The sequence below is a fragment of the Streptomyces massasporeus genome, from assembly GCF_014648995.1.
In the GTDB taxonomy this organism is placed as follows: Bacteria; Actinomycetota; Actinomycetes; order Streptomycetales; family Streptomycetaceae; genus Streptomyces; species Streptomyces massasporeus.
This window is the reverse complement of the sequence record NZ_BMSE01000021.1, coordinates 57,672-153,225: the sequence shown is the minus strand read 5'-3', so window position 1 is coordinate 153,225 and position 95,554 is coordinate 57,672. Positions and strand designations below refer to the sequence as shown.

The following is a 95,554-nucleotide window of genomic DNA, read 5'->3' as shown; positions in this document are numbered from 1 at the left end:
TTTCGGGCCTGATCCCCGGTCAGCGGGGTTTGTCTTTGCGGCTGTTGGGCCGTTCCGACGAGTGAGACTTTAGCGGATTCCCCGGCTCCCGAGCGAATCGGGGGCCTCGTCCTTTCGAACGCGGATTCCTCATTCCGTAAATACACACGCCAATGAAGCGACGACAGACGTACTGCGCGTCGAATAGTGGTTTGGTACCTGCGGATTGGCTGCCCGGGGACCGACCGGAGTCGGCGCTCACGTCGGGCAACTCGGAGAACACTACGGATGGGGGTAGGGCGTGTCAACTCGGGGGCGGGCGGCACTTCCGGGGCGTAGCCTGGGCCGCATGACAACGCGTACGTGCACCCAGCTGTGGTGGGCCGCCTGACGGCGGCCGTGCACACGTATGCACTCGACGGCCGCCGCTTCGGCGGCCGTTTTCGTTTCTCCCTCCCGGATCCACGGAGGGGCGGCCGCCCGGGGCGGCGGTCCCGACCAGGAGGTGGAGAGATGACACGGGTCTTCAGCGGGGTCAAGCCGACAGGGCATCTGACGCTGGGGAACTATCTGGGGGCCATGCGGCGGTGGGCCGCGGTCGACCAGCACGAGGCCGAGGCCCTGTTCTGCGTAGTCGATCTGCACGCCCTGACCGTGGACCACGATCCCGCGCGGGTGCGCAGGCTGAGCCGGCAGTCGGCGACACTGCTGCTGGCGGCCGGGCTGGATCCGGAGCTCTGCACGGTGTTCGTGCAGAGCCATGTGGACGAGCACGCCCGGCTCTCCTATGTACTGGAGTGCGTGGCCACCGACGGTGAGATGCGGCGGATGATCCAGTACAAGGAGAAGGCCGCGCGGGAGCGGCAGCGGGGCGGAAGTGTGCGGCTGTCGCTGCTGACCTATCCCGTGCTGATGGCGGCGGACATCCTGGCGTACGGGGCCGGTGAGGTGCCGGTCGGGGACGATCAGCGACAGCACGTGGAGCTCGCCCGGGATCTCGCCGTGCGGTTCAACCAGCGGTACGGGCATACGTTCGTGGTGCCGCGGGCCACCCGACCGGGAGTGGCGGCGCGGGTGATGAACCTGCAGGATCCGGCGTCGAAGATGGGCAAGAGCGATGACGTCGGGCCGGGGATCGTCTATCTGCTGGACGAGCCGGACGTGGTGCGCAAGAAGGTCATGCGGGCGGTGACCGACAGCGGGCGGGAGGTCGTGTACGACCGGGAGACCCGGCCGGGGCTCGCGAACCTGCTGGAGATCCTCGCGGCGTGCACGGGTGGCGAGCCCGAGGCGCTCAGTGGTGCGTACCCGTCGTACGGGGCCTTGAAGAAGGACACCGCCGAGGCTGTGGTCGAGGTGCTCCGGCCGTTGCAGGAGAGGCACAAGGAGTTGTGTGCCGATCCCGGTCATGTGGAGGGGGTTCTGCGGGCCGGGGCGGAGCGGGCTCGGGGGATGGCACGGCCGACGGTGGATGCCGCGTACCGGGCGATCGGGTTGTTGCCGGCTGCGGCGGAGGCGGAGACGGCCGGTGCCGGGGCCGTGGTGACGGTGTGAGGTGAGGCGGCTGCGGGGGCGGGTGTCGGGCCCGCCCCCGGTGGTCAGTTGTTGTTGCCGGAGGCCAGGGCGCGGCTGCGGTCGCGGGCGGCTTCGAGGGCGGCGATGAGGGCGGCCCGTACGCCGTGGTTCTCGAGTTCGCGGATGGCGTTGATCGTCGTGCCGGCGGGGGACGTGACGTTCTCGCGGAGCTTGACCGGGTGTTCGCCGCTGTCGCGGAGCATCGTCGCGGCGCCGATGGCGGACTGGACGATGAGGTCGTGGGCCTTGTCGCGGGGCAGGCCGAGGAGGATGCCGGCGTCGGTCATGGCTTCGACCAGGTAGAAGAAGTAGGCCGGGCCGGAGCCGGAGAGGGCGGTGCAGGCGTCCTGCTGGGACTCGGGGACGCGGAGCGTCTTGCCGACGGCGCCGAAGATCTCCTCGGTGTGGGCGAGGTGGCCGGCGGTGGCGTGCGTGCCGGCGGAGATGACGGACATCGCCTCGTCCACGAGGGCGGGGGTGTTCGTCATGACGCGGACGACCGGGGTGTCGGGGGCGAGGCGCTCCTCGAAGTAGGCCGTGGGGATGCCGGCGGCGCCGCTGATGACCAGGCGGTCGGCGGGAACGTGCGGGGCGAGCTCGTCGAGGAGGGTGCCCATGTCCTGCGGCTTGACCGTGAGGATCAGGGTGTCGGCGGTCTTGGCGGCCTCGGGGTTGGTGACCGGGGTGACGCCGTAGCGGCTGCGGAGTTCCTCGGCTCGTTCCTGGCGGCGGGCGGTGACCAGGAGGTCGGACGGGGTCCAGCCGGCGCGGATCATTCCGCTGAGCAGGGCTTCGCCGATCTTGCCGGTGCCGAGGACTGCGACTTTCTGGGTCATGGCGCGGGGTGCCTCCGAAGGGTGCGTCGTCCGGGGTCCATCCTCGCACCGGGGAGTGGGGGACGGCTCGGGTGTCCGCTGGGCGGGATGTCGCGCCGGGCCGGCTACGCCGTCCGGCGCCTGAGGGTCGCCGCGCCCAGCATCAGGACCAGGAGTGCGCAGCCCGCGACGATCAGGGCGTCCCGGACGAACGTGGCGGTCATGTCCGTGTGGCGGAGGACCTCGTTCATGCCGTCGACGGCGTAGGACATGGGGAGGACGTCGGAGACGGCCTCCAGGGCCGGGTGCATGGTGTCGCGCGGGGTGAACAGGCCGCACAGGAGCAGCTGGGGGAAGATCACCGCCGGCATGAACTGGACCGCCTGGAACTCCGAGGCCGCGAAGGCCGAGACGAAGAGGCCGAGGGCCGTGCCGAGGAGGGCGTCGAGGAGGGCCACCAGGAGGAGGAGCCAGGGGCTGCCGGTGACGTCCAGGTCGAGGAACCAGACCGCGAGGCCCGTGGCCAAGGCGGACTGGATGATCGCGAGGGTGCCGAAGGCGAGGGCGTAGCCGGCGATCAGGTCGCCCTTGCCCAGCGGCATGGCGAGGAGGCGTTCGAGGGTGCCCGAGGTGCGTTCGCGCAGGGTGGCGATGGACGTCACCAGGAACATCGTGATCAGGGGGAAGATCCCGAGGAGGGACGCGCCGATGCCGTCGAAGGTGCGGGAGCTGCCGTCGAAGACGTAGCGCAGCAGGAACAGCATCACGCAGGGGATGAGGATCAGCAGCGCGATGGTGCGGGGGTCGTGGGTGAGCTGGCGGAGGACCCGGGCTGCGGTGGCGGTGGTGCGGGAGGCGCTCAGGGCCCTCGGTGGGGTGGCCGGCCGGGTCGCGGTGGTGGTCATCGGGTCGTCTCCTTCGTGCGGGCGGCTGCTTTCGCCTCGTCCACCAGGCGCAGGAAGGCCTCCTCGACGGTGGTGGCGCCGGTGCGGGTGCGCAGGACGTCGGGGGTGTCGTCGGCGAGGAGTTCGCCGTCGCGCATGAGGAGGAGGCGGTGGCAGCGCTCGGCCTCGTCCATGACGTGGGAGGAGACGAGGAGGGTGGCGCCGCGGCCGGTCGCGATGTCGTGGAAGAGGTTCCACAGGTCGCGGCGCAGGACCGGGTCGAGGCCGACGGTCGGTTCGTCGAGAACCAGGAGTTCCGGGGAGCCGAGGAGGGCGACGGCGAGGGAGACGCGGTTGCGCTGGCCACCGGAGAGGTTGCCGGCCAGGGCGTCGGCGTGGGTGGTGAGGTCGACGTCGGCGATGGCGCGGGTGACGTCGGCGTCGCGCCGGTCGGCTGCCGGGCGGCCGGGGTCGAGGATCGCGGCGAAGTAGTCGAGGTTCTGGCGGACGGTCAGGTCGTCGTAGACGGACGGGGCCTGGGTGACGTAGCCGATGCGGGTGCGCAGGGTGGGGTGGCCGGCGGGGCGGCCGAGGACGTCGAGGGTGCCGGTGACCTTGGCCTGGGTGCCGACGAGGGCGCGCATCAGGGTGGACTTGCCACAGCCGGAGGGGCCGAGGAGGCCGGTGATCTGGCCCCGGGGGACGGTGAAGCCGAGGTTGCGCAGGACCGTGCGGGGGCCGCGGACGACGGTGAGGTTCTCGGCGTGGACGGCTGGGGTGTCCGGGTCCGGGGACTGGCCGGGGATGGGTGCCGGGCCCGGGCGTGGCGACCCGGGAGCATTATTCATCATGTGATGAATAATGCTCCCGGGGGTCGGACGCGTCAAGCCGCCGCGGTGGGCGGCCTTCGGGCGGGTGTGCGTCAGGCCGGGGGCCTGGCGAGGAGCAGGACGACCTCGTAGACCTCCTCGACGAAGCCGTCCGGGAAGGCCCGGAGGAGGTGCTCGCGTTCCTCGGCCAGGAACGACGCGGTGTGGTCGGCGCCGTGTACGAGGAAGACCGAGTGGCTGCCGATGTTGGCCAGGTGGGTGTCGACCGGGACGCGGCGGCTCCAGCGGACCGTGCGGCGGGTGAAGTCGAGGAGGCCGGTGGGGTCGGCGGCGCGGGCGTCGACGTTGCGCTTCTCTGCGGAGACGTCGATGTCGAAGTGACGGGCGATGCGGGCGGCGGCCTCGGCCATCCAGGGGACGTCGAGCGCGTCCGTGTTCCACCACAGGGCGAGGGCGCCGCCGGGGCGCAGGACGCGCAGGGCCTCCGGGACGGCGCGGGCGGGGTCGGTCCAGTGCCAGGCCTGGGCGTAGGTGACGAGATCGACGGAGGCGTCGGCTAGGGGGAGGTCGTCGCCCGTGCCGCGGATGACCGGGATGTCGGGCAGGGTGCGGCGGAACTGGGCCGCCATGCCGTCGCCGGGTTCCACGGCGACGACGTCCGCGCCCCGGGCGTGCAGGAGGGCGGTGGCGATGCCGGTGCCGGCGCCGATGTCCGCGACGCGGGTTCCGGTGAGGGGCCGGCCGGTCAGGTCTTCTATCGCGTCGAAGAGGGCCGGGGGGTAGGAGGGGCGGTTGGCGGCGTACTGGGCCGCCGCGGCGTTGAAGGAGTGGGCTCGGGCGCTTCGGGTGGGCTCGGGGGTGTCGGCTGGGGGTTCGGGGGTCGGGTCGGCTCCGGTGGGGTGGTGGGCGGAGGGCGATGTGGTCATACGGCCATGGTGGCCGGGGGCGGGGTGGAGTGCGGTGAGATTTCGGTGAGATCGGCGGGGGGCGGGCTGTTCCCGTTGGGTGAGGCTCCGTTGCCCGAGCGGATGCCGAAGTGGGGTGGGCGGTCGGGTCGTTCGGGAGCCGAAGCCCGAGGAATGCCCTAGCTGCGGGTGAGGCGGGTGAGGGTGACGCCGTTGGGGAAGGCGGTGCGCTCGGCGACATCGAAGACGGTGGGGTCGAAGGCGCCGTCGAACGCCGGCACTCCGGCGCCGGCGACCACCGGGTAGTTCTTGACGACCAGTTCGTCGATCTCGGGCAGGAGGGCGCCGGCGAGCTTGCCGCCGCCGCAGAGCCATACGTTCAGGCCGCCGTCCTCCTCCTTCTTGAGTGCGCGGACCAGGCCGAGCGGGTCGCCCGGGACGACGGTGACGGCCGGGTCGGCGTCCGGCCGGAGCGTGCTGGACACCACGTACTGGCGCAGGTGCGCGTAAGGGCTGGTGACCCCCTGTTCGAAGGGGGCGCGGTAGGTGCCGAGGCCCATGACGACGGTGTCGAAGTACCGGTTGGGGGTGTCGGCGAGGCCGGCGGCGGCGCGGTAGGCGGTCGGGACCGTCTCGGGGTACAGGGTGTTGGCCCAGGCGCTGTAGGCGGCGCTCTGCCGTTCGTCGCCGGCGGGGAAGAAGTCGTACTCGCCGTCGGGGCCGGCGATGCGGCCGTCGAGCGTGACGGCGATGTAGTACACGAGCTTTCGCATCTCTGATAACTCCATTCGTAGTACTCTCCTTGAAGTGGTTTGAAAGTAGTACTACAACTGGAGTGGTGTCAATGGTGCGACGGAACGACCAGCGGCGTGCCGCGCTCGTCGACGCGGCGATCGAGGTGCTGGCCAGGGAGGGGGCACGGGGTCTGACGTTCCGGGCGGTGGACGCCGAGGCCGCCGTACCGGCGGGGACCGCGTCCAACTACTTCGCCAACCGGGACGATCTCCTCACCCAGGCCGGTGCCCGGGTCTACGAGCGGCTCCAGCCCGACGACGCGACGATCGCCCGCCAGCGGGCGGCCGGCCGCGACCGGGAGACCTACGTGGTGCTGATGCGGGAGCTCGTCAGCCGCGTCGCGGGGTTCCGCACCGGGTACCTCGCCCTGCTCGAACTGCGTCTCGAGGCCACGCGTCGTCCCGAACTGCGCAAGGTCCTCACCGAGCGGGTCCGTGCCGATGTCGATGCCAACGTCGCGTACCACGAGGCCTCCGGCCTCCCCGGCGACGCCATGGCCGTCAAGCTGCTCATGCTGACCCTGAACTGGCTGATCGTCGAGCAGCTCACCCTGCCGGACGTCTTCACCGAGGCGGAGCGCGAAGAGCTGGTGACGGCGGCGGTCGAGCGCATCGTGGCGGAGCGGTAGGCGGCAGGGCCTCGCTGGTGGCCGCTACGCGCGGCGGCGGTTCTTCGGGTTGCCGGAGCGGCGGGTCGTGCGCTTCTCGTACTGCTTGCGGGCCTCTTCGTACTCCTCGCGGTGGAGCCTCTCGCCGGGGGCCTCGGTGAGGGAGCGGAAGAAGTAGGCGAGGAGGGATCCGACGAAGCCGACGGTCAGGAGGCCGCGCAGGGACGCCTGACGGTCCGGGTCGGGGCGGCGGGTGAAGCCGTCCCAGGTGTGACGGAAGGCCATCGCGCTGCAGATCGCGAACATCACGACCATGAGGAGCGTGACGAAGCCGCCGATCGCGGCGATCTGGAGGCCCTGGTAGGCGAGGCGGAGGACGAGGCAGGAGGCGGCGGCCGCCGCGAGGGAGCCGACGGCGACCGCGATGCGGCGTGCGGTGTAGCCGTTGTCGTGGTTCAGCCAGGTCGTGCCGAAGAAGCGCAGGGGCTCTGGTCGAGGGCCGAGCGCCTCGGCCGTGGAGCCCGCGGGGGTGGCACGGGTGCTGCCGTCTGCACTCACGGGTCGATTATGACCCTTGCCGGACCGCGGGCTCCGTGCGGGCTAGCCGCAGCGGGAGGCGACGTAGCCGTCGCTGCCCGTCTTGACGTAAGCGTCCGCGACGAACTCACCGCTGCTGATGTTGTCCCAGATGTTCGACGTGCCGTACGTGCCGGTGACGGTGGTCCCGGGGGTCTGGCAGTAGATCGGCACCTGGGCGCCCACGGGGAGATAGCGGACGATGCCGTAGGAGGTGCCGGGGCCGGTGCGCACGGCGAGGCTGACGCCGGGCGCGACCGGGTAGTAGCGCAGGCCTTCGGCTTCCGCTGTGGCGGCGCCGACCATGAGAAGGGCTCCCGTGAGGCCCGCGAGCATCACGGATCTGCGTTTCAGCGATGGCATGAGTGATCCCGGCGTAGCGGCGGTGGGTTCAGGAGCAGCGCGGGCGGATGTAGCCGTCGCTGCCGGTCTGCACATAGGCGTCCGAGATGTACTGACCGTTGTCGATGTTGTCCCAGATGCTCGTCGTGCCGTACGGGCCCGTCACCCTGGTGCCCGGCGACTGGCAGAAGATCGCCACCTTCGCCCCTTCGGGCAGGACCCGGACGACGGTGTAGTTGGTGCCGGGGCCGCTGCGGACGTTGACACGGACGCCCGGCGCGACCGAGTAGTAGCGCAGTGCCGTGGTGGTGGCCTCGGCGGTGTGCGCTTCCGCCCCCTGGCCGCTCACTGTCTCTTCGACGCGGTCGACAGACATGGAAAACCTCCCCCGTTGGACCCCATGGCCGTCATGGGTCCCGTTGATTCCCCTGAATCACGACATGAAACACATGTGCGCAACTCGCACGCGGAGACTAGCAAGCCGCCTCTGCCTCGTACGAGGCATCGACTAGGCTCCGTGCGTCGCGCGCGCGGACGAAGATCACGGGGGTGGTTCCATGGCGCCGCAGAGCAACACCGGGGCGGGCGCGGAAGCGGAACTTCCCGAGTACGCCGGTCACTACCGGCTCGAGTCGGCTCTGGGCGCCGGGGGCATGGGCGTCGTGCATCTCGCGCGCAGCACCTCGGGGATGAAGCTGGCGGTGAAGGTCGTCCATGCCGAGTTCGCCAAGGATCCCGAGTTCAGGGGGCGTTTCAGGCAGGAGGTGGCGGCCGCGCGACAGGTCAGCGGTGCTTTCACCGCGTCCGTCGTCGACGCCGACTCGGAGGCCGAAAGGCCCTGGATGGCCACTCTGTTCATTCCCGGCCCGACCTTGTCCGACCATGTGAAGCGGAACGGGGCGATGAGCCCTGCCGAGTTGCGCCGCCTGATGGCCGGACTGGCCGAGGCGCTGCGGGACATCCACCGGGTCGGCGTGGTCCACCGGGATCTCAAACCGAGCAACGTACTCCTCGCCGAGGACGGGCCCAAGGTCATCGACTTCGGCATCTCCCGGCCGAAGAACAGCGAACTGCGGACCGAGACGGGCAAGTTGATCGGGACCCCGCCCTTCATGGCACCGGAGCAGTTCCGGCGCCCCCGGGAGGTGGGGCCCGCCGCCGACGTGTTCGCGCTCGGGTCGGTGATGGTGCACGCGGCCACGGGGCGGGGGCCGTTCGACTCGGACAGCCCGTACGTCGTCGCCTACCAGGTCGTGCATGACGAGCCGGATCTGACGGGCGTTCCGGAGAGTCTCGCGCCGCTGGTGGTGCGGTGCCTCGCCAAGGAGCCCGAGGACCGGCCGACCCCGGACGAGTTGATGCGGGAGCTGCGGTCGGTGGCCGCCTCGTACGACACACAGGCCTTCATACCGGCGCAGCGGACGGCGGACACACCGCAGCCCGCACCGAAGCCGCGCGTCGAAGAGAGCGAACGGCGGCCCGCGAGGCACCGGGGCAAGTGGCGGCTCGTCGGGGCCGGGGTCCTCGGCGTGGCCGCCGCCGTCGCGTTGAGCTCGGTGTACCTGCTCGGCGGGGACAGCCCGTCCCCGGTGAGCGGCCAGGCGCCCCGCACCGCGCCGGCCGGGTTCAGCCCGTGGGAGACGACATCGGCACCCGAGAAGGGAACGCCGGAGTGCTCGTACGGGAAAGAGGCGCTGGTCTGCGCGCAGAAGGGGCGTGTCTTCGGGCTCGACCCGTCGGACGGGCGTCAGTTGTGGCGGCAGACCGTCGCCTCGGCACAGGGCGGACGGCCTGCCGTTTCCGGTGGCCTCGTACAACCCGCGCTGGATCGCGGCACCCACCTTCGGGCCCTCGATCCCGGCTCGGGCAGGGCTCGTTGGCGGCAGACCGTGCCGTCGTACAACGGGCTGACGTACACGGGCGCCATGGTCCTGGTCATCGGCGTGGACGGCACGGTCACCGGCGTGGACAGCGCTTCGGGGCGGACGAAATGGAGCCACCGGATCCAGGGCCACCAGAGCCCGTACTTCGCCTCCTTCGCCGGAGATCCTCTGGCCTACGCCATGAGCACCTCGGCAGACGGGGCGACCACGCGCGTCACCGCGGTCGCCCCCGAGACGGGCAAGGTGCGCTGGGACGTACGGCTGAAGGGATCACTGCAACCGGTCGGCACGGCCGGCGGTTCGGTCTTCCTCGTCTCCGTCGACGCGGTCTACGGAGACGCGAAGGCCGTGGTGCGCTACACGCCGGACGACGGGGCCTTCCGTCGGGTGGCGCTGCCCGTGCCGCTCGAGCAGCCCCAGGCGACGGTGAGCGGGAACCTCGTGTACCTCATGGGGAGCGGCGGATCGCTGGTGGCGGTCGACATGGAGGCGCGGAAGCAGACATGGAGCCTGGAGACCGCGGTGTCACGAGGTTCCGCGCCGGTGACCGACGGCCGGTACGTCTACTTCTCCGCACCTGACGGGCGACTGGTCGGCGTGGACGCGCTCAAGGGCCGCTTGCTCGGGCAGACCCGTCCGCGGCTCGGCACCAACGCGGACCGGATCGCCGACGCGGTGCCCGCCCCGGTGCTCGCCGACGCCCGCCTCTACGCCGGCGCGCCCGACGGCACCGTCTTCTCCGTCCCCGCGGGCGACCCCGCCGCCTGGTGACGCGGATGAGGGGCCGCCCCCTGGGAGACGGCCCCTCAGACCTGAGTTCGGACCGGCCGACCGAGGGTCAGCCCAGCTTCGACACGTCCCGCACCGCGCCCTTGTCCGCGCTCGTCGCCATCGCCGCGTAGGCCCGCAGCGCCGCCGAGACCTTGCGGTCGCGGTTCTTCGGGGCGTACACGCCGTTCAGCGCCTGGTCGCGGCGGGCCAGTTCGGCGTCGTCCACCAGCAGTTCGATGGAGCGGTTCGGGATGTCGATACGGATGCGGTCGCCGTCCTCGACCAAGGCGATGGTGCCGCCCGCGGCCGCCTCGGGCGAGGCGTGGCCGATGGACAGGCCGGAGGTGCCGCCGGAGAAGCGGCCGTCCGTGACCAGCGCGCAGGTCTTACCGAGGCCGCGGCCCTTCAGGTACGAGGTCGGGTAGAGCATCTCCTGCATGCCGGGGCCGCCCTTGGGGCCCTCGTAGCGGATGACGACCACGTCGCCGTCCTTGACCTGCTGGGTGAGGATCTTCTGGACGGCCTCCTCCTGCGACTCGCAGACGACCGCCGGGCCCTCGAAGGTCCAGATGGACTCGTCGACGCCGGCCGTCTTCACGACGCAGCCGTCCACGGCCAGGTTGCCCTTGAGGACCGCGAGGCCGCCGTCCTTGGAGTAGGCGTGCTCGGCGGAGCGGATGCAGCCGCCCTCGGCGTCCTCGTCCAGGGCCTCCCAGCGCTCGGACTGGGAGAAGGCCTCGGCGGAGCGGACGCAGCCGGGGGCCGCGTGCCACAGCTCGACCGCCTCGACGGACGGGGAGCCGCCGCGCACGTCCCAGGTCTTCAGCCAGTCGCCGAGGGACGGGCTGTGCACGGAAGTCACGTCCTCGTTGAGCAGGCCGGCCCGGTGCAGCTCGCCGAGCAGGGCGGGGATGCCGCCGGCGCGGTGCACGTCCTCCATGTAGTACGTGCGGTCCTTGGCGACGTTCGGGGCGACCTTGGCCAGGCACGGCACGCGGCGCGAGACCGCGTTGATCTCGTCCAGGCCGAAGGGGACGCCGGCCTCCTGGGCGGCGGCCAGCAGGTGCAGGATCGTGTTGGTGGAGCCGCCCATGGCGATGTCGAGGGCCATGGCGTTCTCGAACGCCGCGAAGGACGCCACGCTGCGGGGCAGGACCGTCTCGTCGTCCTGCTCGTAGTAGCGGCGGGTGATGTCCATGACCGTGTTGGCCGCGTTCACGTACAGCTGTTTGCGGGCGGTGTGCGTGGCGAGGACCGAGCCGTTGCCCGGGAGGGAGAGGCCGATGGCCTCGGTCAGGCAGTTCATCGAGTTGGCGGTGAACATGCCGGAACAGGAGCCGCAGGTCGGGCAGGCGTTCTCCTCGATGCGGAGGATGTCCTCGTCCGAGATCTTGTCGTTCACGGCGTCGGAGATCGCGTCGACCAGGTCGAGCGTACGGACCGTGCCGTCGACCAGGGTGGCCCGGCCGGACTCCATCGGGCCGCCGGAGACGAAGACCGTCGGGATGTTCAGCCGCAGGGCGGCGTTCAGCATGCCCGGGGTGATCTTGTCGCAGTTGGAGATGCAGATCAGGGCGTCGGCGCAGTGCGCCTCGACCATGTACTCCACGCTGTCCGCGATCAGGTCGCGGGAGGGCAGGGAGTACAGCATGCCGCCGTGGCCCATGGCGATGCCGTCGTCGACGGCGATCGTGTTGAACTCGCGCGGGATGCCGCCGGCGGCGACGACCGCCTCGCTGACGATCCGGCCGACCGGCGCCAGGTGCGTGTGGCCGGGGACGAACTCGGTGAAGCTGTTGGCGACCGCGATGATCGGCTTGCGGCCGATGTCCCCGCCCGGTACACCGGAGGCGCGCATCAGGGCGCGTGCGCCCGCCATGTTGCGGCCGTGGGTGACTGTGCGGGACCTCAGCTCGGGCATCGTCGCTCGCTCCTTCAGAGACTGCGTCAGAGGATTCGGAGATTTCTGACTGCTACCGAGCGTACGCCGGTCATCCAGTGGGCGGGACGGTGCGTCCGGAATGCGGGACGCTTGTCTCGGACGACGGCACCCGCAGGCCTTACGGATCGGTCACCCGCACGCCTTACGGATCGGTCAGATGTCCCTGTACGACCGGCGCGAGCCGCGCGATGACCTGTTCCGGGTCCGCCGAGGCCAGCGGCTCGATCTTGAGGACGTAGCGCAGGATCGCGGTGCCCACGAGCTGCGCCGCCGCGAGCTCGGCCCGCAGCTCGGCGTCCGGCAGCTCCAGCCGTACCGCGATGCGGCGCAGCACCTGGGTGGCGATGATCCGCCGGAAAACGGCGGCCGCTGTGTCGTTGGTGAGGGCGGAGCGGACGATGGCGAGCAGCGGTGCGCGGGTCGCCGGGTTCTCCCAGATGCCGAAGAAGAAGCGGGCCAGGCGCTCCCCCACCCCGTCCAGCGGGCCCTCCTCGATGGCCTTCGGGGCCTGCAGGGCGGGTCCGAAGGACAGGGTGATCGCCGCCTCGAAGACCTGCTCCTTCGTGCCGAAGTAGTGGTGCACGAGGGCCGAGTCGACGCCGGCGGACTTGGCGATGCCGCGCACGGACGTCTTCTCGTAGCCGCGCTCGGAGAATTCGTCGCGGGCGGCGGTCAGGATGCGGTCGCGGGTGTCCGCCGACTCCGTGCGCGGGGGGCGGCCGCGGCGGCGGGCGGCGGTGCCGGACCCGTTGCCCGCCGGGGGCCGGCCGGTCATGACCGCGGCACCTTCACCGCCGAGGCCAGGTGCAGGCGGGTGAAGGCCAGGGCCTCCGCCAGGTCGGCCTCGCGCTCCGCGCTCGACATCGCGCGGCGGGTGTTGACCTCGATGACGACGTGCCCGTCGAAGCCGGTCAGGGCGAGCCGCTCCAGCACCTCGGCGCAGGGCTGCGTGCCGCGCCCGGGCACCAGGTGCTCGTCCTTGGCGGAACCCCGGCCGTCGGCGAGGTGGACGTGGCCGAGCCGGTCCCCCATGCGGTCGACCATGTCCAGGGCGTCGGATCGGGCCGTCGCGGTGTGGCTGAGGTCGATCGTGAAGTGCCGGTAGTCGTCCTTCGTCACGTCCCAGTCGGGCGCGTACGCGAGCATCTCGCGGTCGCGGTAGCGCCAGGGGTACATGTTCTCGACGGCGAACCGTACGTCCGTCTCGTCGGCCATGCGCCAGATGCCGGTGACGAAGTCCCGGGCGTACTGGCGCTGCCAGCGGAACGGCGGGTGGACCACGACCGTGCTCGCGTCGAGCTTCTCCGCCGCCGCGCGGGCCCGCTGGAGCTTGGTCCACGGGTCGGTGGACCAGACGCGCTGCGTGATGAGCAGGCAGGGGGCGTGCACGGCCAGGATCGGGATCCGGTGGTAGTCGCTGAGTCTGCGCAGGGCCTCGATGTCCTGGCTGACCGGGTCGGTCCAGACCATGACCTCGACTCCGTCGTAGCCGAGGCGCGCGGCGATCTCGAAGGCCGTGGCCGTCGACTCCGGGTAGACCGAGGCCGTCGACAGGGCGACCTTCGCGTCCGGGATCTTCACGGCTGGCTCTGCCATGCAGGACAGATTACGGGGTGTGGTCGGGGTGGCGTGGGGGGCCTCTTGGCCGTTGTGGTGTTTGCCATAGACGAGCGGGCTCCTACGCGGACTCCATGTGATCCAGGCGACGCAGGATCACGCCTTCCCTCAGCGCCCAGGGGCATATCTCGACGCGCTCCACGCCGAAGAGGTCCATCGCGGCCTCGGCGACCAGGGCGCCCGCCACGAGCTGGCCGGCCCTGCCCTCGGAGACGCCCGGCAGCTCCGTGCGCTCCCGCTCGGTCATGGCGGCCAGGCGCGGGACCCAGCCTTCCACGGACTCCCGCTTGAGCTCGCGCTGGACGTAGGGGCCCTCGGCGGAGCGGGCGGCGCCGGCGATGCGGGCCAGCTGCTTGAAGGTCTTCGACGTGGCGACGACGTGGTCGGGGGTGCCGAGGCGGCTGAATTCGCCGACCGTGCGGGCGATCTCGGTCCGCACGTGCCGGCGCAGGGCGCGGACGTCGTCCGGGGCGGGCGGGTCGCCGGGGAGCCAGCCGGCGGTGAGGCGGCCGGCGCCCAGCGGCAGCGAGGCGGCCGCGTCGGGCTCCTCGTCGATGCCGTAGGCGACCTCCAGGGAGCCGCCGCCGATGTCCAGGACCAGCAGCTTCCCGGCCGACCAGCCGAACCAGCGGCGGGCGGCGAGGAAGGTGAGCCGGGCCTCCTCGGCGCCGGTGAGGACCTGGAGCTCGACGCCCGTCTCGGCGCGCACGCGGGCGAGGACGTCGTCGGCGTTGCGGGCCTCGCGCACGGCGGAGGTGGCGAACGGGAGGACCTCTTCGACGCCCTTGTCCTCGGCGGCCTGGAGCGCCTCCTGAATGACCGAGACCAGCCGGTCGACGCCGTGCGGGCCGATCGCGCCGTCGTCGTCGAGGAGCTGGGCGAGGCGCAGTTCCGCCTTGTGCGAGTGCGCGGGCAGCGGGCACGCGCCGGGGTGCGCGTCCACCACGAGCAGATGCACCGTGTTCGATCCCACGTCGAGGACACCGAGTCTCATGTACGGAACGCTACTGCCCGCCGGGCCCTCCGCCGTCCTCGGCGGGGGCACGAGGCCCGTACCCTGGAATCGTGCCAAAGACGAAAAAGGCGAAGCGCGACAAATCACCGAGCGTCGTGAAGGCCGACGAGAAGGGCCTCGACTTCGCTCGCGCATGGGTGGAGTTTCCTGATCCGGCGGACGACGAGCAGGTCTTCCGCTGCGATCTGACATGGCTGACCTCTCGCTGGAACTGCATCTTCGGCAGCGGCTGCCAGGGCATCCAGGCGGGCCGCGCGGACGACGGGTGCTGCACGTTGGGTGCCCACTTCTCCGACGAGGACGACGAGAAGCGCGTCGCCGAGCATGTGGCCAGGCTCACGCCGGACATCTGGCAGCACCATGCCGAGGGCACGCGGGGCGGCTGGGTCTCCGAGGACGAGGACGGCGAGCGGCAGACGCGGCCCTTCGAGGGCTCGTGCATCTTCCAGAACCGGCCGGGCTTCAAGGGGGGCATGGGCTGCTCGCTGCACATCCTGGCCCTGAAGGAGGGCCGCGAGCCGCTGGAGACCAAGCCGGACGTGTGCTGGCAGCTGCCGGTCCGGCGGACGTACGAGTGGATCGACCGGCCCGACGACACGCGCGTCCTCCAGGTGTCGATCGGTGAGTACGACCGCCGCGGCTGGGGTCCGGGCGGCCACGACCTGCACTGGTGGTGCACGTCGGCGACGTCGGCCCACGGCGCGGGCGATCCCGTGTACGTCTCCTACCGGCCCGAGCTGATCGAGCTGATGGGCAAGGCCGGCTACGACCGGCTGGTCGAGCTGTGCGAGGAGCGGCTGGCCTCGCAGCTGCCGCTGCTGGCACCGCACCCCGCGGATCCCGCGCGTCCGGCGAGCCCTGGGGCCTGAGAGCCCGGCTACGAGGTGACCGGGCTCGGGTCGCCGCTGTCCGACGACGGTGGTGTCGAGCCCTCGGGCTCGGTCGGGGCCGGGTCCGTCGGCGTGGGCGTGGGATCCGGGTCGGTCGACGGGGGCGGAGTGGTCGGCGTCGGGTCCGGGTCCGGGGCGGAGGTCGTGGGCGTCGGGTCGGGGTGGGTCGGCGACGGGTCGCCCGGGCCGCTGGGTCGGGGGTCCGGGCCGGGGTCGGAGGGGCTGGGCGCGGTGCCGTAGCCCTCGATACGGACGACGGCGCCCACGGGTGCGACCGCGACCTGCGCCTGCCAGGGCCCCGCGGGCTCCCGCAGGTGGTCGACGTACACCTTGATCGTTACCGACTCGCCGGGCCGGAGCGTTCCCGAGGACTGGCTGAGGTAGAGCCAGGGGGCTCCCGTCGACGCGGACCAGCGGACCGGGGCCGGGCCGCTCGCGGTCAGCGTGATCAGGGTGGTGTCGCCGCTGTTGTCGGCCGTGACGTCCAAGGCGCTCTCGCGTCCCGCGCCGGCGACGCCGATCACCTCGACGGAGACGTCGGCCTTGCCGTCCTTGCCGAAGCGCGGGCCGGGGCGGGTGCTCGCGTTACCGGTGTTCTCGTAGCCGCCGCCCGCCATCTCGCCGTCCAGGCCGAACGGGTCGTCCGCCTCGCGCGCGGAGGCCGAGCGGCCGTCCTGGCCCTCGCCGATCGGGGTGCCCCGGTAGGCCGCCCACAGGGCGAGGACGGGGGCGGCCACGACGGTGGCGACGACGGTCGTGGTGACGGCACGCGCGCGCAGGCGGTCTCTGCGGGCGGCGTGGTCCTTGGGGTCCATCGGGAAGCCGCGCCGGTCGAAACGGGGTGCGGCGTTCCCCCGCGCGCGCGGGTGGTGGGCCATCGCGACGTGCAGGGCCGCTCGGGGCGCCGGCAGGACGGGCAGTTCGGCGGGGGTGACGCTGGTGCCGGGCCAGCGGCCGGGGATGGCGCGCTCGGCGGTGCGGCGGCAGCGCGGGCAGTCGTCGACGTGCCGGACGAGTTCGCGGCGCAGGGCCGTGCCGAGCACGAGCCGGTCGTCGCCGGCGAGGTGCGACACGCTCGGACACGCCCCGGTCTCGACCACGGCGAGGGCCGCACGCGTGCGTTCCACCTCGCAGGCGGCGGAGGCGAGCAGATCGCGGGCGGCGGCCGGGTCCATGCCGAGGACGGCGGCGACCTCGCGGGCGGCGAGGTGGTGGCGCACGGCCAGTTCGAGCGCCTCGCGCTGCTCGGGCGTGGTGCCGGCGGCCTCCGGCCAGGCCAGCAGGGCCAGTTCGCGACGGCGCCGCTCCTGGACCTCCTCGGAGGCGGCCGGGGCGGCCGGACGGTCGGCGCGCTGCCGGTCGGTACGGCCCGCGGCATGGCTGCTCTGACGTTTCTGCTTGGCCTCGGCCAGCTTGCGCAGGCACGCCCAGCGGGCCAGCGCGTACAGCCAGGCCCTGCGGTCCGCGGGTGCCTCGGGGACGTGCCGGCCGCGGCGTTCGGCAAGTGCGAGGACGTCGCCCAGGGCGGCGGTCGCGGCCTCGTGGTCGCACAGCACGGACAGGCAGTAGGTGAACAGGCCGTCCAGGTAGGGCTCGTAGCGCACGGGTGGCCGCTGCGCCAGCGTGCGCGCCGCCCCGCGGTCGCGCGCCTCCCGGTGCGCCCGGTGGGCGCCGGCCGTGCGGGCCGAACGGGTCGAGATCTCCGGAGTACTGCTCGTCATTCGGCGACCGTAGGGGGCCGGGAGTGGCACCTTCATGCGGCTTGAGCACTTTTAATCCGTACGGGTGAAACGATCCCTCAAACGGGGACATGAACCGGTGGCTCCGCGGCTGGCGCGGGGTGGCGGGGCCCTGGCGCGCAGGTGGCCGCCGTCGGCCGGTCCCGCGATGTCAGTGCCGGCGGCTACGGTTTCGTCCATGGCTGCCCGTACGAAGACCACCAAGGACCGCCCGTCCTACCGCTGCACGGAATGCGGCTGGCAGACGGCGAAGTGGCTCGGCCGCTGCCCCGAGTGCCAGGCCTGGGGGACGGTCGAGGAGTACGGCGCGCCCGCGGTGCGTACGACGGCCCCCGGCCGGGTCACCACCTCCGCCCTGCCCATCGGCCAGGTGGACGGCCGCCAGGCCACCGCCCGCCCCACCGGCGTGCCCGAGCTGGACCGCGTGCTCGGCGGCGGGCTGGTGCCCGGCGCGGTGGTGCTGGTCGCGGGCGAACCGGGCGTCGGCAAGTCCACGCTTCTGCTGGACGTGGCGGCCAAGTCCGCGAGCGACGAGCACCGCACGCTGTACGTCACGGGTGAGGAGTCGGCGAGCCAGGTCCGGTTGCGCGCCGACCGCATCGGCGCCATCGACGACCACCTGTACCTGGCGGCCGAGACGGATCTGGCCGCGGTGCTGGGCCACTTGGACGCGGTGAAGCCGTCGCTGCTGATCATGGACTCGGTGCAGACGGTGGCCTCCCCCGAGATCGACGGCGCACCCGGCGGCATGGCCCAGGTGCGGGAGGTCGCCGGCGCGCTCATCCGGGCCTCCAAGGAACGCGGCATGTCCACGCTGCTGGTGGGCCACGTCACCAAGGACGGCGCGATCGCGGGCCCGCGCCTGCTGGAGCACCTGGTGGACGTCGTCCTGAGCTTCGAGGGCGACCGGCACGCCCGTCTGCGTCTGGTGCGCGGCGTCAAGAACCGCTACGGCACCACCGACGAGGTCGGCTGCTTCGAGCTGCACGACGAGGGCATCACGGGTCTCGCCGACCCGAGCGGGCTCTTCCTGACCCGCCGGGCCGAACCGGTCCCGGGCACCTGCCTGACCGTCACCCTGGAGGGCCGCCGCCCGCTGGTCGCCGAGGTCCAGGCGCTCACGGTCGACTCGCAGATCCCCTCCCCGCGCCGTACCACCTCGGGCCTGGAGACCTCCCGCGTCTCGATGATGCTCGCGGTGCTGGAACAGCGGGGGCGGATCAGCGCCTTGGGCAAAAGGGACATCTACTCCGCGACGGTCGGCGGGGTGAAGCTCACCGAGCCCGCCGCGGACCTGGCCGTCGCCCTCGCCCTGGCGAGCGCGGCGAGTGACACACCTCTCCCGAAGAATCTCGTCGCGATCGGCGAAGTGGGCCTCGCGGGCGAGGTGAGACGGGTCACCGGAGTGCAGCGCAGGCTGGCCGAAGCCCATCGTCTGGGCTTCACGCATGCGCTGGTCCCGGGCGATCCGGGCAAGGTCCCGGCGGGCATGAAGGTCCTGGAAGTCGCGGACATAGGGGACGCCCTGAGGGTCCTTCCCCGCTCCCGTCGCAGAGAGGCCCCACGGGACGAGGAGGGTCGCCGGTAGACTTTGCCCTGGTCTCGCCCGTCCGTGCGAACCGAGCGCGCGACACGGGGGCGCCCAGAACCTGCGACCGGAGGAGTGCAGTGGCAGCCAACGACCGGGCATCTGCTCCCGGAAAATCCGGCGGGAGCGCCGGTACCGATGGCCTGATGCGCGCCTCCCTGAGCGCCGTGGCACCCGGCACCGCCCTGCGTGACGGCCTGGAGCGCGTGCTCCGCGGCAACACCGGCGGACTCATCGTGCTCGGCTCCGACAAGACGGTCGAGGCGCTGTGCAGCGGCGGTTTCGTGCTGGACGTCGAGTTCACCGCGACCCGTCTGCGCGAGCTGTGCAAGCTGGACGGCGGCATCGTGCTGTCCTCCGACCTGTCGAAGATCCTGCGCGCGGGCGTGCAGCTGGTCCCGGACCCGACGATCCCGACGGAGGAGACGGGCACCCGGCACCGCACGGCGGACCGCGTCAGCAAGCAGGTCGGTTTCCCGGTGGTCTCCGTCTCCCAGTCGATGCGGCTGATCGCCCTGTACGTCGACGGTCAGCGCCGCGTCCTGGAGGACTCGGCGGCGATCCTGTCCCGCGCCAACCAGGCGCTCGCCACCCTGGAGCGCTACAAGCTCCGCCTCGACGAGGTCGCGGGCACGCTGTCGGCGCTGGAGATCGAGGACCTGGTGACCGTCCGGGACGTCTCGGCGGTCGCCCAGCGCCTGGAGATGGTGCGCCGCATCGCCACGGAGATCGCCGAGTACGTGGTGGAGCTCGGCACGGACGGCCGGCTCCTGGCCCTCCAGCTCGACGAGCTGATCGCGGGTGTGGAACCCGAGCGCGAGCTGGTGGTGCGGGACTACGTCCCCGAGCCCACGGCCAAGCGCTCCCGCACGGTCGACCAGGCCCTCGCCGAACTCGACGCCCTCACCCATGCCGAGCTGCTCGAACTGTCCACGGTGGCACGGGCGTTGGGCTACACCGGCGCGCCCGAGACGCTGGACTCGGCAGTTTCCCCGCGAGGGTACCGCCTCCTCGCCAAGGTGCCCCGGCTCCCCGGCGCGATCATCGACCGCCTCGTCGAGCACTTCGGCGGACTGCAGAAGCTGCTCGCCGCCAGCGTCGACGACCTCCAGACGGTGGACGGCGTGGGCGAGGCCCGGGCCCGCAGCGTCCGCGAGGGGCTGTCGCGGCTGGCGGAGTCCTCGATTCTGGAGCGGTACGTCTGACGCGTACGGCACCCTGCTGGAACGGCTGAGGGCGGTACCCGGGAAGGGGTACCGCCCTCGGGCCTTCCCGGCCCGGCCCGGTCAGGTCCGGTCCGGAGTACACCTCGGGCGCTGCGGCCCCACGGCGGACCAGAGGTGCCTCTCCGGCGCTGCGGGCACGGCGGACCAGAGGTGCCTCTCCGGCGCTGCGGCCCTAGTCGGCCGAGAGCACGAACGACGTCTGGACCTTCGCGAAGCCCGGGGCCTTGGCTTCCACCAGGTACGTGCCGGACCCGGCCGAGCCCGCGGGAGGCGTGGCGCACTCGGGGGCGCTCGGCTTGCGGTCCCACTTCAGGGTGTAGGTGATGCCGCTGCCGGCGGCGACCCGGTACAGCTGGTGCGCGGCGGCCTTGGGACAGTCCTCGGAGGACCAGTAGTCGTCGTCGCTGCTCGCCGGGGCGATCGTGAACACCGCGTTCTTCGGCCCGAGATCGATCTTGCAGTCGCTGCCGGAGACGTTCCGCGCGGTCAGCAGGAACGTGGGCGTCTGCTCGGGGTCATAGGTGTTGTGACGGCTGCGCAGGCTGAACTTCACCGCGCTCGCGGTGCAGTTGGGCAGAGTGGAGCCGGCCGACAGGGTGTCGCCCGCGCCCACGCCGCCCGCGGCGGTACCGCTCCCCGATCCGCCGGTGCCGCCCGCACCCTCGGAGCCGCCCGAGCCGCCGGACCCGGAACCGTCGCCGGATTCCGAGCCGGAACCGTCCCCGGAGCCGTCTCCCGACCCGTTCCCGGAGCCGTCGCCCGAACCGCCGGACCCGTCGTCCCCCGACTCGTCGCGCCCGCCCGGCGCTTGACTGATGGCAGGGCCCGAACTCGACGGGCCGGGCGTGATGGAGGGCGCGGGATTCTTGCCGTTGGCGCCGTTGTCGCCGTCCTTGCCGCCTCCGCCGCCCATGGTCACGATCCACAGGGTCAGCAGCGCCAACACGGCGACTACAGACACCAGTACGACCCTCCGACGCCAATAGATGGAGGAGGGAAGCGGCCCGACCGGATTGCGCAGAGATCCCACGGCGCAAACCTTACGAGAGATCGGCGCGTTCGCCGGTCCCACCCGCCGCTCGGAGCGACAACTTTTCCGGATCATCATCCCGGAAATCACGTTCCCACCCTGGTCTTTCGTCGGGTACGGGACGTGACGATCGCTGGGTGTGACGGGATCACCCCGACGCCTACCGTCCGTGACCATGACCCTTGACGACACCGCGCTCTACCGCGGCATCACCGACTTCGCTCAGGACACCCCGATCTGGGTACAACACGGGGCCGGGACATGGACGGAGGCCGGACTGCTCGTCTTCGTCGCGCTGTTCGCCGCCGGCTGGTGGCGCGCGCGTCGCGACAGCCCCCGCGCGTTCGCGATAGCGGCCCTTGCACCTCTGGCCACGGCTGCGGCATACGTGTGCAGTGAGGTGCTCAAGTCCGCAGTCACGGAGGAGCGTCCGTGTCGGGCGGTGGCAGCTGCGGCCGTGTCGTTGGCCGAGTGTCCGCCGCACGGTGACTGGTCCTTCCCCTCCAACCACGCCACGATCGCAGGCGCCTCGGCTGTCGCCCTGACTCTGGCCCGGCGCACGCTGGTGTGGCTGACGGCCCCGCTCGCCCTGCTCATGGCCTTCTCCCGGGTCTTCGTCGGCGTGCACTATCCGCACGACGTCATCGCGGGGCTCGGGCTGGGCGCCCTGGTCGTCCTCGTCGCCGTCCGGCTGGGCGCGGGGATGATGACGCGGCTGGCAGAGGCGATGCGCAGGTCAGGCGCACCGGCTGTGCGGTGGGTCCTGGGGCCGGGCCCGGCGGCCGTCCCTTCGCACCGAACGCCCGCGCGCCGGTGAGCCGGTTCGCGCGGCGCAGCGCCGCGCCAGGACGCACGCGCGCTGCCCGGCCGCTCCACACGCGCGCCGTCGAGCCAGAGGACGAGCGCACTGTCGAGCGGTACACGCCCCCCAAGGCGCCCAGTCGTCCGCCGCCCCTCACGGGCGCCGCGCCCTGCCCGGCAGTTACGACTCCACCAGCCCCGCCTCGTACGCCACGATCGCCGCCTGCACCCGATTGCGTACGCCCAGCCGGCCCAGGACCGCGCTGACATAGGCCTTCACGGTGCCCTCCACGAGGTGGAGCCGGGCGGCGATCTCCGAGTTGGACAGGCCCGCGCCGACCAGGCCGAGCACCTCGCGTTCACGGGGGCTCAGGGCCGCCGCACGCGCCCGTGTCCGTTCCTCGCGGATGAGACGGCCGCCGCCGAGGCCCTCGCCGATGACGTACCGGGCCACCTTGGGCGAGAGGAACGCGGCACCGGCGGCCACCGCCTGGACACCCGCGATGAGTTCGTACGGGTCTCCGGACTTCAGCAGGAAGCCGGTGGCACCTCCGCCGAGCGCTCGGGTCACGTAGGCGCCCTCGGAGAAGGTGGTGAGCATCGCGACGGCCGTGCCGGGCACCGTCCGTACGATCTCCTCCGCCGCCGTGAGGCCGTCCAGGCGGGGCATGCGAATGTCCAGCAGGGCCACGTCCGGGCGGTGCGCGCGGGTCAGCTCGACCGCCTCGCGCCCGTCGCCCGCTTCGGCTACGACCTCGGTCCCGCCGTCGCTGCCCAGGATGGCGCGGACTCCGGCCCGGACCATCGTCTCGTCGTCGGCCAGCAGCACGCGGATCACCGTGAGAACTCCTCGTCGTTTTCCCCGCCTTCGCGGGACAGCCCTGCTCGCGGGACCACGTCCTTGGCGACGAGCCGTCCCGCGTCGAAGCACAGTCTGAAGTGGTCCACGGAGACGAACAGTTCACCGCTCGCCCGGTAGTAACGGCAGTCGGCTCCCTCCGGTTCCGGTGTCGGCGCCCGCTCGGCGGGAGGATCGCGCACGTCCCGTTCGGGCAGCATCCGTTCGACGTCGGCCGCCGGGGCGCCCGGGCGCAGCGCCGCGTACACGGCGGGTTCGAGCACCGAGCGCTTCTCCGTCCAGGCGTACCAGCCGACGGCCGCGCCGACGAGTGCCACTCCCACGCCGGCGGCGGTGACGAGACCGACGGCGACGCGGCGGCGGGCGTGGGCGAACGGCGCCCGGCCGGGGCGTGCGGGCAGGCCGGCGGTCCGCCGGCGGGGGACGAACGCCCGGACCCGGAAGCCCTCCCCGTGCGGGCCCGCCTCGAACTCCCCGCCGACGGAGGTCACCGCTGCCCGCAGTCCGAGCAGGCCCGTACCGCCTCCGGAGGGCGGGGAGCCGTCCTGTGTCGCCCGGCCGCTGGTGATGGTGACGGAGGTGCCCGCCGCGTGTCCCGTGACCGCCACGGCCACGGGAGCGCCCGGTGCGTGCCGTGCCGCGTTGGTCAGGGCCTCCCGGGCCACGCGGTGCAACAGCCGCTCGGCGACCTCGTCGGAGTCCGCGGCGGGGTCGTGTCCGGCGGGGTCCCAGCGCACGGCAAGGCCCGACTCGGCGGCACGGGCGACGAGTTGCTCCAGGGTCTCGCCCGCCGGCGTCAGCCGCACCGGCTCGTCGTCGCCCTCGCGCAGCACGCCGATGATGCGGTGCAGCCGGTCCGTGGCGTCGGCGGCGGCCGTGCGCAGGTCGGCAGCAGCCGCCCGGTGTTCGCCTCCGAGGCCGGGGGCGACCTGGAGGGCGCCCGCCCGCAGGGCGATGAGGCTCAGCTCGTGGCCGAGGGAGTCGTGCATGTCCTGGGCGATCCGGGCGCGTTCGCGCAGCCGGGCGCGTTCCTCGGCGAAGCGGGCCTCGTCCTCCAGCCGGGCGGCGCGCAGCCACCCCGCCTCGGCCAGCTCACGGCTCTGCTGCCAGTAGCGCCCGCCGAGCCAGGGGAAGACACATCCGAAGAGCAGCGTGCCCGTCATGACGAGCCACTCGGGGGCGGGATCGATCCCGACGAGCGCGATCCGGGCGGTGCCCGCGCAGCCGACGGCTGTGAAGCACAGTATGGCGGGGCGCGCCCGGGCCGCCCGCAGTCCGAGCAGCAGTGCGCAGCCGCTGAGGGCGGGGCCGTAGGAGACGGTGAACATGGCCGGGGCGGCGGCCAGGTTCAGGGCCGCCGCCAGCCCGAAAGCCACGAGTGGCAGCCGCCGGGACACGGCGACGGCGAAGGCCAGCACCACCACGCCGGCCGCCTGCTGCCAGCCCGGCCGCGGCTCGTTCAGACCGACCCGGTCCGCCGTCAGCGCCGGGACGGCGAAGGCGGCCCACAGGAGGGCGCCACGGGCGAAGGACACCACGCCAGGACGTTCCATGCGCTTGACGCTACAAGCGCCCGACCTGCCCGCACTGCTGCCGATCGTCAGGTACTCGTCGTCCTCGGGGTGGTGGTGTGCCCGAATGAGCGGTTCTGCGTGGCACCATCGAAGGGCCATGACTGCTCCCACGAAGCCCCCGCACCCCACCACCGCCTCCGCCGACACCCCCTCCGGGCCGCCCCTCGGAGAGAACCTGCACTCCCCCGTCATCGACTGGTTCGGCGAACACGCCCGTGACCTGCCGTGGCGGCGCCCCGAGGCCGGGGCGTGGGGGGTGATGGTCAGTGAGTTCATGCTGCAGCAGACGCCGGTGAGTCGCGTCCTGCCCGTCTACGAGCAGTGGCTGGAGCGCTGGCCGCGCCCCGCCGACCTGGCCGAGGACGCGCCCGGCGAGGCCGTCCGGGCCTGGGGGCGGCTCGGTTACCCGCGCCGGGCGCTGCGGCTGCACGGCGCCGCCGTCGCCATAACGGAACGGCACGGCGGTGACGTACCGGCCGACCACGCACAGCTGCTGGCGCTGCCCGGCATCGGCGAGTACACGGCCGCCGCCGTCGCCTCCTTCGCCTACGGGCAGCGGCACCCGGTGCTGGACACCAACGTGCGGCGGGTCTTCGCCCGGGCGGTCACCGGCGTGCAGTACCCGCCCAACGCCACCACCGCCGCCGAACGCAAGCTGGCCCGCGCGCTGCTGCCCGAGGACGAGCAGACCGCCGCCCGCTGGGCCGCCGCCTCCATGGAACTGGGCGCCCTGGTGTGCACGGCGAAGAGCGAGTCGTGCCACCGCTGTCCGATCGCCGCGCAGTGCGCGTGGCGGCTGGCGGGCAAGCCGGAGCACGACGGACCGCCGCGCCGCGGCCAGACGTACGCGGGCACCGACCGGCAGGTGCGCGGGCGGCTGCTCGCCGTGCTGCGGGAGGCTCACGGGGCCGTGCCGCAGGCGGCGCTGGACCGGGTGTGGCACGAGCCGGTGCAGCGGGCCCGCGCCCTGGACGGTCTCGTCGCCGACGGTCTGGTGGAGCCACTGGCGGGCGGCTCGTACCGGCTGCCGCTGACCTGACGTACCACCTGCCCTGCAGGCCTGGCCCACAGACCTGACGTACAGACAGGTCACAGCCGCGGGCCGCCGTCCGTCACAAGGCCGGGGTGGACAAATCACCCCGAACCGCCCTCAACGCCCCCACCGCTCTACCCCGTTACGGCTTCCGTTACACAACCGACGGACAGCCGAGCGCTAGCCGAAGGCTGCTTCGGACAGCGCCGTGACAACGCCTCCGTACCTTCAGATGCGTTCCCGGAAGACACGGGACGACTGAAGACCACAGGCAGTACACGGGCGGCGGGGAGCCGGCCCGAACGGGGAAACGGGAGGCGGTTCACCATGGCGCAGGGCGAGGTGCTCGAGTTCGAGGAGTACGTCCGCACCCGGCAGGACGCGCTGCTGCGCAGTGCCCGCCGCCTGGTCCCGGACCCGACGGACGCACAGGACCTGCTGCAGACGGCACTGGTACGGACGTACGGCCGGTGGGAGACCATCGAGGACAAGCGGCTGGCGGACGCCTATCTGCGCCGGGTGATGATCAACACCCGCACGGAGTGGTGGCGGGCGCGGAAGCTGGAGGAGGTCCCGACCGAGCAGCTCCCGGACGCCTCGGTCGACGACGCCACCGAGCAGCACGCGGACCGCGCACTGCTGATGGACATCCTGAAGGTGCTCGCCCCGAAGCAGCGCAGTGTCGTGGTGCTGCGACACTGGGAGCAGATGTCCACGGAGGAGACGGCCGCCGCCCTCGGCATGTCGGCCGGAACGGTCAAGAGCACGCTGCACCGGGCGCTCGCCCGGCTCCGCGAGGAGCTGGAGTCCCGCGATCTGGACGCACGCGCGCTGGAGCGTGAGGAGCGGGAGCGGTGCGCGGCCTGACCGGCGAGGGTTCTGCACGGACCCGGGGCAGTTTCCAGGCGGTGAGCGCGGCACTGGCCGTGCCCACCGCCCTCGCCCTTTTGGTGGCCGGGTGCGGTGCGGGCGGCACCGGAGCCCGTGACGAGGGCCCGGCACACGCCGACTCGGTGGCCGGCGCCGCCGCGGCCACACCGTCCGCCGCGCCGTCGAAGCCGCCCGACACCGTGAACGCGGTCAAGCTCGTCAAGGACGATCCGAAGGTCGCGCCCGAGGTGAAACGGGAGCTGAAGCCGTGCGTGGCCGACGAGTACCCGGTCGACGTCTCCTACGGCAACCTGACGAAAGGCTCGTCGGACGACGTCGTCGTCAACGTGCTGACCTGCGGTGACGCGGTGGGCGTGGGCAGTTACGTGTACCACGAGCAGGACGGCTCGTACGAGAACGTGTTCAAGGCGGAGGAGCCGCCGGTCTACGCGGAGATCGACCGCGGGGACCTGGTGGTGACCAAGCAGGTGTACGAGAAGGGCGACCCGGTGTCGAGTCCCTCCGGGGAGAACGTGATCACGTACAGATGGACCTCCGGTCACTTCGCCGAGAAGTACCGCACGCACAACGACTACGGGAAGGTCGTCGGCGACAGCGCGACGCCGGTGCCCGCCGGCTGACGCGGGCGGAGGGCCGCGTGAACCGATCGGGCCGTTCGGACCGATCACTCGGTGAACGCATCGCCGGGACCGTGCGTCCCAGCAGTAGAACGCACCCCCATGGACCACAGAGGACTGAGAGCACCGGGATGGCAGACCAGACCCACGTCCTGTTCGTCGAGGACGACGACGTCATCCGCGAGGCCACGCAGCTCGCCCTGGAACGGGACGGCTTCGTGGTCACCGCCATGCCCGACGGGCTGTCGGGCCTGGAGGCGTTCCGGACGGACCGCCCCGACATCGCGCTGCTGGACGTCATGCTCCCCGGACTCGACGGTGTCAGCCTGTGCCGCCGCATCCGCGACGAGTCGACCGTGCCGGTCATCATGCTGTCGGCGCGGGCCGACTCCATCGACGTCGTGCTGGGCCTGGAGGCGGGCGCCGACGACTATGTGACCAAGCCGTTCGACGGTGCCGTCCTGGTCGCCCGGATCCGCGCCGTGCTGCGCCGCTTCGGGCACGCCGGCGGCGGCCGGGGCGAGGTGCCGGAGGCCCCGGCCAGCGGTGGCGTGCTGGCCTTCGGGGACCTGGAGGTCGACACCGAGGGCATGGAGGTCCGCCGCGCCGGGCAGCCGGTGGCGCTGACGCCGACCGAGATGCGGCTGCTGCTGGAGTTCTCCTCGGCTCCGGGCACGGTGCTCTCCCGCGACAAGCTGCTGGAACGGGTGTGGGACTACGGCTGGGGCGGGGACACCCGCGTCGTCGATGTGCACGTGCAGCGGCTGCGGCAGAAGATCGGCCAGGACCGGATCGAGACGGTCCGCGGGTTCGGCTACAAGTTGAAGGCCTGAGCAGGGGCAGGGGTATGAGGGGGCGATTCCGGCGCCTGGTCGCCGCGGGCTTGGAGCGTGCGGGCATCCGTACGGGCCTCAGATGGAAGCTGAGCGCGGCCATCGCGCTGGTGGGCGCGCTGGTGGCGATCGCGCTGAGCCTCGTCGTGCACAACGCCGCCCGGGTCTCGATGCTGGACAACGCGCGTGACCTCGCCGACGAGCGGATCATGATCGCCCAGCGCAACTTCGAGCTGTCCGGGCGGATGAACTTCCCCAACACCAAGATCAACGACCCGGATCTGCCGCATGCGCTGCGGGACCGGGTCGAGGCGGGCCAGCGGGCGACGTACGTCGCGGACCGGCCGGGCGAGGTGCCCGACATATGGGCCGCCGTGCCGCTGAAGAACGGGCAGGTGATGTCGCTGCACTCGGGCTTCACCGACCGCAGCTCGGACATCCTCCAGGACCTCGACCAGGCCCTGCTCATCGGGTCCATCGCGGTCGTCCTCGGCGGCAGCGCGCTCGGGGTGCTCATCGGCGGGCACCTGTCGCGGCGGCTGCGCAAGGCGGCCGTCGCGGCGGGCCAGCTCGCGGGCGGCGAGACGGACGTGCGTGTACGGGACGCCATGGGCGGGGTCGTACGGGACGAGACGGACGACCTGGCGAGCGCGGTGGACGCCATGGCGGACGCGCTGCGCCAGCGCATCGAGGCCGAGCGGCGGGTCACCGCCGACATCGCGCACGAGCTGCGCACCCCGGTGACCGGACTGCTGACCGCGGCGGAACTGCTGCCGCCCGGGCGCCCGACCGAGCTGGTGCTGGACCGGGCGAAGGCCATGCGCACGCTGGTCGAGGACGTGCTGGAGGTGGCCCGTCTCGACGGGGCATCCGAGCGGGCGGAGCTGCAGGACATCATGCTGGGCGAGTTCGTCGCCCGGCGGGTGGCGGCCAAGGACCCGGCCATCAAGGTGCGCATCGTGCACGAGTCGGAGGTCACCACCGACCCGCGCCGCCTGGAGCGCGTCCTGTTCAACCTGCTGGCCAATGCGGCCCGGCACGGCAAGCCGCCCATCGAGGTCAGCGTCGAGGGCCGGGTCATCCGCGTCCGCGACCACGGCCCGGGCTTCCCCGAGGACCTGCTCGCCGAGGGGCCGAGCCGCTTCCGCACCGGCAGCGCGGACCGGGCCGGGCACGGCCACGGTCTCGGTCTGACCATCGCGGCCGGGCAGGCCCGGGTGCTGGGCGCCCGGCTGACCTTCCGCAACGTCCGCACCCCCGGGACGCCGGAGCACCTCCCGGCCGAGGGCGCGGTCGCCGTGCTGTGGCTGCCGGAGCACGCGCCCACGAACACGGGGAGCTACCCGATGCTGCCGGGGTCGTGAGGGACGCTGCGGCAGGTCAGCAGGACCAGTCCTGCTCCATGTCGAGGCCGCCCTCGCGGGGCTGGGTGAACGAGAACCAGTTGCCCGAGTCGTCGCGCAGCAGCGCCTCCGTGCCGTACGGGCGCTCCTGCGGCTCCTGGAGGAACTCCACGCCCCGGTCCTTGAGCTTCTTGTAGTCGCCGTGGATGTCGTCGGTGGTCAGCACGCCCGCGCCGAGCGCGCCCTTCGTCACCAGCGTGCGGAGCATCTCGGCGGACTCGGGGTCCATCGCGGGCCCGCCCGGCACCATCAGCGTCAGCTCGACGTCGGGCTGGTTCGGCGAGCCGACCGTCAGCCAGCGCATACCGCCCTCGCCCATGGTCATGTCCGTACGGACCTCCAGGCCCAGCTTCTCCGTGTAGAACTCCTTGGCCCGGTCCTGGTCGAGGACCCAGACGGTCGAGATGGCGAGCCCCTTGATCATGGCGTGCTCCTGCTCTGACTGTGTGACTGTGGCTGTGGCTGGGCTGCGGCTTGCGGCTGGGACTGCGACTGCGGCCGGTGGGGCCCGCCCTGCCACGGTAGGCAGCGGGGGTGTCAGCCCGCTTCTCCGGAATTGCGCTTCTCGCCGGCGCCGGGCGCGGACCGGAAGCCGCCGGCCCAGAGCATGGCGTAGCAGCCGGGTATGAGGGCGGCTCCCCGGCCCACGTGCTTCGTGCGGTACTCGCTGGGTGTCAGCCCGGTCCAGGCCTTGAAGCGGGCCGAGAACGTGCCCACGCTGCTGAAGCCGACCAGGTGGCAGATCTCCGTCACCGACAGGTTCGCCGTGCGCAGCAGGTCCTCGGCGCGCTCGATGCGGCGGTGCGTGAGGTACTGGCCGGGGGTCTCGCCGTAGGCCCCCTTGAAGGCGCGGATGAAGTGGTAGCGCGATTACCCGGCGTGCGCGGCGACGGTGTCCAGGTCCAGTTCCGGGTCGGCCCAGTCCCGGTCCATGGCGTCCTTGGCGAGCCGCATCCGGCGCGTCCTGTCCATGGGATCGATGGTGGCACGGGGGTCTGACAGCGGCCCCCCGCCGACGACCGGGCATCTCGCGACCGGGCATGACGAAGCCCCCGGGCGGACACTCCCGGGGGCCTCGTGCGGTGCGGTCAGACGGCCTCGACCATGGGCGGCTGCGCCGCCGGGGTGTCCGGCTTGCCGTCCTCCTTCGGTCCCGCTCCCTTCAGCGGCACCTCCTTGACGAACACGGCCGCCACGAGTGCGACCACCGCCACCACGGCTCCGAGCAGGAACGCCGTGTGCGTGCCGGCCGAGACCGCGTGCTGGTACGCCTCCCGGATCAGCACCGGGAGCTTCTCCAGGCTCTTGGCGTCGACCTGTGCCGACTGCTCGGTCACCTTGGAGCCCAGCGCACCGGCCCGCTCGCTCATGACGTCCTGGACGCGGTTGTTGAACAGCGCGCCCATGATCGCGACGCCGAACGAGGAGCCGAGCGTGCGGAAGAGCGTGGTCGACGAGGACGCGACGCCCATGTCCTTCATCTCCACGCTGTTCTGCGCGACCAGCATGGTGATCTGCATCAGGCAGCCCATGCCGAGCCCGACCACGGCCATGAAGACACCGGAGGTCAGTCGGGAGGTGCCGGTGTCCATCGTGGACAGCAGGTACAGGCCGACGATCATCAGCGCGCTGCCGGCGATCGGGAAGACCTTGTACTTGCCGGTGTTGGTGGTCACCCGCCCGGCGACCATCGAGGTCACGAGCATCGCACCGAGCATCGGCAGGAGCAGCAGCCCGGAGTTGGTCGCGGAAGCACCCTGCACGGACTGCTGGTACAGCGGCAGGAAGAGCGTCGCGCCGAACATCACGAAGCCGGTGATGAAGCCGATGACCGACATCAGCGTGAAGTTGAGGCTGCGGAAGATGTGCAGCGGCAGGATCGGCTCGGCGGCCCTGGTCTGCCAGAACACGAACCCGACCAGCGCGGCGACCCCGATGCCGATCAGCTCCATGATCCGCGCGGAGCTCCAGGCGTACTCCGTGCCGCCCCAGGTGGTGACGAGCACGATCGCGGTGATGCCGACGGTCAGCAGCGCGGCGCCCAGGTAGTCGATCCGCGCCTCGGAGCGCTTCTTCGGCAGGTGCAGCACGGCACCGACGGCGGCGAGCGCCACCGCTCCGAGCGGCAGGTTGATGTAGAAGGCCCAGCGCCAGCCCCAGTTGTCGGTGATCGTGCCGCCGACCAGCGGGCCGCCGATCATCGCCAGCGCCATGACGCCGGCCATCATGCCCTGGTACTTGCCGCGCTCGCGGGGCGGGATCAGGTCGCCGATGATCGCCATGACGCCGACCATCAGGCCGCCGGCACCGAGGCCCTGCACGGCGCGGAAGCCGATCAGCTCGCCCATGTTCTGGGCCATGCCGCTGAGGGCGGAGCCGACCAGGAAGATCACGATGGACGTCATGAACGTGCCCTTGCGGCCGTACATGTCGCCGAGCTTGCCCCACAGCGGGGTGGAGGCCGCGGTCGCGAGCGTGTAGGCGGTGACGACCCACGCGAGGTGCTCGAGCCCGCCCAGCTCACCGACGATCGTCGGCATCGCGGTGCCGATGATCATGTTGTCGAGCATCGCGAGCATCATCGCGATCATCAGCGCGAGCAGGACCACCCGCACGCTCTTCGGTTGTTTCCCCGCGGCGTCGGCCGCCGGTGTGTCCGTCGTGTCCGTCATCGCTTCCCACTCCCCCAGCTACCGCTACTTACTTGCCGACCGGCTAGTGACTACACTCGGAAGCTAGCGGCGGAACTAGCCGGGCGTCAAGTAAGTTTTATGGAAAGCGGGGGGCGTAGGAGGATGGGCGGCACCATGGACGGCACCAAGCAGCGGCGCCGCGGGGACACCCGCCGGCGCATCCAGGACGTGGCCCTCGAACTCTTCGCGGAGCACGGCTACGAGAAGACCTCCCTGCGCGAGATCGCCGAGCGCCTGGAGGTCACCAAGGCCGCGCTCTACTACCACTTCAAAACCAAGGAAGAGATCCTCGTCAGCATCTTCGAGGACCTCACCCAGCCGATCGAGGACCTGATCGAGTGGGGCCGGCAGCAGCCGCACACCCTCGCGACCAAGCAGGAGATCATCCGCCGCTACGCCGACACCCTCGCCGAGGCGACGCCGCTGTTCCGCTTCATGCACGAGAACCAGGCGACGGTACGGGACCTGCGGATCGGCGAGTCGTTCAAGGCCCGCATCCACAGCCTGCGCGACATCATCGTCGACCCGGACGCGGACCTGGTCGACCAGGTCCGCTGTGCCAGCGCCATCTTCACGCTGCACGCCGGCATGTTCCTGCTCCAGGACATGGGAGACGACCCCGAGGAGAAGAACAAAGCCGTCCTCGAGGTCGCCACGGACCTGGTGACCCAGGCCCACCGGGGAGCCGGGGGCTCCTAGCGGGCCAGGGGAATCACACCTCGGGTCAGACCGTCACGCCCTTGGCGCGCAGGAACTTCACCGGGTCGACCGCCGAGCCGTAGTTCGGGGTCGTACGGATCTCGAAGTGCAGGTGGGGACCGCTCGAGTTGCCGGTGTTGCCGGACTTCGCGATCTCCTGGCCGGTCTTGACTATCTGGCCGACGTGCACCGTGACCTTCGACAGGTGGGCGTACTGGGAGTACGTGCCGTTGCCGTGCTTGATCACGACGGCGTTGCCGTACGCGGGGCCGTCGCCGGCGCCGTTGCCGCCGGCCTTGACCACGGTGCCGCCGTGGGCGGCGACGACCTGGGTGCCGCTCGGCACGGCGAAGTCCTGACCGCTGTGCTTGTGCGCCCACATGCCGCCGTTCTGGGCGAAGCTCGCGGAGAGGCTGTACTTCTTCACCGGGTCGACCCAGGAGGGCTTGGCCTTCTTGGCAGCCGCCTTCTTGGCGGCGGCCTTCTTCTCGGCCGCCTTCTTCGCGGCGGCGGCCTTGGCGGCCTTCTCGGCCTTCACGGCCTCGGCCTTGGCGACCTTGGCCTGGGCGGCGGCCTGCGCCTGCACGGCACTGGCGGCACCGGACGCGGCCGTGGTGTCGGCGGCGGACGCGACCCCGGCTCCCAGTGCGACCGAGACACCAAGGCCGGCGGCCAGCACGGTCGCACGGGTGCGGAGCTGGGACGTACGGGAAGAACGGGACGTGACGCGCTGGGACATCGAAACCTCGTGTGGAAGGGGACGGAGAAAACCACCCGGCGCACAACCGCTCGCCGTGTGGCCATCCCTTGGTAACCCGAAGTCCGACAAACTCCCAAAAGCGTGATCTACGACGCTAGTTAGTAATTTGGTTCAGTGTTCTACGTCTCTTGACACAGCAGTCATTCGGGACGAATCAGGGCACTGGCCCGCACTTTCGCCTCCACCTCGGGTCAAGAATCCCTTTCCTCTCGGTCCGTTATCCACTATTCCATCTAGTAACGGACATATCGCCTGTGCGCCATGTCACCGAGGGCACTCTTCAGCCATTCCGGAAATGTGGCGCACGCCTCTAGGCACTTACCGCCGGGTAACCCTACGGTTCCCTTCACGCCACCCTCGCGCACGAGCATGCACACGACATGTTGGCAGCGTCACTGACGTGAGAGGACCCCCACGACATGCAGACCCGACGCCCCTGGTTGCGCCGCGCATCAGTGACCGCCGTCTCGGCGGCGGCCCTCGTGGCCATGGCCGCACCGGCCGACGCCACGACCACCAGCCGGGCCTCCACGGCCGCCACCACGTCCGCCGCCGCGGACGTCGACTACGGCACCTGGCAGAAGGACTGCCAGGCCGTGATGGACCAGGCCATGCCCTATCTGAAGCAGCGAATCGCGGCCACGAAGCCGGGCGAGAAACAGGCCATCGTCTTCGACATCGACAACACGACGCTGGAGACGGACTTCGGCTTCAGCTACCCGCAACCGGCCAACAAGCCGGTTCTGGAGGCCGCCAGATACGCGCAGGAGCGCGGCGTCGCCCTGTTCTTCGTGACCGCCCGGCCGGACATCATCGCCTCGTTCACCCAGTACAACCTGAAGCAGGCCGGCTACCAGGTCTCGGGGCTCTACGTCCGCAACTTCATCGACCTCTTCAAGAACGTCGCCGACTACAAGACGGCCCAGCGCGTCGACATCGAGCGCAAGGGCTACACGATCATCGCGAACATCGGCAACAGCGGCACCGACCTCTCGGGTGGCCACGCCGAGCGGACGTACAAGCTGCCGGACTACGACGGGCAGCTGTCCTAGAGCGTCCGGGCATGCAGAAGGGGCCGGTGCTGTTCAGCACCGGCCCCTTCTCACTGGGTCGCTATGTTCAGGCGTCCTTGCTCAGGTTCGGACCCGAGCCACCGGCCGCCTGCTCGATCGGCGGGACGTCCGGGAGAGGCGCCTTCTCCTCGCCGCGGAAGGTGAAGGTCTTGGTCTCGCCCTCGCCCTCCGTGTCGACGACCACGATGTGACCGGGGCGCAGCTCGCCGAAGAGGATCTTCTCCGACAGCGAGTCCTCGATCTCACGCTGGATGGTGCGACGCAGCGGACGCGCACCCAGCACCGGGTCGTAGCCCTTCTTGGACAGCAGCTCCTTGGCGGACTGGGAGAGCTCGATGCCCATGTCCCGGTCCTTCAGGCGCTCGTCGACCTTGCCGATCATCAGGTCGACGATCTTGAGAATGTCGTCCTGGCTGAGCTGCGGGAAGACGACCACGTCGTCGACGCGGTTGAGGAACTCGGGCCGGAAGTGCTGCTTGAGCTCGTCCGAGACCTTGTTCTTCATGCGCTCGTAGTTGGACTTCGTGTCGCCCTGGGCCGCGAAGCCCAGGTTGAAGCCCTTGGAGATGTCCCGGGTGCCGAGGTTGGTCGTCATGATGATGACCGTGTTCTTGAAGTCCACGACCCGGCCCTGGGAGTCGGTCAGGCGACCGTCCTCCAGGATCTGCAGCAGCGAGTTGAAGATGTCCGGGTGGGCCTTCTCGACCTCGTCGAAGAGGACGACGGAGAACGGCTTGCGGCGGACCTTCTCGGTGAGCTGGCCGCCCTCCTCGTAGCCCACGTAGCCGGGGGGCGAACCGAAGAGCCGCGAGACCGTGTGCTTCTCGCTGAACTCCGACATGTCGAGGGAGATCAGCGCGTCCTCGTCGCCGAACAGGAACTCGGCGAGCGCCTTGGACAGCTCGGTCTTACCGACACCGGACGGGCCGGCGAAGATGAACGAGCCACCGGGACGCTTCGGGTCCTTCAGACCGGCACGCGTACGGCGGATCGCCTTCGACAGCGCCTTGACGGCGTCGACCTGGCCGATGACCCGCTTGTGGAGCTCGTCCTCCATGCGCAGCAGACGGGAGGACTCCTCCTCGGTCAGCTTGAAGACCGGGATGCCGGTGGCCGTGGCGAGGACCTCGGCGATCAGCTCGCCGTCGACCTCGGCGACGACGTCCATGTCGCCGGCCTTCCACTCCTTCTCGCGCTTGGCCTTGGCGGCCAGGAGCTGCTTCTCCTTGTCGCGCAGGGAGGCGGCCTTCTCGAAGTCCTGCGAGTCGATCGCGGACTCCTTGTCGCGGCGGACGCCGGCGATCTTCTCGTCGAACTCGCGCAGGTCCGGCGGCGCGGTCATCCGGCGGATGCGCATCCGGGAACCGGCCTCGTCGATCAGGTCGATCGCCTTGTCCGGCAGGAAGCGGTCCGAGATGTACCGGTCGGCCAGCGTGGCGGCCTGGACCAGCGCCTCGTCGGTGATGGAGACGCGGTGGTGGGCCTCGTACCGGTCACGGAGACCCTTGAGGATCTCGATCGTGTGCGGCAGGGACGGCTCCGCGACCTGGATGGGCTGGAAGCGGCGCTCGAGGGCGGCGTCCTTCTCCAGGTGCTTGCGGTACTCGTCCAGCGTCGTGGCGCCGATGGTCTGGAGCTCACCGCGGGCCAGCATCGGCTTCAGGATGGAAGCCGCGTCGATGGCGCCCTCGGCGGCACCCGCACCGACCAGCGTGTGGAGCTCGTCGATGAACAGGATGATGTCGCCGCGGGTGCGGATCTCCTTGAGCACCTTCTTCAGGCGCTCCTCGAAGTCACCGCGGTAGCGGGAGCCGGCGACCAGCGCGCCGAGGTCCAGGGTGTAGAGGTGCTTGTCCTTGAGGGTCTCGGGCACCTCGCCCTTGACGATGGCCTGAGCGAGGCCCTCGACGACGGCGGTCTTGCCGACGCCGGGCTCACCGATCAGAACCGGGTTGTTCTTGGTACGGCGGGACAGCACCTGCATGACCCGCTCGATCTCCTTCTCGCGCCCGATGACCGGGTCGAGCTTGGACTCACGAGCGGCCTGGGTGAGGTTCCGGCCGAACTGGTCGAGGACCAGGGACGTGGAGGGGGTGCCCTCGGCAGGACCGCCGGCGGTGGCGGTCTCCTTGCCCTGGTAACCGGAGAGCAGCTGGATCACCTGCTGCCGCACACGGTTCAGATCTGCGCCCAGCTTGACGAGGACCTGGGCGGCGACGCCCTCGCCCTCGCGGATCAGGCCGAGCAGGATGTGCTCCGTGCCGATGTAGTTGTGGCCCAGCTGAAGGGCCTCGCGGAGCGACAGCTCCAGGACCTTCTTGGCACGGGGGGTGAAGGGGATGTGGCCGGACGGGGCCTGCTGGCCCTGGCCGATGATCTCCTCCACCTGCTGGCGGACCGCCTCGAGCGAAATCCCGAGGCTCTCAAGGGCCTTGGCGGCGACACCTTCACCCTCGTGGATCAGGCCCAGGAGGATGTGCTCAGTGCCGATGTAGTTGTGGTTGAGCATCCGGGCTTCTTCCTGAGCCAGGACGACAACCCGCCGCGCGCGGTCGGTGAACCTCTCGAACATCGTTAATCGCTCCTCAGAGCGGTCAGGCAGTGGGGGGAACTTCCCCTCCCTGTCCTTCCGCAGCTTAGTCCCGCAAGCGGGGACCGCTCATTCCAACTGCCGACACCGTCCTTGGCCTCCTGACCCCGAACGCCGACATCTGCTCCAACCCGATGGTGCGAGACGATGTTCCCGCAGGCCAGGCAGATACCCCACTCGCCAGTACGCCGATGGCGAACGTGAGACGTCCTTTCCTGCGTGTCGCCCCCTCCCACTAGGGATGTCTTACCCGTGGGCACCGGAAGTCCATGCCGGGCACCCCCGTTCCCTCCGCTACGGGCGAACAACCTTGCGCCTCCCCGCACCCCCCGCGCGCCCCCATTTCGCCACGCAGTGCGCTCACGGCACCACCCAACGTAACCCGCAGGCTCTTCCGGCTGTTGCACTTGGCATGTTCGGCGCCCCTCAGCCCGTGACCGCATCCTCGACCCCGCTCGTCCCGCTCCCCCGCCGGCCGCTCGACCCGTCCGGCGCGAGCGGTCAGGTCCGGCGGTGGTACGAGAACGAACTGGGGTGGCCGACGGTGCCCGGCGATCCTCTGCGGCTTCCGGTAGGGGTGCGCTACGACGTCCTCGACGTCCCGGCGGATGCGGGGCACGCGGCCCTGCGGCGCCTGGCGTCCGGCTCCCCCGTCGCGCTGCACGGCGGCCGGATGCTGCTTCTGGTGGCCGCGGGCAGCGCGGAGGAGCTCCCCGGGCTGCTGGAGTGGCTGGACTGGGGGGCCCTGTCGCTGGATCTCGTGGCGATCGGCGCGGGCGGGCTCCTGGAGGCGCCGTCGCCCCCGGTGCCTCACGGGGAGAGGGCGGTGCCTCACGGGGAGAGGCCGGTACCGCCGGTACGCGGGTCGCGCACCGCGGCGCCCTGCGAGGCGGGTGCTCCGCCTGCTCCCTGGGGCCGGGTCGGTTCCCAGGGGGCCGCCGTGTGGCTGCGGCCCCCCGAGCCGGGATGCGAGGTCGAGGCCTCGCTGCCGACACTGTCGGCGCTGGGGGGCGGTGGGGACGCCCCCGATCTCGTGCGGCTGGTGAACACGGTGGCCACACAGTGCCACCGGGTCCGGCTGATGCGCGCGTGCGCCCAGCCACCGGCCGTGCGTGCGCAGGGTCGGTAGGGCCGCTGTTCAGCCGTTGGCCTTCTCGTAAGCCTCGCGGATGGTCGCGGGAACACGGCCGCGGTCGTTGACCTCGTAACCGTTCTCCTTCGCCCAGGCGCGGATCGCCGCGGTGTCCTGGCTGCCGCTCGAAGCGGCGCGCGCCTTTCCGCGCCCGCCCGAAGCACGGCCTCCGGTACGACGACCGCCCTTCACGTAAGGCTCGAGAAGGCCACGGAGCTTGTCCGCATTGGCAGTGGTGAGATCGATCTCGTACGTCTTGCCGTCCAGCGCGAACGTCACGGTCTCGTCCGCCTCGCCACCGTCGAGGTCGTCGACAAGAAGGACCTGAACCTTCTGTGCCACCGGATTTCCTTTCATCGATATCTTCAGGGCGGGTGTGCCGGCGTCCGCCGTATCGCCGTCCCCTGTTATATGCAGTACTGCAGTACGTCGGAAAGCAAACCGCTTTTGCCGGAAAAACACAAACCCCCGGCAGAGTCCGGCAGCCCGGCCCCGGTCCGGAAACGTGCGCGTTTCGGACATAGGGAACCGGGGCAGGGGCGGGCGCCGCGGAATATGCCTTGACGAACCGGCCGGACCCGCTAGCGGTCTACTGGCGCACGGCGATCACAGATGCAGAAGCATCCGGCTGTTGCCCAAGGTGTTCGGTTTCACTCGTTCGAGTCCGAGGAACTCCGCGACACCCTCGTCATAGGAACGCAGGAGCTCCGCGTAGACATCCGTGTCGACGGGCGTCTCCCCGATCTCCACGAAGCCGTGCTTGGTGAAGAAGTCGACTTCGAAGGTCAGACAGAAAACACGGCGAACGCCGAGCCAGCGGGCGGTCTGCAGCAACTTCTCCAGCACACGGTGTCCGACCCCCGCGCCCTTCAAGCCCGGCTTCACCGCGAGAGTGCGGACTTCCGCGAGGTCTTCCCACATCACGTGCAGCGCGCCGCAGCCGACGACCTCGGCGTTGTCGTCCCGTTCCGCGACCCAGAACTCCTGGATGTCCTCGTAAAGCGTCACCGTTGCTTTGTCGAGCAGGATGCGGCCGCGGACGTAGGCGTCAAGGAGGCCCCGTACGGCCGGGACGTCGCTGGTGCGGGCCCGTCGGACGGTGATGGCTTTTGCGGTGGCTTCGGGGCTCTTCGCGGACATGACGGGACGCTATCGCCCGCCCCGGTCCCGAGCGGAGGCGGGGTTCTCCTCGGGCTCTTCCCCGGGTTCCGCTCGTTCGGCCGGTTCTGCGGATTCCGACGGTTCGGTCGGTTCCTGGGTTTCCGGGCCCTGGACGATGCGGACGGCATCGCTGAGAGACCGCCGCTGTTCCTCGCTCATCATGCCGAAGAAGGCGACGAGAGCGGCGGCGGGGTTGTCGCTCTGCGACCAGGCGTCGTTCATCAGGGCCGCTGCGTAGGCGGCGCGGGTGGAGACCGCCTCATATCGATAGGCACGGCCTTCCGCCTCGCGGCGCACCCAGCCCTTCTGATGGAGATTGTCCAAAACGGTCATCACGGTGGTGTACGCGATGGACCGCTCCTTCTGAAGATCTTCCAGGACTTCTCGAACGGTCACCGGGCGGTTCCACTTCCACACCCGCGACATGACCGCGTCTTCGAGTTCTCCCAATGGGCGAGGCACAGCTCAGAACAATAGTGGGAGATCCCGGTAATGGCGTGGCGGACGTGCGCGGGACCGGCGAACGGGAACAAAAAGGGCGTACGGCTCGTGAGTGCGGGCGCCGCGGGGTGCGGGTCCGCCGAGTCGTACGCCCTCGGAGGGGGTGAGGTCAGGCCTCGGCCTTCGCGGAGGTCGCCGTGGTCTGGCGGGCACCCTCCACGCGCGCGATGGCGGCGTCCACGGCCGCGTCCTCCTTGGCCTTGTTGGCGCCGCCCTGTGTCTTCACGATCACCCGGATCACGCCGACGAAGAAGACGGCCATGACGGCCGGGGGCAGGAGCGCGGAGACGTAGTCCATGGATCCAGGGTAGCCACGTCAGCCGGCGGCGAGCTGCTGGGGGTTCGCGGGGGGTGGCGGGGCCGGCTTGCGGCGCGGGAAGACCTCGCCCGGGGTGGGGATCGGGCGGGAGGGCTTCGGCGTGTCCGGGCCGGGCGCCGGGGCGGGCTTGGGGGCAGGGGCCGGTGGCTTGCGGGCGGGCTTCTTCTCGGGCTGCTTCTCCGCGCCGTCCCCGGCGGATGCGGCCGACGGGGCGCAGCGGCCTCCGGGGATGGCCAGGAGGCGGGTGCGGGAGCCGGGAACGTCGGCCACGGGGAGAGCGGCGGGGGTGAGGGGAGTGACCGCGCAGCGATCCAGCAGGGCCGCCGCGGCGGGGTTGCCGCGCAGGGCGCGGAGGGCGGCGAGGTCGTCGGGCAGGGGGCGGTAGCCGGCGCCCAGCGCCTCGTCCAGGAGCGCGAGGTAGCCGGCGGCGGTTCCGGGGAGGGCGGCGCGATACCGGCCCAGGTCGGCCACGAGGAAGGCGCGCAGCCTGGCCCCCTCCCGCAGTGCCTCGTCGAGTGACTCTGCGAGACGGAGACAGTCCTGGACGTCGTCGGCCGAGGCGGGTGCGGGGTCGAGGGCGAGGGCGAGAGCGCGGCGGAGCACACGCAGCTCCTCCACACCGAACGCCATGCCGCCGCGGGATCCGTATGGCGTGGGCATGCGGCGACGATACGCGCTAATCAGACAAATTGCGCATAGGGGATGGGTGTGGCGCGGGGGAACACTCGGGTGGGGGCGGGGGAAGCCAGGGGTGGTGCGGCTGGGGGATGCAAGGGGTGGTGCGGCTGGGGGATGCAAGGGGTGGTGTGGCCGGGGGTGGCGTGGCTGGGGATGCCGGGGGCGGCGCGGCCGACGGACGCCGGGGGGGTGGTGTGACCGAGGCGCCGGAAGCGGGGTGGCTGGGGATGCCGGGAGTGGTGTGGCCGACGGACGCCAGAGATGGCGCGGCCAGGAAACGCCGGAAGAGCGTGGCCGGGGGCGCCGGAAGAGCGTGGCCGGGGGCGCCGGAAGCGCGGCCAGGTCAGCCAGAGTCAGCGCCCCCGGAAGACACCGGGCGCGGCGCGGCCGAAAGCCGGACAGCCGCGCGGCCGGAGGGCGCCGAAACGGCGCGGCCGGGGGACATCAGGAGCGGCATGGCCGGGGACGCCAGAGGCAGCGCGGCCAGGGACGCCGTGCGGCGCGACCGGGATGCCGGGGCGGTCGCGGCCCGGGGTGGGGGTGCAGTCCGCTTTGTCGGGTTGCGCCCCCACCCCCTCCTCAGCCGCTCACATGCGCGACACGTTCCGCTCGTAGACCAGCCGCAGGCCGATCAGCGTCAGCCACGGCTCGTGTTCGTCGATCACCGACGACTCGCCCAGGACCATCGGTGCGAGACCGCCCGTGGCGATGACGGTGACGTCGTCCGGGTCCTCCGACAGCTCGCGGGCCATGCGGTTGACCACTCCGTCGACCTGGCCGGCGAAACCGTAGATGACACCCGACTGCATCGCCTCGACCGTGTTCTTGCCGATGACGCTGCGGGGCCGGGCCACCTCGATCTTGCGGAGCTGGGCGCCGCGGACGCCCAGGGCCTCCACGGAGATCTCGATGCCGGGTGAGATGACCCCGCCGACGTACTCCCCTCGCGCGCTGACCGCGTCGAAGGTCGTCGCCGTGCCGAAGTCGACGACGATGGCGGGGCCGCCGTAGAGCTCGACCGCCGCGACCGCGTTGATGATGCGGTCGGCGCCGACCTCCTTGGGGTTGTCCATGAGGATCGGCACGCCCGTCTTGACGCCCGGTTCGACGAGGATCGCGGGCACGTCGCCGTAGTAGCGGCGCGTCACCTCGCGGAGCTCGTGCAGGACCGAGGGGACGGTGGCGCAGATGGCGATGCCGTCGATGCCGTCGCCCAGCTCGTCGCCGAGGAGCGGGTGCATGCCCATCAGGCCCTGGAGGAGGACCGCCAGTTCGTCCGCGGTGCGGCGCGCGTCCGTGGAGATGCGCCAGTGTTCGACGATCTCGTCGCCGTCGAACAGGCCGAGGACGGTGTGGGTGTTTCCTACGTCGATCGTCAGCAGCATGACCCGTACCCGCCCCTACTCCGCCGGCCGCAGGTCCAGGCCGATGTCCAGGATCGGCGAGGAGTGGGTGAGGGCTCCGACGGCGAGGTAGTCGACGCCGGTGTCCGCGTAGGCCTTGGCGTTGCCGAGGGTGAGGCGGCCCGAGGCCTCCAGGGCGGCACGGCCCTGGACGATCGCGACCGCCTCCGCGCACTCACCCGGCGTGAAGTTGTCCAGCAGGATCAGGTCGGCACCGGCGTCCAGGACCTCGCGGAGCTGGTGCAGGGTGTCGACCTCGACCTCGATGGGGACGTCGGGGAAGCGTTCCCGGACCGCCCGGAAGGCCTGGGCGACGCCGCCCGCGGCGACCACGTGGTTGTCCTTGACCAGGGCCGCGTCCGAGAGGGACATGCGGTGGTTCACGCCGCCGCCGCAGCGGACCGCGTACTTCTCGAGGCTGCGCAGGCCGGGGGTCGTCTTGCGGGTGTCGCGGACCTTCGCCTTGGTCCCGTCGAGCGCGTCCGCCCACGCGCGCGTGGCTGTCGCGACGCCCGACAGTCGGCACAGGATGTTCAGCGCGCTGCGCTCGGCCGTGAGGAGGTCGCGGGTGCGGGTGGTGACGGAGAGGAGCTTCTGGCCCGCTTCGACGCGGTCGCCGTCCTCCGCGTGGCGCTCGATCTCGAGCTCCTCCTCGCAGACGACCGAGATGACCGCCTCGGCGACGCGCAGACCGGCCACGGTGCCCGCCTCGCGTGCGGTGAAGTCGGCCGTGGCCACCGCGTCCTCGGGGATGGTCGCCACCGTCGTCACGTCGACGCCGTGGGCCAGGTCCTCCTGGAGGGCCACGTTGGCGATGTCCTCGACCTCGACGGGGTCGAGGCCGGCGTCGGCCAGGAGCTGGGCGAGTGCGGGGTCCAGGCCGCACTCCAGGTACGCCTCGTCGTCCGCGCCGCAGGCGCAGCCGTCTCCGCAGCCTCCGGAGGAGACGAGGGGAAGGTCGGGGGTGCTCACGTCGGTCACTGCTCCTGGGGGGCCTGGGGCGGGAGGGTCGTAGGGAAGTGTGTGGTGTCCGTGGTCTGCACGGCCAGCGTGCGGTCCGGGTTCAGGGTCACGACGATGTGGCGGCGCCAGGCCGCGTCGTCGCGCTCGGGGCGGTCCTCGCGCCAGTGGCAGCCCCGGGTCTCCTCGCGCAGCAGGGCGGCGGCGACCAGGACGCGGGCCACGCACAGGAGGTTGGTGGCCTCCCAGGTGTCGACTCCGGCCTCGGCCGTCTTGCCGTGCTCGGCGAGGGCCTCCCGGGCGTCGGTGTGCAGGCGCTGGAGCTGGTCGGCGGCCTTGCTGAGGGACCCGGCCGAGCGCAGGACGCCCGCCCCGCCCGTCATGATCCGCTGGATCGCGAAGCGGGCCTCGGGGGTCTGCAGCGGGTGCTCGGGGATCTCGGGGTGCGGGACCGGCTGGGGCACGCGCGCGGGCAGGCCGTTCGCCACGATGTCGTCCGCGATGCGCTCGGCGTAGACGAGGCCTTCGAGCAGGGAGTTGGACGCCAGCCGGTTGGCTCCGTGCACCCCGGTGCAGGCGACCTCGCCGCACGCGTAGAGGCCGGGGACGGTCGTACGGCCGTGGGAGTCCGTGCGGACGCCGCCAGAGGCGTAGTGGGCGGCCGGGGCGACCGGGATGGGGTCGGTGACGGGGTCGATGCCGTGGGCGCGGCAGGCGGCCAGGATCGTCGGGAAGCGGTGCTCCCACATCTCCGCGCCGAAGTGCCGGCCGTCGAGGTACACGTGCTCGGCGTCCTGCTCCAGCATGCGGCGCAGGATGCCCTTGGCGACGATGTCGCGGGGGGCGAGTTCGGCGAGTTCGTGCTGTCCGACCATGAAGCGGACACCGGCGGCGTCGATCAGGTGGGCGCCCTCGCCGCGCACGGCCTCGGAGACCAGGGGCTGCTGGCCCTCCGCGTCCCGGCCCAGGAACAGCACGGTCGGGTGGAACTGGACGAACTCCAGGTCGCTGACCTCCGCGCCCGCCCGGAGCGCGAGTGCCACGCCGTCGCCCGTCGACACCGACGGGTTGGTGGTGGCGGAGAAGACCTGGCCCATGCCGCCGGTCGCGAGGACCACCGCGGGGGCGTGGACGGCACCCACGCCGTCGTGCTGGCCCTCCCCCATGACGTGCAGGGTCACCCCGGCGGTGCGGCCCTCGGCGTCCGTGAGGAGGTCCAGGACGAGCGCGTTCTCGACGGTGCGCACGCCCCGCGCTCGGACGGCCTCGACCAGGGCGCGGGAGATCTCGGCGCCGGTGGCGTCACCGCCGGCGTGGGCGATGCGGCGCCGGTGGTGGCCGCCCTCCCGGGTCAGTTCGAGGTCGCCCTCGGAGGACTCGTCGAACCGGGCTCCGGTCTCGATGAGGCGGCGTACGGCGTCGGGGCCCTCGGTGACCAGGAGGCGGACCGCGTCCTCGTCGCACAGTCCGGCGCCCGCGACCAGGGTGTCGTCGAGGTGCTGCTCGGGGGTGTCGCCCTCGCCGAGGGCCGCGGCGATGCCGCCCTGGGCCCAGCGGGTGGAGCCGTCGTCGAGCCGGGCCTTGGTGACGACGACCGTCCGCAGGCCCGCGGCCTCGCAGCGCAGGGCGGCGGTCAGCCCGGCGACGCCGGAGCCGACGACGACCACGTCCGCGGCGATGGACCACCCGGCGGCGGGGGCGTGCAGTCGTATGCCTGTGGTGGTCACGAGGCGGCTCCGAAGCTGGTGAAGGTGAGGGGGACGTTGTCGATCAGCCGGGTCGCCCCGACCCGGGCGGCGACGGCGAGGACCGCGTCGCCGGTGAAGTCGTCCCCGATCTCGGTGAAGTCGGACGGGTCGACCAGGGCGAGGTAGTCCAGCGCGAGCGGCGGTTCGAGGCGGGCGGCCTCGTCGAGGACCTGACGGGCGGCCGCGCGGACGGCCGCCGGACCGCCCGGGACGGCCGTCGCCACGGCGTGCGCGTCGGCCGCCGCGCGGGACTCCCCTATGGCGCTGAGCGCCTCGGCACGCGCGCGCGTGGCGGGCACTTCGCGGGCCCGGGCACGCAGTGCCTCCTGCGCGGCGTGCCGGTCCTGGCCCGCGAACAGGGCCCCGGACAGGGCGAGGGCGGTGCGCCGCTCGGTGGCCGACAGGTAGCGGTTGCGGCTGGACAGGGCCAGGCCGTCCTCCTCGCGGACGGTGGGCACGCCGACGATCTCCACGCCGAAGTTCAGGTCCCGCACCATGCGGCGGATCAGCGCGAGCTGCTGGGCGTCCTTCTGGCCGTACAGGGCGACGTCGGGGCGCGTCAGGTGCAGCAGCTTGGCGACGACCGTGAGCATGCCGTCGAAGTGGCCGGGGCGGGAGGAGCCCTCCAGGCGCTCGCCCATGGGGCCCGCGGTGATGCGGACCTGGGGCTCGCCGCCCGGGTAGACCTCGTCCACGGCGGGGGCGAACACGACGTCCGCGCCCGACTGTTCCGCGAGGGCGAGGTCAGCGTCCAGGGTGCGCGGGTAGCGGTCGAGGTCCTCGCCCTGGCCGAACTGGAGCGGGTTGACGAAGACGGTGACGACGACCTCGCCGTCCGGCCCGGCGATGCCGCGCGCGGTGCGGATCAGCGTGGCGTGGCCCTCGTGCAGCGCCCCCATGGTCATCACCACGGCGCGCCGGCCCGTACGCGTGCGTGCGTGCAGTTCGCCGGCGGTGCGCAGCAGGGTGGTGGTCATCGGGCGTCCCCTTCGGTGCCGTCGGTCCCGTGGGCGAGTACCCCGAGGAGGTCCTCGGCGAGTTCCGGCTTCAGCAGGCCGTGGGCGAGGGCCCGGTCGGCGGTCGCGCGGGCCATCGCCAGGTAGCCGGCGACGGTCTGCGGGGCGTGCCGGCGCAGCTCCGTCACGTGCGCGGCGACCGTGCCCGCGTCGCCGCGCGCGACCGGGCCGGTGAGGGCCGCGTCGCCGGAGCGCAGGGCGTTGTCCAGGGCCGCGCCGAGCAGCGGGCCGAGCATCCGGTCGGGGGCGGCGACCCCGGCCGCGCTCAGCAGCTCCATGGACTGGGCGACCAGCGTGACCAGGTGGTTGGCCCCGAGGGCGAGCGCCGCGTGGTAGAGCGGCCGGTTCTCCTCGGCGATCCACTCCGGCTCGCCGCCCATCTCGATGACGAGGGCCTCGGCGGCGAGGCGCAGCTCCTCGGGGGCGGTGACGCCGAAGGAGCAGCCGGCCAGCCGCTGGACGTCCACGGGCGTGCCCGTGAAGGTCATCGCGGGGTGGAGGGCGAGCGGCAGGGCGCCCGCGCGCAGGGCGGGGTCGAGGACCCGGGTGCCGTACCGCCCGGAGGTGTGGACGAGGAGCTGCCCGGGCCGCACGGATCCGGTGTCGGCGAGGCCGGTGACCAGGTCGGGCAGGGCGTCGTCGGGAACCGTCAGCAGCACCAGGTCGGACCGCTGGAGCACCTCGGCGGGCGGCATCACCGGCACGTCGGGCAGCAGTTGCCCGGCGCGGCGCCGGGAGGCCTCCGAGACCGCGGAGACGGCGACCGGGCGGTGCCCGGCGAGCTGCAGGGACGCCGCCAGCGCGGGGCCCACGCGGCCGGCGCCGACGACGCCGACGGTGAGCCGCGCGGGGCGGTCCTTGGGGTCTGGCTGTGGGGTTGTGTTCACTCGACGGCGGCCTTCCCGTTCCAGTCCGCTCCGGGTACCGGACGATTTCTCGTCATGTTAACGCGATCGGTTCGAGGGGCGTTCGGTTGTCCACAGGCTGTGCACACCTGTGCGGCGTTCCCGGAACGGCGTACGGAAATGCGGATGCCCCGCCCCAGGGGCGCGCGGGAGGATCCGGGGCATGACCGATACGGCGGAACACGACGATCAGGTGACGGACCAGGACCGGGGCTCAGGGCTGCGGGAGCGGCGGCTGGCCGCCCACCGCGCGGCGCGGCGCGTGTTCGCGCGCTTCGGCTTCCACCGCACCCTCAGGGAGCGCCTGGCGGTGCTGGAGGAGGCGGAGGGCGTCCACGACCTGGACGAGCTGTCCGACGTGTACGGCGACGGTGTCGTCGAGGCGCTGGAGACGAAGGTCGCCGGGCTGCTCGGCACCGAGGCCGCCGTGTTCTTCCCGACGGGCACGATGGCGCAGCAGGTGGCCCTGCGCTGCTGGGCGGGCCGCACCGGGAACCCGACCGTCGCCCTGCACGCGCTGAGCCATCCCGAGGTGCACGAGCGGAACGCGTTCAGCGAGGTGGGCGGGCTGCGCCCGGTGCGGCTGACCGGGGAGCCGCGGATGCCGACCGCCGCCGAGGTGCGCGACTTCGAGGAGCCGTTCGGGGCGCTGATGCTGGAACTGCCCCTCAGGGACGCCGGTTTCGTCCTGCCCACCTGGGAGGAGCTCACCGAGGTCGTCGAGGCGGCGCGGGAACGGGACGCGGTGGTGCACTTCGACGGGGCCCGCCTGTGGGAGTCCACCGTCCACTTCGACCGTCCCCTGGCGGAGATCGCGGGCCTGGCCGACAGCGTCTACGTGTCGTTCTACAAGTCCCTGGAGGCCTTCGGCGGCGCCGCGCTCGCCGGCCCGAAGGAGCTCGTCGAGGAGGCGAGGACCTGGCGGCACCGGTACGGCGGGATGGTCTTCCAGCAGTTCCCCACGGCGCTTTCGGCGCTGGTCGGGCTGGAGCGGCAGCTGCCCCGGCTGCCGGAGTACGTGGCCCACGCGCGCGTGGTGGCCGCCGCCCTGCGCGAGGGGTTCGCGGCGGCCGGGGTGCCGTGGGCACGCGTGCACCCGGAGGTGCCGCACACCCACGACTTCCAGGTGTGGCTGCCGTACGAGCCGGAGGTCCTCGCGGAGGCGGCGGTCCGCACGGCCGAGGAGACCGGGGTGGTCCTGTTCGGAAGCGGCTGGGACCGGGGCGGGCCCGGCCTGGCGCTCACGGAGGTGCACGTGCGGGCCGACGGCCTGGAGTGGACCGCCGAGGACGTGAAGGCGGCGGTGGCGGAGTTCACGGCCCGGCTGCCGGAGCAGGTCAGGTAGGGCGCCGCAGCCACCGGCTCAGGGCGTTTCGGAGCACGTTGCGGCCCGCGCGGGAGCGCCGTTCGTCGCGCCGCTCCCGTACGACCCGCCGCTCGTGCGTGCCCGGCGCGGGCGGCGCGGGCTCGCCGAGGGTCAGGGCGCGGTAGGTGTCGAGGAGGTGCTGCTGCGTGACGCTCATGGTGAATCGCCTCTGCGGGACGGGGTGATGGAGGTCCGAAGGCTCCGCGGCTGCCCCGGTGGATCCACCGTGCGCCCGCGCCGGGGACGGCGTCGCGTCGATTGACGGGGCCCGTCAATCGACGGGGGCGTTGTCGGTGGCCGGGTGCACCATGAGGGCATGAGCGTGCACATCGACATCGCGGGGCTGCGGCCGGAGGAGGCCGCCGTCGTGCCCTCGCCCCTGGCCGAGCTGGGCATGGCGCTGCACGCGCTGTCCGAACCGGCGCACCACCCGGGTCTGCAGGGCTGGGTGACGGGCGTGACGGCCCGGCTCGACCCGCATCTGGCCGACCGGATGTGCGAGGCGGACTTCCTGTGGCGGACGACGTTCTCGGACCTGTTCCTGCCCTGGGCGGGCCTGCCGGACCGGCGCGCGTTCCCGGGCGCCACCCTCGCCGAGGAGCTGGACCAGCTCGACAAGCTGTCCGACGAGCAGTTCGTGGACGCGGCGCTGGAGTTCACCTGTGCCACCGGCTACGGCGAGCACGGGCCGACGGCGCTGTCCGACCCGGACACGCGCCGCCGGGCGCTGGACCTGGCCGCCGCGCGGGGGCCGCGGCAACTGCACTTCGGGCAGCGGCTGCTGGCCGACCCGCCCCGGATCCGGGCGTGGCTGCGGCAGTTCCTCCGGGACTGCGACGAGGCGTTCTTCGCGGAGGCCTGGGCCCGGCTGCGCCACCAGCTCGCGGCGGACGCCCGGCACAAGACGGACCTGCTGCGGCGCAAGGGCCTGGCGGAGGCGCTGGCCGCGGTGTCCCCGGCGATCACCCTCGACGAAGCCGCCGGCCGGATCACGGTGGACAAGCTGGGCGACGGCCGTACGGCCACGGGCGACGGCGGCCTCCTACTCGTCCCCACCAGCCTGGGATGGCCGCATCTGATGGTCCTGCACCGGTACGGCTGGCAGCCGGTGCTGCACTACCCGGTCGGCTCCCCGGAGCTCGCCGCACCGCAGACCCTGGAGCAGCTGGCCATGCGGATGACCGCGCTGTCCCACCCGGTCCGGATGCGCATGTGCCGCCATCTGGCCCGCAGCGCGCACACCACCAGCGAGCTGGCGCAGGTGCACGGCATGACGGCCCCGGAGATATCCCGGCATCTGGCCGTGCTGAAGAAGGCGGGCCTGATCACCACCCGCCGCCGCGGGCGCTACGTCCTGCACCAGCTGGACGTGACGGTGGTGGCCCGGCTCGGCAGCGAGTTCCTGGAAGGCATCCTCAGGTAGCCGGGGGGGGGAAGCCGGTCCGCGGGTCAGCCGTGTCCGCCGGCCCGCACCAGCCCCGTCTCGTAGGCCAGCACCACGACCTGCACCCGGTCCCTGAGCCCGAGCTTGGTCAGGATGCGGCCCACATGGGTCTTCACGGTCGCCTCCGACAGCACCAGCCGCGCCGCGATCTCGCCGTTGGACAGGCCCTGCGCGACCAGCACCATGACCTCGCGCTCGCGCTCGGTGAGCCGCTCCAGCTCCTTGTGCTGGGGCTGCTTGGTGCCCGGCAGCATCGGCGCGAAGCGGTCCAGCAGCCGCCGGGTGGTGGAGGGCGCCACGACCGCGTCACCGCTGTGCACGGCCCTGATCGCGGCCAGGAGATCGGCGGGCGGCACGTCCTTCAGCATGAAGCCGGAGGCGCCCGCCTTCAGCCCGGAGAAGGCGTACTCGTCGAGGTCGAAGGTCGTCAGGATGAGCACCTTCGGCGGGTCGGTGTCGGCGCAGATCCGGCGGGTCGTCTCCACCCCGTCGAGCTTGGGCATGCGGACGTCCATCAGCACCACGTCGACCTCGGTCGTCCGCAGCTCCTGGAGGGCCTCGACGCCGTCGCCCGCCTCCGCCACGACCTCCATGTCCGGCTGGGCGGCGAGCACCATCCGGAACCCGGTGCGCAGCAGCACCTGGTCGTCGACGAGCATCACGCGGATCGTCATCGGGCCTCTTCCATGGGGGTCGTTACAGGTGTCAGCAGGGGGTGTGCGCCGGTGTGTCAGTGCGCGGGTTTGAGCGGCAGCAGGGCACTGATGCGGAATCCTCCGCCCGGTCGCGGGCCGGCGTCCAGGGTGCCGCCGACCATACCGACCCGCTCGCGCATGCCGATCAGGCCGTGGCCCTGGCCGTCGAACCCGCCCTCCTCGTACAGCTCGTGCGGAGCGCCCTTGCCGTCGTCCTCGACGAGCAGTCCGAGTCCGTCGTCGAAGTAGACCAGCCGCACGCTCGCGCCCGCGTTGGCCCCGCCGTGCTTGCGGGTGTTGGTGAGCGCCTCCTGCACGATGCGGTAGGCGGTGAGTTCGACGCCGCTGGGCAGCGGGCGGGGCGTGCCCTCGACCTTGAAGTCGACGGGCAGTCCGGAGGTGCGGCACTGCTCGACGAGGTCCTCGATCTGCTGCACATCGGGCTGTGGCACGTACTCGCCGGCCTCCTGGTGCTCGCCGGTGCGCAGCACGCCGAGCAGGCGGCGCATCTCGGCGAGGGCCTGGCGGCCGGTGGAGGAGATGGTCTCCAGGGCCTTCTTCGCCTGGTCGGGCGCGGCGTCGAGGACGTAGGCGGCGCCGTCGGCCTGGACCACCATCACCGACACATTGTGCGCGACGACGTCGTGCAACTCGCGTGCGATCCGGGCGCGTTCGGCGGCGACGGCGACCTTGGACTGCGCTTCGCGCTCCTTCTCCAGGCGGGCGGCGCGCTCCTCCAGCTGTGCGAAGTAGGCGCGGCGGGTTCGGATGGAGTCGCCGAGCACCCAGGCGAGGGCGAACGGGACGGTCTGCAGGATCGCCAGGGCGATGTCGCCGGCCGCCCCCGTCTGCTCGTTCGACCAGCGCAGCTGCGCCAGAGGGGCCGCGCACAGGCCGGCGACCAGCGCGAAGCGAGAGGCCCAGCGGGCGCCTTCCGCGGCGACGGTGTAGACGATCGCCAGCATGGCGAAGTCGGCGGGCAGGATCGCGACGTCGGTGACCAGCTGCGCCACGCCGACCGCCGCAGCGAGCAGCAGCATCTTCTCCGGCATGCGGCGGCGCAGCGCGACCACGAGGCTCAGCAGCAGTGTGATCGGAACGACCACGGCCCAGGGGCCGACCTGCTCGCCCGCCGCCCCGCCCACTACCGAAATCCCGAGGAGGACCACGGCCCAGAAGCCGTCGACCCACATCGGGTGCCTGCGGAGGAAGTCATAGAGGCGCTGCACGTAACCCAGCGTAGGGAAGCGGGATAGGTGCAGGGGTCAACCGGAGGGCCGATCCCTACCCGGCGCGCATACTCCGCAAGGTGGAGTTGCGTACGTTGCGTGCGCATAGCCTGGGCCCGTGACAGCGGGAACCGGGGACCAGTGGCGCGGGTGGCGTGCGGCGGCGCAGGACGCCCTGTACGCGCCGGGGGGCTTCTACCGGCGCGCGGAGGGGCCGGCCGGACACTTCCGGACGTCCGTGCACGCCTCGCCCCTGTTCGCCCAGGCTGTGGCGCGGCTGCTGTGCCGCGTCGACGAGGCGCTGGGGCGGCCCGCGGTGCTGGACTTCGTCGACATGGCGGCCGGGCGGGGCGAGCTGGCCGGCGGGGTGCTCGCCGCTCTGCCCGCGGACGTGGCGGCCCGCACGCGCGTGTGCGCCGTCGAGATCGCCGAGCGGCCCGCGGGGCTCGATCACCGGATCGAGTGGCTGGCCGAGCCGCCGCGGGGGACGACCGGGCTGCTGTTCGCCAACGAGTGGCTGGACAACGTGCCCGTGGAGGTCGCGGAGGTGGACGCCGGGGGTGTCGCGCGGCTGGTGCTGGTCCGGGAGGACGGGACCGAGCGGCTCGGCGAGCCGGTGGACGGGGAGCCGGCGCGGTGGCTGGAGCGGTGGTGGCCGCTGCCGGGCGAGGAGGGGCTGCGGGCCGAGATCGGCCTGCCCCGGGACGAGGCCTGGGCCGGGGCGGTCGCGACGCTCCGGCGGGGTCTCGCCGTCGCCGTGGACTATGCGCACACGGCGGGCACCCGGCCGCCGTTCGGAACGCTCACCGGGTTCCGGGAAGGCCGCGAGACCACACCCGTCCCGGACGGCTCCTGCGACCTCACGGCCCATGTCGCCCTGGACGCGTGCGCGCTGCCCGGCGGACGCGTGCTCCCCCAGCGCGAGGCGCTGCGCACCCTGGGCGTGACCGGCGCACGCCCCCCACTCACCCTGGCCTCCACCGACCCCGCCGCATACGTGCGCGCCCTCGCGAGCGCCGGAGAGGCCGCCGAGCTCACCGCGGCGGGCGGGCTGGGCGACTTCGGCTGGCTGGTGCAGCCCGTCGGCGTCGAGGACCCCGTCTAGGCGCTGGTCGAAGACCCTCTCCAGGCGCTACTTGTCGATGTCCCCGACCACGAAGAACATCGACCCCAGGATCGCCACCATGTCGGCGACCAGCGTCCCCGGCAGCAGCTCCGTCAGTACCTGGATATTGTTGTACGACGCCGAGCGCAGCTTCAGCCGGTACGGGGTCTTCTCGCCCTTGCTGACCAGGTAGTAGCCGTTGATGCCGAGGGGGTTCTCGGTCCACGCGTACGTGTGGCCCTCGGGCGCCTTCAGGACCTTCGGGAGCCGCTGGTTGACCGGCCCGGGCGGCAGCTCGGCGAGCCGGTCCAGGCAGGCGTCGGCCAGGTCGAGCGCGTTGTGCGTCTGCTCCAGGAGGCACTCGAAGCGGGCCAGGCAGTCGCCCTCCTGCCGGGTGACCACCTTCAGGACGTCGGCCAGTTCGCCGTAGGCGAGGTACGGCTCGTCCCGGCGCAGGTCGAAGTCGACGCCCGAGGCCCGCCCGATCGGCCCGCTCACCCCGTAGGCGTGCACGGCCTCGGCGGTGAGGGTGCCCACGCCCCGGGTGCGGCCCCGGAAGATCTCGTTGCCGAGCACCAGGTCGTCGAAGCGGTCCATCCGGGAGCGCACGTCGGCGACGGAGGCACGCGCGCGCGTGGTCCACCCGGCCGGCAGGTCCTCCTTGAGGCCGCCCACCCGGTTGAACATGTAGTGCATCCGCCCGCCGGAGATCTCCTCCATGACGTGCTGGAGCTCCTCGCGTTCCCGGAAGGCGTAGAAGATCGGGGTGATCCCGCCGAGCTCCAGCGGGTACGAGCCGAGGAACATGAGGTGGTTGAGCACCCGGTTCAGCTCGGCGAGCAGCGTGCGCAGCCAGACCGCGCGCTCGGGGACCTCCATGCCGAGCATCCGCTCCACGGCGAGGACCACGCCCAGCTCGTTGGAGAACGCCGACAGCCAGTCGTGGCGGTTGGCGAGCATGATGATCTGGCGGTAGTCGCGCGCCTCGAACAGCTTCTCCGCGCCGCGGTGCATGTAGCCGATCACCGGCTCCGCGTGCCTGATGCGCTCGCCGTCCAGGACGAGCTTCAGCCGCAGCACGCCATGGGTGGACGGGTGCTGCGGCCCGATGTTGAGCACCATGTCGGTGCTCTCCGCGGCGCCGCCGATTCCGACCATGGTCTCCGTCGTAGGAGTCATGGACACAGTCTCCCCTACGTACGCTGGCCCCATGGAGACGGGGAGTCCGCAGGACACGGGGCCGGACGGGCCGCAGGGCACGATCGAGGCCGTCGGGAACGAGCCGGTGTGGATCGCGCTGCCGCCCGGCCTGCTGAAGATGCGCCGGTTGCTGCTGGTGGTGTGGCTCGGGCTGATCGCCCTGGCCGCCGGGCTGCTGCCGGGGCTGCTGGCCGGTCCGGCCTGGGCCGCCTTCGCGCTGCCGCCGCTGGCGCTGATGGTCTGGGGCTGGGTGATGATCGAGCGCAACTGGCGTTCCTGGCGGTACGCCGAGCGGGCCGACGACCTGCTGATCAGCCGGGGTGTGCTGTGGCGCGAGGAGACGGTCGTGCCGTACGGGCGGATGCAGCTGGTCGAGGTCACCTCCGGGCCCGTGGAGCGGCACTTCGGGCTGGCCAGCGTGCAGCTGCACACGGCCGCGGCGGCGACCGACGCGACGATCCCGGGCCTGGACCCGGCCGAGGCGGAACGGCTGCGCGACCGGCTCACCGAGCTGGGCGAAGCCCGGTCGGCGGGGCTGTGACGGCGCCCGGGGCCGCCGAGGGCTCCGAGGCATCCGAGACCGCCGCCGAGGTGACCGAGGCCGTCGCCCAGGTGACCGAGGCCGTCGCCGAGGTCACCGAGCGGCGGCTGCACCCCGTCACCCCGCTGCGTCGCGCCTGGGCACCGGTCGCCGTGCTCATCGGCTGGGCCGTGCACGACCCCGACGGGGCGCAGCGCCATCTGGCCCGGCTGACGACGACCACGCTGCTGATCGGCCTCGCCGTGCTCGTCCCGGCCGCCGCCCTCTACGGCTTCTGCTCCTGGTGGTTCACGCACTTCGCGGTGACCGAGAGCGAACTGCGCATCCGTACCGGGCTCGTCTTCCGGCGCACCGCGCACATCCGGCTGGAGCGGATCCAGGCCATCGACATCACCCAGCCGCTGCTGGCCCGGGTCGCGGGCGTCTCCAAGCTGAAACTCGACGTCATAGGCACCGACAAGAAGGACGAGCTGGCCTTCCTCGGCGCGGACGAGGCCCGGACGCTGCGGGCCGAACTGCTCGCCCGGGCGGCCGGTTTCGCACCCGAGACCGCGCACGAGGTCGGCGAGGCCCCGTCCCGGCAGCTGCTGCGGGTACCGCCCCGGGTGCTCGCCCTGTCGCTGGTGCTGACGGGCGCGACCTGGATGTCGCTGGCCGCGGCGCTCGTCGTGCCGCCGGTGCTGTGGCTGCTCACCCACAGCCTGTGGACGGTCCTCGCGGTCGCCCTGCCGCTGCTGGGCGCGGCGGGCGCGAGCAGCGTCGGGCGGTTCGTCGCCGAGTACGACTGGACGGTGGGCGAGTCACCAGACGGGCTGCGCATCGACCACGGCCTGCTGGACCGGGCCCACGAGACGGTGCCGCCCGGACGCGTCCAGACCGTACGGCTCGTGGAGCCGCTGCTGTGGCGGCGGCGCGGGTGGGTGCGTGTCGAGCTGGACGTGGCCGGCTCGTCCAACTCCGTGCTGGTGCCGGTCGCTCCGCGCGAGATCGCCGAGGACGTCGTCGCGCGCGTGCTGCCCGGGGTGAGCGTGCCGGAGGCCGCGGCCCTGTCACCGGCGCCGCGCAGGGCCCGCTGGTGCGTGCCGCTGTGGTGGCGCGGCTACGGACTGGCCGTCACGGACGCGGTGTTCGCGGCCCGGTCCGGGCTGCTGCGGCGGAGTCTGGCGCTGGTACCGCACGCCAAGGTGCAGAGCGTGCGGATGACGCAGGGACCGTGGGAGCGGGCCCGGGGCGTCGCCGACGTGTGTGTGGACACGGGCGCGAACAAGACGGTGCGGGCCCGGCTGCGGGACGCGGCCGAGGCGCGCGAGCTGCTGGCGGCGCAGGCGGAGCGGTCCCGGACGGGGCGCAGGGACGCACGGCCGGACCGCTGGATGGCGTGACCGCCGACGCACGGAGGGCCCCCGGCCGTAGCCGGGGGCCCTCCGTCGTGAACAGCTTCCGAACGCGCCTCAGGACACCGCGCTGCGCAGCCCCTGTACGTCGATCTGCTCCGTCTCGTCGTGCGCCGTCAGGTCGATGACCTGACCGATACCGCGCGATTCCTCGTCGACCGGCTTGTAGCGGGCCTCGGTCTCGGCCTTGTGCAGGGCGAGCGCCTCCTGGCCGACGACGTCGGCGAGGTCCTCGTTCTGCACGGCCTCCAGGGCCGCCCGGGACGTGCCGGCCTTCGTGCCGAAGAAGTCGAACCCGCCCCCGGCCGACGGACGCCGCACCGGCGCCTGCGGCGGGACGGCGACGGCGGTGGGCACGGTGTAGTGGCCGGAGGGCCGGCCTCCGGGCTGCTCCGGCCGGGCCGTCTCCTCGGGCCGCGCGGCCTCCGCACGTTGCCCGGTGCCGCCGGGCCGCACGGACGTCTCGGTGGCCGACGCCGACGCCTCGGCAGCCGGCTCGGGGGTGTCGACGGCCGGCTCGGGGGTGTCGACGGCCGGCTCAGGGGTCTCGGCGGCCTGCGCGGAACGCTCGCCGTCCGTCTCGGCCGTCGCCCGCTCGTGCCCGTCGGCCGCCTCGGAACGCTCCTGCGCCTCGGCCTCGTCCTCCCGCGCCTGCTCCCGCGGCTCCGTCTGCTCCGGCCTCGGCTCCTGTGCGGGTTCCGCTTCCTCGCCCTTCGGGACGCCGTCGCCGTCGCCGCCACCGTCCGGGTCCGGCACCGGGACCGTCTCGCCGTCGAACCGTGCGAGCGCGGCAGCGGCCCGCCGGTACAGCCGGGACCCCTCGGGCGAGAACACGGCGGGGACCTCGGGACCCTCCTCGACGGCGAGATCGGCGGCCGCCTCGTCCGGCTCCGGCGCGGCGTCCGCCGCGTCCGACGTACCCGCCGGAAGCGCGGCCCGCACCGGAGCCGTCGCCTCTATCTCGAGCACCCGGCGCTCCTCCAGGACGGTCGCGCGCTCGGTCTCCGCCGTGGCGTACCGACGCAGCAGCGCGGCGTGCTCGTTGCGCAGCCCGGCCAGTTCCGTGCGCTTGGCGCGCAGCCGCTGTTCCAGCTTCCCGCGCAGCTCGCGCGACTCCTCGAGGTCGGCCTCCAGTTCGGCGACCCGCTCCTCGAAGCGCCACTCGTCGCTCGCACGCGCGCGCGTGAGGTCGGCGACGCGCTTGCCCGCCTGGGCATCCCAGCGGCGCAGCACGAACGCGCCGATGACCGCCGTCGCCGCGGCGGCCGCGGCCAGGCCGCGGAGCACCATCGGCTCCGTGAACACCCAGGGCCCCAGGGCGCAGACGAGGGAGACGCCTGCGATCGCCGACGGGGGCAGCATCCTGTGCAGGGGCGGGGAATGACGGTGACGTCCACGTGGCATGGCCAGAAACTTACCGCGCGTAGGCGAATCTTGGTGACCCACCCCGCAAAAACAAAGCCACACCGAAACGTTCACACGGCATCAGAACTCGGGAAGAAGCGGAATCGGCCGCTCATCCAATTCCCAAGATCATTTTCAACGTCCGTCCAGCCGCCCGCTCATCCACTCCAGCGCCGCCGGAATCTCACGCCGCCAGGTGTTGAAGTTGTGGCCGCCGCTTTCGAGGATGATCGACGAGATCCGCGTCCGCCCGTTGGCCTCCACCCCCTCGATGAACCTCAGCGTCTCCTTGTAGTTGCCCTCTCCCTGCTTGCTGCTGCTGACCAGCAGGGACGTATCGGGAGCGGGCATGTGCGCGACGTACCACCGCAGGTCGGCGCGATTGCGCAGCGCCTTGTCGCCCTGGAAGAGATCGCCCGTCGTCGCGTCGATCGGCGCCTTGTAGTACGCGGACAAGCCCGCCCCCGCCGCGTACACATCGGGATGGTGCAGGGCGATCTTCAACGCGCAGTAGCCACCCGTGGAGTTGCCGATGATGCCGAGGCCGCCCGGCTTTTCGGCCACCCTGTAGTGCGTGCGCAACGCGTCGGGGAGATCCTTCGCGAAGAACGACTCGGTCTGCGGCCCTCCCGGTATGTCGACGCACTCCGTGTCCCGGGGCGGCGCCACCGTCGGCCGCAGCATCACCAGGATCATCGGCTTCGCCCGGCCCGCCCGCGCCAGCTCCAGAGCCGTACGCGGATAACGCAGCTTCTCCACCAGCGCCGACGCCGTACCCGGATAGCCGGTCAGCACGACGGCGGTCGGGAACCGGTGGGTGCGGTACCGCGGCTGGAAGTACTCCGGCGGCAGATAGACGTACGCGGGCGTGGCGATACGGGTCGTGCGGCCCACGATGTCGACCTGCTGAACCCGCCCGCCGGCCTGCGGCAGCGCACCGCCCGCCCCCGGCACCCGGCGCGAACCCACCACCTCCAGCGGGCCGCCGCCCGGCGTGTGGTCGACGACCACCCCCTGGTCCTTCTCCTGCCCGAACAGATCGGCCCAGCTCGCGTAGAACCCGAAGGCCTGGTTGGCCGCGAGGCCCACCGCGGCGAACAGCGCCAGCTGCGTGCCCAGCAGCAGACCGACCCGCCCGCCCACGGCCCGCCAACTGCGCCGGGCCAGCCGTGGCCAGACCCAGACGGTGCCGGCGAACAGCAGCACGGCGGACAGCACCGCCAGGACCAGCATCTTGTTGCTCGTCAGACCCATACGTCGGTTACCTGCTCGCGCTCTCCGCCCGGGCCCTCGCGCTCACACCTTCGCAAGGGCTTGTCCCGGACTTTCCTCGGCCTTTGAAACGGCTTTGACGTGGGGAGTGAACCTCTTCCCCCAAGACACCGTCCTAGAGGGCGCAATGTCGCCGGATGCCCGAATCGGCACCGGATCCAAGGTCTCTCGCAGAACTACGGGATGCGATGTCTGTCAGGACAGATGAGGAAATGTCGGGCGAGGTTCCGAGTCGCAGCAGCGGCACGGCCCGTCCGGGCCGGATGCGCCGGATACTGCGCGGGCCACGCCCCGAAGCCGTCCCCGTCCTCGTCGGCAGAGCCTGCGCCCTGGTGGGCGTCCTGGACATCGCCGCGGGCGTCTTCCCCCGCTTCCGGCACAGCAGGATGCACGCCATCGCCGAGGTCCTGCCCGGCGCGCTCGGCCCGTTCGCGGCCGCCCTGTCCCTCAGCACCGGCGTGCTGCTGCTGCTCCTCGCCCACGGCCTCAAGCGCGGCAAGCGCCGGGCCTGGCGAGCAGCGGTGGCGCTCCTGCCCGCCGGCGCCGTCGCGCAGTTCACCTACCGGCACTCGCTCGCCGGCACACTGATCTCCCTGGCCCTGCTCGCACCCCTGCTGCGCCACCGCGACCAGTTCAACGCCCTGCCCGACCCGCGCAGCCGCTGGCGGGCCCTCGCCAACTTCGTCCTCATGAGCGCCGGTTCACTCCTGCTCGGCCTGCTCATCGTCAGCGTCCACGGCGAGCACATCATCGGCGACCCCAGCCTCGCCGACCGCATCACCCACGTCATCTACGGCCTCTTCGGCTTCGAAGGCCCCGTCGACTACCAGGGCGACACCTCCTGGACCGTCGCCTTCTCCCTCGGCGCCCTCGGCCTGCTCACCGCCGTCACCACCATCTACCTGGCCTTCCGCCCCGAGCACCCGGCCGCACAGCTCACCGAGGAGGACGAGGCCCAACTGCGCACCCTGCTGGACAAGCACGGACGCCGCGACTCCCTCGGCCACTTCGCCCTGCGCCGCGACAAGGCCGTCGTCTTCTCCCCCAGCGGCAAGGCGGCCGTGACCTACCGCGTCGTCTCCGGCGTGATGCTCGCCAGCGGCGACCCGATCGGCGACGTCGAGGCCTGGCCCGGCGCCATCGAACGCTTCATGGACGAGGCCAAGGCCCACTCCTGGACCCCCGCCGTCATGGGCTGCTCCGAGACCGGCGGCGAGGTGTGGACCCGCGAGACCGGACTCGACGCCCTCGAACTGGGCGACGAGGCGGTGGTGGACGTCGCGGATTTCTCCCTCGCCGGCCGCGCGATGCGCAACGTGCGCCAGATGGTCAAGCGCATCGAGCGCGCCGGTTACGAAACCCGGGTACGCCGTGTCCGTGACCTCGGCGAAGCCGAACTGGAGCGCATCCGCCAGGCCGCCGACGACTGGCGCGGCACCGACACCGAACGCGGCTTCTCCATGGCCCTGGGCCGCGTCGGCGACCCCGCCGACGGCGACTGCCTCATCGCCACCGCCCACAAACAGGACGAGCACCCCGGCCCCTACGGCGACCTCAAGGCGATCCTGCACTTCGTGCCCTGGGGCACCAACGCCGTCTCCCTGGACCTGATGCGCCGCGACCGCTCGGCCGACCCCGGCATGAACGAACTGCTCATCGTGGCCTCCCTCCAGGCCGCCCCCAAACTGGGCATCGCACGCGTCTCCCTCAACTTCGCCATGTTCCGCGCCGCCCTCGCCCGCGGCGAGAAGATCGGCGCCGGACCCGTGCTGCGCGCCTGGCGCGGACTGCTCGTCTTCCTCTCCCGCTGGTTCCAGATCGAGTCCCTCTACAAGTTCAACGCCAAGTTCCAGCCACGCTGGGAGCCCCGCTTCGTCGTCTACCGCGCCTCCGCCGACCTGCCCCGCATCGGCTTCGCCGCCATGCAGGCCGAGGGCTTCGTCACCCTCGCCCTGCCCCTGCCGCGCTTCCTGCGCCGCCGGCGCCTGGCCACCCCCCGCCCCTGCGCCCACGCCACCACCGCCGAACGGGACGTCCGGGCGGCATGACCCCGCCTCCCGCAGGGCCGTCGCCCGGGCCGCAGCGCCTGACGGCCCCCGCCGGGGCCTACGCTGAACATATGAGCAACCAGAGCGGACGCGGGCGCGTGGCGGGCCTACCGGAATGGGACCGCTGCGCGGTCATGGGAGTCGTGAACGTCACCCCCGACTCCTTCTCCGACGGCGGCCGCTTCTTCGACACCACCGCCGCCGTCAAACGCGGCCTCGACCTGGTCACCGAAGGCGCCGACCTGGTCGACGTGGGCGGCGAATCCACCCGCCCCGGTGCCACCCGCGTCGACGAGGACGAGGAACTGCGCCGCGTCGTCCCCGTCGTCCGCGGCCTGGCGTCCGAAGGCGTCACCGTCTCCGTCGACACCATGCGCGCCTCCGTCGCCGAACGGGCCCTCGCGGCCGGGGCCGCCCTCGTCAACGACGTCAGCGGCGGCCTCGCCGACCCCCGCATGATCCCGGCCGTCGCCGACGCCGGCGCCCCCTTCGTCGTCATGCACTGGCGCGGCTTCCTCCAGGGCGGCAACGTCCGGGGCGAGTACACCGACGTCGTCACCGAAGTCGTCGACGAGCTGCACGCGCGCGTGGAAGCCGTCCTGGCCGGAGGCATCGCCCCCGAGCACGTCGTCGTCGACCCCGGCCTCGGCTTCTCCAAGGACGCCGGACACGACCTCGCCCTCCTCGCCGGCCTCGACCGGGTCCTCACCCTCGGCCACCCGCTGCTCGTCGCCGCCAGCCGCAAACGCTTCCTCGGCCGCGTCCTCGCCGGCCCCGACGGCCCCCCACCCCCCGCACGCGAACGCGACGCCGCCACCGCCGCCGTCTCCGCACTCGCCGCACACGCCGGCGCCTGGGCGGTCCGCGTCCACGAGGTACGCGCCACCGCCGACGCCGTCCGGGTCGCCCGCGCCATCGCGGGGGCGCGCAGCACGAGCACCGGCGCAGAAGGAGCCCGGTGAGCGCCCCGCACACCGACGTCGAGCAGGTCGAGGCCGCCAACACCGCCTTCTACGAGGCACTGGAACAGGGCGACTTCGAGGAACTGGCGTCGCTCTGGCTGACCCCCGCCGACCTGGGCGTCGACGAGTCGTACCACGACCCGGCCGACACCGGCGTGGTCTCCTGCGTCCACCCCGGCTGGCCCGCCCTCACCGGCCGCGGCGAAGTCCTCCGGTCGTACGCGCTGATCATGGCGAACACCGACTACATCCAGTTCTTCCTCACCGACGTGCACGTCTCCGTCACCGGCGACACCGCCCTGGTCAACTGCACCGAGAACATCCTCAGCGGCGGCCCCGCCCCCGAAGGAGCCGGCGAGGAGCTCGGCCCGCTCGTCGGGCAGCTCGTGGTCGCCACCAACGTGTTCCGGCGCACGCCCCAGGGGTGGAAACTCTGGTCGCACCACGCTTCCCCCGTCCTGGCGGAAACCGACGAGGACGAACAGGACGACACCCCCGCCTGAGTGGGTAGGCGGCAGGAAGTGGTTGGAATCACGGACGCCCGGGTAGGGGCGGCTACCAACCTGTGCACCGACGGATTCCCCAGGGGAAACGCTGGATGAATCCTGCCGGGCCCGGCCACAGCCCCCACCCCGTGGCCCGGCCCCGTCCGTGCGCGCAGGTAGATTCGACCGAGGCCGGTGTGCCGACCGCACACGGCACCGACCGGCCCTGACCGACGATTGCAGGAGTGATTCGCGTGGATCGTGTCGCGCTGCGCGGCCTGAAGGCCCGCGGGCACCACGGCGTGTTCCCCAGGGAACGCGAAGAGGGCCAGACCTTCATCGTGGACCTCGTCCTCGGCCTCGACACCCGACCGGCCGCGGCCGACGACGACCTGGCGAAGACCGTGCACTACGGCATCGTGGCGGAGGAGGTCGTGGCCGTCGTCCAGGGCGAGCCCGTCGACCTCATCGAGACGCTCGCCGAGCGCATCGCCCAGGTCTGTCTGAAGCACGAGGGAGTACAGGAGGTCGAGGTCTGCGTCCACAAACCGGACGCCCCGATCACCGTCCCCTTCGACGACGTGACCGTCACCATCACCCGGAGCCGAGCATGACCGCGCCCTTCATCCAGGGTCCCAGCGACCCGACCGTACAGCCGGTACCCGCCTCCGTCGTCGAGAAGGTCGACGCCGCCGACACGACCCTGTCCAATCCCAAATGGGCCGTGGTCGCCCTCGGCTCCAACCTCGGCAACCGCCTGGAGACCCTCCAGGGGGCCGTCGACGCCCTCGGCGACACGCCCGGCCTGCGCATCAAGGGCGTCTCCCCCGTCTACGAGACCGAGCCCTGGGGCGTCGACCCCGGCAGCCAGCCCGCCTACTTCAACGCCGTCGTGGTCCTCAAGACCACCCTCCCGCCGTCCTCGCTCCTGGAGCGCGCCCACGCGGTCGAGGAGGCCTTCCACCGCGTCCGGGACGAACACTGGGGCCCCCGCACCCTCGACGTCGACATCGTCTCCTACGCCGACGTCGTCTCCGACGACCCGCAGCTCACCCTCCCCCACCCCCGCGCCCACGAGCGCGCCTTCGTCCTGGCCCCCTGGCACGACCTCGACCCCGAGGCGCAGCTGCCCGGCCGCGGACCCGTCTCCGGCCTCCTGGACACCGTCACCCGCGACGGTGTGGCGCCGCGCCAGGACCTGGAACTCCGGCTGCCCGAGTAGCCGTTAAGGTCAAGACGGCCGCGAACCGGGCCGGAAGCCGGGGGAACCGAAGGGACACCGTGAGAGAGCTGCGTATCAGGGTGCTGGCCGCCGTCTTCGTCGTGGCCGGCATCCTGTCCTGGGCGGGCGCCCGCCTGTGGAACTCGGTCGGAACACTCCCGAGCGTCCCCCTGGCCGCCCCCATCGTCCTCGCCGTGATCGCCGTGGTCCTGCTGGCCACGGCACTCTCGATCCGCGCCCGCCTCAAGGCCCAGCGCGAGCGCCGCCCCGAGGCCAAGGGCGTCGACCCCCTCATGGCGGCCCGCGCGGTCGTCTTCGGCCACGCCAGCGCCCTGGTCGCCGCCCTGGTCGCCGGCATGTACGGCGGCACCGGCGTCTTCCTCCTGGAATCCCTCGACATCCCCGCCCGCCGCGACCAGGCCATCTACGCCGGCCTCTCCGTCCTCGCGGGCATCGGCGTCATAGCGGCAGCGATCTTCCTGGAACGCGTCTGCAAACTCCCCGAGGACGACGAGAACGACGGCACGGGGGTTGCTCCGACGGTCTGACGCAGGGCTCCAGCGAGGGTTCGGCGGGCCTCAGCGGGCCATGATGAGGCTCATCGCCTCGTTCCGCGTCGCCATGTCCCGCAGCTGCCCCCGCACGGCCGACGTCAGCGTCTTGGCGCCCGGCTTGCGGATCCCGCGCATCGACATGCACATGTGCTCGCACTCGACGACCACGATGACTCCGCGCGGCTCCAGGATCTCCATCAGGGAGTCCGCGATCTGCGTGGTGAGTCGTTCCTGCACCTGCGGGCGGCGGGCGTAGACGTCCACGAGCCGGGCCAGCTTGGACAGCCCGGTGATCTTGCCGCTGGTGGCCGGGATGTACCCGACGTGCGCGACGCCCCGGAACGGTACGAGATGGTGCTCACAGGTCGAGTACACCTCGATGTCCTTCACCAGGACCATCTCGTCGTGCCCGATGTCGAACGTCGTCGTCAGCACGTCCTCGGGCTGCTGCCACAGACCCGCGAATATCTCCTTGTACGCCCGCGCCACCCGCGCCGGCGTCTCCCGGAGGCCCTCGCGGTCCGGGTCCTCTCCGACCGCGATCAGGAGTTCGCGTACGGCGTTCTCGGCGCGCTTCTCGTCGAACTCGCCGATATGGCCGGCGCCGTCCAGCGTCACGGGGTCGGTCATCTGATGCCTCGTTCCTGTGTCCTTCACGGGGCGGCCTGCGGAAATGGCGAAAAGCCGCGCCCCCCAGGCTAAAACCTGGGGGGCGCGGCATCCATTCCGGGGCGGTGGGCCGCCGGGAGAGCTCGGTCAGCTCTCGGGGCGGTCCTCCGGGGTCCGCTCGGGCGCCGGGGCGGGCTCCGCCGCGGTGCTCTTCGCGGTGGAGATGGCCGGCGTCGCGCCGTTCGCACCGTTCGTCAGGGCCAGCTCCTTGGGGGAGAGGACCGGAGGACGGGTGGAGGGCGTGCGGCGGGAGGAGCCGGTCCAGGCGGGCCTGGGCGGGCGCTTGACGATGGGGGCGAAGATCTCGGCGATCTGCTCCTTGCCCAGCGTCTCCTTCTCCAGCAGCTGCAGCACGAGGTTGTCGAGGACGTCGCGGTTCTCGACCAGGATCTCCCAGGCCTCGTTGTGCGCGGTCTCGATGAGCTTCTTGACCTCTTCGTCCACGAGCGCGGCGACCTCTTCCGAGTAGTCGCGCTGGTGAGACATCTCACGGCCGAGGAAGGGCTCGGTGTTGTCGCCACCGAACTTGATCGCGCCGAGACGCTCGGTCATGCCGTACTGCGTGACCATCGCGCGGGCCAGGCCCGTGGCCTTCTCGATGTCGTTGGCGGCACCCGTGGTCGGGTCATGGAAGACGAGCTCCTCGGCCGCGCGGCCGCCCAGCATGTAGGCCAGCTGGTCCAGCATCTCGTTGCGCGTGGTGGAGTACTTGTCCTCGTCCGGCAGCACCATCGTGTAGCCGAGGGCGCGGCCTCTCGACAGGATCGTGATCTTGTGGACGGGGTCGGAGTTCGGCGAAGCCGCCGCGACCAGGGCGTGTCCGCCCTCGTGGTACGCGGTGATCTTCTTCTCCTTGTCCGACATGATCCGGGTCCGCTTCTGCGGGCCCGCGACCACACGGTCGATCGCCTCGTCCAGCATGTGGTTGTCGATCAGCTTCTGGTCGCTGCGGGCCGTCAGCAGGGCGGCCTCGTTCAGGACGTTGGCCAGATCGGCACCCGTCATGCCGGGCGTACGGCGGGCCATGGCCGACAGGTCGACGTCCGGCGCGACCGGCTTGCCCTTCTGGTGGACCTTGAGGATCTCCAGGCGGCCCTGCATGTCCGGGCGGTCGACGGCGATCTGCCGGTCGAAACGGCCGGGGCGCAGCAGCGCCGGGTCGAGGATGTCGGGTCGGTTCGTCGCGGCGATGAGGATCACGCCGCCCTTGACGTCGAAGCCGTCCATCTCGACGAGGAGCTGGTTCAGGGTCTGCTCGCGCTCGTCGTGACCGCCGCCGAGGCCGGCGCCGCGGTGGCGGCCGACCGCGTCGATCTCGTCGACGAAGACGATCGCCGGGGCGTTCGCCTTGGCCTGCTCGAACAGGTCACGGACTCGGGAGGCACCGACACCGACGAACATCTCGACGAAGTCGGAACCGGAGATCGAGTAGAAGGGGACGCCCGCCTCGCCCGCGACGGCGCGCGCGAGCAGGGTCTTGCCGGTGCCGGGAGGCCCGTAGAGCAGGACGCCCTTGGGGATCTTGGCGCCGACGGCCTGGAACTTGGCCGGCTCCTGGAGGAACTCCTTGATCTCGTGGAGTTCCTCGACGGCCTCGTCGGATCCGGCGACGTCGGAGAAGGTGGTCTTGGGGGTGTCCTTGGTGATGAGCTTCGCCTTGGACTTCCCGAAGTTCATGACCCGGGAGCCGCCGCCCTGCATCTGATTCATCAGGAACAGGAACACGACCACGATCAGCACGAAGGGCAGCAGGGAGAGCAGGATGCCGACGAACGGGTTCTGCTTGGACGGCGAAACGGTGTAGCCGTCCGGGATCTGCTTGTCCTGGTACTTGTTCTGCAGCGTGTTGGCGATGTCGACGCCCTGGTCGCCGATGTAGCTCGCCTGGATCTTCGAGCTGCCCTCGACCTTCACACCGTCTTTGAGCGTGGCCTTGATGGTCTGCTCGTCACCGGTGGTCAGCTTGGCCGACTCGACCTTGTTCTGGTTGATCGCCTGGACGACCTGGCCGGTGTCCACCGTCTTGTAGCCGCCGGACGAGCCGACGACCTGCATCAACACGACCACGGCAAGGACGGCCAGCACGATCCACATGACCGGCCCACGGAAGTATCGCTTCACGTCCATCCATACGGAGCGGTGCCGCCCCGTCCCTCCTGCCATAGTGAGTTTGATAAAGACTGTTCTTCGGACGGTACCCCAGCATTGTCACCTGAAGCCGCGTGGGACGGCTGGCGATCCGCCTACGCCTGCTCCAACGGCGGGAAGCCCGCTGGGGTTCCCGATCACCGTGACGGCACTGCGGCCGGGGTTTCAGCCGCCGTACACGTGGGGCGCGAGCGTACCGACGAACGGGAGGTTGCGGTACTTCTCGGCGTAGTCGAGGCCGTAGCCCACGACGAATTCGTTGGGGATGTCGAAGCCGACCCATTCCACGTCGATGGCGACCTTCGCGGCCTCGGGCTTGCGCAGCAGCGTGCACACCTTGAGGGAGGCGGGCTCGCGCGAGCCGAGGTTGGAGAGCAGCCAGGACAGGGTCAGGCCGGAGTCGATGATGTCTTCGACGATCAGGACGTGCTTGCCCTTGATGTCGGTGTCGAGGTCCTTGAGGATCCGCACCACACCGGAGGACTGGGTGCCCGCCCCGTACGAGGATACGGCCATCCAGTCCATGGTGACGGGGGTGGACAGCGCCCTGGCGAGGTCGGCCATGACCATCACCGCGCCCTTGAGGACTCCGACGATGAGAAGGTCCTTGCCCGCGTACTCCGCGTCGATCTTCGCTGCCAGCTCGGCCAGCTTGGCGTCGATCTCTTCCTTGGTGATGAGCACCTTCTCGAGGTCGGCACCCATGTCTTTCGCGTCCACCCGCATCACTTTCGGTCGTCCCACCGGCCGATCGGCCCCTCCGCCAGGCTGTGGGGAGGGGTCGTGGTTCAGCCTTGCCGAATCACCAGTCTGCCACCCTGCCGCTGGGCCACGACTTTGCCGGGGAGGTTGATGGCTCCCTGACCGCGCCAGCCGGTGATCAGCCGGTCGACTTCCTCGATGTGGCGGGCGAAGAGTGAGCCGGCGGGTGCGCCGGCCGCGATGGCGGCCCGGCGCAGGATGCGGCGGCGTACGGCGGGCGGCAGGGCGTAGAGCTTGGCGCACTCGAGGAGTCCGGTGGCGTCGCGGACGGTGGCCTCGGCCTGGCCGGCCCAGGAGTCGAGGGCGTCGGCGTCGTCGCGGGAGAGCTGGGCCGTACGGGCGAGGGCTTCGACGACGCCTTTGCCGAGGGCCTTCTCCAGGGCGGGCAGGCCTTCGTGGCGCAGCCGGGAGCGGGTGTAGGCCGGGTCGGCGTTGTGGGGGTCGTCCCAGACGGGCAGGGACTGGACCATGCAGGCTTTGCGGGCGGTCTGCCGGTCGAGTTCCAGGAAGGGGCGCCGGTAGCGGCCGCCGGCCCCCGAGACCGCGGCCATGCCGGACAGGGAGCGGATGCCGGAGCCGCGGGCGAGGCCGAGGAGGACGGTTTCGGCCTGGTCGTCGCGGGTGTGGCCGAGCAGGACGGCGGCGGCGCCGTGGCGTTCGGCGGCGGTGTCGAGTGCGGCGTAGCGGGCGTCGCGGGCGGCGGCTTCGGGTCCGCCGGTGCGGCCGACGGTGACGGCGACGGAGTCGACGGGGTCGAGGCCGAGTTCGCGCAGGCGCTGGACGACTTCCGCGGCGCGGGCGTCGGAGCCGGTCTGGAGGCCGTGGTCGACGGTGACGCCGCCGGCTCTGATGCCGAGTTTGGGGGATTCGAAGGCCAGGGCGGAGGCGAGGGCCATGGAGTCGGCGCCGCCGGAGCATGCCACGAGCACGAGCGGCGGGGGTGGCAGCTCGTGCGGGAGGGCGTGCGGGACCGCGGCGGGGGCGCGGTGGTGTTCGGTGAGGAGGTCGTGGAGGACGCGGCGGACCGCCAGGCGTATCGCCGCGACCGCAGGATGGGGACCCATGTCCGGTTCCCTTCATGAAGTTTTCGGGGGGTGAGCCCGCGTGTCGGTCACGCAGAGTGTGTAGATGGTGACAGAACCGGGCCGTTCCCCGAGCATTGCACGCCTACCCCTGCCTCACGGTCCCTCGGACGGGTGATTGGAGGGGCGTTCGCCTGCCGCCGGCCGTTTTCCTTTCACGACCTTCCCGCGTTGTTCACTACTCGGCCCTGCGGTGCACCCGCGCGACCCAGTCCGCCGGTTTGGCGATCTCCGACTTGGTGGGGAGGGTGTTGGGCGAGGTCCACACGCGGTTGAAGCCGTCCATGCCGACCTCGTTGACGACGGCCTTCACGAAGCGTTCGCCGTCCCGGTACTGGCGGAGTTTGGCGTCCAGGCCGAGGAGTTTGCGCAGGGCCAGGTCGAGGCGGGAGGCGCCCTTGGCACGGCGTTGCTGGAACTTCTCGCGGATCTCGCCGACGGAGGGCACGACGGACGGGCCGACGCCGTCCATCACGAAGTCGGCGTGGCCTTCCAGCAGGGACATGACGGCCGTGAGGCGGCCGAGGATCTCGCGCTGGGCGGGGGTCTGGACGATCTCGACGAGGGAGCGGCCGCCGTCGTCCTCCTCGGCCTCGGGGCGGCCTCCGGCGAGGGTCTGGGCGGCTTCCCGGACCCGCTCGAGGACGGTCATGGGGTCGACGTCGGTCTCCTGGAGGAACGACTGGATTTCACCCTCAAGGTGGTCCCGCAGCCAGGGCACGGCGGTGAACTGGGTGCGGTGCGTCTCCTCGTGCAGGCAGACCCAGAGCCTGAAGTCGTGTGGGTCGACGTCGAGTTCGCGCTCGACGTGGACGATGTTCGGGGCGACGAGCAGGAGCCGGCCGCCGCCGTTGCCGCCGCTGGGGAGTTCGCGGGTGGCGGGGGCGAAGGTCTCGTACTGGCCAAGGACGCGGGAGGACAGGAAGGAGAGCAGCATGCCCAGTTCGACGCCGGTGACCTTGCCGCCGACGGCGCTCATGACCGAGCCGCCCGGGGTGTCGCCGCGCCGTTCCTGCATCTTGTCGAGAAGGGGCCGGAGGATTTCCCGGAACCCGGCGACGTTCGCCCGGATCCAGCCCGGGCGGTCGACGACCAGGACGGGGGTGTCGTGGCCCTCCTCGGTGCCCAGACGGGTGAATCCGCGGACGTGTTCCTCCGAGGCCTTGGCATGCCGGCGCAGCTCCGCGACGACGGCGCGGGCCTCGTCGCGACTGACCTCGGGGCCCGGCCGTACGAGCCGGGTCGCGGTCGCGACCGCGAGGTTCCAGTCGACCATGCCGGTTGAAGCACCACCGATGCTCGTCATGCGTCAACCGTACGTGAGCGCTCGCCGCTGGGGCAGGGCGGCGAGGGCCGGGGGGCCGGCTCCGGCCGGAGCGGGCGGGTGGAGGGGTCCGTCACCGGCAGCCGCACGCCGCCAGGGCGGTGGCGATCCGGTCCAGGGCCTTCTGGGTCGTGGCGGGGAGGATCCCGTCGGTGCCGTTGGCCATGAACGCGAAGGCCAGCAGGCGGCCGTCCTCGTCGACGAGGGTGCCCGCGAGGGTGTGGACGCCGGAGAGGGTGCCGGTCTTGGCGCGGACGACGCCGGATGCTCCGTCCGTGTAACGGGTGGTCAGGGTGCCGGTGAAGCCGGCGACGGGGAGGCCGGTGAGGGCCGGGCGGAGTTCGGGGTGGGAGGGGTCGGCGGCCTTGGCGAGCAGGGCGGTGAGGAGGTCGGGGGTGAGCCGGTCGGCGCGGTTGAGGCCGCTGCCGTCCTTGAAGGCGGCGCCCTTGACGGGGAGGCCGAGCCCCCGCAGCTGGGAGCCGATGGCCTTGCCGGCGCCGGCGAAGTCGGCGCGGTCGCCGGTGGCGATCGCCGTCCGGCGGGCGAGGGCTTCGGCGATGTCGTTGTCGCTGTTGGTCAGCATGCGCTCGACGAGGGCGGAGAGCGGGGGCGAGGAGACCGTCGCGAGGGTCTTGGCGCGGGTGGTGGCCTTGGAGGGGCCGGGGGCGGTGGTCTTGATGCCGTGGGACTTCAGGAAGTCGCCGAAGCGGCGGGCGGCGTCCGCCGCCGGGTCGGGCACGCGTTCGACGGGGCCGCTCGTGGAGTCGTCGGTGCGGCCCTCGTCGGCCATCAGGGGGGTGACGCGGGCGAGGTTGCCGTCGACCCCGATCGGGTGCATCTCGTCGCCCGCGTAGAGGGTCGTGTCGTAGGAGAGGGTGACCTCGCGGACGCCCCGGTCGGCGAGGGCGGCGGCCGTGCCGGCGGCCAGGGTGCGCAGGCTCGCGGAGCCCTCGGCCTTCTCGCGGGCCGTGAGGGTGGGGTCACCGCCGCCGACCAGGACGACTTCCTTGGTGTCGGGTTCGAGGGCGGCGCGGGTGGTGAGGCGGTGGTCGGTGCCCATGGCGGACAGTGCGGCGACGGCCGTGGCGACCTTCGTGGTGGAGGCGGGGGTGAGTCCGGTGCCGGAGCCGGAGCCGTACAGGCGCCTGCCGGTGGTCACGTCGATGACGGCCGCGGCGGGCCGGGAGCCGAGGGCCGGGTCCTTCAGCAGGGGGTCGAGGGCGCCCGCGAGGGCCTTGCTCTCCGGGGCGGACTTCACGGTGCTGACGCCGCCGAGGCCGGTCAGCACGGGTCCGGCGCTGGGGGCGGGCCGGGGCCGGCCGGGTGCGCCGGGGACGCTGCCGTGATCTGTGCCACCCGCGCGGCCCAGGGCCACTGCCCGGTCCCGCTCGGCCGTACGCTGACCGGAGGAGTCCCAGGGACCGGCGGCGGTCACCACACCGGCGGCGAGTGCGAGTCCGGCGGTGGCGGCACCCGCGGTGTACTGCCAGGTCTTCGGCAGCGCGACCCGCGCGACCTGCGGTTTCCCGGCTCGTGCGAGCCGCGCGACCTGTGGTTTCGTGGCCGCTGCGACCCGGGCCAGGCGTGGTCGTACGGCATCCGCGAGGCGCACCACGTGCGCTTTCGCGGCCCGCCAAGGCCTCAGCTCTGGCACGACCACCAGCCCCTTTCGCGATCACACACCTGCGTGAGGGACACTTAACCACCAGAACTATGTGTTGATCATGGAGGAGCCACCGGTGGAGTTCGACGTCACGATCGAGATTCCGAAGGGTTCGCGCAACAAGTACGAGGTGGACCACGAGACCGGTCGTATCCGCCTGGACCGGCGACTCTTCACCTCGACCGCCTACCCGACCGACTACGGCTTCGTCGAGAACACCCTCGGCGAGGACGGCGACCCGCTGGACGCGCTGGTCATCCTCGACGAGCCGACGTTCCCGGGCTGTCTGATCCGCTGCCGCGCGATCGGCATGTTCCGCATGACGGACGAGGCGGGCGGCGACGACAAGCTGCTGTGCGTGCCGTCGACGGACCCGCGTGTGGAGCACCTGCGGGACATCCACCACGTGTCGGAGTTCGACCGCCTGGAGATCCAGCACTTCTTCGAGGTGTACAAGGACCTGGAGCCCGGCAAGTCGGTCGAGGGTGCGGACTGGGTGGGCCGTACCGAGGCCGAGGCCGAGATCGAGCGGTCCTACAAGCGGTTCAAGGACCAGGGCGGTCACTGACCTCCTCTGTTGTTGCTGACGGGCCGCACGCCTGCGTGTGCGGCCCGTTCGTCCGTCTGTGCGCATACTGAGGCTGTGGGGGGTACGAGGCTGACGTGTCGTACAGGGAGCGCCAGGCAGTGACGGACGCGGAGGACCGCAAGCCGAGGTCGGACGAGGCGAGGAGTGCGTTCCTGCCTCCGGCCGGGAGCGGCGTCGACGGGGACATGTCGACGACGTCGGAGTTCGCGATCCCCGACGGGCTGGCTCTGCACAAAGCGGCCGGCGCGGAGTCCGAGACGACGTCCGAGTTCGCCGTGCCGCAGGGGCTGGACGTCCATGCGGCGCCCGCGGTGGAGCAGGAGGGGTCGGCGTTCACCCCGCCGAGCACCTACAGCTCGAAGCACGCCCCGACGGCCTTCACGCCGCCGAGCGGGATCCCCGTGGTCAGCCTGACCAAGGACGTGCCCTGGCAGGACCGGATGCGCACGATGCTGCGCATGCCGGTGGCGGAGCGGCCGGCGCCGGAGGCGATCCAGCGCGGCGGCGACGAGAGCGGGCCGGCGGTGCCGCGCGTGCTCGACCTGACGCTGCGTATCGGCGAGTTGCTGCTGGCGGGCGGTGAGGGCGCCGAGGACGTGGAGGCGGCGATGTTCGCCGTCTGCCGGTCGTACGGTCTTGACCGCTGCGAGCCCAACGTCACCTTCACGCTGCTGGCGATCTCGTACCAGCCGTCCCTGGTCGACGACCCGGTCACGGCGTCGCGGACCGTGCGCCGCCGGGGCACCGACTACACGCGGCTGGCGGCCGTGTACCAGCTGGTGGACGACCTCAGCGACCACGAGACGGCCGTCTCCCTGGAGGAGGCCTACCGGCGGCTGGCGGAGATCCGCCGTAACCGGCACCCCTACCCCGGCTGGGCGCTGACCGGTGCGAGCGGGCTGCTGGCCGGTGCCGCCTCCGTGCTCGTGGGCGGCGACCTGGTCGTGTTCGTCGCCGCGGCGCTGGGCGCGATGCTCGGTGACCGGCTGGCGTGGCTGTGCGCGGGGCGTGGGCTGCCGGAGTTCTACCAGTTCACCGTGGCAGCGACGCCGCCGGCCGCGATCGGGATCGCGCTGACGCTGGCCCACGTCGACGTGAAGGCGTCGGCGGTGATCACCGGTGGGCTGTTCGCGCTGCTGCCCGGGCGGGCGCTGGTAGCGGGTGTGCAGGACGGTCTGACCGGCTTCTACATCACCGCGTCCGCGCGTCTGCTGGAGGTCATGTACTTCTTCGTCGGCATCGTCGCGGGCGTGCTGCTGGTGCTGTACTTCGGCGTGCAGCTGGGCGCACGGCTCAACCCCGACCAGGCGCTCGGTGCCTCCGACGACCCGGTGATGATGATCGGGGCGTCGATGCTGCTGTCACTGGCGTTCGCGGTGCTGCTCCAGCAGGAACGATCCACCGTGATGTGGGTGACCCTGAACGGCGGTGTCGCGTGGGTCGTCTACGGCGCGATGCACTACGTGGGGGACATCTCGCCGGTGGCGTCCACGGCGGCGGCTGCGGGGCTGGTGGGGCTGTTCGGGCAGTTGCTGTCCCGGTATCAGTTCGCCTCCGCCCTGCCCTACACGACGGCGGCGATCGGGCCGCTTCTGCCGGGTTCCGCGACGTACTTCGGACTGCTGGCGATCGCCCAGAACGAGGTGGACGAGGGGCTGGTGTCGCTGTCGAAGGCGGTGGCGCTCGCCATGGCCATCGCCATCGGGGTGAACCTCGGGTCGGAGATCTCCCGGATGTTCCTGCGCATCGGGTCCGCGGAAAAGCGGCGGGCCGCCAAGCGCACCAGGGGTTTCTAGCGCCGGGTGCCTACGGCGTGGGGGCGGTGGCTCCGTCGGCGGCCGCGGGCCCGTGGGGGCTGTTCGCGCAGTTCCCCGCGCCCCCCACGGGAAGGCCGGCTCAGTAGCCGTTGTTGTAGGGCCCCTGCTGCGTGCCGTACGGCTGCTGCGTCCCGTACGGCTGCTGCGTGCCGTGCGGCTGCTGCTGTGTCCCGTACGGCTGCTGCTGGCCGTAGCCCGGGGCCTGCGGGTATTGGTTGTAGTACTGCTGGTCGTCGTAGCCGTTCTGGTCGTTGTACGGCTGCTGCTGCGGGCGCTGGTGGGACGGCTGGTCGTCCGGGGTGATGCGGCGGAGCTGGGTCGTCGCGTCGTCCATGGCCTGGTGCTGCTGCCGCTCCGCGGGGGCCTCGGCCGCCGCGCGCTTCTTCTTCGAGCGGTCGCGCAGGTACTCGATGATGATCGGGACCACGGAGAGCAGGACGATCAGGACGAGGATCGGTTCGACGTTCTTCTTGATGAAGCCGATCTGGCCGAGCCAGTAACCCGCGAGGGTGACGCCGGTGCCCCAGGCGACGCCACCGATGACGTTGTACGTGAGGAACGTGCGGTACTTCATGCGGCCGGCGCCGGCCACGATGGGGGCGAAGGTGCGCACGATGGGGACGAAGCGGGCCAGGACGATCGCCTTGGGGCCGTACTTCTCCATGAACTCGTGGGCCTTGTCCAGGTTCTCCTGCTTGAAGAGCTTGGAGTTGGGACGGTTGAACAGCTTCGGGCCCAGGAACTTGCCGATCATGTAGCCCACTTGGTCGCCGATGACGGCGGCGAGGACGATCAGCGCGCAGACCAGCCACAGCGGCTGGGTGATGTAGGTGCCCTCGGCCACGAAGAGGCCGGCCGTGAACAGCAGGGAGTCACCCGGCAGGAACGCGAAGAGACCGGACTCCGCGAAGACGATGAGCAGGATGCCGGGCAGGCTGAACGTGGAGATCAGGTAATCCGGGCTGAGCCACTCGGGGCCGAGCGCAAGCGTGGTCACGGGGATGTGGCTCCTGCTGCTGTGGGGGACGGGCTGGGCTGGCTGCCTCAAAGTATCAACGCAGCCGTCATGGCCCAGGTTCCATGGGCGTACTCAGGATGCACTGTGCCCGGCCCCGGTCAAAGCTGTGAACCATGGGCATCGACGAATACGGCGGCGGACAGGGCCCGGAGCCCGATGTCCTCGTCGTCACCACGAACGACGTACCCGGCTACCACGTGCGGGAGGTGATCGGCGAGGTCTTCGGCCTGACCGTGCGCTCCCGCCACGTGGGGAGCCAGATCGGCGCCGGACTGAAGTCGATGGTCGGCGGCGAGCTGCGCGGGCTCACCAAGACGCTCGTGCAGACCCGCAACCAGGCCATGGAGCGGCTCATCGAACAGGCACGCACGCGTGGCGCCAACGGCATCCTCGCGTTCCGCTTCGATGTGACGGAGGCGGCCGACGTGGGCACCGAGGTGTGCGCGTACGGCACGGCGGTGGTCCTGACCCGGGAGTGAGGCACTCCCGGGCCGGGGATCAGGAGGTGTGACGTGCCGCGTTCGCGACGATCGCGTCCCTCAGGTGCTCGGCGAGGCCCGGGCGCAGCACCTCGTAGAACGCCTTGAACCGCTCGTCGGAGACGTACATCTCGCCGAGGCAGCGGTGGATCTCGTAGGAGCACTCGTAGAACCACGTGCAGATGTGCTGCCGGTGCTCCTCCGCCAGGGTCATGGCCGCCTCGCCGGTGGGCGGCTCGCCCACCGCCATCAGGGCGCCGTAGCGCTCGCCCCAGTCGGCGGCCTCGGCCTGGATGCGCTTCCAGTCCTCCTTGGTGTAGCTCGCGGTGCGGCGCTGCGAGTCGGCGTACTCGTCGGTGCCGCCCCAGCGCTCCTCCACTTCCTGCGCGTACTGCTCCGGGTCGTTGTCCCCGAAGACCTCGAACCTCTCCTCGGGCGTGAGATTGAGTCCCATCGTGCGTGCCTCCATGGCGTGCTCCACGGCCGCCGCCATCTTCCGCAGCTTCTCGATCCGGGCGGTCAGCAGTTCGTGCTGGCGGCGCAGGTGCGCGCGCGGATCCGCGTCCGGGTCGTCGAGCAGGGCGGCGACCTCCTCGAGCGGGAAGCCGAGCGCCCGGTAGAACAGGATCTGCTGCAGCCGGTCGAGGTCGGCGTCGCTGTAGCGCCGGTGGCCCGCGTGGCTGCGTTCGCTCGGGACGAGCAGGCCGATGTCGTCGTAGTGGTGCAGCGTGCGCACCGTGACACCGGCGAAGCCCGCGACCTGTCCCACCGCGTAGTTCACTTCCGCTCCCTTCTTCCGCGCTCCACGGTCGGGCCTCACGCCACGTGAGGTGCAAGCGTGTTTCCCGTTTATACCGTTTGATCCGTTTATCGTGTGCCCGTGGTCCAGGACTCCGAAGACCAGACGCCCTCCGTCACCCCGTCGACTCCCGCCCGCACCCTGCTGCCGTCGATCGTGCCCGCCGTCACCGTGGGCGTGGTCTCCGCCCTGATCCTGGTGGGGGTGGAGGCCGCCGCCGACCAGCTCCAGGACGTGCTGTGGGAGGCCGTGCCGGACGCGCTCGGGATCGGCCGGTACTCCGTGGCGTGGATGTTCGTGGTCCTCGTCGCGACCGGCATCGCGGTCGGGCTGGTGGTGTGGAAGGTCCCGGGGCACGCGGGCCCCGATCCCGCCACCGTCGGTCTGGACGCCCCCGTCCTGCCGCCCCTGGTGATCCCCGGGCTGCTGCTGGCGAACGTGCTGATGCTGGCGGGCGGCCCGAGTCTCGGCCCCGAGAACCCGATCATCACCACGAACGTCGCCCTGGCGGTCTGGCTGGGCGGCCGGTTCATCCCCCGGGCTCCCGGCCGGATCTGGCCGGCACTTGCGGAGGCGGCGACCATCGGCGCGCTGTTCGGCACGCCCGTGGCGGCCGCCCTGGTGATCTCCGAGGTGCTGAGCCGGCAGGAGACGCGCGGATTGCTGTGGGACAACCTCTTCGCGCCGCTGACCGCCGCGGCCGCCGGGTCCCTGACCGTCTCCCTCCTCGATCACCCGAGCTTCGACCTGGACCTGCCGTCGTTCGGCGACGCGGGCTGGGCGGACCTCCTCGCGGCGGTGGTGGTCGCCTCCGTGGGCGCGCTGCTCGGCATGGGAGCCGTTCGCGCGTTCCCGTACGTCCACGCCGCGTTCCGGCGGCTGCGGCATCCGATGCTGATGCTCCCGGCGGGCGGGGTCGTGCTCGGCGCTCTCGCGGCCCTGGGCGGCCATCTGACGTTGTTCAAGGGACTCGACGAGATCGCCACGCTGGCGCACGACCCGGACGGCTGGTCGGCCGGTGAGTTCGCCGTCATGACGGTGGTGAAGCTGGCCGCGCTGGTCGTCGCCGCGTCCTGCGGTTTCCGCGGCGGGCGGATCTTCCCCGCCGTGTTCGTCGGCACCGCCCTCGGCCTGTGCGCGCAGGCCCTGGTGTCCGGGGTCCATCCCTCCGTGGGGGTGTCCGCCGGTGTGCTCGGGGTGCTGCTGGCGATCACGCGGCAGGGCTGGATCAGCCTGTTCGTCGCAGCGGTGCTGGTCGCCGAGCCGGGGGTCGTCGCCCTGCTCTGCGTCGCCTCGCTGCCGGCCTGGCTGCTGGTCACGGGCCGGCCCCAGATGCAACTGCGCAAGGACGGCACGTCGGTCCGATGAGCCCACCCCTCTCCCGAACCCACCCCTGGAGGCCCCCATGCCGTTCAGCGAAGGCACCCCCCGGACCGGCGAACGCCGCCTGTCCGTCAACCCCTTCTACGGCCCCGCCAACCCGCTCGGGGACATGGCCGAGGCCCCGCCCACGCACCGGCTCCCGGACCAGCCCATGGCACCGGCGACCGCCCACCAGCTGGTGCGCGACGAGCTGATGCTCGACGGCAACGCCCGGCTGAACCTCGCCACCTTCGTCACCACCTGGATGGAGCCCGAGGCCGGGATCCTGATGGCGGAGTGCCGCGACAAGAACATGATCGACAAGGACGAGTACCCGCGCACCGCCGAGCTGGAGCGGCGCTGCGTGGCGATGCTCGCCGACCTGTGGAACGCGCCCGATCCGGCGAGTGCCGTGGGGTGTTCGACGACCGGGTCGAGCGAGGCGTGCATGCTCGCCGGGATGGCGCTGAAGCGGCGCTGGGCCCAGCGCAACGCCGACCGTTACCCCGGGGCGCGGCCCAACCTGGTGATGGGCGTGAACGTGCAGGTCTGCTGGGAGAAGTTCTGCAACTTCTGGGAGGTGGAGGCCCGGCTGGTGCCCATGGAGGGCGAACGGTTCCACCTGGACCCACAGGCCGCGGCCGAGCTGTGCGACGAGAACACCATCGGGGTCGTCGGGATCCTGGGCTCCACCTTCGACGGGTCCTACGAGCCGATCGCGGAGCTGTGCGCGGCGCTCGACGGGTTGCAGGAACGGACCGGGCTGGACGTCCCGGTGCACGTGGACGGGGCGTCCGGGGCCATGGTCGCGCCGTTCCTCGACGAGGACCTGGTGTGGGACTTCCGGCTGCCGAGAGTGGCGTCGATCAACACCTCGGGGCACAAGTACGGGCTGGTCTACCCGGGTGTCGGCTGGGCGTTGTGGCGGGACGCGGAGGCGCTGCCGGAGGAGCTGGTGTTCCGGGTGAACTACCTGGGCGGCGACATGCCGACGTTCGCGCTGAACTTCTCCCGGCCCGGCGCACAGGTCGTGGCGCAGTACTACACGTTCCTGCGGCTGGGCCGGCAGGGCTACCGGGCCGTGCAGCAGGCCGCGCGCGACGTGGCGACGGAGCTGGCCGGGCGGGTCGAGGCGCTCGGCGACTTCCACCTGCTGACCCGGGGCGACGAGTTGCCGGTGTTCGCCTTCACGACCGCGCCGGACGTGACGGCGTACGACGTGTTCGACGTCTCCCGGCGACTGCGCGAGAGCGGCTGGCTGGTGCCCGCGTACACCTTCCCGGCCAACCGGGAGGACCTGTCCGTGCTGCGGGTGGTGTGCCGCAACGGCTTCTCCGCCGACCTCGCGGATCTGCTCGCGCAGGACCTGGAGCGGCTGCTGCCTGACCTGCGCCGACAGCCACGCCCGCTGACGGAGGACAGGGGCGCGGCGACGAGCTTCCACCACTAGCGCTGCTCTGCCGGGGGCGACGGGCAGGCGGTCGGTAGGTCGCCTGCCCGGCCACCGGCCCCACTACCCCTACCGCCTGCCGGGACCAGCGGCTCCGCCGCCCCGTACCTCCCCAGCCGGAGCCAGGGGCCCGCCCGCAGGCACGTCGCCTGCCAGGGCGGGCGGGCAGGCCGCCGGTACGTCGCCTTCCCGGGCCGGCGACCCAACCGCCCCTACCGCCTGCCGGGGCCAGCGGCTCAGCCGCGGTACCCCCCTGCCTGAGCGGGTGGGTCGGGCCGCCGGGCTTCCCGCCTGCCGGGGCCGGCGGCTCAACCACCCGACACCCCGCCCCGCTCCCGGGCCGGCGGCCCAACCGCCCGGCACCCCGGCCCGCCAGGGCTAGCGGCTCAGTCGGGCGAACCTGCGTACCGCCAGGGGGAAGAACACCGCCAGTAGGGCCAGGGGCCAGATGATCGCGGCCCATGTGTGGCCGGATTCCGTGCCGGGTACGCCGAGCAGGTCGCGGACGGCCGTGGCCGTGTGGGACATCGGGTTCCACTCGACGGCCGTGCCCAGCCAGCCGGGCATCGAGCCGGGGGTGGCCAGGGCGTTGGACAGGAAGCCGACCGGCCAGACCAGGATCTGCACGGCCTGGACCATCTCGGGCCTGCCCGCCACCAGGGCCAGGTGGATGCCGATCCACAGCATGGCGAACCGGAACAGGAGCAGCAGGCCCATCGCCCCGAGGAGGGCCGTCGGGCCGCCGCCGGGACGCCAGCCGAGCGCGGCGCCGACTCCGATGAGCACGACCAGGGCGAGCGCCGACTGGAGCATGTCGGCGGCCGAACGGCCCACCAGCACCGCCCCGTTGGCCATGGGCATCGAGCGGAAGCGGTCGATCACGCCTTTGTTGAGGTCCTGCGTGACGGCGAGCATCGTGCCCTCCAGGCCGAAGGCCATGGTGAGCGCGAGCATGCCGGGGATCAGGTAGTCGCGGTACTCGCCGCTCACCCCCCGGCCGCCGCCGACCAGGTAGCCGAACATCAGCAGCAGCATCACCGGGAAGATCAGGTTGACGACGAGCTGGACGGGCTGCCGCCCCCAGCGGGCGAGTTCCCGGCGGGTCATGGTCCAGGAGTCGGTCAGGGCGTATGCGGTCACGCGGCCTCCTTCACTCGGCGGTCGTCCCCGGTGAGGTGCAGGAACACCTCGTCCAGCGTCGGGCGGCGCAGCGCGACGTCCTCCGCCTCGATCCCGGCCTCCTTCAAGGCCCGTACGACCCCGGAGAGCGCCTCCATGCGGTCGGTCACCGGCGCGCTCAGCAGTCGCCGGTCGGCGTCGACGCTGACCCCGGTGAGGGGCAACAGGGCGACGGCGGCACCCAGTTGGCCGGCGTGCCGCAGGGTCACGTCGATACGGTCGCCGCCGGTCTCGGCCTTCAGCTCGTCCGCCGTGCCCTCGGCGATGACCCGGCCGGCGTCGACGACCGAGATGCGGTCGGCGAGCTGATCGGCCTCCTCCAGATACTGCGTGGTCAGCAGGACCGTCGTGCCGCCGCCGACCAGGGAGCGGACGGACGCCCACACCTCGGCGCGGCCGCGCGGGTCGAGGCCGGTGGTCGGCTCGTCCAGGAACAGCACCTCCGGCTCGGTGATCAGGGAGGCTGCCAGGTCCAGGCGGCGCCGCATGCCCCCGCTGTACTGCCGGACCGCCTTGCGGCCGGTGTCGGTCAGGTCGAAGCGCTCCAGGAGTTCCCCGGCACGCGCGCGTGCCCGCCTCGCCCCCAGGTGGTGCAGCCGGCCGAACAGCTCCAGGTTCTGCCGGCCGCCGAGCTCCTCGTCGAGCGCGGCGTGCTGGCCGAGCAGGCCGATGCGCAGCCGCACGGCGTACGCCTCGCGCACCACGTCGTGCCCGGCCACCTCGACGCGGCCCGCGTCGGGCCGCAGCAGGGTGGACAGGACCCTCACCAGGGTGGTCTTGCCGGCGCCGTTCGGGCCGAGCACTCCGTGCACCGTGCCGCGCGCGACCGTGAGGTCGAGCCCGTCGAGCGCCTTCTTGTCGCCGTACGTCTTCTCCGCGCCTTCGACGGTGATCGCCGTGTCGGCCACTGAGTCTCCCTCGCTAGTCAAACTTGACTACAAGCGCAAACGTAAACCCGTCCGAGCCATTCGTCAAACTTGATTAGTGGGTGTCCCCGGGGTGCCGCTCCCCCGTCGCGTACGGGTTCTCCTCGTCCTCCGCCAGGACGCCGACGAACGGATCGCCCTCGTCGGCGAAGGTGTAGGCACCGCCCTCGATGCGCTCGATGAGACCGCGGGTCCACTCGGCCTCCGAGTCGGCCGTGTGGACCCACATGTTCATGATCTCGCCGATGTGCCCGAGCTGCCCCGGCCCCTCCTCGGGCACGTAGTGCTCCAGGACGGCGGCCCGCCACTGCTCGATCCGCAGAGTCCGCTCCTTCAGCAGCGCGACCGCCTCGGCACGCGGCAGGTCGACGACGAAGCCGACGGCGGCCGTCTTCATGTCCCCGCGCTGGTCGTAGGTGACCAGCGCCTCCCGCAGCAGCCGGAAGTACTCCTCGTTGCCCTGCCCGGTGATCTCGTACTCCGTGCGCGGCGGGCCGCCGGCCGTGGAGGGGGCGATCTCGTGCGCGTGCAGCAGCCCCTGCTTCGCCATCTGCTTGAGGGCGTGGTAGATCGAGCCGGGCTTGGCGGTGGACCACTCGTGCGCGCCCCAGTACTCCAGGTCGTTACGCACCTGGTAGCCGTGGGCCCGCCCGTGCATACGGACCGCGCCGAGCACGAGGAGGCGGATCGTTGACATGCGGCCAAGGCTATGCCTCGGCCACCGCCCGCTGCTCCTCGGCCACCAGCTCGAAGGCGGTCCTGCCGTCCAGGGACTCGCGGACGATGTCGGCGTGACCGGCGTGCCGGGCCGTCTCGCGGATGAGGTGGAGGCAGAGCCAGCGGTGCGAGACCCGGCCGTCCGGCGGGAACCAGGGCTGCGCCGGCAGCGCGAAGGTGTCGTCGAGGCTCGGCACCGAGCGGATGTAGGCCTCCGTCTCGGCGGCGACCTTCTCCCAGTACGCCAGCTGCGACTCGACCGTCTCGCCCTCGACCAGCCGGAAGCACTCGTGCCAGTTGGTCTGGTCCCGCACGACGGCCGGCGGCTCGCCCTTGGCCAGGGAGATCCACATCTGCTCGACCTCGGCGACGTGCTTGACCAGCCCGGCGAGGGACAGCTCGCTCGCACTCGGCCGCGACGAGGCCTGCTCGTCCGTCAGCCCGAGCACCGCCCGGCGGACCCCTCCGCGCTGCTCGGCGATGAAGGACAGGAGCGCCCCGCGCTCGTCCCCGTGTGCCTCCGCCGGAACGTGAGTGACCATGAACGCCGCCTTTCGCCTGGTCAGGGGGCCTCTCCCCCGACACCGACCAAGCTACGGGCCCTTGCGGTCAGGTTCTGTCCGCAAGGGCCCGGGCGCGCCGAAAGGTCATGGAAGCCGAAAGGTTCTAGAAGGGGAACCCGCTCCGGCCGTGCTGCACCGAGATCCACTTGGTCGTGGTGAACGAGTCCAGCATCGTGTCGCCGTTGAGCCGGCCGATGCCCGAGTGCTTCTCACCGCCGAAGGGGACGATCGGCTCGTCGTGGACGGTGCCGTCGTTCACGTGGAACATGCCCGTGTCGATCTGCTTGGCGAACGCCACACCCCGCTCGATGTTCCCGGTGTGGACGGCACCGCTCAGGCCGTACGGGGTGTCGTTGACGAGACGTACGGCCTCCTCCTCGCCGTCGAACGGGACCAGGAACGCGACCGGCCCGAAGACCTCCTGCCGGAGCAGCGCGGAGTCGGCGGGGATGTCCGTCAGCACGGACGGCTCGACGAGGTTGTCGGTCCGCCCGCCGCGCACCAGGGCCGTGGCGCCCTCGGCGAGGGCCTGCTCGACCACGCCGGAAACGGCGTCCGCCTGCGAGGAGTTGATGACCGGGCCGATGACGGTCTCCGGGTCGCGCGGGTCGCCCGTCTTGAGGGTCTTGACCTTGGCGACGAACTTCTCGGTGAACTCGTCCGCGACCGACCGGTCCACGAGGACCCGGTTGGCGGCCATGCAGACCTGGCCCTGGTGGACGTACCGGCTGAAGACCGCCGCGTCGACGGCGTAGTCGACGTCGGCGTCGTCGAGGACCACCAGCGCGCTGTTGCCGCCCAGTTCGAGGACGGAGCGCTTGAACTGCCGGGCGCAGACGGTCGCCACGTGCCGGCCGACGGCGTCGGAACCGGTGAAGGAGATGACCTTGGGGACCGGGTGCTCGATGAAGGCGTCGCCGATCTCCGCGATGTCCGTGATGACGACGTTCAGCAGCCCGCCGGGCAGCCCCGCGTCCTCGAAGAGCTTCGCGACCAGGGAGCCGCCCACGATCGGGGTGTTCTGGTGCGGCTTGAGCACCACGGCGTTGCCGAGCGCGAGCGCCGGGGCGACGGACTTGATCGACAGCAGGAACGGGAAGTTGAAGGGGCTGATCACGCCCACGACGCCGACCGGCACGCGGTAGACGCGGTTCTCCTTGCCGTCCACCGGCGAGGGGATGATCCGGCCCTCGGGGGCCAGCGCCAGGTGGACCGCCTCGCGCAGGAACTCCTTGGCGAGGTGCAGCTCGAAGGCGGCCTTCAGGCGCGTGCCGCCGAGCTCGGCGATGATGGCCTCGGAGATCTCGGCCTCGCGCTCCTCGATCAGGCGCAGCGCCTTCTCGAAGACCGCCCGGCGGGCGTAGGGGTTGGTCGCGGCCCACTGCTTCTGGGCGCGGGCCGCCGCCCGGTACGCCTGATCGACCTCGTCGGCCGTGGCTATGGTGATCGACGCGAGCTTCTCGTCGTCGTACGGGTTGAAGTCGATGATGTCCCAGGAACCGGTGCCCGGGCGCCACTCACCGTCGATGTACTGCTGTGCAAGGTCGGTGAAGCAGGACGACGACAATGTGATCCCTCGATCCCTAAGCAGACCCCTGATCGCGCCTTCACGATCTGATCACACGTCATCGTACTTGTGTTTCAGGCGAGTTGGAGGGGTCCTTCGGGAGACTCGGAGGGCTCCTTCAGGAGAGCTGGAGGAGTCCGCGGAGAAGGTCCCGGCTCTCCGAGGGGCCCGGGCTGTCGCTCTGGAGCTCCTTGAGCGCCTTCTCGTACTGGGCGACGTCCTCGGCCTTGTCCAGGTACAGCGCGCTGGTGAGCTGCTCCAGGTAGACGACGTCCGACAGGTCGGACTCCGGGAAGCTGAGGATCGTGAACGCGCCACTTTCGCCGGAGTGGCCGCCGAGGCTGAACGGCACCACCTGGAGGCGCACGTTGGGCCGCTCGGAGATCTCGATGAGGTGCTGGAGCTGGCCCCGCATCACCTCGCGGTCGCCGTACGGGCGACGCAGCGCGGCCTCGTCCAGGATGATGTGGAAGTCGGGCGCGCGCTCGTCGACGAGGTGCTTCTGGCGCTCCAGACGCAGCGCGACCCGGCGCTCGACGTCGGCCTCGCTCGCGCCCTGCATGCCCCGCCGGACCACCGCGTGGGCGTACGCCTCGGTCTGCAGCAGGCCGTGCACGAACTGCACCTCGTACGCCCGGATCAGCGAGGCGGCGCCCTCCAGGCCGACGTAGGTCGGGAACCAGCTGGGCAGCACGTCCGAGTAACTGTGCCACCACCCGGCGACGTTGGCCTCCTTCGCCAGCGACAGCAGGGAGGCGCGTTCCTGTTCGTCCGTGATGCCGTACAGGGTGAGCAGGTCCTCGACGTCTCTGGTCTTGAAGCTCACCCGGCCCAACTCCATCCGGCTGATCTTCGACTCGGAGGCGCGGATCGAATAGCCCGCCGCCTCGCGCGTGATGCCCCGCGCCTCACGCAGTCGCCTGAGTTGTGATCCGAGCAGCATGCGCCGCACCACCGATCCCGGCTCTCCCGCGCTCACGTTCGCCAGCCTCCCCAACGTCTTCAGGGGCCGCAGTCTGCCACTAAAACACTCCGAGCAGTACTCGTCCGGTTACGGAAACGGAATCGAGACGGTCGACGCTCGCGCGCGGGAGCAAGAAGAAGGCAAGTGAACGGCCAAAGAGGGACCTGAAGATGACGGAAAAATTGACCAACAAGCGGTACGGGACATCGCATTCCGGTCACGTGCACGTGCATCTGCCCTTGCATCTGCTGTACGCATCCGAAACCATGGTCCCGCACCACCGCCGCATCGCACCGACCGCGAATTCCCGGGAGTGCCTCGCATGGGGACGAATGGATCGACCATGCTCGAGCCGTTACGGCAGGGCCTTCCGCCGCTGGATCCCGCGGCCGTGTCCGACGCCGCCTCCTGCGCTCTGCCCGCCCGCTACGAAGCGGTGCGCGAGGCACGGCAGTTCACCCGCAGAACCCTCGACCAGTGGGACATGGGCGAGCGGTTCGACGACGTCTGTCTGGTGGTCTCGGAACTCGTCACCAACGCCCTGCGGCACGGCCTTCCGGCGGCCGACGCGTGCACCGGCGGCCGTGAAGCCGCCGTGCGGCTGCACCTGATGCGGTGGGCCGAGCGACTGGTGTGCGCGGTGCGCGACCCCAGTCACGACAGCCCGGTCGCCCGGGAGACCGACGACTTCTCGGCCGAGTCGGGCCGCGGGCTGTTCCTCGTCGACTCCTTCAGCGACAGCTGGGGCTGGCACCCGCTCGCGGGCGCGCTCGACGGCAAGGTGGTCTGGGCGCTGTTCCGGCTTCCGCGGACCGGTTCACGGACGGCCGGCGAATGAGAAACCGCGGCGCTTCCTCGCGTCGCGGTTCTACGCGCGTCACCGCGCGTTAAGTACGGATTACCCCGTTTCCTCCGGGGCCCAGCGGATCGTCAGCCGCCCACCAGATGGTCGAACTCGCCGTCCTTCACGCCCAGCAGCATCGCTTCGATCTCCGCACGGGTGTAGACCAGCGCGGGACCGTCGGGGAAGCGCGAGTTGCGCACGGCCACGTCGCCTCCCGGCAGCCGGGCGAACTCCACGCACGAGCCCTGCGAGTTGCTGTGCCGGCTCTTCTGCCAGGCCACACCGTGCAGCCCGGCGGCCGCCATACCGTTGTACGCGTCGTGATCCACAGGTCGCTCCCCGGTGGTGCACTGGCTGGTGTGGCCATTGGTGCAGTGGTCAACTGACCCGGATCATAGCCCTGTTCATGTGCAGATGCATGGGCAGATGCACGTGCACGCGGGGTGGTCCCGCGGTTACAGCTTTGACGACCGCTTTACCGAAGCTCTCGACTGTTTGACGGCCCCGCCCCGCCGCTCGTTCCCGGTGGCCTGCGACGAAGTCGCCGGATTCGGGGAGGTCCGGTGGAGGCGGAGCATCCGCTCGGCGGCGGTGCGGGACGGCCGCGGCGGGGCCGCGCCGGAGAAGCGGGAGCTGAGGCGCGGGACGGGGGGACGGCCGTTCGACTGGCCGACCGGCATCCGGAAGACCGCTGCGGCCTGCGAGGACGGGGAGAAATGGGCCGGTCGCAGGAGATGCGGGTCGTCCTCCCTGCCGGTGCGGTGCTCGGACCATCGCCGGACACCCGCTCGGCGTTCGGCCCCGGACGACCCGCGCGGCACGCGTCCCGGACCGCCCGGACGACGACCGCCGCCCGGCAGGCCCGACCGGTGTCCGACCGGTGTCCGGCCGGTCCCGACGGCCCGTCGCGACCCCTGCCGCCCCCGTCGGCCGACGGGGGCGGTCCGGCCCAATCACGACATGGGCGGGAGGCCCCCACCCGTCAAGCGTGGGGAACCTCACCCTGTCCGGACCCGCTCAGCGGGTGGCGTACGGCAGCAGCGCCGTCTCGCGCGCGTTCTTGATCGCCTTGGCCAGCTGCCGCTGCTGTTGGGACGACACCCGGGTGACCCGGCGGCTGCGGATCTTGCCGCGGTCGGAGATGAACTTCCGCAGCAGCTCGGTGTCCTTGTAGTCGATGTACGTGATCCCGGCCCGGTCCAGGGGGTTGGGCCGGTCCTTGGCGGGTTTGCGGTCGGGCTTGCGCGGCATGGGGGGTCAGACCTCCAGGAGGGTGTCGAAGGCGTGCGGCAGCCGCTGCCAGGCGTCGCGCCCGGCGGCGTACTCGGCGTCGGTCAGCAGGCAGGACTCCAGCAGCCGCTCCAGGCCGTCCCGGTCGAGGCCGGGCGAGGTGAAGACGAGGTGCTGGCAGCGGTCGCCGTGCTCGGCGTCCCAGTCCAGTGCGGCGGCGGCCCGGCGCACCGGCGGGACCATCTCCCAGGCAGCGTCCGGCAGGGAGGCCAGCCAGGGGCCCGCGCTCTCCACGCACAGGGCGCCGCCCGCCGCGTCCCAGTGGAACAGCGTGTCGGGCTTGTCGGCGAGCCAGAAGCGGCCCCGGCTGCGGGCGGCCGCGCAGGTCAGGTCCTCCAGCGCGGCGTACAGCCGCTCCGGGTGGAAGGGGCGGCGCCGGTTCCAGACCAGCGTCGAGACGCCGTGCGCGTCGGCCTCGGCGGGCAGCAGGGCGCAGGCCGGGTGCTGGGCGGCGGCGGCCGCCTCCACGTCGAAGCCGGCCAGGGCGGCCCGGGCCAGCGGGGAGAGCGGACGCAGGCGCGGGGTCGGCACCGTCAGACCGTCATCGAGCGGGTCCGCGGGGGCAGCCTGGCCGATCGGGACCCGGCGGGCCGTCGGGTGCAGCTGCGCGAGCAGTTCGCGGTCCTCGTCGTCGGCCTCCGGGGAATCGGCGACCGCGAGGACGGGGGCGTACTCCAGCTGGCGCGCGAAGGTGTCGGCGACCGTGCGCTGGTCGGTGGCGGCCGCGGCGAGACCGCCGTCGGCCAGGTCGTCGCCGTTGCCGAGGAACGGCAGGACCAGGGCCGGGTCGACGGCGGTGATCACACCGGTGACGGTGAGCCCGCCGGCCGTGACGACCTCGGCCATGGCCTTGGGCTCGACCGAGTCCCACAGCTCGACGACGGCGAGCCGGGTGCCGCCGGCGTCCCGCAGCCGCTCCAGCTCCGGCACCAGGTCCTCGCGCAGGGCGCAGCACGCGCAGTCGTTGACCAGCGGCGCCTCCCCCGCGTCGAGGATGCCGGAGGCGTCCCTGATGGTCCGTACGACGGTGCCCGCGGCGGCCGTCGCCAGGTCGTGGTGGAGGACGACACTGCCGGGGACGTCGGCGAGCAGCCGCGCGACGGCCGCCCTGCGGGCGTCGGCGTGCAGCCCGCCGACGATCACGACGGGGAGACCGGGAGGGACAGCCACGGGATCAGCCCTTCTTTCCGTACCGGCGCTCGAAGCGCTCCACGCGGCCGGCGGTGTCCAGGACGCGGGCCGTGCCGGTGTAGAAGGGGTGGCTCACGTCGGAGATCTCGACGTCGACGACCGGGTAGATGTTGCCGTCCTCCCACTCGACGGTCTTCTCGCTCGCCGTGGCGGACAGGGTCGAGCGGGTGAGGAAGGCGTAGTTCGCGGCACGGTCGCGGAAGACGACGGGGCCGTACTCCGGGTGGATTCCCTGGCGCATGGTCAGCGCTCCTCTCGGAAGTCGACGTGGCGGCCGGCGACCGGATCGAACTTGCGCAGGGTCATGCGGTCCGGGTCGTTGCGGCGGTTCTTGCGGGTCACGTAGGTGAAGCCGGTCCCGGCGGTGGACCGGAGCTTGATGACCGGACGGAGTTCGTTGCGTGCCATGCCGCTATGATACTGAAAATGAAATCCATTTCCACTACCTGAGCAGAGAGGTACGTCACCACCCATGTCCGCGCACTGCATGCTGACCGGCACCCGGCCGGGCTTCGGCAACCGCATCTCGCACTCCCACCGGCGCACGTCGCGCCGGTTCGACCCCAACATCCAGTCCAAGCGTTACTGGCTGCCGAGCGAGGGCCGGCACGTACGGCTCCGGCTCAGCACCAAGGGGATCAAGACTGTCGACACGATCGGGATCGAGGCGGCCGTCGCCCGGATCCGCGCCCGGGGAGTGAGGGTCTGATGGCCAAGAAGAGCAAGATCGCGAAGAACGACAGGCGCCAGGAGGTCGTCGCGCGGTACGCCGCCCGGCGGGCCGAACTGAAGGAGATCATCCGGCGGCCGTCGTCGACGGAGGCCGAACGGCTCGCCGCACAGGCGGAGCTGCGCAGGCAGCCGCGCGACGCGAGCGCCACGCGCGTGCGCAACCGCGACGGCGTCGACGGTCGGCCGCGCGGCTACTTCCGGGCGTTCGGGCTGTCCCGGGTGAGTCTGCGGGAGCAGGCGCACGCGGGGTATCTGCCCGGGGTGCGCAAGTCGTCCTGGTGAGAGGCGGCCGTCGTCCTGGTGCGAGGCGACCCCGGGGGCCCTTGACGGGCCCTGGTAGCTTGCTGCGGTCGTTCCGGCCAGGAGGCCGGCCGGTGCCGTCCGGGTCGGTCGGCCGGCTACAGCTTGGGGGCTTGCAGTGACTTCGGTGATCTTCTCGCGCCACTCCGGCGCCGTGCGCGTCGCGGCGGCGGCCGCGGGGCTGGCGGGCGTGCTCGTGCTGAGCGCGTGCAGCAGCGACGGCGGTTCGGGCGACGACTCGGCCTCCAGCGCGTCCCCGTCCGCCTCGGCGTCCGCCGGTACGGGCGGCGACTCCGGGTCCGGTTCCGGGGACTCGGCAGGCGGCGAGCTGGCGGGCAGCTGGCTCGCGACGACCGACGGCAAGGCCGTGGCCCTGGTGATCACCGGAAAGCAGGCCGCCCTGTTCGGCACCGGCGGGAGCGTGTGCAGCGGCACCGCGGGCGAGGAGTCCGGGATGCGCATGATCCGCCTGAAGTGCACGGACGGCTCCAAGGACCGGGCGACCGGCATGGTCGACTCCGTGAACGGGAGCAGCCTCAAGGTCACCTGGGAGGGCGGCCTCGGCGCGGAGACCTACCGGAAGACCGAGGGCGGCAAGCTCCCGACGGGACTGCCGACGGCGAGCCTCGGCTGACACCCGACGGCGTACGGACGGGCCGCGGATCGCCTGAGGGCAGCGCGGCCCGTCCGGCGTCCGGGGAGTCACCCGGGGCCGAGGGACCCGTCCGGCGTCCGGAGAGTCACCCGGGGCCGAGGGGCCCGTCCGGCGTCCGGGGAATCACCCGGGGCCCAAGGACCCATCCGGGCGTCCAGGGAATCACCCCGAGCCCAAGGACCCATCCGGGCGTCCAGGGAATCACCCCGAGCCCAAGGGCCCGTCCGGCGTTCGGGGGAATCGTAGGGGGTGCGTGCCCCCGCGGCAGTCGCGTGCGTGATGATCCAGGGGCCCGATGCCGCTTTCGTTCGACACGTCCAGAGGACCTCATGCGCACCTACCCCCTCACCCTGGCCGCCGCCCTCGCCGCGACGGTCCTGCTGACCGGCTGCAGCGACGACAAGTCCGGTGGCGACGACGTCAAGAACGCGGACCGGCCGAGCGATTCGGCCTGCGCGCTCGGTGACATGGGCGTGGAGGTCGGCGCCGCCACCGCCCCGGCCGCCGGCGACACCGGCACCGTCACCGTGACGCTCACCAACAAGGGCGCGCAGTGCACGCTGAAGGGCTTCCCCGGCGTGGACCTGCTGGCCGACGACAAGACGACCTCCGTCCTTCCGGACGAGGGCGCGAAGCCCCAGTCGCTGACCCTCGGGAAGGGCGGCACCACGTCCTTCACGATCACCTACGTCCGCAGCGAGGCGGGCTCCGCGGAGAGCCTCGACGTGCACAAGGCGTCCTTCACCCTGCCCGGCGACAGCAGGACGGCGCACGAACTGACCTGGTCGTACGGCGCGGTCGACTGGACGGATGACCAGAAGCCCTCGGTGAGCGGCTTCGAGACCTCGGGCGACTGACGGCACCGACCGCCCGACGGCAGGTCAGCGCAGCGGCGGCCGGTGCCGGACCTGGGCCCGGTCCGCCGCCTGCGCGCCCTCCGTCCAGCCCGCCGCGTCCCGCACCCCGCGCAGCCGGGTCGTGGTCGTCTCCGGGAACATCCGGTCCAGCCGCCCGGTGACGGCGACCTCGCGGGAGGCGAGGACCGGGAGCAGGTCGTCGGTCACCTGGGTCTCGGCAGCCGCCGCCAGGCGGGCGCCGATGCGGTGGGCGTAGGCCGCGAGGAACGACTGCCGGAACGTCTTGGTGCGCTTGCGGCCGCCCGCCCGCTGCGCGGCCTCCGCCTTCGTCATCGCGGTCGTGGCCTGCACCAGGAGTGAGGTGTAGAGGAGTTCGACCGCCTCCAGGTCGGTTTCGAAACCGACGACGGTGGAGAAGCCGAGGGGTTCGTTCCACACCGCGCGGCAGTGGTTGGCGCCGGCGACGGCGTCCAGCAGCACCGCCTTGGCCTGCTCGTACGGCGGCTCGACCCCGATCCGGCAGGCCCCGGGGGTGTCCGGGGACGGCGCCCGCGCCGCGAGCAGCGCCTCGTCGACGCTGTGCCGGGCCATCAGCTCCTGCGCCTTGGCGCTGAGCGCCTCCGCCTCCTCCGGGAACCCGGTGGCTTCGGCCTTGGCGAGCAGGGCGCGGATGCGGGTGAGCATGCGGGACTCGGTCCGCGCCTCCCCGGGCGCCTCCTCCAGGGCCTCCAGGGAGGGCAGCCGCAGCAGCAGGCGGTACAGCTCCAGCACGGCGGTGGCGTACGAGAACCGGTCGGTGCGGGGCGGGGCGTCGGCGGGGAGTTCCGCGAGCTGCGTGTTCCAGCGGTGACCCCGGGGTCCGTCGCCGGGTGCCTGCGCGCGGATCAGCGCGGCCACGAGGAGTACGTGGACGTCGTCCAGTTCGCGCCGCACGAACCGTACGACGTCGGCGGGCTGCCAGCCGCGCCGCCAGGCCGCCGCGACGAACTCCTCCCCACGCCGGTCGAGTTCGGCGTCCGCCGCCGGGTCGGAGGCGAGCAGGGACGCGCCGGTGTCGAGGGCCGTCTCGCCGGAATCGTAGAGGGCCGCTCCGAACGCGCGGTCGACGGTGGTGGACGTACTCACGGGCCGATGGTGCCATGTCGGCACGCCCGGGCCGGCCCGGCCCCGCAAGGGCGACCCGCGGACCCGCTTGCGGAGTCGGCCCCGGACCCGCGCCCACGGTCCCGTACGTCTCACTCCCCGGAATTGGCTCGCCCCCGCGCGGCGGGTCTTCGAGCATGGCCCGCATGGTGGACATGTCTCTGTACGCGGCGTTCCTCGTCGCCGCCTTCGCGCTCTGCGTCACCCCCGGCCCCGACATGATGTTCATCGTGGCGATGGGCGGGCGGGGTGGGCCCGCCGCCGGGGTGATGGCCGCGTTCGGGGTGGCGTGCGCGATGCTCGTGCACTCGGTCGCGGCGGCCCTGGGCCTGTCGGCCCTGTTCACGGCGCTGCCGACGCTGTACCACGTGCTGCGCTGGGCGGGAGCGGCGTATCTGCTCTACCTGGCGGTGAAGGCGTTCCGCGACCGGTCGGTGCCGGGCGAGGAGGAGACCGGGGCGGTGGGGCCGGGGATGCGCCGGGCGTTCTGGCAGGGCGCGATCACCAATCTGCTGAACCCCAAGGTGATCCTCTTCAACGTGGCGTTCCTGCCACAGTTCGTGGACCCGACACTCGGCCACGTCCAGGACCAGTTGCTGCTGCTCGGCGTCACGCTCGCGGTGATGGGCTTCCTCTGGGACGGCAGCGTGGGCCTGGCCTCGGGGCGGCTGTCCCTGTTCCTGCGGCGCAGCGCGCGGGTGAACCGCTGGGTGAACATCGTCTCCGGGACGGTCTTCACCGGGCTCGCGGTGCGCCTGGTGGCGACCTCACCGAAGTAGCGGCAACGGGTGTCAACTTGCGGTTGACACTCCTGGGGGCGCAACCTACGGTTGACACATGGCGAACCCCGACACCACGTCATCCATCCGTCTCGACGACCTCATCGCGGCCATCAAGAAGGTCCACGAGGAGCCGCTGGACCAGCTCCAGGACGCGGTGATCGCCGCGGACCACCTGGGCGACGTGGCCGACCATCTGATCGGCCACTTCGTCGACCAGGCCCGGCGCTCCGGCGCGTCCTGGACCGACATCGGCAAGTCCATGGGCGTCACACGGCAGGCCGCCCAGAAGCGGTTCGTGCCGAAGGAGTCGGCCGACCTCGACCCGAGCCAGGGCTTCAGCCGCTACACCGTGCGCGCGCGGAACGTGGTCATGACCGCCCACAACGAGTCCAGGGCCGCGCGCAACGCCGAGGGCGTGCCCGAACACCTCGTCCTCGGGCTGCTGGCCGAACCCGAGGGCCTCGCCGCGAAGGCGATCGTCGAGCAGGGCGTACCGCTCGACACGGTCCGCGAGGCGGCGACGGCGGCGCTCCCGCCCGCCGTCGACGAGGTCCCGGAGCTGGTGCCGTACGGCCAGGCCGCCAAGAAGGTCCTGGAGCTCACCTTCCGCGAGGCCCTGCGCCTCGGCCACAACTACATCGGCACCGAGCACATCCTGCTCGCGCTGCTGGAGCACGAGAACGGCGACGGCGTCCTCAGCGGCCTCGGCATCGGCAAGGAGCAGACCGAGCGGTACGTCGCGGCGGTGCTGGAGAAGATCGTGCAGGCGCAGAAGGAAGTGCTGGACGAGTCCTGACGGCCGCCCGCGTCGGCAGGGCGTTGTCAGACCCCCCTGGCACACTCGCAGCATGGCCGACCGGTGGGCACTCGCTCCGGCCGAGGACGGTGGCGTGGACGTCGCCCCCCTCGGTCCGGACGGGCTGCCCGCCGGCCCGGTGCGGCGGGAGGCCGATCCCGCCGAGGCCGTCCGGAGCCGTCCCGACGTCACGCGGTGGGTGTGGCGGTCCACCGCCGAGGTCTACCCGCGGCTGCTCGCCACGGGGGTGCGAGCCGAGCGGTGCTACGACATCGAGGCCGCCGAGACCCTCCTCCTCGGCCACGAGGGGCGGTACGGGGAACCACGCTCGGCCGCGGCCGCCCTGGCCCGGCTGCGCGGCGGCCCCGTGCCTCCCGACCCACCGCAGCGCTCCGCCGAACCGGGCTCCCAGTCCTCGCTGTTCGAGCCCCAGGGCGTCCATCTGCCCCTGCCCGACCTCCTCGCGGTCTACGCCGAGCAGCAGCGGCGGCACGCGAGCGCCGAGCACCCCGACCGCATGCGGCTGCTGACGGCCGCCGAGTCGGCGGGCATGCTGGTGGCCGCCGAGCTGAACCGCGCCGGGCTGCCCTGGAGCGCCGAGGTGCACCGCGCGTTGCTGCAGGACCTGCTGGGCGAGCGGTACGCGGGCGGCGGCGAGCCGCGCCGCCTGGCCGAGCTGGCCGACGAGGTGTCCGCCGCGTTCGGCAGACGCGTCCGCCCCGATCTGCCCGCCGACGTGGTCAAGGCCTTCTCCCAGGCCGGCATCAAGGTCTCATCGACCCGCCGCTGGGAGCTCCAGTCGGTCGACCACCCCGCCGTGAAGCCCCTGATCGAGTACAAGAAGCTGTACCGCATCTGGGTCGCCCACGGCTGGTCCTGGCTCCAGGACTGGGTCCGCGAGGGCCGCTTCCGGCCGGAGTTCCTCGCGGGCGGGACGGTGACCGGGCGCTGGGTCACCAACGGCGGAGGCGGGCTCCAGATCCCCAAGGTGATCCGGCGGGCCGTGGTCGCCGACCCCGGCTGGCGGCTCGTCGTCGCCGACGCCGACCAGATGGAGCCGCGCGTCCTCGCGGCGATCTCCCGCGACCCCGGCCTGATGGAGGTGGCCGGCCGGGAGACCGACCTGTACCAGTCCGTCTCCGACCGCGCCTTCTCCGGCGACCGCTCCCAGGCCAAACTCGCCGTGCTCGGCGCGGTCTACGGCCAGACCTCCGGCGACGGTCTGAAGAACCTCGCCGCGCTTCGACGCCGTTTCCCCAGGGCGGTGGCGTACGTCGACGACGCGGCCCGGGCCGGTGAGGAGGGCCGGCTCGTGCGCACCTGGCTCGGCCGGACCTGCCCGCCCGCGGCCCGGGGGACGGACGACGCGAGCGAGGAGGCCGGCATCCCGACGGCTGCCGAAGGTTCCGGCTCCGGGGGCGGCTATGGCTCCGGTTCCGGTTCTGGTTCCGGGGAGGACGGCGATTCGGACGGCGGGCAGTGGGTGCCCGGATACGCCTCCACCAACGCCCGCGCCCGAGGCCGCTTCGCCCGCAACTTCGTCGTCCAGGGCAGCGCCGCCGACTGGGCGTTGCTCCTGCTCGCCGCGCTGCGCAGGACCTGCGCGGAGCTGGCGGCCGAGCTGGTCTTCTTCCAGCACGACGAGGTGATCGTGCACTGCCCCGAGGAGGAGACGGAAGCGGTCGTGGCGGCGATCCGCGAGGCGGCGGACCTGGCCGGCCGGCTGACCTTCGGGGACACACCGGTGCGGTTCCCGTTCACCACGGCGGTGGTGGAGTGCTACGCGGACGCCAAGTGATCAGACGGGACGCGCCAGGAGCTCACGCAGCTCCCTGACCACCGCCCGCTCGTCCGTGCCCTCCAGTGCCGCCAGCGCGGAGCCCCACTCCTCGCGCGCCTCGCCGATGTGCCCCCGCTCGCGCAGCAGCAGCCCGTGCTGGTGGCGGGCGAGAGCGCCGGTGTAGCGGTCGGCGCGGGCGTCGGCCCGGCCCAGCAGCTCGGCGCACTCGCGGGCGGCCCGCCCGTCGCGCCCCAGCAGACGCAGGGCCCGGACCAGGCCGAGCCGGGTCTGGGACTCGCCGTGCCAGTCGCCGTGCCCGCCGAGGATGCGCAGGCTCTCCTCGAAGTGCGGCAGGGCGGCGGCCGGTTGGCCGAGCCGCAGATGCGCGTACCCGATGTTGCAGTGCGCGGAGTGCCGCACGATCACGGCGCCGATCTCGTCCCCGAGGGCGAGTGAACGCCGGTGCCGCTCGATGGCGGCCCGCGGGTCGGTGTGCTCGACGAGGTTGCCGAGGTGGCTGTGGGTGA

96 protein-coding genes and 1 pseudogene (1 of these 97 running past the window's edge) are annotated in these 95,554 nt (G+C 71.9%); 39 read left to right on the top strand and 58 right to left on the bottom strand.

Annotated features, from left to right (window positions below):
• The first annotated feature begins 492 nt into the window (after window positions 1-492).
• Window positions 493-1,533, top strand: a complete 1,041-nt coding sequence (gene trpS / locus IE153_RS34180; RefSeq protein ID WP_189593589.1) for a tryptophan--tRNA ligase — start codon at window positions 493-495, stop codon at window positions 1,531-1,533.
• A 44-nt stretch (window positions 1,534-1,577) separates the two neighbouring features.
• Here the strand turns inward: trpS and proC are convergent, their stop codons facing one another.
• The 5 genes from proC to IE153_RS34155 form a co-directional block, all read right to left on the bottom strand.
• Window positions 1,578-2,390 carry a pyrroline-5-carboxylate reductase gene (gene proC, locus IE153_RS34175; protein WP_189593588.1) on the bottom strand — a complete coding sequence of 271 codons (813 nt, stop codon included), beginning with the start codon at window positions 2,388-2,390 and terminating at the stop codon, window positions 1,578-1,580.
• A 104-nt stretch (window positions 2,391-2,494) separates the two neighbouring features.
• A complete protein-coding gene (locus tag IE153_RS34170) occupies window positions 2,495-3,274 on the bottom strand; it encodes an ABC transporter permease (RefSeq protein WP_189593587.1) in 780 nt (259 codons plus the stop codon).
• On the bottom strand, window positions 3,271-4,104 hold the full coding sequence (locus IE153_RS34165; protein ID WP_189593586.1) for an ABC transporter ATP-binding protein: 834 nt from the start codon (window positions 4,102-4,104) through the stop codon (window positions 3,271-3,273). The genes IE153_RS34170 and IE153_RS34165 overlap by 4 nt, the downstream gene beginning before the upstream one ends.
• Before the next feature lie 71 nt (window positions 4,105-4,175).
• A complete protein-coding gene (locus IE153_RS34160) occupies window positions 4,176-5,009 on the bottom strand; it encodes a class I SAM-dependent methyltransferase (protein ID WP_189593585.1) in 834 nt (277 codons plus the stop codon).
• 158 nt (window positions 5,010-5,167) lie between these two features.
• Window positions 5,168-5,761, bottom strand: a complete 594-nt coding sequence (locus IE153_RS34155; RefSeq protein WP_189593584.1) for a dihydrofolate reductase family protein — start codon at window positions 5,759-5,761, stop codon at window positions 5,168-5,170.
• A 71-nt stretch (window positions 5,762-5,832) separates the two neighbouring features.
• On the opposite strand from IE153_RS34155, the gene IE153_RS34150 reads away from it, so the two are divergent.
• The gene (locus IE153_RS34150) at window positions 5,833-6,411 is read left to right on the top strand and encodes a TetR/AcrR family transcriptional regulator (RefSeq protein ID WP_189593583.1); all 579 of its coding nucleotides are present in this window, start codon (window positions 5,833-5,835) and stop codon (window positions 6,409-6,411) included.
• Window positions 6,412-6,435: 24 nt separating this feature from the next.
• On the opposite strand, the gene IE153_RS34145 is transcribed toward IE153_RS34150, so the two are convergent.
• From IE153_RS34145 to IE153_RS34135, 3 genes are read right to left on the bottom strand one after another with little or no spacing between them, the layout of a single operon-like run.
• Window positions 6,436-6,948, bottom strand: coding sequence for an EamA/RhaT family transporter (locus tag IE153_RS34145; RefSeq protein ID WP_189593582.1), 513 nt, complete (start codon window positions 6,946-6,948; stop codon window positions 6,436-6,438).
• 42 nt (window positions 6,949-6,990) lie between these two features.
• On the bottom strand, window positions 6,991-7,329 hold the full coding sequence (locus IE153_RS34140) for a hypothetical protein (RefSeq protein ID WP_229829303.1): 339 nt from the start codon (window positions 7,327-7,329) through the stop codon (window positions 6,991-6,993).
• A gap of 28 nt (window positions 7,330-7,357) precedes the next feature.
• Window positions 7,358-7,684 carry an SH3 domain-containing protein gene (locus tag IE153_RS34135; protein ID WP_189593581.1) on the bottom strand — a complete coding sequence of 109 codons (327 nt, stop codon included), beginning with the start codon at window positions 7,682-7,684 and terminating at the stop codon, window positions 7,358-7,360.
• Window positions 7,685-7,865: 181 nt separating this feature from the next.
• On the opposite strand from IE153_RS34135, the gene IE153_RS34130 reads away from it, so the two are divergent.
• Window positions 7,866-9,962, top strand: coding sequence for a serine/threonine-protein kinase (locus IE153_RS34130; RefSeq protein ID WP_189593580.1), 2,097 nt, complete (start codon window positions 7,866-7,868; stop codon window positions 9,960-9,962).
• A 67-nt stretch (window positions 9,963-10,029) separates the two neighbouring features.
• Here the strand turns inward: IE153_RS34130 and ilvD are convergent, their stop codons facing one another.
• The 4 genes from ilvD to IE153_RS34110 form a co-directional block, all read right to left on the bottom strand.
• Window positions 10,030-11,883 (bottom strand): dihydroxy-acid dehydratase, encoded by a 1,854-nt coding sequence (gene ilvD, locus IE153_RS34125; protein WP_189593579.1) that lies wholly within the window; start codon window positions 11,881-11,883, stop codon window positions 10,030-10,032.
• Window positions 11,884-12,046: 163 nt separating this feature from the next.
• Window positions 12,047-12,679, bottom strand: a complete 633-nt coding sequence (locus tag IE153_RS34120) for a TetR/AcrR family transcriptional regulator (protein ID WP_189593578.1) — start codon at window positions 12,677-12,679, stop codon at window positions 12,047-12,049.
• The gene (locus tag IE153_RS34115; protein WP_189593577.1) at window positions 12,676-13,500 is read right to left on the bottom strand and encodes a sugar phosphate isomerase/epimerase family protein; all 825 of its coding nucleotides are present in this window, start codon (window positions 13,498-13,500) and stop codon (window positions 12,676-12,678) included. The genes IE153_RS34120 and IE153_RS34115 overlap by 4 nt, the downstream gene beginning before the upstream one ends.
• 82 nt (window positions 13,501-13,582) lie before the next feature.
• Complete coding sequence (locus IE153_RS34110; protein WP_189593576.1) at window positions 13,583-14,515, bottom strand: Ppx/GppA family phosphatase; 933 nt, start codon at window positions 14,513-14,515, stop codon at window positions 13,583-13,585.
• A 71-nt stretch (window positions 14,516-14,586) separates the two neighbouring features.
• Here IE153_RS34110 and IE153_RS34105 point away from each other — a divergent pair, with 71 nt between their 5' ends.
• Window positions 14,587-15,405 carry a DUF3109 family protein gene (locus IE153_RS34105; RefSeq protein WP_189593575.1) on the top strand — a complete coding sequence of 273 codons (819 nt, stop codon included), beginning with the start codon at window positions 14,587-14,589 and terminating at the stop codon, window positions 15,403-15,405.
• A gap of 8 nt (window positions 15,406-15,413) precedes the next feature.
• On the opposite strand, the gene IE153_RS34100 is transcribed toward IE153_RS34105, so the two are convergent.
• The gene (locus tag IE153_RS34100; RefSeq protein WP_189593574.1) at window positions 15,414-17,147 is read right to left on the bottom strand and encodes a BACON domain-containing protein; all 1,734 of its coding nucleotides are present in this window, start codon (window positions 17,145-17,147) and stop codon (window positions 15,414-15,416) included.
• 196 nt (window positions 17,148-17,343) lie between these two features.
• Here IE153_RS34100 and radA point away from each other — a divergent pair, with 196 nt between their 5' ends.
• Together radA and disA are read left to right on the top strand one after the other, a co-directional pair.
• Window positions 17,344-18,753, top strand: coding sequence for a DNA repair protein RadA (gene radA / locus IE153_RS34095; RefSeq protein WP_142161067.1), 1,410 nt, complete (start codon window positions 17,344-17,346; stop codon window positions 18,751-18,753).
• Window positions 18,754-18,833: 80 nt separating this feature from the next.
• Window positions 18,834-19,958, top strand: coding sequence for a DNA integrity scanning diadenylate cyclase DisA (gene disA / locus IE153_RS34090; RefSeq protein WP_031104906.1), 1,125 nt, complete (start codon window positions 18,834-18,836; stop codon window positions 19,956-19,958).
• A gap of 193 nt (window positions 19,959-20,151) precedes the next feature.
• Here the strand turns inward: disA and IE153_RS34085 are convergent, their stop codons facing one another.
• On the bottom strand, window positions 20,152-21,009 hold the full coding sequence (locus IE153_RS34085; RefSeq protein ID WP_189593573.1) for a hypothetical protein: 858 nt from the start codon (window positions 21,007-21,009) through the stop codon (window positions 20,152-20,154).
• A 175-nt stretch (window positions 21,010-21,184) separates the two neighbouring features.
• Here IE153_RS34085 and IE153_RS34080 point away from each other — a divergent pair, with 175 nt between their 5' ends.
• Complete coding sequence (locus tag IE153_RS34080; protein ID WP_189593572.1) at window positions 21,185-21,826, top strand: phosphatase PAP2 family protein; 642 nt, start codon at window positions 21,185-21,187, stop codon at window positions 21,824-21,826.
• A gap of 165 nt (window positions 21,827-21,991) precedes the next feature.
• On the opposite strand, the gene IE153_RS34075 is transcribed toward IE153_RS34080, so the two are convergent.
• Window positions 21,992-22,648: a response regulator transcription factor gene (locus tag IE153_RS34075; protein WP_189593571.1), complete on the bottom strand. Its 657-nt coding sequence runs from the start codon at window positions 22,646-22,648 to the stop codon at window positions 21,992-21,994.
• Complete coding sequence (locus IE153_RS34070; RefSeq protein ID WP_189593570.1) at window positions 22,645-24,222, bottom strand: sensor histidine kinase; 1,578 nt, start codon at window positions 24,220-24,222, stop codon at window positions 22,645-22,647. The genes IE153_RS34075 and IE153_RS34070 overlap by 4 nt, the downstream gene beginning before the upstream one ends.
• Before the next feature lie 118 nt (window positions 24,223-24,340).
• Here IE153_RS34070 and IE153_RS34065 point away from each other — a divergent pair, with 118 nt between their 5' ends.
• The 5 genes from IE153_RS34065 to cseC all read left to right on the top strand — a co-directional run bounded on the left by IE153_RS34065 (window position 24,341) and on the right by cseC (window position 28,981).
• Window positions 24,341-25,282: an HhH-GPD family protein gene (locus IE153_RS34065; RefSeq protein WP_189593569.1), complete on the top strand. Its 942-nt coding sequence runs from the start codon at window positions 24,341-24,343 to the stop codon at window positions 25,280-25,282.
• 321 nt (window positions 25,283-25,603) lie between these two features.
• Window positions 25,604-26,143: a SigE family RNA polymerase sigma factor gene (locus IE153_RS34060; protein WP_030251439.1), complete on the top strand. Its 540-nt coding sequence runs from the start codon at window positions 25,604-25,606 to the stop codon at window positions 26,141-26,143.
• Complete coding sequence (locus IE153_RS34055) at window positions 26,131-26,787, top strand: hypothetical protein (RefSeq protein WP_189593568.1); 657 nt, start codon at window positions 26,131-26,133, stop codon at window positions 26,785-26,787. The genes IE153_RS34060 and IE153_RS34055 overlap by 13 nt, the downstream gene beginning before the upstream one ends.
• A gap of 128 nt (window positions 26,788-26,915) precedes the next feature.
• Window positions 26,916-27,617 carry a two-component system response regulator CseB gene (gene cseB / locus IE153_RS34050; RefSeq protein ID WP_189593567.1) on the top strand — a complete coding sequence of 234 codons (702 nt, stop codon included), beginning with the start codon at window positions 26,916-26,918 and terminating at the stop codon, window positions 27,615-27,617.
• Window positions 27,618-27,631: 14 nt separating this feature from the next.
• Window positions 27,632-28,981, top strand: coding sequence for a two-component system sensor histidine kinase CseC (gene cseC / locus IE153_RS34045; protein ID WP_189593566.1), 1,350 nt, complete (start codon window positions 27,632-27,634; stop codon window positions 28,979-28,981).
• A 16-nt stretch (window positions 28,982-28,997) separates the two neighbouring features.
• Here cseC and IE153_RS34040 read toward each other — a convergent pair whose 3' ends face one another.
• From IE153_RS34040 to IE153_RS34030, 3 genes and pseudogenes are all read right to left on the bottom strand, one after another.
• Complete coding sequence (locus tag IE153_RS34040) at window positions 28,998-29,444, bottom strand: VOC family protein (RefSeq protein ID WP_189593565.1); 447 nt, start codon at window positions 29,442-29,444, stop codon at window positions 28,998-29,000.
• Window positions 29,445-29,557: 113 nt separating this feature from the next.
• Window positions 29,558-29,992 (bottom strand): annotated as a pseudogene (locus tag IE153_RS34035) (helix-turn-helix transcriptional regulator).
• A gap of 116 nt (window positions 29,993-30,108) precedes the next feature.
• Window positions 30,109-31,692, bottom strand: coding sequence for an MDR family MFS transporter (locus IE153_RS34030; RefSeq protein WP_189593564.1), 1,584 nt, complete (start codon window positions 31,690-31,692; stop codon window positions 30,109-30,111).
• A gap of 123 nt (window positions 31,693-31,815) precedes the next feature.
• Here IE153_RS34030 and IE153_RS34025 point away from each other — a divergent pair, with 123 nt between their 5' ends.
• Entirely contained in the window at window positions 31,816-32,412 is a 597-nt protein-coding gene (locus IE153_RS34025) for a TetR/AcrR family transcriptional regulator (protein ID WP_031104888.1), read from the top strand.
• 25 nt (window positions 32,413-32,437) lie between these two features.
• Here the strand turns inward: IE153_RS34025 and IE153_RS34020 are convergent, their stop codons facing one another.
• A complete protein-coding gene (locus tag IE153_RS34020; RefSeq protein ID WP_189593563.1) occupies window positions 32,438-33,151 on the bottom strand; it encodes a M23 family metallopeptidase in 714 nt (237 codons plus the stop codon).
• 440 nt (window positions 33,152-33,591) lie between these two features.
• Between IE153_RS34020 and IE153_RS34015 the strand changes: the two genes are divergently transcribed.
• Window positions 33,592-34,224, top strand: a complete 633-nt coding sequence (locus IE153_RS34015) for an HAD family acid phosphatase (RefSeq protein WP_189593562.1) — start codon at window positions 33,592-33,594, stop codon at window positions 34,222-34,224.
• A gap of 67 nt (window positions 34,225-34,291) precedes the next feature.
• On the opposite strand, the gene IE153_RS34010 is transcribed toward IE153_RS34015, so the two are convergent.
• Window positions 34,292-36,817, bottom strand: a complete 2,526-nt coding sequence (locus IE153_RS34010; RefSeq protein ID WP_185012424.1) for an ATP-dependent Clp protease ATP-binding subunit — start codon at window positions 36,815-36,817, stop codon at window positions 34,292-34,294.
• A gap of 430 nt (window positions 36,818-37,247) precedes the next feature.
• Between IE153_RS34010 and IE153_RS34005 the strand changes: the two genes are divergently transcribed.
• Entirely contained in the window at window positions 37,248-37,964 is a 717-nt protein-coding gene (locus IE153_RS34005) for an SCO3374 family protein (RefSeq protein WP_189593561.1), read from the top strand.
• Between the two features lie 9 nt (window positions 37,965-37,973).
• On the opposite strand, the gene IE153_RS34000 is transcribed toward IE153_RS34005, so the two are convergent.
• From IE153_RS34000 to IE153_RS33955, 10 genes are all read right to left on the bottom strand, one after another.
• Entirely contained in the window at window positions 37,974-38,309 is a 336-nt protein-coding gene (locus IE153_RS34000) for a histone-like nucleoid-structuring protein Lsr2 (protein WP_010048839.1), read from the bottom strand.
• A gap of 264 nt (window positions 38,310-38,573) precedes the next feature.
• Window positions 38,574-39,107 carry an amino-acid N-acetyltransferase gene (locus IE153_RS33995; RefSeq protein WP_031111859.1) on the bottom strand — a complete coding sequence of 178 codons (534 nt, stop codon included), beginning with the start codon at window positions 39,105-39,107 and terminating at the stop codon, window positions 38,574-38,576.
• A 9-nt stretch (window positions 39,108-39,116) separates the two neighbouring features.
• A complete protein-coding gene (locus IE153_RS33990) occupies window positions 39,117-39,590 on the bottom strand; it encodes a BlaI/MecI/CopY family transcriptional regulator (RefSeq protein ID WP_189593560.1) in 474 nt (157 codons plus the stop codon).
• 148 nt (window positions 39,591-39,738) lie between these two features.
• Window positions 39,739-39,927, bottom strand: a complete 189-nt coding sequence (locus IE153_RS33985; protein WP_189593559.1) for a hypothetical protein — start codon at window positions 39,925-39,927, stop codon at window positions 39,739-39,741.
• Between the two features lie 18 nt (window positions 39,928-39,945).
• Entirely contained in the window at window positions 39,946-40,578 is a 633-nt protein-coding gene (locus IE153_RS33980) for a hypothetical protein (RefSeq protein WP_189593596.1), read from the bottom strand.
• 635 nt (window positions 40,579-41,213) lie between these two features.
• Window positions 41,214-42,011: a type III pantothenate kinase gene (locus IE153_RS33975; RefSeq protein WP_031110806.1), complete on the bottom strand. Its 798-nt coding sequence runs from the start codon at window positions 42,009-42,011 to the stop codon at window positions 41,214-41,216.
• A gap of 15 nt (window positions 42,012-42,026) precedes the next feature.
• Window positions 42,027-43,001: a carboxylating nicotinate-nucleotide diphosphorylase gene (gene nadC, locus IE153_RS33970; protein WP_189593558.1), complete on the bottom strand. Its 975-nt coding sequence runs from the start codon at window positions 42,999-43,001 to the stop codon at window positions 42,027-42,029.
• A 5-nt stretch (window positions 43,002-43,006) separates the two neighbouring features.
• Window positions 43,007-44,716 carry an L-aspartate oxidase gene (locus IE153_RS33965; protein ID WP_189593557.1) on the bottom strand — a complete coding sequence of 570 codons (1,710 nt, stop codon included), beginning with the start codon at window positions 44,714-44,716 and terminating at the stop codon, window positions 43,007-43,009.
• Entirely contained in the window at window positions 44,713-45,714 is a 1,002-nt protein-coding gene (gene panC, locus IE153_RS33960) for a pantoate--beta-alanine ligase (RefSeq protein ID WP_189593556.1), read from the bottom strand. Before panC ends, IE153_RS33965 begins: the two co-directional genes overlap by 4 nt.
• Window positions 45,711-46,640 (bottom strand): Rossmann-like and DUF2520 domain-containing protein, encoded by a 930-nt coding sequence (locus tag IE153_RS33955; RefSeq protein WP_185012416.1) that lies wholly within the window; start codon window positions 46,638-46,640, stop codon window positions 45,711-45,713. Before IE153_RS33955 ends, panC begins: the two co-directional genes overlap by 4 nt.
• 181 nt (window positions 46,641-46,821) lie before the next feature.
• Here IE153_RS33955 and IE153_RS33950 point away from each other — a divergent pair, with 181 nt between their 5' ends.
• On the top strand, window positions 46,822-48,003 hold the full coding sequence (locus tag IE153_RS33950; protein ID WP_189593555.1) for a threonine aldolase family protein: 1,182 nt from the start codon (window positions 46,822-46,824) through the stop codon (window positions 48,001-48,003).
• Here IE153_RS33950 and IE153_RS33945 read toward each other — a convergent pair.
• Entirely contained in the window at window positions 47,996-48,181 is a 186-nt protein-coding gene (locus IE153_RS33945; protein WP_189593554.1) for a hypothetical protein, read from the bottom strand. The genes IE153_RS33950 and IE153_RS33945 overlap by 8 nt on opposite strands.
• A gap of 159 nt (window positions 48,182-48,340) precedes the next feature.
• Between IE153_RS33945 and IE153_RS33940 the strand changes: the two genes are divergently transcribed.
• Window positions 48,341-49,447 (top strand): DUF5937 family protein, encoded by a 1,107-nt coding sequence (locus tag IE153_RS33940; protein ID WP_189593553.1) that lies wholly within the window; start codon window positions 48,341-48,343, stop codon window positions 49,445-49,447.
• A 26-nt stretch (window positions 49,448-49,473) separates the two neighbouring features.
• Here IE153_RS33940 and IE153_RS33935 read toward each other — a convergent pair whose 3' ends face one another.
• Together IE153_RS33935 and IE153_RS33930 are read right to left on the bottom strand one after the other, a co-directional pair.
• Entirely contained in the window at window positions 49,474-50,142 is a 669-nt protein-coding gene (locus tag IE153_RS33935; RefSeq protein ID WP_097218660.1) for a response regulator, read from the bottom strand.
• 56 nt (window positions 50,143-50,198) lie between these two features.
• A complete protein-coding gene (locus tag IE153_RS33930) occupies window positions 50,199-51,392 on the bottom strand; it encodes a sensor histidine kinase (protein ID WP_189593552.1) in 1,194 nt (397 codons plus the stop codon).
• Window positions 51,393-51,510: 118 nt separating this feature from the next.
• Here IE153_RS33930 and IE153_RS33925 point away from each other — a divergent pair, with 118 nt between their 5' ends.
• Window positions 51,511-52,497: an SAM-dependent methyltransferase gene (locus tag IE153_RS33925; RefSeq protein WP_229829302.1), complete on the top strand. Its 987-nt coding sequence runs from the start codon at window positions 51,511-51,513 to the stop codon at window positions 52,495-52,497.
• A 27-nt stretch (window positions 52,498-52,524) separates the two neighbouring features.
• On the opposite strand, the gene IE153_RS33920 is transcribed toward IE153_RS33925, so the two are convergent.
• Window positions 52,525-53,676, bottom strand: coding sequence for an NADH-quinone oxidoreductase subunit D (locus tag IE153_RS33920; RefSeq protein WP_189593551.1), 1,152 nt, complete (start codon window positions 53,674-53,676; stop codon window positions 52,525-52,527).
• A 31-nt stretch (window positions 53,677-53,707) separates the two neighbouring features.
• Here IE153_RS33920 and IE153_RS33915 point away from each other — a divergent pair, with 31 nt between their 5' ends.
• Both IE153_RS33915 and IE153_RS33910 read left to right on the top strand, forming a co-directional pair.
• Window positions 53,708-54,238, top strand: coding sequence for a PH domain-containing protein (locus tag IE153_RS33915; protein WP_189593550.1), 531 nt, complete (start codon window positions 53,708-53,710; stop codon window positions 54,236-54,238).
• A gap of 50 nt (window positions 54,239-54,288) precedes the next feature.
• Entirely contained in the window at window positions 54,289-55,620 is a 1,332-nt protein-coding gene (locus tag IE153_RS33910) for a PH domain-containing protein (RefSeq protein WP_189593595.1), read from the top strand.
• A 69-nt stretch (window positions 55,621-55,689) separates the two neighbouring features.
• Here the strand turns inward: IE153_RS33910 and IE153_RS33905 are convergent, their stop codons facing one another.
• Entirely contained in the window at window positions 55,690-57,036 is a 1,347-nt protein-coding gene (locus IE153_RS33905) for a hypothetical protein (RefSeq protein ID WP_189593549.1), read from the bottom strand.
• A 135-nt stretch (window positions 57,037-57,171) separates the two neighbouring features.
• Window positions 57,172-58,290, bottom strand: coding sequence for an alpha/beta hydrolase (locus IE153_RS33900; RefSeq protein ID WP_189593548.1), 1,119 nt, complete (start codon window positions 58,288-58,290; stop codon window positions 57,172-57,174).
• Window positions 58,291-58,520: 230 nt separating this feature from the next.
• On the opposite strand from IE153_RS33900, the gene IE153_RS33895 reads away from it, so the two are divergent.
• From IE153_RS33895 to IE153_RS33870, 6 genes are all read left to right on the top strand, one after another.
• The gene (locus IE153_RS33895; protein ID WP_189593547.1) at window positions 58,521-60,356 is read left to right on the top strand and encodes a phosphatidylglycerol lysyltransferase domain-containing protein; all 1,836 of its coding nucleotides are present in this window, start codon (window positions 58,521-58,523) and stop codon (window positions 60,354-60,356) included.
• 71 nt (window positions 60,357-60,427) lie between these two features.
• Window positions 60,428-61,318, top strand: coding sequence for a dihydropteroate synthase (gene folP, locus IE153_RS33890; RefSeq protein ID WP_189593546.1), 891 nt, complete (start codon window positions 60,428-60,430; stop codon window positions 61,316-61,318).
• Complete coding sequence (locus tag IE153_RS33885) at window positions 61,315-61,821, top strand: nuclear transport factor 2 family protein (RefSeq protein WP_189593545.1); 507 nt, start codon at window positions 61,315-61,317, stop codon at window positions 61,819-61,821. The genes folP and IE153_RS33885 overlap by 4 nt, the downstream gene beginning before the upstream one ends.
• Window positions 61,822-62,057: 236 nt before the next feature.
• Window positions 62,058-62,417: a dihydroneopterin aldolase gene (folB, locus tag IE153_RS33880; protein WP_031106702.1), complete on the top strand. Its 360-nt coding sequence runs from the start codon at window positions 62,058-62,060 to the stop codon at window positions 62,415-62,417.
• Complete coding sequence (gene folK / locus IE153_RS33875; RefSeq protein ID WP_189593544.1) at window positions 62,414-63,025, top strand: 2-amino-4-hydroxy-6-hydroxymethyldihydropteridine diphosphokinase; 612 nt, start codon at window positions 62,414-62,416, stop codon at window positions 63,023-63,025. The genes folB and folK overlap by 4 nt, the downstream gene beginning before the upstream one ends.
• Before the next feature lie 59 nt (window positions 63,026-63,084).
• Window positions 63,085-63,573, top strand: coding sequence for a DUF3180 domain-containing protein (locus IE153_RS33870; protein ID WP_097218629.1), 489 nt, complete (start codon window positions 63,085-63,087; stop codon window positions 63,571-63,573).
• A gap of 30 nt (window positions 63,574-63,603) precedes the next feature.
• Here IE153_RS33870 and folE read toward each other — a convergent pair whose 3' ends face one another.
• The 6 genes from folE to dacB form a co-directional block, all read right to left on the bottom strand.
• Window positions 63,604-64,209 (bottom strand): GTP cyclohydrolase I FolE, encoded by a 606-nt coding sequence (gene folE, locus IE153_RS33865; protein ID WP_031106706.1) that lies wholly within the window; start codon window positions 64,207-64,209, stop codon window positions 63,604-63,606.
• A 126-nt stretch (window positions 64,210-64,335) separates the two neighbouring features.
• Window positions 64,336-66,375: an ATP-dependent zinc metalloprotease FtsH gene (gene ftsH, locus IE153_RS33860; protein ID WP_189593543.1), complete on the bottom strand. Its 2,040-nt coding sequence runs from the start codon at window positions 66,373-66,375 to the stop codon at window positions 64,336-64,338.
• A 186-nt stretch (window positions 66,376-66,561) separates the two neighbouring features.
• Entirely contained in the window at window positions 66,562-67,101 is a 540-nt protein-coding gene (hpt, locus tag IE153_RS33855) for a hypoxanthine phosphoribosyltransferase (RefSeq protein WP_229829301.1), read from the bottom strand.
• 83 nt (window positions 67,102-67,184) lie between these two features.
• Entirely contained in the window at window positions 67,185-68,222 is a 1,038-nt protein-coding gene (tilS, locus tag IE153_RS33850; protein WP_189593542.1) for a tRNA lysidine(34) synthetase TilS, read from the bottom strand.
• Between the two features lie 196 nt (window positions 68,223-68,418).
• Window positions 68,419-69,546 (bottom strand): zinc-dependent metalloprotease, encoded by a 1,128-nt coding sequence (locus IE153_RS33845; protein WP_189593541.1) that lies wholly within the window; start codon window positions 69,544-69,546, stop codon window positions 68,419-68,421.
• A 91-nt stretch (window positions 69,547-69,637) separates the two neighbouring features.
• Complete coding sequence (dacB, locus tag IE153_RS33840) at window positions 69,638-71,224, bottom strand: D-alanyl-D-alanine carboxypeptidase/D-alanyl-D-alanine endopeptidase (protein ID WP_189593540.1); 1,587 nt, start codon at window positions 71,222-71,224, stop codon at window positions 69,638-69,640.
• 79 nt (window positions 71,225-71,303) lie between these two features.
• Between dacB and IE153_RS33835 the strand changes: the two genes are divergently transcribed.
• Window positions 71,304-71,795: an inorganic diphosphatase gene (locus tag IE153_RS33835; protein ID WP_003975424.1), complete on the top strand. Its 492-nt coding sequence runs from the start codon at window positions 71,304-71,306 to the stop codon at window positions 71,793-71,795.
• 119 nt (window positions 71,796-71,914) lie between these two features.
• The gene (locus IE153_RS33830; protein WP_189593539.1) at window positions 71,915-73,612 is read left to right on the top strand and encodes a threonine/serine exporter family protein; all 1,698 of its coding nucleotides are present in this window, start codon (window positions 71,915-71,917) and stop codon (window positions 73,610-73,612) included.
• Between the two features lie 100 nt (window positions 73,613-73,712).
• Here the strand turns inward: IE153_RS33830 and IE153_RS33825 are convergent, their stop codons facing one another.
• Window positions 73,713-74,630, bottom strand: a complete 918-nt coding sequence (locus IE153_RS33825; RefSeq protein ID WP_189593538.1) for a DedA family protein — start codon at window positions 74,628-74,630, stop codon at window positions 73,713-73,715.
• Between the two features lie 134 nt (window positions 74,631-74,764).
• Between IE153_RS33825 and IE153_RS33820 the strand changes: the two genes are divergently transcribed.
• Window positions 74,765-75,130, top strand: a complete 366-nt coding sequence (locus IE153_RS33820; RefSeq protein WP_097218607.1) for a YbjQ family protein — start codon at window positions 74,765-74,767, stop codon at window positions 75,128-75,130.
• 19 nt (window positions 75,131-75,149) lie between these two features.
• Here the strand turns inward: IE153_RS33820 and IE153_RS33815 are convergent, their stop codons facing one another.
• On the bottom strand, window positions 75,150-75,911 hold the full coding sequence (locus IE153_RS33815; protein WP_189593537.1) for a MerR family transcriptional regulator: 762 nt from the start codon (window positions 75,909-75,911) through the stop codon (window positions 75,150-75,152).
• Window positions 75,912-76,010: 99 nt separating this feature from the next.
• Here IE153_RS33815 and IE153_RS33810 point away from each other — a divergent pair, with 99 nt between their 5' ends.
• Both IE153_RS33810 and gad read left to right on the top strand, forming a co-directional pair.
• Window positions 76,011-77,297, top strand: coding sequence for an ion channel protein (locus IE153_RS33810; RefSeq protein ID WP_229829300.1), 1,287 nt, complete (start codon window positions 76,011-76,013; stop codon window positions 77,295-77,297).
• A 37-nt stretch (window positions 77,298-77,334) separates the two neighbouring features.
• Window positions 77,335-78,741, top strand: coding sequence for a glutamate decarboxylase (gene gad / locus IE153_RS33805; RefSeq protein WP_189593535.1), 1,407 nt, complete (start codon window positions 77,335-77,337; stop codon window positions 78,739-78,741).
• Between the two features lie 378 nt (window positions 78,742-79,119).
• Here gad and IE153_RS33800 read toward each other — a convergent pair whose 3' ends face one another.
• The 6 genes from IE153_RS33800 to IE153_RS33775 form a co-directional block, all read right to left on the bottom strand.
• Window positions 79,120-79,881, bottom strand: coding sequence for an ABC transporter permease (locus tag IE153_RS33800; RefSeq protein ID WP_189593534.1), 762 nt, complete (start codon window positions 79,879-79,881; stop codon window positions 79,120-79,122).
• Entirely contained in the window at window positions 79,878-80,828 is a 951-nt protein-coding gene (locus tag IE153_RS33795) for an ATP-binding cassette domain-containing protein (RefSeq protein WP_189593533.1), read from the bottom strand. Before IE153_RS33795 ends, IE153_RS33800 begins: the two co-directional genes overlap by 4 nt.
• 73 nt (window positions 80,829-80,901) lie before the next feature.
• Window positions 80,902-81,543: a PadR family transcriptional regulator gene (locus IE153_RS33790; protein WP_189593532.1), complete on the bottom strand. Its 642-nt coding sequence runs from the start codon at window positions 81,541-81,543 to the stop codon at window positions 80,902-80,904.
• Between the two features lie 10 nt (window positions 81,544-81,553).
• A complete protein-coding gene (locus IE153_RS33785; protein ID WP_185012388.1) occupies window positions 81,554-82,105 on the bottom strand; it encodes a DinB family protein in 552 nt (183 codons plus the stop codon).
• A 124-nt stretch (window positions 82,106-82,229) separates the two neighbouring features.
• On the bottom strand, window positions 82,230-83,693 hold the full coding sequence (locus tag IE153_RS33780; RefSeq protein WP_189593531.1) for an aldehyde dehydrogenase family protein: 1,464 nt from the start codon (window positions 83,691-83,693) through the stop codon (window positions 82,230-82,232).
• 118 nt (window positions 83,694-83,811) lie between these two features.
• On the bottom strand, window positions 83,812-84,648 hold the full coding sequence (locus IE153_RS33775; RefSeq protein ID WP_494402942.1) for a Sco1979 family transcriptional regulator: 837 nt from the start codon (window positions 84,646-84,648) through the stop codon (window positions 83,812-83,814).
• Window positions 84,649-84,979: 331 nt separating this feature from the next.
• Here IE153_RS33775 and IE153_RS33770 point away from each other — a divergent pair, with 331 nt between their 5' ends.
• Window positions 84,980-85,495 (top strand): ATP-binding protein, encoded by a 516-nt coding sequence (locus IE153_RS33770; RefSeq protein ID WP_189593530.1) that lies wholly within the window; start codon window positions 84,980-84,982, stop codon window positions 85,493-85,495.
• Window positions 85,496-85,587: 92 nt separating this feature from the next.
• Here IE153_RS33770 and IE153_RS33765 read toward each other — a convergent pair whose 3' ends face one another.
• The 5 genes from IE153_RS33765 to rpmG form a co-directional block, all read right to left on the bottom strand.
• Window positions 85,588-85,806 (bottom strand): DUF397 domain-containing protein, encoded by a 219-nt coding sequence (locus IE153_RS33765; RefSeq protein WP_045296613.1) that lies wholly within the window; start codon window positions 85,804-85,806, stop codon window positions 85,588-85,590.
• A gap of 712 nt (window positions 85,807-86,518) precedes the next feature.
• Entirely contained in the window at window positions 86,519-86,752 is a 234-nt protein-coding gene (rpsR, locus tag IE153_RS33760) for a 30S ribosomal protein S18 (protein ID WP_189593529.1), read from the bottom strand.
• A gap of 6 nt (window positions 86,753-86,758) precedes the next feature.
• Window positions 86,759-87,961 carry a CobW family GTP-binding protein gene (locus IE153_RS33755; protein WP_189593528.1) on the bottom strand — a complete coding sequence of 401 codons (1,203 nt, stop codon included), beginning with the start codon at window positions 87,959-87,961 and terminating at the stop codon, window positions 86,759-86,761.
• Window positions 87,962-87,965: 4 nt separating this feature from the next.
• Window positions 87,966-88,223, bottom strand: coding sequence for a type B 50S ribosomal protein L31 (locus IE153_RS33750; RefSeq protein ID WP_189593527.1), 258 nt, complete (start codon window positions 88,221-88,223; stop codon window positions 87,966-87,968).
• 2 nt (window positions 88,224-88,225) lie between these two features.
• Window positions 88,226-88,390, bottom strand: a complete 165-nt coding sequence (gene rpmG / locus IE153_RS33745; protein WP_030846000.1) for a 50S ribosomal protein L33 — start codon at window positions 88,388-88,390, stop codon at window positions 88,226-88,228.
• A 64-nt stretch (window positions 88,391-88,454) separates the two neighbouring features.
• On the opposite strand from rpmG, the gene rpmB reads away from it, so the two are divergent.
• The 4 genes from rpmB (at window position 88,455) to IE153_RS33725 (ending at window position 90,526) form a co-directional block, all read left to right on the top strand.
• Window positions 88,455-88,691: a 50S ribosomal protein L28 gene (rpmB, locus tag IE153_RS33740; RefSeq protein ID WP_185012382.1), complete on the top strand. Its 237-nt coding sequence runs from the start codon at window positions 88,455-88,457 to the stop codon at window positions 88,689-88,691.
• Window positions 88,691-88,996 carry a 30S ribosomal protein S14 gene (gene rpsN, locus IE153_RS33735; RefSeq protein ID WP_185012381.1) on the top strand — a complete coding sequence of 102 codons (306 nt, stop codon included), beginning with the start codon at window positions 88,691-88,693 and terminating at the stop codon, window positions 88,994-88,996. Before rpmB ends, rpsN begins: the two co-directional genes overlap by 1 nt.
• A gap of 136 nt (window positions 88,997-89,132) precedes the next feature.
• Window positions 89,133-89,648 carry a hypothetical protein gene (locus IE153_RS33730; protein ID WP_438817972.1) on the top strand — a complete coding sequence of 172 codons (516 nt, stop codon included), beginning with the start codon at window positions 89,133-89,135 and terminating at the stop codon, window positions 89,646-89,648.
• A gap of 350 nt (window positions 89,649-89,998) precedes the next feature.
• On the top strand, window positions 89,999-90,526 hold the full coding sequence (locus IE153_RS33725; protein ID WP_189593526.1) for a DUF4232 domain-containing protein: 528 nt from the start codon (window positions 89,999-90,001) through the stop codon (window positions 90,524-90,526).
• Window positions 90,527-90,550: 24 nt separating this feature from the next.
• Here IE153_RS33725 and IE153_RS33720 read toward each other — a convergent pair whose 3' ends face one another.
• The gene (locus IE153_RS33720) at window positions 90,551-91,651 is read right to left on the bottom strand and encodes a DUF2786 domain-containing protein (RefSeq protein ID WP_189593525.1); all 1,101 of its coding nucleotides are present in this window, start codon (window positions 91,649-91,651) and stop codon (window positions 90,551-90,553) included.
• A 164-nt stretch (window positions 91,652-91,815) separates the two neighbouring features.
• Between IE153_RS33720 and IE153_RS33715 the strand changes: the two genes are divergently transcribed.
• The 3 genes from IE153_RS33715 to IE153_RS33705 are packed head-to-tail and all read left to right on the top strand — an operon-like array spanning window position 91,816 to window position 95,045.
• Window positions 91,816-92,448 carry a LysE family translocator gene (locus IE153_RS33715; RefSeq protein WP_189593524.1) on the top strand — a complete coding sequence of 211 codons (633 nt, stop codon included), beginning with the start codon at window positions 91,816-91,818 and terminating at the stop codon, window positions 92,446-92,448.
• Between the two features lie 58 nt (window positions 92,449-92,506).
• Complete coding sequence (locus tag IE153_RS33710) at window positions 92,507-93,247, top strand: Clp protease N-terminal domain-containing protein (protein ID WP_189593523.1); 741 nt, start codon at window positions 92,507-92,509, stop codon at window positions 93,245-93,247.
• 52 nt (window positions 93,248-93,299) lie between these two features.
• The gene (locus IE153_RS33705) at window positions 93,300-95,045 is read left to right on the top strand and encodes a bifunctional 3'-5' exonuclease/DNA polymerase (RefSeq protein ID WP_189593522.1); all 1,746 of its coding nucleotides are present in this window, start codon (window positions 93,300-93,302) and stop codon (window positions 95,043-95,045) included.
• Here the strand turns inward: IE153_RS33705 and IE153_RS33700 are convergent, their stop codons facing one another.
• Window positions 95,046-95,554, bottom strand: partial view of an AfsR/SARP family transcriptional regulator gene (locus IE153_RS33700; RefSeq protein WP_189593521.1) — the end only. The gene runs 2,494 nt beyond the window's last position; only the last 509 of its 3,003 coding nucleotides appear in the window; its start codon lies beyond the right edge, outside the window; it ends in the stop codon at window positions 95,046-95,048.

Excerpts from the sequence above, each read along its gene's own strand:
- radA (WP_142161067.1), top strand. The coding sequence starts at position 17,344 with ATGGCTGCCCGTACGAAGACCACCAAGGACCGCCCGTCCTACCGCTGC.
- IE153_RS33820 (WP_097218607.1), top strand. The coding sequence starts at position 74,765 with ATGGGCATCGACGAATACGGCGGCGGACAGGGCCCGGAGCCCGATGTC.
- IE153_RS33750 (WP_189593527.1), bottom strand. The coding sequence starts at position 88,223 with ATGCGCCAGGGAATCCACCCGGAGTACGGCCCCGTCGTCTTCCGCGAC.
- IE153_RS33995 (WP_031111859.1), bottom strand. The coding sequence starts at position 39,107 with ATGTCCGCGAAGAGCCCCGAAGCCACCGCAAAAGCCATCACCGTCCGA.
- IE153_RS34005 (WP_189593561.1), top strand. The coding sequence starts at position 37,248 with ATGTTCGGCGCCCCTCAGCCCGTGACCGCATCCTCGACCCCGCTCGTC.
- folE (WP_031106706.1), bottom strand. The coding sequence starts at position 64,209 with ATGACCGACCCCGTGACGCTGGACGGCGCCGGCCATATCGGCGAGTTC.
- IE153_RS33900 (WP_189593548.1), bottom strand. The coding sequence starts at position 58,290 with ATGGGTCTGACGAGCAACAAGATGCTGGTCCTGGCGGTGCTGTCCGCC.
- IE153_RS33980 (WP_189593596.1), bottom strand. The coding sequence starts at position 40,578 with ATGGCGTTCGGTGTGGAGGAGCTGCGTGTGCTCCGCCGCGCTCTCGCC.
- IE153_RS34130 (WP_189593580.1), top strand. The coding sequence starts at position 7,866 with ATGGCGCCGCAGAGCAACACCGGGGCGGGCGCGGAAGCGGAACTTCCC.
- proC (WP_189593588.1), bottom strand. The coding sequence starts at position 2,390 with ATGACCCAGAAAGTCGCAGTCCTCGGCACCGGCAAGATCGGCGAAGCC.
- IE153_RS33895 (WP_189593547.1), top strand. The coding sequence starts at position 58,521 with ATGTCGGGCGAGGTTCCGAGTCGCAGCAGCGGCACGGCCCGTCCGGGC.
- IE153_RS33950 (WP_189593555.1), top strand. The coding sequence starts at position 46,822 with ATGACCGATACGGCGGAACACGACGATCAGGTGACGGACCAGGACCGG.
- folK (WP_189593544.1), top strand. The coding sequence starts at position 62,414 with ATGACCGCGCCCTTCATCCAGGGTCCCAGCGACCCGACCGTACAGCCG.
- IE153_RS34140 (WP_229829303.1), bottom strand. The coding sequence starts at position 7,329 with ATGCCATCGCTGAAACGCAGATCCGTGATGCTCGCGGGCCTCACGGGA.
- IE153_RS34135 (WP_189593581.1), bottom strand. The coding sequence starts at position 7,684 with ATGTCTGTCGACCGCGTCGAAGAGACAGTGAGCGGCCAGGGGGCGGAA.
- IE153_RS33975 (WP_031110806.1), bottom strand. The coding sequence starts at position 42,011 with ATGCTGCTGACGATCGACGTAGGAAACACCCACACCGTCCTCGGCCTG.
- cseC (WP_189593566.1), top strand. The coding sequence starts at position 27,632 with ATGAGGGGGCGATTCCGGCGCCTGGTCGCCGCGGGCTTGGAGCGTGCG.
- tilS (WP_189593542.1), bottom strand. The coding sequence starts at position 68,222 with ATGGGTCCCCATCCTGCGGTCGCGGCGATACGCCTGGCGGTCCGCCGC.
- rpmG (WP_030846000.1), bottom strand. The coding sequence starts at position 88,390 with ATGGCACGCAACGAACTCCGTCCGGTCATCAAGCTCCGGTCCACCGCC.
- IE153_RS34115 (WP_189593577.1), bottom strand. The coding sequence starts at position 13,500 with ATGGCAGAGCCAGCCGTGAAGATCCCGGACGCGAAGGTCGCCCTGTCG.
- ilvD (WP_189593579.1), bottom strand. The coding sequence starts at position 11,883 with ATGCCCGAGCTGAGGTCCCGCACAGTCACCCACGGCCGCAACATGGCG.
- cseB (WP_189593567.1), top strand. The coding sequence starts at position 26,916 with ATGGCAGACCAGACCCACGTCCTGTTCGTCGAGGACGACGACGTCATC.
- IE153_RS33915 (WP_189593550.1), top strand. The coding sequence starts at position 53,708 with ATGGAGACGGGGAGTCCGCAGGACACGGGGCCGGACGGGCCGCAGGGC.
- IE153_RS34040 (WP_189593565.1), bottom strand. The coding sequence starts at position 29,444 with ATGATCAAGGGGCTCGCCATCTCGACCGTCTGGGTCCTCGACCAGGAC.
- IE153_RS34110 (WP_189593576.1), bottom strand. The coding sequence starts at position 14,515 with ATGAGACTCGGTGTCCTCGACGTGGGATCGAACACGGTGCATCTGCTC.
- IE153_RS34060 (WP_030251439.1), top strand. The coding sequence starts at position 25,604 with ATGGCGCAGGGCGAGGTGCTCGAGTTCGAGGAGTACGTCCGCACCCGG.
- IE153_RS33705 (WP_189593522.1), top strand. The coding sequence starts at position 93,300 with ATGGCCGACCGGTGGGCACTCGCTCCGGCCGAGGACGGTGGCGTGGAC.
- IE153_RS33935 (WP_097218660.1), bottom strand. The coding sequence starts at position 50,142 with ATGACGATCCGCGTGATGCTCGTCGACGACCAGGTGCTGCTGCGCACC.
- hpt (WP_229829301.1), bottom strand. The coding sequence starts at position 67,101 with ATGGGTGCCGACCTCGAGAAGGTGCTCATCACCAAGGAAGAGATCGAC.
- IE153_RS34160 (WP_189593585.1), bottom strand. The coding sequence starts at position 5,009 with ATGACCACATCGCCCTCCGCCCACCACCCCACCGGAGCCGACCCGACC.
- IE153_RS34165 (WP_189593586.1), bottom strand. The coding sequence starts at position 4,104 with ATGATGAATAATGCTCCCGGGTCGCCACGCCCGGGCCCGGCACCCATC.
- IE153_RS33725 (WP_189593526.1), top strand. The coding sequence starts at position 89,999 with ATGCGCACCTACCCCCTCACCCTGGCCGCCGCCCTCGCCGCGACGGTC.
- rpsR (WP_189593529.1), bottom strand. The coding sequence starts at position 86,752 with ATGCCGCGCAAGCCCGACCGCAAACCCGCCAAGGACCGGCCCAACCCC.
- IE153_RS34010 (WP_185012424.1), bottom strand. The coding sequence starts at position 36,817 with ATGTTCGAGAGGTTCACCGACCGCGCGCGGCGGGTTGTCGTCCTGGCT.
- IE153_RS33785 (WP_185012388.1), bottom strand. The coding sequence starts at position 82,105 with ATGGTCACTCACGTTCCGGCGGAGGCACACGGGGACGAGCGCGGGGCG.
- gad (WP_189593535.1), top strand. The coding sequence starts at position 77,335 with ATGCCGTTCAGCGAAGGCACCCCCCGGACCGGCGAACGCCGCCTGTCC.
- IE153_RS33790 (WP_189593532.1), bottom strand. The coding sequence starts at position 81,543 with ATGTCAACGATCCGCCTCCTCGTGCTCGGCGCGGTCCGTATGCACGGG.
- IE153_RS33710 (WP_189593523.1), top strand. The coding sequence starts at position 92,507 with ATGGCGAACCCCGACACCACGTCATCCATCCGTCTCGACGACCTCATC.
- IE153_RS34170 (WP_189593587.1), bottom strand. The coding sequence starts at position 3,274 with ATGACCACCACCGCGACCCGGCCGGCCACCCCACCGAGGGCCCTGAGC.
- IE153_RS34065 (WP_189593569.1), top strand. The coding sequence starts at position 24,341 with ATGACTGCTCCCACGAAGCCCCCGCACCCCACCACCGCCTCCGCCGAC.
- rpsN (WP_185012381.1), top strand. The coding sequence starts at position 88,691 with ATGGCCAAGAAGAGCAAGATCGCGAAGAACGACAGGCGCCAGGAGGTC.
- IE153_RS33985 (WP_189593559.1), bottom strand. The coding sequence starts at position 39,927 with ATGGACTACGTCTCCGCGCTCCTGCCCCCGGCCGTCATGGCCGTCTTC.
- IE153_RS33945 (WP_189593554.1), bottom strand. The coding sequence starts at position 48,181 with ATGAGCGTCACGCAGCAGCACCTCCTCGACACCTACCGCGCCCTGACC.
- panC (WP_189593556.1), bottom strand. The coding sequence starts at position 45,714 with ATGACCACCACCCTGCTGCGCACCGCCGGCGAACTGCACGCACGCACG.
- IE153_RS33765 (WP_045296613.1), bottom strand. The coding sequence starts at position 85,806 with ATGGCGGCCGCCGGGCTGCACGGTGTGGCCTGGCAGAAGAGCCGGCAC.
- IE153_RS34015 (WP_189593562.1), top strand. The coding sequence starts at position 33,592 with ATGCAGACCCGACGCCCCTGGTTGCGCCGCGCATCAGTGACCGCCGTC.
- IE153_RS34020 (WP_189593563.1), bottom strand. The coding sequence starts at position 33,151 with ATGTCCCAGCGCGTCACGTCCCGTTCTTCCCGTACGTCCCAGCTCCGC.
- IE153_RS34150 (WP_189593583.1), top strand. The coding sequence starts at position 5,833 with ATGGTGCGACGGAACGACCAGCGGCGTGCCGCGCTCGTCGACGCGGCG.
- IE153_RS33715 (WP_189593524.1), top strand. The coding sequence starts at position 91,816 with ATGGTGGACATGTCTCTGTACGCGGCGTTCCTCGTCGCCGCCTTCGCG.
- IE153_RS33940 (WP_189593553.1), top strand. The coding sequence starts at position 48,341 with ATGAGCGTGCACATCGACATCGCGGGGCTGCGGCCGGAGGAGGCCGCC.
- IE153_RS33920 (WP_189593551.1), bottom strand. The coding sequence starts at position 53,676 with ATGACTCCTACGACGGAGACCATGGTCGGAATCGGCGGCGCCGCGGAG.
- ftsH (WP_189593543.1), bottom strand. The coding sequence starts at position 66,375 with ATGGACGTGAAGCGATACTTCCGTGGGCCGGTCATGTGGATCGTGCTG.
- IE153_RS34120 (WP_189593578.1), bottom strand. The coding sequence starts at position 12,679 with ATGACCGGCCGGCCCCCGGCGGGCAACGGGTCCGGCACCGCCGCCCGC.
- rpmB (WP_185012382.1), top strand. The coding sequence starts at position 88,455 with ATGTCCGCGCACTGCATGCTGACCGGCACCCGGCCGGGCTTCGGCAAC.
- folP (WP_189593546.1), top strand. The coding sequence starts at position 60,428 with ATGAGCAACCAGAGCGGACGCGGGCGCGTGGCGGGCCTACCGGAATGG.
- IE153_RS34070 (WP_189593570.1), bottom strand. The coding sequence starts at position 24,222 with ATGGAACGTCCTGGCGTGGTGTCCTTCGCCCGTGGCGCCCTCCTGTGG.
- IE153_RS33770 (WP_189593530.1), top strand. The coding sequence starts at position 84,980 with ATGGGGACGAATGGATCGACCATGCTCGAGCCGTTACGGCAGGGCCTT.
- trpS (WP_189593589.1), top strand. The coding sequence starts at position 493 with ATGACACGGGTCTTCAGCGGGGTCAAGCCGACAGGGCATCTGACGCTG.
- IE153_RS33845 (WP_189593541.1), bottom strand. The coding sequence starts at position 69,546 with ATGACGAGCATCGGTGGTGCTTCAACCGGCATGGTCGACTGGAACCTC.
- IE153_RS34155 (WP_189593584.1), bottom strand. The coding sequence starts at position 5,761 with ATGCGAAAGCTCGTGTACTACATCGCCGTCACGCTCGACGGCCGCATC.
- IE153_RS34030 (WP_189593564.1), bottom strand. The coding sequence starts at position 31,692 with ATGACGGACACGACGGACACACCGGCGGCCGACGCCGCGGGGAAACAA.
- IE153_RS34080 (WP_189593572.1), top strand. The coding sequence starts at position 21,185 with ATGACCCTTGACGACACCGCGCTCTACCGCGGCATCACCGACTTCGCT.
- IE153_RS33905 (WP_189593549.1), bottom strand. The coding sequence starts at position 57,036 with ATGCCACGTGGACGTCACCGTCATTCCCCGCCCCTGCACAGGATGCTG.
- IE153_RS34100 (WP_189593574.1), bottom strand. The coding sequence starts at position 17,147 with ATGACGAGCAGTACTCCGGAGATCTCGACCCGTTCGGCCCGCACGGCC.
- IE153_RS34025 (WP_031104888.1), top strand. The coding sequence starts at position 31,816 with ATGGGCGGCACCATGGACGGCACCAAGCAGCGGCGCCGCGGGGACACC.